Raw genomic sequence first — 115,343 nt, forward strand, 5'->3', positions numbered from 1 at the left:
CTCAGGATGACAGAGTTTAGTCGAGGCGTGGGGTTGAGGAAGGTGCCGGTGGCGTGGTCGAAGATGATGGGTGCGGGGTAGGCAGCTAGATGGGCTAAGGGGAGGTCCTGCGCGGACGGCGAGGATTGATCCGGTTGGCGGGCGGTGGAGGGTTCGAAGTGGGCGTTGCACTCGTAGGAGAGGTAGCCAGCGATGTGGAGGCCTTCGGATAGGGCGGCTTCGATTTGCGCGAAGAGCGCGGGGATTTCTTCGAGGGTATTGGCGGTGAGGATGCGGGTGGGTTGAAGGAAGAGGTAGCTGTGGTGGTTGGTGGCGTCGAAGCGAGAGGTTTCTAGGAGGATGGCGTTGGGGGTGCGCTCGACGAGGGTGTGGATGGAGGTGGGGAGGGGTGTATAGCGGGGGTGCGGGGTGTTGGGCATGGGGGAGTGCTACAGCCGATGATCGCAGAGGCTGCAGAGGGTGGCAATCGAGGATGCGTCTTACCTCAGCGGCTAAAACCTTTTGGGGCATGTGGAGTTATGGCACAGCTGAAGCCGTGCCTCCTTCGAAGCCGTACTCCGTGGATGAGCGAGGGCATGCCTCAGGGCTAAAGCCCCCGTTCTTTGGCAGGATATGAGACCCGAGGCTGAAGCCTCGGGGTACCTAAAGCTTCAGATCCAAAGCTGAAGCTTCGGGGCACCTGAAGCTTCAGACCCAAAGCTGAAGCTTCGGGGCACCTTGGATATGAAACCCGAGGCTGAAGCTTCGGGGCACCTTGGATATGAAACCCGAGGCTGAAGCTTCGGGGCACCTTGGATATGAAACCCGAGGCTGAAGCCTCGGGGTACCTAAGGGTTCTCGTGGGCCTTTATACTTGATTGGAAGTTTGGACGTGGGTTTGCTGTGTGGTTGGCGGCCTGTCGTTGAAAGGGAATGAGGACGTTATGGCCGGAATGGTTGAAGCAATCCATGTGAAGCGTAAGACGATGTTTGAGTTTGAGGGTTCCCCGTATGCCTGTTTGGATTCGGACATTAGCACGCCGACAGCGCGGGGTGGGCAGACGCTGGTGCGGTTGAAGATGCGGAACCTGCTGACCGGCGCGGTGTTCGAGAAGACGTTCAAGGCGCAGGACAAGTTCAACGAGCCGGACCTGGAGCTGGTGCCCGCGACGTATCTGTATAGCGATCCCGTGGGTTCTTACTTTCTGAACCAGGAGAGCTTTGAGACGCTTACGTTGACTGGCAACATGCTGGCCGATGCGATGGATTATCTGATCGACGGGACCGCGTTGCAGGTGCGTTTGTATAACGGCGAGCCGATTGGGCTGCAGCTGCCGATTTTTGTTGAGCTGGATGTGGCGCATACGGAGCCAGCCGTGCGCGGGGATACGTCGAGCGGTGCGACCAAGATGGCTCGGCTGGAGACAGGGTTGGAGATTAAGGTGCCGCTGTTTATTAAAGAGGGGGAGAAGGTGAAGGTGTCGACGGAGTTGAAGGAGTTTGCGGGGCGAGCGTAGGGGCCTCTGGTCGCGACGAGGGGATCGTGCTAGAGAAGCAGATTCCTTCGCTGCGCTGCGGAATGACAGCCAGAAAGGCAAGTGCAACGACAAATGCAAGTACAGGTTCTCTCTACGACGCGCAGTTACATGAGTTCGTCGATGAAGGACTTGGCGACCGGCGCGGGGATGCGGTTGTTTTGGTGGACTAGGGGGCCGGGGTTCAGGACGGGTTCCAGCTCGGTGAGGGTGGGGACGTCGGTGCGCTCGTAGAATTTGCCGATGGGGATTTCGTCGCCCCAGAGCTGGGATTTTTCCATGGCGGCTTCGAAGTTGGTGGAGTCGTAGGCGGGGTTGTCTTCTAGCTTTTTGACGCGCGGCTTGAACCACTGGACTGTGTTGTCGTGGTTGTAGGTGACGCAGGGGCTGAAGATGTCGAGGAAGGAAAAGCCCTTGTGCTGGATGGCGTTTTTGATTAGCTCGGTTAGGTGCTTTTGTTCGGCTGAGAAGCCACGTGCAACATAGGTAGCGCCGGCGGCTAAGGCGAGGGCGATGGGGTTGACGGGGCGCTCGACGTTGCCGAAGGGGGTGGTCTTGGTCTTCATGGCGAGGCGGCTGGTGGGGCTGGTTTGGCCTGTGGTTAGGCCGTAGATCTGGTTATCCATGACCATGTAGGTGAGGTCGACGTTGCGGCGCATGGCGTGGACGAAGTGGCCGCAGCCGATGCCGAAGCCGTCGCCATCGCCGCCGGTGACGAGCACGGTTAGGGCGTGGTTCGCCATCTTTACGCCGGTGGCGACAGGGAGCGAACGGCCGTGCAGGGTGTGCATGCCGTAGGTTTCGATGAAGCCGGGAAAGTTGGAGGAGCAGCCGATGCCGCTGATGGTGGCGACTTCGTGCTGGGGGATTTGCAATTCGACGAGGGCTTTCTGGACCGCGGCGAGGACGCCGTAGTCGCCGCAGCCGGGGCACCAGTCGGGTTCGACGCGGCCTTTGAAGTTTGCCATGGTGATTTGGTTGGGGGGGATGATTTCTGTCGCCATTGTTTCTCCTGGGAGTGGGGGCTAGACCATGACTTCGTGTTCGGGGATGGAGAGGGTGGTCGTGCCGGCTAGTTGTTCCTTGACGGCGTCGACGATGTGTTGGGGGAAGAAGGGTTCGCCGTCGTATTTGCGGATGTGGCCGGTGGCTACGAAGCTGGTTTCGCTTCGGAGGTAGCGGGCGAACTGGCCGCTGAAATTGTTCTCGATGATGATGGTGTGGAGCGCGTTGTTGAGGATGTCGAGGATGGCGTCGGCGTGGAGGGGGACTAGCCAGCGGATGGGAAGATGGTTTACGGAGATGCCCTGCTCGCGGAGGAGTTCGCAGGCTTCGTCGATGACGCCGAAGGTGGAGCCCCAGCCGATGAGGGTGACGTCGGCGGTGGCGGGGCCGCGGAGTTGGGGCGGGGGAATGGAGGCGGCGATGCCGTCCATCTTGCGCATGCGCTTTTCCATCATGGCGCGGCGCTTGGCGTGGTTGGTGTAGGCGTCGGAGATGAGGATGCCGTCTTCGTCGTGCTCGTCGCTGGAGACGACGTGGGTGTAGCCGGGGATGCCGGGGATGACGCGCGGGGAGACGCCGCTGTCGGTGATTTTGTAGCGGAGGTATTTGTCGTGAGGCTCGCCGTTCGAGGTGATGATTTCGCCACGGTCGATGGCGGGGTTGAAGTCCAGGACGGCGGGATCTACGCTTAGGCGGCCTTCGGCTAGGAGGAGGTCGCAGAGGACGATGCCGGGGCACTGGAAGCGGTCGGTGATGTTGAAGATTTCGGGCATGAGGGTGAAACAGTCGGCGATGTCGAGGGGGGCGGCGATGACGCGGGGGTAGTCGCCGAAGGCTGCGCCTAGCATCTGCCAGAGATCGCCCTGCTCGGTTTTGGTGGGGACGCCGGTGGAGGGGCCGGCGCGCTGGCAGTCGATGACGACTACGGGGATTTCGGCTTGCGCGGAGAGGCCGAGGCCTTCACTCATCAATGCAAACCCTCCGCCTGACGTGGCGCACATGGCGCGGACTCCTGCGTGGGCGGCACCGATGGCCATGTTGATGACGCCGATTTCGTCTTCGACCTGGCGGACCATGATGTCGGCTTTGCGGGCGTGGGAGGCCATCCAGTGAAGCACGCCGGTGGCGGGGCTCATGGGATAGGCGCAGTAGAATTTGAGGCCGGCGGCAGCGGCTCCCATGGCCATGGCCTCGTTGCCGCTGAGGACTGCGTAGCGGGCGTCGGTGAGGGAGAGGGCGTGATCGAAGGGCTTGAGATTCTGGGTGGCGTAGTCGTAGCCGGCGCGGGCGAGGGCGATATTTTCGTCGATGACGGCGCGCTCTTTTTTGCGGAATTGTTCTTCGAGGACGCTCTCGAGGGAGTTGAAGCCGATGCCCATCATGCTGAGGGCGGCGCCGATGGCGAGGGTGTTTTGCGCGACCTTGTTGCGGCTGATGTCGGCGAGTTTGGAGACGGGGAGGGGGCAGAGTTGGACGCCATCGGCGGACTGGCCGGGCTTGATGAGGTCGGCGTTGAAGAGGCAGGCGCCGCCGGTGGTGAGGAGGCGGAGGTGGCGATCGGCGGTGTCCTGATTGAGGGGGATGAGGAGGTCGAGGTGGCCGTTGGTGGTGGGGATGTTGTCGGGGCCGGTGCGGATGGTGAGGAAGGTGTGGCCGCCGCGGATGATGGATTGGTAGGCGTTGTAGGCGTTGAGATGGAGGCCGCGGCGGCTGAATATCTTGGCGAAGATGTCTCCGGGAGTGGCGACGCCCTGGCCGGCGGCGCCTCCGATACCGATGCTGAAGGACTGTCTCATGGAAGCCTTCCTGAGCTGGTGAAAATTTGGGTGGCGCGTTTGGAGCGAAACATCGAACGCAGGGATCGTACTGTCAGGCGTGGACTGGTGGCAAGTGCGCGGGGACGCGTGGGTGCGGATAGTATGTTCGTACAACGGTGCGGCTTATTTCGTGAGAACGAGTTGGCGTAATCGCAACTACAGGTTACGGGAGGAATTGTTTTGTCTTTATCGCGACGCGCGTTTCTGAAGAGCTCGATGATTGCGGCGGGTGAGGTGGCGCTGCCGACGCTGGGGGCTGCGGCGACAGCGGGTGCGGAGATGCCGGTGGCGGCGGGTGCGCCGGTGGAGGGAGTGGAAGCGGAAGTGGTGGAAGGGGCGAAGGGTGAGTTTACGCGTGGGTTGGGGATTTATCCGGGGGCGGCGGGCGATGTGTTTTCGCCGACGATGCGGGTGGATGCGACGACGTATCGGAACCTGGCGCTGCGGCGGGCGGCGAAGCACTCGAGCAGCTACGACTACAACCTGACGGCGCAACTGGTGACGGACGGGATCAAGGAGACGCGGATTCCGCGGTGGGTGGCGGTTTCGACCAGTGTTGATGGGGTGTTGACGAAGCCGGACAGAGAGATTGTGCTGGACCACTTCCCTCCTGTTGGGCTGAAGCTGGAAGGGGAGAAGGTTTGGGCGCAGGTGGAGGTGGGCGGCGGCGAGGCGCCTGCGGTGGATCGGCTACGAGTGTTTGTGGCGCTGCCGGAGTGGGTCGCGGCGAAGGATTTGCGGTTTTCGGTGGCGGTGTCGGATGACGGGAGAGCGTGGGAGCAGGTTGGGTCGGCGAAGGCGGAGGAGGAGATGGCGGGGGAGAATTATCCGCCGGATTTGTTGCAGGGGACGAAACTTTATTATCCGTGGCTGACGCTGAGCCGGGTGTGTGCGAGCCGGTTTTATCGCGTGACGTGCGAGTGGTTGAACCATCCGGAGGCACGAGGGATTTCGTGGATGGTGGGGCAGGTGGAGTTTTACCGCGGGGGAGCGCGGGCGGAAATCGGCGGGCCTTATGACTTTACGAGCGCGTGGATGAGCGCAGGGTCGGGGGAGGAGTGGGTGTCGGTGGACCTTGGGGCGCGGTGCGCGTTTGATCGCGTGGCGTTGTATTGGATTGCGCGAGCGGCTGAGGGGGCGGTGCAGATTTCTGATGATGAGGTGAGGTGGACGGAGGTGCATCGGCTGGGTGGGGGAGGCGCCTCAACTGAGAATGTGGAGGAGATACGGTTGGCGGCTCCGGCGCATGCGCGATTTCTGCGGGTGTTGATGACGCGGCCTACTTCGCCGTTTGGATACATTCTGAGCGAGCTTGAGGTGTGGGGGCGGGGTGGGCCGGTGGCGGTCGCGGCGAGTGTGCCGGCCATGAGCGACGGACGAATGTTGTTGGCTGGCGGGGCGTGGCGGGTGGAGCGTCGCAGCGTGGTGACTGGGGACGGTGCGGCGGTTTCGCGGGTTGGGTTTGCTGATGCGGCTTGGATTGTGGCGACGGTGCCTGGGACCGTGCTGACTTCGTTCTATAACGCGGGGACGATTGCGGATCCGAATTTTGGCGAGAACCAGCTGTATGTTTCGGACTCTTATTTTTGCGCAGACTTCTGGTATCGAACGGAGTTTGAGGCGCCCGCGGTGGAGGCTGGAGAGATTGCGTGGCTGGATTTCGAGGGCGTGAATTGGAAGGCGCAAGTGTTCTTGAATGGAGAGGCGCTCGGGAGAATTGACGGCGGATTTCTTCGTGCGCAGTTTGATGTGACGGGGAAGCTGCTGGCGGGAAAGAAGAATGCGCTGGCAGTATTGATCGAGAAAAACGCGACGCCGGGGAGTACGAAGCAGAAGACGTTTGAGAATCCTAGCCGCAATGGTGGAGCGCTGGGTGCGGATAATCCTACGTATCACGCGTCGATTGGGTGGGATTGGATCCCTACGATTCGTGGGCGGAATACGGGAATATGGGGCGACGTGTCGCTGACGAAGACTGGCGCGGTGACGCTGGAGGCGCCGTGGGTGAGGGCGGAGTTGCGGCTGCCGGATACGTCGGCGGCGGAGCTGAGCGTTCAGGTGGGGGTGGTAAATCATCGCGCGAGTGCGGTGGAGGGGACGCTGCGGTTTCGGTTTGGGGCAGTGGAGGTTTCGCAAGCGGTGACGGTAGCCGGCGGGTCCACTGCCGTGGTGACGATGGATGCGTCGAAGCATGCGGAGCTGCGGTTGAAGGATCCGCAGCTTTGGTGGCCGGCGGGATATGGCGCGCCGTATTTGTATGACGTGGAGATTCGCTTTGAGGTGCCGGGACGAACGCTCGATTCGAAGAAGTTGAAGTTTGGGATTCGGCAGATGACTTCGAGCGAGGCAGGTGGGAAGTTGACGCTGTTTGTGAATGGGCGACGATTTATTTGTCGTGGGGGGAACTGGGGATTCAGTGAGTCGATGCTGCGGTATCGGGGGCGCGAATATGACGCGGCCGTGCGCTATCACCGCGAGATGAACTTCACGATGATTCGCAACTGGGTTGGGCAGATTGGCGATGAGACGTTTTATGAGGCGTGCGATCGGCATGGCGTGATGGTGTGGCAGGATTTCTGGTTGGCGAATCCGTGGGATGGGCCGGTGCCCGATGACGATGCGATGTTCATGGCGAATGCGCGGGATTTCATTAGCCGCATTCGGAATCATGCGTCGATTGGGTTGTATTGCGGGCGGAACGAGGGGTATCCGCCGAAGGTGTTGGAGGCGGGTTTGCGCGCGGCGCTTGCGGAGCTGCATCCGGGGATCCAGTACATTCCGAGCTCGGCTGATGATGTGGTGAGCGGGCATGGGCCATATCATGCGCTGCCGCCGGTGGAGTATTTCCGGATTGCTGATTCGAAACTGCACAGCGAGATTGGGATGCCGAATATTCCGCCGGTGGAAAGCGTGCGGCTGATGATGCCGGAGCGCGCGATGTGGCCGCAGGGATTGGACTGGGGGCTGCACGATTTCAGTTTGAATGGGGCGCAGGGGGCGAAGTCGTTTTACCGTCTTATCGATGAGAGTTATGGCGGCGCGGACAGTGCTGAGCAATGGATTTCGCTCGCGCAGTTTGTGAACTTCGAGGGCTATCGCGCGATGTTTGAGTCGCAGAGTAAGTATCGTGCGGGGCTGTTGTTGTGGATGAGCCATCCGTGCTGGCCGTCGTTTGTGTGGCAGACGTATGACTATTTCTTTGAGCCGACGGCGGCATACTTTGGGTGCAAGCTGGCGTCGGAGCCGCTGCATATCCAGTGGAATCGGGATGCGGAGACGATTGAGGTGGTGAACTATAGCGGCGGCGATCGGCGGGGGTTGAGTGCGCGGGTGGAGATCTTCAATATGGATGGCGCGCGCGTGGGGGATCGCGCGGTGACGATCGATAGCAAGGAAGACAGCGTCGTGGCGGCCGTTGCGATGCAGTATCCGAAGGGGTTGTCGGCGGTGCATTTTCTGCGGCTGACGCTTATGCAGGGGACGATGGTGATCTCGCGCAACGATTACGTGCGGAGTTTAGTGGAGGGAGATTATCGGGCGATTCGGTCGCTGGCGAAGGCGCGGGTGCAGGCGGCGACGACGGTGAAGCGCGAGGGTGAGATTTGGAGGCTGACGACGGAGTTGCAGAACGGCTCGGCGTGGCCGGCGTTGATGACGCGGGTGAAAGCGGTGCGGGCGGTGAGCGGCGATCGGATTCTGCCGGCGATCTATGATGATAATTACGTGCTGCTGATGCCAGGCGAGCATCGAACGATACAGACGGAGCTGCAGCATGCGGATACGCGCGGCGAGACTCCGAAGATTGTGGTGAGTGGATTCAATGTCGCTTAGGTGCGGCTGAAAGATTGAGGGTTTATGTCTTCTACATCGGTACCTGCACCACGGCAGCATGCATCCACGAGCCCTGCGGGGCCGCAGCTTCCGGAGCCTAGCCACGCGGAGCGCAGCCGGACGCTGCTGTCGCTGGTTGGCGTGGGGATGCTTTCGACGATGTCGCGTAAGCTGTCGGGATTTCCGTTTGGATCATTGATGCCGTTTGCGATGGATGCGGCGGGGCGGCCGATATTTTTGATCAGCAACATGGCGATGCATACGCAGAATCTGCGTGAAGACGGGCGCTGCAGCTTGTTTGTGATGCAGGCGGCAGCGGACGGTGATCCGCTGGGAGCTGCTCGAGCTACGCTGGTTGGAAATGCGGCTGTCGTGGCGGAAGAAGAGAAGGCGGCGGTGCGGGAGATCTATTTGGCGCGGCACGAGAACAGCCGCTACTGGGTGGACTTTGCGGACTTCCATTTCTTCCGGCTCGAGCCGGTGGACATGTATTACGTGGGCGGGTTCGGCGTGATGGGGTGGGTGGAAGCGGAGGAGTTTGCGCGAGCGAAGGCTGATCCGTTGGCTGAGGCGGCGGCGGGAATCGTGGCGCATATGAATGCGGACCATGTGGAGTCGATGGTGACGCTGGCGAAGGCATATGCGGGGATTGAGGGGAGCGAGGCGGCGATGACGTCGGTGGACCGGCTGGGATTTACGTTGCGGTTGAAGACGGCGGAGGGGATGAAGGGGCCGCGGATTAATTTCCTGAGCGAGGTGCACGATGCGGAGGAGACGCGCAAGATGCTGGTGGAGATGGTGCGGCAGGCGAAGGCGAAGGAGTCGGTTTGAGCTTCCGGATGAAAATGATGGGCGTGCTGGCTGGGTTTGCGATGGCTGCTGCGGCGAGTGCGCAGACTCCGTCTGCGGTGGCGCTGGCGGCTAAGGTGGATGCGCACTATAACCATCTGCACTCGCTGGCGGCGCACTTTACGGAGCGGTATCGCGGCATGGGGATCGATCGGACTGAGACGGGAACGCTGACGTTGAGCAAGCCGGGGCGGATGCGCTGGGAGTATGACGCGCCTTCGGGCAAGATTTTTGTGCTGGATGGGAAGAACGCGGTTAGCTACACGCCGGGGGATTCGCAGGCGCTGCGAACGCCGGCTAAACAGCTCGATGACTTGCGGTCGCCACTGCGATTTCTGCTGGGGCACACGGAGATTACGAAGGAGCTGGATGGGCTGACGATGACGCTGGTGAATGGGGGCTACACGCTTTCGGGGGTACCGAAGGGGATGCAGCAGACAGTGCAATCGATTGAGATTACTGTCGATGGGGCTGCGCAGATTTTGGGAATGAGGATTGTGCAGACGGATGGGGCGGAGACGGGTTTTGTTTTCGATGAGATTCGAGAGAACGTAGTAACGCCCGACAGCGAGTTCCAATTTGTCCCGCCGCCGGGCGTCACGATCATCGATGGGGTAGCGCCGATTTAGCTTGAATGCGAGACAAGAACGTGGCCTGCTTCGCCGATTGAGGTCTTGCCTCCGGTGACTGCAGCGGCGAGGTACTTGGCTCCGCGAACGAGGCTGCTGCTGGAGGCTTGCCAGTATTCGGCTTCTGTGACGTTGACGCGGAGAACGGCGATCTCGGGGTCGCTTTCGCCTTTGGGGAACCAGGCTTTGTACATGGAGTTCCAGAGCTCGCTGATCTTGGCGCGATCCTGGTTGACGGTTGCACGGCCTTTGAGGACCAGGTATTTCGCGTCGGACGTATCGGTGAGGGTGAGGGTGACGTGCTGATCTTGCTGGATCTCGTCGACCTTTTCGGAGGTGACGCGGGTGAGAAACCAGAGCTGACCGGCGAAGGTTTTGTCCTGCACGGCCATGGGGCGAGAGCTGATGGAGCCGTCGCTCGCTACCGTGTTGATCATGGCGATGTGAATGCCTTTTAGCAATTCGGCGATTTTCTTCAGGCCTTGTTCGCCGCTGAGTTCGTGAAAGTCGTTGTCGGTTGCTTTGTCGGTGCCGCTTTGAACGCTCATAGTTACTCCTCGAATGGTTGGATGCGAATGCGAGCGGGGGTGTTAGCTGCGATTCCCTTCCCTGTGGGCTTTCCCTTCCATGCCGCGGCGCTGGCGTGTACCGTAGCGTTATGCGACTTGCTTTGATCGTTGGGGGGATCGCCAGAGGTTTGACCTGCGCCACCCTGCTGTTTGCGCCCCTGGTCTATGCCCAGACGGCGTATCACCTGATTCCTATGCCGCGGGAGATTACGGGCGTGGAGCAGGTGCCGCTGAATTCGGTGACTGTTGAGTGCGCGGGCTGCGACGCCGAGGACTTGTTCGCGGCGAATGATCTGCGCGAGACGCTGGCGGATCGCGGCATTCCGACGGGAGTTGGGTTGCGGATTGTGCTGCGTCGGCTGGCGGAGCATCCGGACGCGAGCTTTACGGAAGAGATGCGGGCGGAGGGATATACGATCCGCTATGCAGCGAAGACGCTAACGCTGACCGGCGCAACTGCAGAGGGGCTGTTTTACGCGGCGCAGACGGCCAAGCAGATGATCGAGAGATGGCCGCTGCAGCCGGTGTGTGCGGGAGTGTGCCCTGGCTTCGTTCTGCATGCGGCGGAGATTCATGACTGGCCGGCGATGCGGTATCGCGGACTGCATGATGACCTTTCGCGCGGGCCGGTCGACACACTGGAGTTTCAGAAGAAATTGATACGGACGCTGGCGGCTTACAAGATTAACGTGTACTCGCCGTACTTTGAGAATACGCAGCAGTATGCGTCGAACCCACTGCCTGCGCCGCCTGAGGGGAGCATCTCGGCGGAGGATGCGCGCGCGCTGGTTGCGTATGCGACGCAGTATCACATCATTGTAATTCCCGAGCAGGAGGCGATTGGGCATCTGCGCAAGATGCTGCAATGGGAGACGTATGCGGATGTGGCGGAGACGCCGCACGGAGCAGTGCTGTCGCCGGGGCAGGCTGGATCGATACCGTTGATTGACGCGATGTTCAAGGAACTGGCGGCGATGTATCCCGGGCCGTTTCTGCATATCGGCGGTGATGAGACGATTGATCTGGGGATTGGCCGAACGCGCGTGGATGTGGATACGCGGGGGTTGCCCACGGTGTACATCGATTATCTAAAGCAGATCGTGACGAGCCTGGAGCCGCTGCATAAGAAGATTCTTTTTTGGGGCGATGTTGCGCAGAGCGATCCGGAGTTGCTGAAGGAGTTGCCTCCGGAGATCAAGCATCAGCTGATCGCGGTGGCGTGGGGATATACGCCGAAGCCGAAGGGATTTTTGCAGGAGTTGAAGCCATATACTGCGGCGGGAATTCCGGTGTGGGTATCCCCGTCGATCAACAACTATCGCCAGGTGTGGCCGAATCAGCAACTGGCTCTGGACGACATCCAGGAATTTACGCGCGACGGGCAGAAATATGGAGCGACGGGCCAGTTGAACACGCTGTGGAATGATGATGGCGAGTCGCTGGCGAACATGAACTGGTATGGGATTCTGTTTGGTGCAGCGGCGGCGTGGCAGCGTGGCGAGTCATCGATCCCGGCGTTTCAGCAGAGCTTTGCGCAGGTGTTTCATGGAGACTCACTGGGGTTGTTGAACCAGGCGCAGGGCGAGCTGACGGGGGCGATGACGTTGTTGCACGACAGCAAGGTAATCGGAGCAACGGAGGGTACGGACGGATTGTTCTGGGTGGATCCCTGGTCGAAGGACGGACAGGTGATGGCGGAGAAGATGCGTCCGATTAATTCCGAGGTGCGGCTGTATGCCGAGCGAGCGCTGAAGTACATTGCGCAGGCGAAGGCGCAGGAGCCGAATCTGCGCGAGCCGGATGCGATTGCGGCGATGGAGTTCGGGGCGCGACGGATTGATTTTCTGGGGCTGAAGTTTCAGCTCGCAGATGAGATGGTCGATGGGTATGCGCAGGCGCAGGGGACGGCGATGGGAACGGTGAGCGTTCACCCGGTGGGGCCGCGGCCTTCGGTGTCGGCGCTGTTGTCGGATATTAATGGCGTGAATGGGCGGCTGCAAGACATCATCGATGGCTACTCGCAGCTGCGCGAGATGTTTGAGCAACAGTGGGACAAGACGTATCGTCCATCGGGCTTGCGCCCTGTGCTGGAACACTATGACTACACGATTGCGCAGTGGTATGCGCGGGTGGACAAGGTGCGCAGTGCGCAGCGGCAGTGGAGCCAGTTGAGGACGCTGCCGCTGGCGGGCGATCTGGGGATGCCGGCCGTGGCGCAGATTGCACCGACTGTGCCGGGGGCAACTCCGACGACCACTCCTGCCGCGACGCCGACGACGACCACAGTTCCTGCGACACCGCCTCCGACTGCGGCGCCGGACGCGCCGCACAACCCGTAGCAGGAGATCGAATTGGTTAGTCATCCGTTGACGGTTCGGGTCTTGGCGGTTCTGCAACTTGCGGGAACGCATCATCTGCGTGCGTTTGACCTTGCGCTGGTTGCGGTGTACCTGGTGGGAATTACTTTGTTTGGATTGCGGTTTCGGAAGCGGTCTGGCGCGGGAGGGGCGGACCGATCGTTACGGAGCTATTTTTTGGCGAACAACACGATTCCGTGGTGGGCGATCTCGCTGTCGATTGTGTCGGCTGAGACTTCGACGCTGACGATCATTTCGATTCCCGGGGTGGCGTTTGCTGGAGACTTTGGATTTCTGCAGGTCGTGATTGGGTACATGATTGGGCGCATCGTGGTCGCGCTGCTGTTTCTGCCGCGGTACTTTGCGGGCGAGATGTTGACGGCGTACCAGTTGATTGATCGGCGCTTTGGGTCGTCGCTGCACAAGGTGACGGCGGGATTGTTTTTGTTGACGCGCGCGGCGGCCGAGGGTGTGCGCGTGTTTGCGGTGTCGATCGTCGTGGGGATTGCGATTGGGACGCGTGATGTGTTGTCAATTGGGATTATCTCCGCGCTCACACTGCTATACACATTTGAGGGTGGGATGGCCGCGGTGATCTGGACCGATGTGGTGCAGATGGCGATTTATATTGGCGGGACGGTGGTGGCGATTGCTACGCTGGGGACGCATGTGACAGGCGGTTGGAGCACGATCCATGCGGTCGCGGCGGGTGCGGGCAAGTTTCACATGTTGAACTTCGCGCTGAATTTGACGACGACGTACACCTTCTGGGCGGGGGTGCTGGGCGGAACGTTTTTGACGATGGCTTCGCATGGGACGGACCAGTTGATGGTGCAGCGGATGCTGGCGGCGAAGAATCTGCGCGAGTCGCAACTGGCGCTGCTGAGTTCGGGCGTGGTGATCTTCGTGCAGTTCGCGCTGTTCCTGTTAATCGGCGTGGGGCTGTTCGTGTTTTATGGACAGCACCCGGCTGCGTTCGCGAGCGCGGACCGGATTTTTCCGACGTTCATTGTTCGGGAGATGCCGGTGGGTGTTGCAGGGCTCTTGGTGGCGGCGATTTTGGCGGCGGCGATGTCGAATTTGTCGGCGGCGTTGAATAGTTTGTCGTCGACAACTGTGGTGGATTTTTATATGCACCTGCGGCCGGAGGCGGATGATCGGGAGCGCGCGATTATTAGCAAGTCGTCCACGGTGATGTGGGCGCTGGTGCTGTTTGCGATTGCGGCGTACGCGGTGTTTGTGGGCGGGAAGGGGCACGTGGTGGAGGTTGGTTTGTCGATTGCTTCGGTCGCGTATGGATGTTTGTTGGGTGTGTTTTTGTTGGGGACGTTGACGAAGTTTGCGACGCAGACGGGCGCGACGATTGGCATGGTGTTTGGATTTGTGCTCAACGTTTGGTTGTGGCAAGGAGTGTTTCCTGTGCACCTTGGAGGGATTACGATTCCGCATATTGCGTGGACCTGGTATGTGCTGATTGGTGCGGCGGCGACGTTCGGTGTGGGTTCGCTGGCTAGTCTGGTGTTTGGGAAACAGTCGGTGCGGCGGGGTGTGGTGGCGGTGATTGCGCTACTGTGTGTGACGCGGGTGGGCGTGTCGCAGAGTGCGCAGATGAAGGCTCCGGACTTTGGTGGGGTGTCTACGCTGTTGAATGATGCCGTGTCGGCGCATCGGCCACCGGGGGCTGTGGTGGTGATTGGGCATGGCGGGCAGGTGGCGTTTGAGCAGGCTTATGGGGATCGTAAGCTGGCGGGTGAGCCGGGATTGGATGGCGAGCCGTCGGCAGCGGAGCCGATGACGGAGGACACGATTTTTGATATGGCGTCGCTGAGCAAATGTTTGAGTACGGCGACCGCGGTGATGCAGTTGTATGAGCAGGGCAAGGTGGAGTTCGATGAGCCGGTGGAGAAGTATCTGCCGGGGTTTAATGCGGGGCATGATCCGGAGCGCGCGAAGGTGACGGTGCGGATGCTGTTGACGCATACGTCGGGCGAGGGGCCGGATGTGAATTTGAAGGATGCGTGGGGGCTGAGTGCGCCGGACTTTATGGAGGGTGTGCATCGGGCGTTGACGACGCCGCTGATGTCGGCGCCGGGTGAGGTGTTTCGCTACTCGGATATTAATTTTATTTTGTTGGGGTATATGGTGCAGGTGCTGAGCGGCGAGCCGCTGGAGGTGTATGCGCAGGAGCATATCTTCAAGCCGTTGGGAATGACAGAGACTCGATACCTGCCGCTGGCGAAGGCTTGCGGGCCGCATCGCGTGGTGGGTGCTGCGATCGCGTGGGCACCGCCGCCGAAGGGGCGCGAGTTGTTTGCTTGTCCGAAGGGCGACTGGAGCACTTCCCTGCTGGTTCGGATCGCTCCTGAGGCGCATGATGATGAGGCGAAAGCTGATCCTGCTACAAATCCTGATTACGATCGGTTGTTGCGCGGGACGGTGCATGATCCGACTACGCGACGCATGGGTGGCGTGGCTGGACATGCGGGCGTGTTTTCGACGGCGCATGATGTGTCGCTGTTTGCGCAGGGTTTGCTGGGTCGGCTGGCGGGGCGGCCGAGTAATTTTCCGCTGAAGCAATCTACGTTGGAGTTGATGGTTGCACCTCAGCAGCCGGGGCGTGCGGCGGGGCAGGTGGCTGCCGCGAATGCTGCGGAGCGTGCGGCGATTGTGGCGGGAGAGAAGCCGGCTGTGGCGGGGTTGGCGCCGCATTATCCGGCGGTGAGGGGGCAGGATCTGCGCGGGTTTGGATGGGATATTGATACGGCATTTTCGAAGCCGCGCGGCTCGTTGTTTCCGATTGGGAGCTTCGGGCATACCGGGTTTACGGGGACGTCGTTGTGGATGGATCCGGGGTCGGATACGTATGTGATTTTGCTGGCGAATGCGATTCATCCGCGGGGGAATCCGCCGATTTCGAATTTGCGGGGGGAGGTGGCGACGGCTGCGGCGCGGGCGCTGGGGCTGACTGAGGACTTACCACTTCCGGCTGGAACATCGGTGAGTTGTCTCATCAAACTGAATACGGATCTGATGCCAGCCACTTCATGCCCCGTTCTTACAGGTATAGACGTCCTGGTGCGTGACCATTTCAGTGCGATCGCGGTTGGTACTGCCGGCAATCGTGATCATCTTCAGGTAGGGGTGCTGACCAATCAAACGGGGCTGGATCGTGCAGGGCGTCGGACGGTCGATCTTCTTGCGACGGACTTGCCGAAGGCGGTGCCAGGGGCGAAGCTGACGGCTATCTTTTCGCCGGAGCATGGGATCTTTGGGAAGCACGATTCCATGCACATGGAGGCGGAGGTTGATCCGGCTACCGGGTTGCATGTGACGAGTCTTTATGGGCCTACGGAGGCGGACAAGCGGCCTTCGCATGAGATGTTGAAGGATTTGGATGCGGTGGTGATTGATCTGCAGGATGCGGGGGTTCGGTTCTTCACGTATGACACGGTGACCGGATATTTTCTGGAGGCTGCGGCAAAGGAGAAGGCGGAGTTTCATCATGATCTGAAGATCGTGGTGCTGGATCGGCCGGACTTGATTGGCGGCGAGCAGGTGCAGGGGCCGGTATCGGATGCGGAGCTGACGACGGGGGTGTCGGCTTATGTCGACTACATGCCGCTGCCGGTGCGGACGGGGATGACGATTGGAGAGCTGGCGCGGTACGTGGTCGGCGTGAAGCACCTGGATGTGGATTTGATGGTGGTGCCGATGGAGCACTGGTCGCGTGGTCAGTACTTCGATGAGACGGGATTGCCGTGGACGAATCCTAGCCCGAATCTGCGGACGATGACGGCGGCGGTTCCTTATCCGGGGCTTGGGTTCCTGGACTACAGTCCTGTGTCGGTGGGGCGTGGAACGGATACGCCGTTTGAGCTGTTTGGGGCGGCGTGGATGCATGCTGCGGATGTGGCGGCGGCGTTGAACGCGCGGCATATTCCTGGTGTAAGTTTTGCGGCCACGACCACGAGTGTGGCGGAGAACGCAAATCATTATCCTTTCCATGGGCAGACGATTGACGCGGTGCGGGTTGTGGTGACGGATCGGCGGGCGCTGGATTCTCCGGAGATGGGTGTGGAGATTTTGAGTGTGCTGCATCGAATGTATCCGGCGCAGTTTCAAGTGGAAAAGACGCTGCGATTGGTTGGTAGCCGGAGTACTGTGGATGCGATTGAGCGCGGCGATGATCCTCGTAGCATTGCTGAAGGGTGGGCACCAAAACTTGCCGAGTATATCGGGGCCCGGAAGGCGTTCCTGCTTTATCAGTAGGGCGGCGATTGTTGCAGTCGGAGTAGTCTAGTTGCTCAGTGATCCAGTTTGCCAGGAACGGACATCTAACTCGCTATGAAAACTTTTGACGCGATCATTATTGGGGCTGGACAGGCTGGTCCTGCGCTTGCGGCTCGGCTAACGAAGGCTGGGCAGACGGTTGCCTTTGTGGAACGCAAGTTGTTTGGCGGGACGTGCGTGAACACTGGGTGCACGCCAACGAAGGCGATGGTTGCGAGCGCGTATGCGGCACATGTGGCGCGGCGATCGGGTGACTACGGCGTGTCGATTGATACTGCGATCGAAGTCGATATGAAGGTAGTGAATGCGCGGCGCGACGGCATTGTCGCGAAGTCGCGCGATGGGGTGGAGAAGTCTTTGCGCGACAACCCAAAGGTTGCGGTTTTCAAAGGGACCGCGCGATTTGAGTCGGCTACGACGGTTCGGGTTGGGGACGAGGTGCTGGAGGCGAAACAGATCTTCCTCAATGTTGGTGGAAGGGCGGACGTGCCGAATCTGCCGGGGATCCATAATGTTCCGTTTCTTACGAACACCAGTTTGCTGGCTCTGAATGTGCTGCCAAAGCATTTGGTGGTGGTGGGTGGGAGCTATATCGGGATTGAGTTTGGGCAGATGTATCGAAGGTTTGGCAGCGAAGTGACGATTATTGAGAAGGGGCCACGGCTGGTGGGGCATGAGGACGAGGACGTATCGGCGTGCGTGCAGAGTATTTTGGAGGCCGAGGGGATCGAGATTCGGACAAGTGCAGAATGTATTGATCTGAAGCCTGATGGAACGGGCGTGGTGGTGGGAACGAACTGTACGGATGGCGAACCTGACATCAAGGGATCGCATGTACTGCTGGCGGTGGGGCGCGTGCCCAACACGGATGACCTGGGCCTGGACCTCGCGGGCGTCAAGACCGATGACCGAGGGTACATTGTGGTGGACGACCAGCTGCGGACAAATGTGCCGGGGATTTATGCGCTGGGCGATTGCAATCGGCGCGGAGCGTTTACGCATACGGCTTACAACGACTTTGAGATTGTTGCGGCGAATTTGCTGGACAATGATCCGCGGCGGGTGTCGGATCGGATTCTTTGCTATGCGATGTATCTCGATCCGCCCCTGGCGCGAATTGGGATGACGGAGGCGGACGTGCGGGCTACCGGTAGGCCGGCACTGATCGGAACACGGGCTATGACACGAGTGGGTCGCGCGGTGGAGAAGGGCGAGAGTTTGGGGTTCATGAAGGTGCTGGTGGATGCGGAGAGCAAGATGATCCTGGGAGCGTCATTGCTGGGGGTGGGGTGCGATGAGGCGATTCATTGCCTGCTGGATGTGATGTATGCGAAGGCACCGTACACGACGATTTCACGCGCGGTGCATATTCATCCAACGGTGGCGGAGTTGATTCCTACGCTGCTGCAATCTCTGCAACCGCTGGAGTAACGGCGCGGAAAGACAATGTATGGTGGATGCGTGGACTTGATTCAAGGAGATACGCATTGACCTCACCTACTGCTGCCGTGCTGGGCCAAGTTGGCCTTCCTGCTACGATCCGCGAGCTTGCGGCGCGGCGTTGGGACGTGATCGTGATCGGCGCCGGGCATAACGGGCTGGCATGCGCTGCGTATTTGGCGCGCGCGGGCAAGCAGGTGCTGGTACTCGAGGCGCGGGAGCGGGTGGGAGGCGCTTGCACGATTGAAGAGCCGTTCCCGGGGGTGCACATGTCGCCGTGCGCCTATCTTGCGGGGTTGTTGCATCCGCGCGTGGTGGCCGAGTTGAACCTGGTGGACCGGGGGTTCCAGTGGACGCCGGCAGTGAATGGATTGTTTGTGCCGTTCCTGGATGGCTCGAGTATTCACCTGTGGGATGAGGATGAGGCGTGCGAGGCCGAGGTGCGCCGGTTTGCGCCAGCGGATTTGGAAGGCTGGCGCGCGATGAATGACGTGATCCGGCGGCTGCGGGATGCGCTGCGGCCAGAGGATGACGCGGATGCATGGATTGGTGATGCGCCAACGGCGGAGGAGATCGATCGGCGGCTGGGTGATGATGCCGAGGCGAAGCATATGCTGTATGACTGGTCGATGGCGGAGTTCGTGGAGCGCTATCTGCGGGATGAACGGCTGCAGTCCGCGTATTTGGGCCAAGGGGTGATTGGGACGAATGCGAGTCCGTTTGACGCGGGCACGGCGTCGATTCGATTCCATCATGCGTCGGGGCGGTTGGGCGGAATGCCGGGGATGTGGGGTTATGTGCGGGGCGGGATGGGGATGGTGTCATTCTACTTTTGCGATGCTGCGCGCGAGGCGGGCGCGGTGGTGGCGAGCGGTGTGGCCGTGGCGCAGATTGTGCCGGGCGAAGGTGTGGTGTTGGAGGGTGGAGAGAGGATTCAGGCTGCGGTGGTGGTGTCGAATGCAGACCCGCGGCGAACGCTGAAGATGCTTGGGCAGGATGCTGATGGCGGATGGAAGGTGGCGGTCGAACACGTGCCGATTGAAGGCTGTACGGTGAAGCTGAATGTGCTGCTGCGCGAGCTGCCAAACTTCGTCGCGCGGCCGGGTGTGGATGCGCCGCATCATTATGGGCAGATCAATGCTCCGCTAACGCATGCGGAGTGGAAGGCTGGGTATGCGGCGGCGCGGCGGGGCGAGTTGCCGGAACATCTGTGGTGCGAGCTTTATTTTCAGAGTGTGCATGACGCGACAGTGGCGCCCGAGGGGCAGCATACGATGTCGGTGTTTGCGCAGTATGTTCCGTATCGTTTTGCGCAGGGGACGTGGGATGAGCGGCGTGAAGAGGTGAAGCGGTTGGCGATGAAGTCGCTGGGGAGATTTTGCTCCAACATTGAAACGGCGGTGATCGATGCGCAGGTGCTGGGGCCTCCTGACATTGAAGAACGCGTGGGGCTAACGGGGGGACACATCTTTCAGGGCGAGTGCCTGCCGCCGTTTATGTGGTCGAAGCGGCTGACGGCGCGTACACCCATGCAGGGGGTGTATCTGTGCGGGGCGTGCACGCATCCGGGGGGCAGCGTGATCGGAATCAATGGACGGAACGCGGCGATGGCGGTGCTGCAGGATTCAGCGAATGCTTGAGGCTGTCAGCGTGCGAGCCAGCCGCCGTCGACGTTGAGGATGGCGCCGGTGATGTAGTCGGCTGCGGGAGACGAAAGGAAGACGGCGGTTGCGGCGATGTCGTTGGGTTGCCCCCAGCGGCCGGCGGGAATGCGCTCGAGGATTTGGCGATTGCGGGTCTCGTCGTTGCGCAGAGCCGTGGTGTTGTCGGTGGCGATGTAGCCGGGCGCGATGGCGTTTACCTGGATGCTTTTGGATGCCCACTCGTTTGCGAGCGCTTTTGTGAGCTGGGCGACTCCTCCCTTGGAGGCGGCGTACGCGGGCACTCGAATGCCTCCCTGAAAGGATAGGAGGGAGGCGATGTTGACGATTTTTCCGGGAGAACTGCGAGCTATGAGGTCGCGGCCGACGAGCTGTGATAACTGGAAGACAGAGTTGAGATTGACTTGCATCACCTTCTGCCAATCTTCGAAGGGATAGTCGACGGCGTCGTGGCGAAGGATAATGCCGGCGTTGTTGATGAGGATGTCGACGTGACCGTAGGCTGCGATTACGGCATCGAAGAGCTGCGCGGCGCCGGTGGGGTCGGAGAGATCGGCGGAGAAGGCTGAGGCCGAGCCGCCGTCTTTCTGAATCGCTTCGGCGGCGGCTTCGGCGGGACGCGAGTTTCCGTGGCAGGCTACGGTTGCGCCTGCCTGAGCGAGCGCGATGGCGATGGAGAGACCGATGCCCGACGAAGATCCCGTCACTAGAGCGATCTTCCGGTCGAGGCGAAATGATTCAAGGATCGAGGGCGCGTTGGTCATCGCCTCCCACGATAGCTCTTGCAGACGTTGCAGGCAATGGGCGAAGGCAGATGGGGTGCCGATGGTTCCGCTATCAGGTGGTGTTCGGGTAGGCTCGCTTTACATCGGTGTCGCAGGTGTTTCAGAATACCCGGAGTGGATGAGGAGAGGTGCCGTTTGTGAGATGGCATCGTCAAGGGTGACAGAGAGAGGTTAGTTATTGAGCGTAGATCGCCGCAGCTTTCTGGTATCAGCCTTCGTTAGCCTTGGCGCCTTTGGTCGCAAGGTGAAACTGTTTGATTTCACGCAAACCAGCATGCCAAGGAAGGAAACGATGGCTGACAATCCGAACATCCCGCTGACTTCGCCTCATCATATTAAAGCTGGCGGTATTGAGGTGTTCTACCGCGAAGCGGGCCCTGCTGACGCACCTGTGATCCTATTGCTCCATGGATTCCCTACTTCTTCGTTTCAGTATCGAGAATTGATCCCGCGGCTTGCCGATCGCTATCGGGTGATCGCTCCGGATTTGCCTGGCTTTGGCTTCACGGAGGTTCCTGCGGAGCGCGGGTACATCTACACCTTCGACGCCTTGGCGAAGACGATCTTCGCATTCACGCAGGCGATGAAATTGACGCGCTATGCGATGTACGTGTTCGATTACGGTGCGCCGACTGGCTTCCGCCTGGCATTGATGGCTCCCGAACGTGTCACTGCCATCGTTTCTCAGAATGGTAATGCCTACGAAGAAGGCCTTGGCGATGCCTGGCAGCCCATTCAACGCTATTGGCGAGAGCCCACGCTGGAGCATCGCAATGCAATCCGTAGCGGGTTGACGCTTGAAGGAATGCGGCACGAATATTCTGTTGGGATCCCGGATCCGAGCGTCATCAAACCGGAGGGTTATACGCTTGATGCGGCACTGTTGGCGCGGCCTGGGAACGTCGATATACAACTCGATCTCTTCCTTGACTATGCCAATAATGTGAAGATGTACCCGAAGTTTCAAGAGTATTTTCGGGCCGCGCAGCCTCCGCTTCTCGCGGTGTGGGGCAAGCTTGATCCATACTTTATTCCGGCGGGAGCAGAAGCTTTCAAGAAGGATATTCCGAACGCCACCGTTCAATTTCTGCCGACAGGTCACTTTGCGCTCGAGACACATCTCGAGGAGATTTCCGTCGCAATGCGCGGGTTCTTAGGGGTACATCATCGTTAGGAGTTTTTCGAGCCAAGGACATCGCTGAAGTTACACAGGCTTGTTCGCCATTCTGGAGAGAAGCTTGGGGCGAGCTTCTGGTTTCGTCCAGGGACAGGTCGCTATGCAAATTCCGCAGGATGCGGCCTCGGCGAAATAAGGGATGCATTTATCGAAGTCTACGTACCAGCGCTCCACACCGCGGACTGTCTGCTTCTGTTCCTGGATAGCCGCTGGTGGACAGGCTTTGGTGCAGGCCTGGCAGTTTTGACAGAAGTCGTCGGCGCCAAAGCGGATCGGTGCCGTTTCAACCAGGGGCATGTCGGTGGTGACGCCAGCGAGACGGACGCCTGCACCGAACTGTGGACTGATCAGAGAGCCGTGCTTTCCGAGCTCGCCTAAGCCCGATGCGATTGCAGGCGGAATGAGGAGGAGGGCGTCTGCCATCGGCCCCGGGAATGCTTGCGCGTTGTATCCCTGTGAGCGTATCCAGTTCGCGAGTGCGTAGGAGGAACGCGTGCCTCGGGCATACTGATCGCCGATGTCGCAGACGCCAACGCCGTTTGTTTCATTGGAGGGAACCTGGCGAAGGCGCTCGTAGTTGTGTGCGAGGGCCAGCACAATTACCCACGGCTCTTCAATGGTGTAACCCTCGAAGACATAGAGCGGGTCCATCGCCGCGATACCCACCGCGTCGGCTTCGTGAGAAAGCGCGAACGCTTTCGTCTCTGCTACGAGTTGTTCAGCTGGAGCAATTTTGCGATCTTCGGCGACTGGACAGAGCGGAGGGTGGTTGTATGCCGCGGCAAAAGCCTCCGTCGATCCCGGACACTTGCGCGAGTTTTGCCGTGCCACGACCTGCAAATCGCCGTACGGATGCTGGTCAGGCGGATGCCAGAAGAATGGCGAAGCTCGGCGAACCTTCGTCTCTCCAAGCCCATTGATCGGGTTGCCGGAGACGCGCAGCAGCGAGAGTGTCTTTGGGTCGGGAGTGTAGGGCTCGCGCTTCATGCTCTTCGGGTTCGCCTGTTCCGGCATAGTTCACTCCGCTGTTCAGCTCTTCGCGTGCTCGGCCTGTCCCGGCAGATATTCGCGGCTCATCGAGACGTAGCCTTCTCGCGCCGTTTTCTTTCCTCGCTCGCGGTATAGCTCTTCATTGCGCGGTTGCCATGTATCCAGGCCATCGACGTAGCGGTTGTACATGCAGAAGGCGGCGGCGATGAGGACCGTGTCGTGGACCTCGATGTCGGTTGCACCCTCGGCGCGGGCAGCTTCGACGTCGGCCGTTGTTACCTGCTTGCCGCCCTTCTGCACCTTCGCCGCGATCACTAGCAGGGACTTCAGCTTCTCGGAGATGTCAGCAGCATGAAAGTCGGCTTTTACGCGCTTCACGAGTTCATAATCGTCGTTCAGGCAGGCGGCCGCGATAGAGCCGTGAACGGTCTGGCAGAAGTAGCAATCATTTAGATGGGACACGTAGGTCGCAATCAGTTCGCGGTCGCCCTGCGGAAGCGAGTTGGGCGCATGCAGCAGCGCCTCTGCAAGTTCGTTGAGGGGTTTGGCCGTCTCCGGACGGAAGGCCATGGCGCTGCGTATCCCTTGCAGGCCTTCGGGCAAATTTATGTGTGGCATCGACGCTCCTGATCGTTCTTGTCCGAGAAGGATACGCGATCAGGAAGGCCGGGGAATAGATGGAGGTTTTTCTCCATCTAAAGGTGGAAGACAGATGGCAACCCGGTTCGTAAGAATCGATTGCACATACGTCCTGCGCCTGCCGCCGTAACTCTTTGCTCGCGCCTCAGACTTTTTGATTTCGCTATCCGATAAGATCTGTAAATATGCCTCTCCCGGAATCCAAAAACCTGCCTGTAGTGGACGAAGCAAATGCGTCAGAAGAAGTAGCGAAACTGTACGCAAAATTTCGTACCACCTTCGGCCGACCGACTGTCCCCGGCATCCTGAAGTGTTTTGCGACCCACCCGCCACTGCTGGAACACATGATGGGACTCGCAGAGACCATGCTGTTTTCCGACGGGGCTCTCGGGCGCGCGAACAAGGAACTGATCGCAACGTTTGTCTCCTCGCAAAACAACTGCGATTACTGTGCTGACAGCCATGGGGCGTCTCTGCGCACCAGCGGCGGCTCAGCGGAGCAGCTTGCGGCAGCAACGAACTGTGATCTTCACTCGGTATCGCTGACTCCTGCACAGCGTGCCCTGCTGCTGTTTGCCCAGGAGATCACGGAGGACTCGAGCGTCATCTCCCCTCATGACGTGGAACACCTCCGTGGCGCGGGCTGGACGGACCTGCAGATCGCCGAGGCCATCCACTTTACTGCTTTATTTGCGTGCTTCAATCGAGTGGTGAATGCTTTTGGGCTGCCATCGCAGGGCCTGCTTGAGGCGTCGGGGGAGCATCTTGGGACGCAGCGCTCCGACTTGCAGTCGCCCGCCTCCTCCAGCCCTACGCTTGTCCTTGATCGCGACGGTCGTCGATGAGCAGCGGTGCGACCGTTTCCCTGGTGGATGAAGAATCCTCGATTCGGTACACGGGCTGGCACGTAGCCGCGGCCGCATTTGTCGGCGTGATGGTGAGCTTCGCTCCCATCGTGCCGTACACGTTTAGCCTGTTTCTGAATCCGCTGCATGCGGCCTTCGGCTGGCAGCGCGAGGCTATCTCCGGCACGTTTGCCCTGGCTGCCATCACCGTTGCGGTCGTCTCCCCCGGCATTGGCGTCCTGCTTGACCGCTTCCCTCCTCGCCGGATTATTCTTCCCTCGATCGTGATCTTCGCGCTCGCACTGGCGTCGCTGAGCCGACTCGGTCCGAGCATCCAACGCTTCTACCTGACCTACTTTATCCTTGGCCTGGTCGCGAATGGCACAGCGCAGTTCGCCTATGCGCGCACCATACTCACGTGGTTCAAAAGCAGGCGCGGGCTTGCGTTCGCTCTCATCCTTACGGGCAGTGGCGTCGGGTCCATTGTGATTCCTCCTCTGACGCAGTGGGTGATCGATCATCACGGCTGGCGCGACGCTTATCTTATGCTGGGCTGCATCGCACTGCTGGGCATGCCGCTCACCGCACTTCTTGTACGCAATCGGCCAATAACGCAGCGAGAAGACGAGAGCCAACTCTCCGGTGTGACCGTAGCGGCAGCACTCCGCACGGCGCCGTTCTGGATTCTGGCGTCCATTATCATGCTTTCGGCCTTCGGTGAAAATGGCCTGGTTACGAATCTTGCCGCCATGCTTACGGAGCACGGCGTTACAGTGCAGGCCGCAGCCCTGGCGCTGTCCGTACGTGGTGGCTCTGGCATCCTTGGCCGCCTGTGTACGGGTTTTCTCATTGACCGCTTCCCTGCGCAGAGAATCCAGACCGTAATCCTTTTGATCTCCACTGCCGGTACGTTGATCCTCGCCTTCTCAGGAACGTCGGCCATGGCCCTGGTTGGCGCAGCTCTGCTCGGTATCGGGCTCGGAAGTGAAGCCGACGTCGCACCTTATCTGCTGGCGCGCTACTTCGGGCGTAAACACTTTTCGGTCCTGTATGGTCTTACGTGGACCGCCTACGCCATCGGGGGCGCGACCGGCCCGATGGTGGTGGGGCACTTCTATGACCGCGCAGGTTCCTATCAACCACGGTGCATCGTAGGGCTTGCCTTCACCACGCTGCTCGCCGCAGTTATCAGCCTGTTCCTGCGCCGCGATCGCACTCCTTACCAAGCAAGTCATGACGCTCTGGCCGTAGCCAGCATCTCGTTGGAGGAATAACCATGCCCCACATCGCTCTACCCGAAGATATGCCGGGAATTACTGCCGGCTTCGCCTTTCGCCCCGACACCGCAAAGCCGATGCGGGAGTTGGCGCACATCCTTCTGCACACGTCCGGCAACGACGGCTTCAGCTCGAGGGACCGGGAGCTGGTTGCGGCCTTCGTGTCTTCGAGAAACACCTGCTACTTCTGCCAGACGAGCCACGGCGCCGCGGCAAGCCACCTCAACGGCGGCAGCGGAGATCTCGTGGAGTCCGTCTGCCAGGACTATCGAACCGCAGCGATCTCAGAGAAGCTGAAGGCGCTGCTTGCGATTGCGGAACAGGTCCAGATCGATGGCAAGAGAGTCACGAAAGAGCTTGTGGACGCAGCGCGCGAGCAAGGGGCTACGGATCTCGACATCCACGACACCATTCTGATCGCCGCGGCCTTTTCTATGTACAACCGCTATGTGGACGGCCTGGAAACCTGGCAGCCGCGCAATGGCGCTATGTATGTGGAGATGGGAAAACGGATGGCGGAGGATGGCTACTATTCGGGTTGAGGGGCCCGATCGAGGACACGACAGATTCCACACAATTTGATTGCGGGTCTGGAAGTAGAACCATACGTTGTTGAGGATGATGGTCGGGGCGGAGAGATTCGAACTCCCGACCCTCTGCTCCCAAAGCAGATGCGCTACCAGGCTGCGCTACGCCCCGACAATCCTATGATACCAAGTCAACGCCAACCCGGGGCATTCAAAGAATGCAATAACGATCCTCCAAGCCATAACAGCAGAAGGAACGGGAGCATGGCGAGGGCCAGCAATCCAAGGCCTAGCAGACCCATGAATAGCCAGTCGCGGGCGGTATCCCTGCGGGGAGCAGCCAAGGTTTGCTCCAGCAGATGATAGTTCCTGCGGTTGGCTCGCCAGCCGATATCGAAGAGGTTGCCGAGCACCGGTACCAGGCCCGCAACCACTTCAATGGCCAGGTTGGCTACCATGCGCGCGATCGTAATCAGGGGGACGCCGCGGAAGTAGGCAGCGAGGACGATGATGCAGCTGGCCATGCCTCCGAGGAGATCGCCAACCCCGGGGATGAAGCCGACGACGCCGTCGACGCCGAAACGGATATTGGTGCCCGGAACGCGAAACCAGGTGTCGAGCACGCGGGAGAGCATGTCGAGGTTTTCATCGCGAAAGGCGCCTCCGCCGCCGCCCAGGCGCTGGTGCATTCCGTCTGCAGTGCGGTTTGCCGAACCTGGCGGCAGAATCTCCGGTTGTGTTGTTCTTACCGTCATGGCTCACGTTCCCCCTTCGCTTCTGCTTGGTAGGATGCTACAATCAAGAACGATACGGCGGCTATAGTTCAGTGGCAGAACGCCGCTCTGTGGCAGCGGATGTCGTGGGTTCGACCCCCACTAGCCGCCCCAATCTACAATCAATCACTTACGGAGTCTCCGTTCCAGGCGTGCAATAGCGTGCGATGGAATGAGCGACTTCGTTTTAAGTGCATTTCTGCCGCTGTGACAGTGCATTCAACGGCAGGCGCTGCGGCTCCTAGAACGTTGTTACGAGGCGGAAGGTGTATTGACGTGCCGGCCCGATCGCGTTGCCGGAGAATAGTCCTCCGAAGTCGATAAGTTCGAGCGTGTTACTCACGTTCGCGATGTCGGCCTGAAATTGCACGGTACGATTTTCCCGCTTGTAGAGATCGGCCCCCACCGTGGCATTTTGCGTGAAGTAAGGATTGATGCGGTCACGAGTGAAATTGAGGTGATTGACTACCACCTGACCGTACGTGGTGGCATATTGCTCGGGAGTCAAATCGGGTTCAAATGGTAGACCGCTGTTGAAGTCGCATCCGAGGGCGAGCCAAACGCGGGGGGCGATTTGATAACGCCCTCGTGCGCGAATCGTTTGCCGCTGGTCTTGCGAATCTGGGAAATGTCCGGTGGTCGGATTGGCCGTATTGTCTCCCAGGAATAATCCGCCCGTCACAGGATAAAAAACATTCCCCACGATGTAGGAGTAACTGACGAAGCCCGAGAACGGTCCCCAGTGGGGAATTTCGATATTCCCTTCCGCTCCATAGATGATGGCTTTTTGAAACGAGATTGCGAAGCTTATCCCGGTACTCAGGATTTGATTGTCATCCGCGTAGTTGTTTACGTCGCGGCGGAACATATTCGCGTCTACCCGTACTTTATTCCACAGCGCTTGGGTTGCGCCCAATTCGTAATAGTTGCCGTGCGAGGGCGGGACCGGCAATTGCACTGCGGGAACGCTGGTGTCCAAAGCCTCCGCCTCCGGGGAGCTGGATAGGAGAATGTTTTGGTTGGATGGCGTCTGGAAGATGCGGTCGTAGGCTCCGTGAATATTCAGGTTAAGCGTGGGAAAGAAGCGCGATACGGCGAGGCGCGGACTCACCGCGTTTTGGTTCAACAGCAATTGATAGTGGTCCCACCGCAGGCCCGCGTCGATGGTCCAGTTGCCGAGGCGGATTAAATCCTGAACATAGGCGGCTTGTTCGAGATCCGAGCGGGCGCCATTGAAAGCGAAGGTTACGGCGGCTGAGTTTAGGATGCCTAAGCTTATCGGGCATTGAGGATCATCCAGATTGGCGCAGTAAGGAATGACGTAGTTGAAGTTTTCGTGCAGGAAGGTATTGTCGGATTCGACGCCGGCCTTCCATTCGTTCCTTCCATGATGGACGGCCACGCTGGCGTTGAAGTAGATGTCGTTGAAGTAGTTGTGCTGGGTCGCGATGAGGGGCCACGATGCCGGGTTCGATTGATAGTCGTTGGAGTTATCGCGCGCCATGAAGTGCAGCCATCCCATCGCGTCCGGCGAGAAGATGTGCTGGTAGGCGATGCTCCCCATGGTTTCGAAGTTGTCGCCGGTCTGCAGCTGCCCTCCGGGAATGTATACGCAATCAGCAGGCTCCTGGTCGGGCGGGACGGGTGGGCAACCGTTGTCGTTATTCGCGGTTGGTAAATATGCCCCGTTCTCCTGTACCAGCTCGTTGGGAATTTGATAGCGGTCGAGTTCGTGGATGACAAAGAACGTGAGACGGTCTTTCTCCGTGAGGTCCCGCTCATAACTCCCCGAGAAGCTGGCGATGGTGCCGTTGTTGGTGTAGTTTTCGGGGACCACGGGGTTGAGGTAGTGGCTCGTCATGCTGCCGGAAGCGCTCACGCCAATCGTATTTTTCCCCCATGTGTATTGGTCCTGAGTACTGGCCGCGGCGGTATCATAGCTGCCGCCAAAAAAAGTGAATTGTCCGTGAAGTCCCGGGGTTCCGTTTTGCAGAGTGTTGACCTCAACTACGCCTCCCATCTTCCTGCCGTATTCCGCGGGAATGCCGGCGGTATAAATCTTGAGGGACTGGACGTTTTGGGCTTCGGCAGGCTCCGGGCCGAAGCTGGGCGAACGGTTGTCGGTGAGCGGAATCCCGTTCACAACAAACTGGGTCTGATATTCCGATCCGCGCGGGTGCAACACGGCATTGCCTTCATAGAGCCAACCGGGCTGTGAGTTCACCAGATCCTGGATGGAGCGGCCGGGAATTGCCGTCAAACGGTTCTGAATTTGCTCCGAACCTATTTCATTAACTGAACCTGGACGGTACGGATCCATCAGCGTGTTTGTGTCGGTGACCTGCACGGATTGGGAGAGGGAAGCTAGTTGCAGCTGAATCTTGCGATCCATGGGCAGCGCGGACCTTATCTCAACCGACTCGGAAACTGCAGCAAACCCCTGGGCTTGAATCTGGAGATGATAGATCCCATAGGGCAGGCGCTTGGCGTCCACGTTGCCCTGCTGATTCGTCACGAATGTCTCGCTATATTGGGTGCCCTGGCTGGCGAGGTTTACCGTGGCCCTCACGCCCAATCCCGCAGGATCAGCGACGGTTAAACGCAATTCGCCAGTGGTGCTTTGCGCCAGCAAGGGGAGGGGCCACAAAAGTGCCGCAGTTATCAGCGCCTTTTTCATTATCTGAACTGATCTTCCGGCAAGCCTTCGGCTCCGAGCTTTCCACTGTGATCCATGCCCTTAGCTTCGCGCGAGAGCCTGGATTAGATGACTGCGCGAAGGGCAACCTTCATCCCGTTACGTGCTGTCTTGAGGGCACCAACGACCGTCTCACCTGCGGCGATCGTGTGCCCGAGTGCCGATCTCCTTCGTTTTCCTGAATGCTCGAAAGCGACCGTGTCAATCTCACCACCGAAAAGTGTATGGCTCTCTTCGAGCTGATCGAGCGCGGCGTTCAGTCCCGCGACAACGGCCTCGGCCTCCTCAGCAACAACGATCACTTCCACATTGATTTTCTTGTATTGCATCGGAATACCTCTGCTTCCGATCTTATGCCACCCGGGCGGGGGGAGTGCCGGGCAGTCGGCTTATCGAAAAATTCGAGGGCAGTTTGACAACCGGTTGAACTTTCCGAAACGCCGTCTTGCAGGCAGTTTCGCTCCTGGAGCGTCAGCTCTCAATAAATTTGAGCAACTAGTCATGCCTTTGCATCGTTACTGCATAAAATCCACTCGTGAAGACGCCGGGCTGTACTGTCTTGGAGTACCTGCATGCTTAATTTGGCTGGCAAAACATTCGTCATCGTACTTCTGGCTCCCATGCTTTGCATTGGGGTTCTGGTAATGTTTGTCCTCGCTTTGTGCGACTTCTCCGTGTCTCGACTCAAAGGCCGCTTTGTACTAACGCAACACCGGGAGACCATGAAAAGCTGATTCCCTGCGATGGGCAAAGCCGGTTTTCCCAGGTGCCGTTGATGACTGTGTTCGCGATCGCACGGGCTTCAGCAGAAGAAGGTCGGCGATCGATTTTCACGTCGTTGACCTCTTCGCTAATTTAGATTTTGATTGCTTCTGGTGGCACCTCGTTCATTTGAAGGCGCGCGATGCAACGGAACCCGATATGGCTCATGCTGGTGTCGACCATCTGGGGCTGTCGTGCGGCAGGGCGATAACGCAAGCAGTAGTTGGGCGCACAGAGGTGCGAACCGCCTTTGACTACCTTGCGCGGAATCCGGAACTGCGCCTGATTGGGATCGTAGCTCTTCTCGGGTGAGGCGATGCGCGGATTGAACGTCGGGCCGCAGCATTTCTTCATCTCGTCGCCGAGACGCGGGACAAACCAATCGCTGGTCCACTCCCACACATTTCCGGCCATGTCATACAAGCCGTAACCGTTCGGCGGGAAAGACCCTACCGGCGAAGTCCCTTCGTGGCCGTCCTGAAGCAGATTTTGCCAGGGAAACTCGCCTTGCCAGGTGTTGGCCATCGGCTTTCCATCCGTGGAATCCTCATCGCCCCAGGTGAACTTCTTTCCTTCGAGACGGCCGCGAGAGGCAAACTCCCATTCTGCTTCTGTGGGCAGTTCTTTCGCCGCCCACGTTGCGAAGGCTTCGGCGTCTTCGTACGAGACGTGGACTACGGGATGTTGCGAACGGCCTTCGAGCGAGGACTCCGGCCCTAGCGGATGGCGCCAACTCGTTCCCGGCGACCAGGCCCACCAGTTGACGTAATTCTTCAGATCGACCGGGCGGTCGGTCTTGCGAAACAACATGGAGCCGGGCACAAGATTCTCAGCAGGCGCGCCAGGAAAGTCCGCAGGATTCAGCGGGCGCTCGGCGAGTGTTACATAGCCGGTCGCTTCCACAAACGCTGAGAACTGCTCGTTGGTGACCTCGTAGGTGTCGATCCAGAAGCCATCTAAGCTGACCGGATGGACTGGCGCCTCTTCGCGGTAGAAAGCTTCGGACCCCATGGCGAATGTCCCGCCAGGTATCCACACCATGCCGGGATGCTTCAAACCATTTTGGGCCGTCGGAGCCTGATCGAATTTCTCTGGAGTCGATGCCATATGTCTTCCTCGCTCGGATACACACTAGGTTATGCTATCGATCTTGGCATAGCGTTCGAGCGTTGGCCGACATCCTGCTTCCTGGGAAGTGGCCTTGGCGGTTTCGGGTTGATGTCAGGATTTGTTTGGGCGCTTTGCTGCTACTCCAGCCCGCGCTTTGCGAACGCCTCGTCAATCTTCTTGTCCACATGTTTGCGAACCTGATCGACGCTGAAGCTCGCCGGCCGCTGGCTGGGCGGATACTCGATGAAGGTTTCGAGGAACACCGACGCCTTCATCGTTGCTTCGCCAACAAGGTACGCGTTTTTCACCTCCCAGTCCCAATACTGATCGGACGTGATATCGGCCCGCTCGTACGGATCCATGCGCAGGTTGTAGAGCTTCGGCAGGCGCAAGGGAGTGAATGGGTTGGCCCAAATCAATGCGTTGCCTTGGGCGCGCTGCTCTGAGAACACCGCTTTGAAATTACCCCAACGCATCGCGACGAGGTCTCCGTCGTCGTTGAAGTAGAAAAACTCGTTGCGGTTGCTCTTCGCTTGTTTGCCCGTCAGGTGGGGCAACTGGTTGTAGCCGTCGAGATGGACTTTGAATTTCTTTCCGGATGCCTCAGGCGCCCAGCCCTTCAGCAGTTTATCCGTCACTCCATCGTCCCCGGCGGCAGCGAGCAAGGTCGGAAACCAGTCGAGTCCGGAGAAGATCTCGTTCGATATGGTGCCTGGCTTGATTTTTCCCGGCCAGCGGACCATCGCCGGCACGCGGAACGCCCCCTCCCAATTCGAATCTTTCTCGCTTCGGAACGGAGTCATCGCGGCATCGGGCCAACTGAACATATTGGGGCCGTTGTCGGTTGTGTAGATCACGATGGTGTTGTCGGCGATCTTCAGGTCGTCCAGCAGGTCGAGCAGTTTACCTACATCCTCATCATGCTCGAGCATGCCATCGGCATATTCATTGCCCGGCATTCCGCTTCGACCCAACATGGACTCGCGTACGTGCGTGAAGACGTGCATGCGGGTGAAGTTCATCCAAACGAAGAATGGCGAGCCATCTTCGGCCTGTTTCTTGATGTAAGCCGCGCAAGCATCACTGGTCTCGTCATCGATTGTCTCCATCCGCTTCCTGGTCAGCGGGCCGGTGTCCTCGATCTTGCCATTGGCAAAGGTATGCAACACGCCGCGCGGCGACATCGCTTTCACGAACGCCTTATCATTCTTAGGCCAGTACGGGCGCTCGGGTTCTTCCTCTGCGTTCAAGTGGTAGAGGTTCCCGAAGAACTCGTCGAAACCATGCGCAGTCGGCAGATACTCATCCTTGTCCCCGAGATGATTCTTGCCAAACTGCGCGGTCGCATACCCCTGTGATTTCAGGGCCTGGGGAATTGTGATGTCTCCCGGCTGGAGGCCGACGGGAGCGCCCGGGGCACCGACCTTGGAAAGACCGGTGCGCAGCGGCGCTTGGCCAGTGATGAAGGAGGAGCGGCCCGCCGTGCAACTGTTCTCTGCGTAGTAATCCGTGAATAGCATGCCTTCCTTGGCGATGCGATCGATGTTGGGCGTTTGGTAGCCCACTAAGCCATGCGTGTAGGCGCTGATATTGGACTGCCCAATATCATCACCGAAGATGACAAGGATGTTCGGCTTTTGCGTTGTTGGTTTTTTCTTGTCCGCCATATTCTGTCCCTTCGCGTTGGTTGAATTTCGTTGACGTTCGACCCAGCGATTACGCCTTGCTCATCCCCCGCGAGCAATACTTGCTTCTGCCTTCACCTCGACGTACGCAGCGTGCGCAACATTTACCCGCCCTGTTGCCCAAGCATGGAGACTTGCACTCAAAAGGAATACACCGGCACTCCGTTGTCGTGAACTGTAACAACTGACAGGTTTATGGGGGGCGGCCGGGAGGTTGGGAAGGCGCAGGGCGGTAGACATCCGGAACGTCGAATGGGGGTCCAACGCCCGCGGAGACGCGCGGTCCACCCAACGTGTTGAAGCTCATAGTCTTGCGCCAGGTTGAGCGCTGACATGGCTGGTAGACCCCGAGAGTCCCGGGTTTAGCCTCACCCTATCGTGAGAGTCTAAGCTACGCCTCACGATTGTTGATGCGGTGAAAGCGCCGAAAGAGATTTCGGCGCTACTTGTTACCAAACGTCCAACTCAGACCCGATTGCGATCCGAAGTCACTGCCGGAAAGGTGATTGGGAGGCTGACTGTCAAAGCTGCTATAGAAGGAAACGTTCCAGGAAAGGTTACTCACAATCTTAATGTAATAGGTCGCGTTCATATTGAATTTCACTCGACCGCCTTGAGCGATGATTGGTAGAAGATAGGCTGTGACGTTCGCATTTGTTTTATTGAATCGGAAGAATTGAATATTCCCAGCGATCAGGCCTGATGCCAGGTTTTGCGAGGCTGTGTCCAGATAGGCGGTATTTTGTCCGGCAAACCCAGCAAATATTGAGATTTGCGTTTGATTTGTGTTCTTCACGTATCGACCGACGCCAGCGCCTTCCGTGACCTGACTGTTTATGCCTTGCTCGGAACTTTGCAGGAAGACACCCATACCGTTGTAGAACCAATTTTTCGAGCGCATGAGGTGGTAGGCGTCGAGGTTCAGTTGGTTGCGGGTGGACTTAGCGGCGCCGGTACTGTCGGCGAGGGTTGAGCTGATGCTGGCACCGGCGGCCCATCGTTCTCGCGGGTAATTAATTTGCGCACCCAGGCTGTACTGCGTCGATTGGTTGCCCTTGGAGTAAATGATTCCAGAATCGATGTTGCCGTTGAATCGTTGGAGGAACTTCGTCGAGGTCACGTCCATCGTGACGATCTTGGGGGACTCGATCTCCACTTTCGGTCCGGCTACCTCTACAACCTCAATCATAATGGGTCTGCCGGTCGGACCATCGGTAGTGTTGAGCTTCCCGGTGTATACCGAACCGTCCTCGGTCTTCACGAGGAACAGCTGCTTACTCTCCACATGAGCAACTTCCGACCATTGAACAGAGCTCGTTCCCAGTATGTATTTCATGCTTACGTAGAGCACGCCGGCCTTCAGCCCTTTGATCTCACCGGTAAGGCGGTCGCCGTTCTTCATGATGATCACATCTGTGCTTTCCCTTGCGAATAAAGGCGTGGTAGCAAAGAGAAGGAAACCCAGGGCGACGATAAGCTTGCTCACAACCGGTTTGGTTCTCATGGCCGATTCATCCTCCATCGAGCGAATGGTGCGTTGTCATTGCGATGCACGTTCCAGGGTCACACCTGGTGCAATTTGGCCGTCACACTCCCGGCGTCCGACCCAGCGGACCTTTACTTACGGCATGAGCTTGAGGTGGCTACGACATTTTGGAGCCGCTTCACCATGTCTGGCGGGGCTAATAGAAGTCAATGGGGTGGCGACGCTTCATGCTTCAATCCCCTGAGCACGGCGCTGGTTTTCGTCTCTTGATTGGCGCTTAGCGACAGACCTTTTAATTTCACTATGCGGTGCAAGTCCGTATACTTCGATTCCCACCCATTTGACGCGCTCTTAGCAGACAATTCGAGGAGACTGTCTCCGGGAAACTCCCAATATTCCAGTGTGAGTTTGCCAAATGGAGACTCTGAGGGAGTCGCCCACGTTGTTGAGTGGATGTCGGGAGTCCTTCTCACCCGGGACCAGTTAATCGAAACATGGGCCTCTCTTAAGAGTTCCCGTTGTTGAGAGCTGAGAGCGCTGAAGAGGTCGTCACCGCCTTCAGGTATCTCGCGATCCTTGTAGTTTTTCCCGACCGAATAAGAGGTGTTCGCTCCCGCTTCCGTTCGATCTATCTCGCACCCAAATTGCTCACGGAGCTTTGAGCTTACGATCTGATTGTTGCCTTCAGGCAAGCGGACCTTTACCGTGAGGTCATTTTTAGCGCCCTGCCTGACTCGCACGATCACGCCCTGGTTGAGGAGGCTGAGATTGCCGGTGTCAAAGAAATAGACTTGGCTGGTCGTTTGCTTTTCGAAGCTCAGGGAAGCCAGCACGGACTTGATGGTCGAAGGTACGAGCAGGAGCTTGATCTCGACGGGACACGTTTCTTGAGCGTGTATGGCGGAGCACAACAGCAACACGATTAGGGGTGAAAATGCCCGCTTCCAGCTACGCCTCATCGACCTTGCAGAATGATCTTGCATCGTTTGGATCCTAAGTTGGGAGATGCGCGAATAGACCTGTCAGAAATAACAGTTTCCAATCCGCGATGATCGTGGTGAACTGTTTCTCATGGCCAAGGGACCGATGCGGATCGTTATTGTCAGGCACGCGGAGAAACCTGCCTCTCGACTGCCTCATCTGGCGTTGCGCGGAAGAATGCGCGCCGTTGGGCTCTCGAAGTTGCTCCCGCAAATCGTGAAGCCCCATTTTGTGTTTGCCTCCACTTCGACAAGGCATTCCGCCCGACCTTACCAGACAATCCGGCCAACGGCGGATAAACTTGGAATTGATGTCAGAACAGACTATGCCGATCGAGACATCAAGAAGATGGTCAAAGACTTAAACAAAAAAGAGTTTGACGGCAAAATAGTTTTGATGTGTTGGCACCATGGCATGATACCCAAGCTGATCCGTGCACTGGGACACGAGTCGCCTTACGAGCCTTGGCCAGAGGAGCTTTACGACCGCATCATCAGTATCGATAAGGACGGAATTAAGAATATTCCTCAGCGCCTTTTATTCGGCGACACTATCGATTAACGCAAAAGCCTCGGTCAGCGACCGCGACTCGCCGCGCAACCCTATGCATTCCGAATACTTTCCTTGCCTAGTCCTTTGGAGGTTTCGTCGGGCATTGAGCATCGAAGGCGGCCTGCATCTTGCGCAGTTTCAGCACGCCATAGAACACGGTGATCACCATCGCCACAACCAGAACCCCATCAAGGTGTCTCTCCATGTCGAAGGAGCCTTGGCGATTGGCTATGTAGCCCGAGGCTACCAAGACGAGAATCCCAAGGTTGATGATCCAGTTCACTGGTTTCGACACAATGTAGTCCAAAGTCCCGAACCCACCCAGCTGGTAAAGCATGAATGGCAGGATTGCGACCATCGGCAGCAGTTCCGATGCGCCCAGGGTCGGGTCAACGGTACCTGGCGTTATGGCGTGGAGCAGCCGGCTATGAGCCAGTTGATGGAATAGCGCCGGGATTGCACAGAGTAGCGGCACCACGGCAAGCAGCTCTAGCACTAGCGACCCGCTCCATGTACCGATTTTTGATGTCGTATCGGCGCCCTCGCCCGACTGTTGGGTGCCGATGAAGAGGCCACCCACGATGGCCGCCGCGCTGGAAAGCATCAGCAATTCGATGGTGATGCCAAAGCTCTCCGGCTCCCCCGCCTTGAGTAGCAGCATCGCTAGAAAGCCAGGGGTGTAAAACATGACGCGGACGAGTTTCGCCCAAACGCGGGCGTCTCGCTCAGGGGGAAGAATTGGGAGCGGACGGCCGTCGGTTCCAACTGTTGGTCTTGCCTTCGACATGATCTTGTCCTCTGGGTGCGGCAAGTGCTGCGGTTAATAGCAGAGTAATACTGGAGCACACTCTACAGACTTCGAAATGTCTCCACACCTGTCAGAATTAACAGTCGAGTAGTGGTCTGCATGGCCGGCCCGCAGGGAGTTTGGCCTGTTGGATGGGCGATCTTGAAGTTGACCGCAAAACGTCTGCTACCGAATCGTAATCCGATTTTGCCCCGGTGCGATTTGACATGGAGTTTGGTGCGCGGTTGACAGAAATGCATTCAACTCGCGGCAAAATGCGTCAGCAGGCTTGCTGCTGGGAGGATTATTTACCACGCTGTCACATCTGACAGTTGCGCGGCAATTTAACAATCGAAGATACTGCGGGTGTCAGTTCGTTCCAACACATCTGATACGCGTGACTCGATGTGAGCGTGTCGGAGCCTTCGGATTTGACCGCATGCCGCCTTGCTGCTGTTTTCGGAGATGGCGACACATCGCTGTAGACAGCAACGATCGGACAGATCGATAGCAAAACATTTCAACCGGCCCAATTTATCAACTGTATCCGCTCAAATCGGAAATGCTACACAGAGCCACAGATTGGAGAAAAAAATGCACAGACAAGTAAAAATTGCAAAGGTCGTCATCGGTGCTGGGCTTCTGGTCGGATTGTTCATGGTTTCCTCCTTGCCTGTATCCGCGGGAACAAAGACCGAAACGATTGAAGCTCAAGCGATGGGAACGGGAACTCAGCTTGGTCAGAATATCGGAGTGACTCTGAACATCTATGAGTACTCAACCCAGGCGGACAGGCAGATCCTCGTTACCGCATTCAACAAGGGCCAGGGCCAGGGATTGTCGAACGCTCTTCAGAAGATGAAGGCGGTGGGCCATGTTGAGATTACCGGAACTCTGGGCTATGACTGTTCCTTTATCAAGATGACTCAGACGCCGACGGGCCGAAAGATTGTCTTCGTGACCAATCGCCAGATTCGGTTCGGCGAAGCTTTCTTTGACACGCAATCTCAGTCGTTCAATCTCACCGCGGGCGTTCTCGAAATCAACGACCAGGACAAGAGCAAGAGCACAGGCGTCCTATACCCTGCTGCCGAGCTAGTGCTCGATAGCCAGGGCCAACTGCAATGGGACCTCACACAAAACCCATGGAAACTGGTCGACGTGCTCGACTGGGCAGGGACTCCCGGCGTCAACTAGAACACCTTCGCGTTCAAGGAGCTGTCATCAATAGACCCGACTGACGCTATGGGACGATTCGTCTTGCTACCATCGCCCGTGAGCGTCGAATTGTGAGGCACTATGAAGATCCAACGAACTTCCGTACTTAGCTTCTCTGCGCCGCTACTTGCCTTCTCTTTGCTATCAGGCAGCGCGGCTGCTCACTCACAAAACAGTAAGGATGTTTGCGCAGACCCCAGTGCTGCTGCTCAGATGTGCACCGCCGTCAACACCTGCGGCTCCGGCTCTACTTCGTGCAGCGTGGATGTGAAACGGACCGCTGATTCTGCGTCGGCGACTCCCAGCATTCCGAAAGCAAAGGGCAATTCCCTATTCTGTGTAAATGTCGGGACCACAGTTACATGGAAGAGCACCGACAAAGGCGACGGCTTTATCGTCGATTTCGGCGCGTCATCGCCGTTCGATCCTAGCGGCGCTATCAGGGGCGGATCCGCCCACGCTGTTTCCGTCGTCGCAAAGGGAACGGGGTGCTTCAAGTACTCCGTGAGTGCCTGTCATTCGGGTGAGGTTTACGGAATGTGTGGAACCGCAAACCCTGTGATCATCGTCTTCGATAAGAAATGAGTGTACGAGTCAGGCGTTAGTCTGTCCTCGAGGATTCGGTAACGAGAAGGAAGGATTCATGCGCGGCCGCTAGACCCGGCAGGTTGAATCAGAGGGCTCTCCCGCTGCGCGACGGTGCCGTCATTTCTTTTTGGGTCTCTGGCAGAAGATCGCTAGGATCGTGGCGTTAGAATCTGCTCCTGAATTGCATATTGAACAAGATCAGCATTTGTTTGCAGGCAAAGGCGCTGCATCAGTTTGTACTTATGAAACGCTACGGTGCGGGGAGTCAGCGTGAGGATGTATGCAACTTCTTTCATGGTCCGCCCTTCCGCTAACAACTTAAGGACTTCGAGCTCTCGATCGGTGAGTCTCTTCCGGCTGAGATGCGGTTCGGTTTCGAGGGCTAAACCTTCGATGGCGTGCAGGGTTGATGCAGAGATGTAGCGCTTGCCTTTCAACACTTCGCGGACAGCACTCACGAGGTTCTCGTCGTCAAGGGATCTTCGCAAATACCCCGATACTCCGCCCCGCGCTGCGTCGGCGGCGATATCAGCGTCAATCGTGGATGTAATGTACACAATCCGGACCATGCGAGTCAGTTTTTTGAGGCGCGCACGAGTCTCGAGATGATTGGTCCAACTTTCGCCCAGATCAAGGATGATGACGTCGGGTTTAAGGTCTCGCACCGCTGCCATGAGGGCAGGTTCGTCCGCAACGATGCTTACGACCTGAAACTCCGGCTGCAGAAGCTTTGCGTATTCCTCAGAGAGGCGAATTTGATCGCTTGCGATAAGCACCCGCGGCCACGTTACGGGACTCATTCTGTGCTCCTTCGACCGGCTTTGCGAGATCAAGGCCTGCTTGACTCGACCTATCAGCCGATCCGTCTGTAGATCGGGATTCGGCAATGGCCGCTTCCCCATGTGCAATTCGTCGCGGAATGAAAGGTTCTTGCAGCTACTTGTTACACGAGGTCGATCAACTGAGGCAGAAGCTCGGCACTAAGTCCCACATCGACCGGAAAATTCAGACGACTCTCCAGATGACGGATTCTGAATCGTCATTTCGACTGTTGGCATTTCATCTAACTGGCAGAATAATTTGGCTGTTAATCGGCGACTACTGTCAAAAAGAACAGCAGGCGATCGTTCCAGGTACCTATGTCGCTTTCGGCAGCCGGGATGTATCAAAGAGAACCTGGTCCTGCCACCAAAGCTGCTCAAAGAAATCGCGAGCGAGGTCGGCAATCCCGGTTTCCTTCGGGGAGGGAGCGGCGACGCGAACGATTTCCGCGATGGAACGTTTTCCATCGATTGCATCAAAGAATCGCTTCTCGATAGCGTTAACTGGCAGGAATAGGTCCCGGAACGTGTGGCTACGATTGATTAGAACCGCGGCGGCTCCGGGGGGAAGCCTTTCGAGCACGCATACTGTATCAGCCATCCTTATCGGCACATAATCAAGCCAGCCGCCGTGCGCGAAATCAATCTGGTTTAGTTGGGCTGAACTCTCATTGTGATATACGACGGCGCTGTGGCGGACCATGGTACCCCGAAAGAGTTCGACCGCGGCAAACTGCTGCTCCAAAGAGATTTTCTCCAACCGCGGAGTCTGCGGAAGCCCGGCGATGACCCCACACCTTGCAGAGTAGGGCGCCTGACGCGTCCATCGGCCAAACGCAAGACCAGCCCTTTGGAGAAACTCAAACAATTGCGGTACCGAATAAGCTCGGTCCTGGGGATGCAGCAAGGCATCGGCGAGCTCTGCCTGGTCGCCGAAATCGGGTGCCGTGCGCAGGAGAGTTTCCATGGGATGACCGGGAGGCAGAGATTTGAGCGCAGTGACTAGATCCCGAATCGCATCATCCGATGCGGAGATATCGAGCCGCCTGCAGAAGTCCTGCAGCATGTATATGCCGGCTCGGCCATAAGGGGCGTACACCATGAGATGCATCGCTCCGTCTGGTTTGAGCACACTGCGCAATGCGCCGAGACCCGCGTCAGGTTCGACGAGATGGTGGAGAACCCCGGTGCAAATAATCTGATCGAAACTGTCGCCTAACTCCCCTGCCCTCTCGACCGGAAGTTGCTGCAAGCTAAGGTTTGTTAAATTGTGTTTTCGCTTGAGTTCTTCGGTCTTGCACAAACTTGTTGCGCTGAAGTCAATTCCGGTGATCTGGGCGCTAGGCCACCGGATCGCGTATTTGGCGGCCTGGGATGTACCGCAGCCGGCAACGAGAATCGAATAGTCTTCCCTATAAGTTTGAGCTGGCCAGAATAGATGAAAGTCGGCTACGCGTCTCTGGTAATCGTCCCAGAGGCGACCGTAGTTTTGGAGGTTATCGACAGGTCGAGGGTAGGGATAACGATCGTAGAAATCCTGGACCTCAGGGGAAGCCCCAAGGCCCGTCAATTGCGGATCGTAATGATTTTTAATCGTCATGATTGGTTTGGTTTCTGAACATAGGCTCCTGGGTGAACCATTCACGCGATTTCGGGCGCCACCTTGATTCAGCATAACGGGCAATGGACGTGCGAGAACGACGATGCCGGTAATCCGGACAAATATTTGGCTGCCGTTCCGAGTGAGGACGGTGACTGACAGCGGAGCGGCTACGGGCGGTGCCCTTGAGGAGAAATAAAGATCTGGCTTGAGAGCACAGACCTTAAAGCTAATCCGAGATCCGCATTCATTCGAGATTTGAAGACGTACCCTCGCCCGCCCGCGCCAATTGCCGCCCCAATGAAGTCAGGGTCTTCATGAATAGACAAGAATACGATTTGACCCGCGTAACCCTGTTGGCGCACCTGCCGGGCGATCTCGATGCCGCTGTGCTGTCCCATGGAGATATCCAGGACCATGAGATCCGGCCGAAGTCTCGACACTTCAGCGCATACAGAGCCGCCATCCACGACCGTGCCAATGACCTGATAATTGCTCTCAAGCATTTCCACGACGTGATGCAAGAAATCTCGATTATCGTCGGCAAGTAGAACCCGTGGTGATGACATTGTTCTACCCCACTTCGTCTGTTCGCCATGGAGCGTTCTGCTCTAAATCCATGATCGCGGCTCGCGATGAGAAGGCGACCCTTGATGACGAATCTATGACTTCCTAATCTTTCTGCCTACTGTCACTTTTAACGGTATGTTGAAGTTATCTTTCAACTTGAACTTTCGTGACCCGTAAGTTTTGACAGCTGGCTTGATGGCGATACCTCCGGACGAAAGTCCAGCCAGGATAGCCAGCCATAGAGCCGAGTGAGATGGATTGCGGTGTGACGTTGTGGATTCTGTAAGAAACGTGGCGCGGTATTGCGGAGGTAGTTTTTCTGTACGCGTCGCCGTCGAGCTTTAGTCGGCGCAGGGTCCGTCAATGGGCCACCACTCCATCAGCAGCCCACCGAGGTTGGCCGGGTGCGCTCGCATACCTCGAGGCCACGGATGGGCGTGCTAGATTCTTCCGGGCATCTCACACTGTCAGTTTTGACAGTTGGTTTACCCCTGCACTGCCAGTAAGATTTGCGATAAATTAGGGAGCATCACTGAGAAGGGGTTGTTCGCGCGCAAGCAGCAATATCGCCGCTGTTAGTCGGTTGATATCCCCTCCTCGCGTGTTCGCTCCAATTCCACTGAGACCGTTCCAGCTTAGCGGCGCTTTCGCGTGTGCAATGGAGTGGTGATGATGAGCAAGGACGGGCAGGACCCGGCCAGGATTTTTTCCGGGTAAGCTGCAAAGGTTGATAGGATGTTATGAACATTTCATCTTTGAGAAAATCGGTTCGACAGGTCAATGACTTAGGGGCGCAAGCGCCTGGAGTCATGTGCCAGTCCAGTCACGGGCCAGATTTCCCCAAACTTGAACGGTACAAGGGGGAGCTTTGAGCCAAACCAATCGTCCTCGAGTTCTGATCGCCGATGATCATTTCTTTGTAGCTGAAGCCTGTGCGCGAATTCTGGAGCCAGAGTTAGAAGTCGCTGGCATTTTTACGGATGGACAGTCTCTTTTGGATGCCGTTCCGGCGCTCAAACCGGATGTCGTCCTCCTTGATGTTGGAATGCCGCTGATGAATGGGCTGGAGGCAGGCAAGCGAATCAAACGGCTGCAACGCACAGTCAAGATTGTATACTTGACGATGAACCCCGATCTAGGCGTCGCAGCTGAGGCCTTCCGGTGCGGGGCATCCGGCTACCTGCTGAAAACCTCCGCCGGCACAGAGCTCATAACGGCAGTTCGCGAAGTTCTTAAAGGCGAATACTATGTCTCTCCTCTCGTCACGAGTGATACCGACGGCTTTTTTCTCGATATCCGGGTGTCGGACATGGGGCAGGAGATTCTCACGAGCCGACAACGAGAGGTCCTTCAGCTGCTGGCGGAGGGAAGATCGATGAAGGAAATCGCTTATATCCTCAAGCTGACTCCTCGCACCGTTGCGTTTCATAAATACAAGGTTATGGAACGGTTGCGCGTGAAAACCAACGCGGGATTGGTGCAGTATGCAATCCAACAACACGTCATCTCGCCAGGAATGTAAATAGCGCTTATGTGTCCGTGGAAAGCACGCTACGCCGCGGCATTTGTTGCGCGTAAGTCATGAGCGAAGTGAGAGGTCTAATCGAGGCGGCTTAGTCGGGCCTTGATGTGCTCCGGCTGGTATCAGTTGGTAGCTACGGGTTCGGCTTCGACCGGCGAGAGTTCCAGCTTGCTGAATGGCGACGCAGGATTTTGGTCTCCATGACATCTGCGAAACTTGTTGCCGCTGCCGCAAGGGCAGAGCGCATTGTGTGTCTGCTCCGCATCGCGATCGGCTATGATCCCCATGACTTCAGATGGGGCGCGACGCTTCTGAAGCAACTGGGCCATCAGCACCATGGTCGGGCCCGTATGCATGAAGAACAGTTCAAGCCCTTCGCAAAGATAGTTCTGTCCAGGCTCTCCGTCGCGCGAGACGCCAAACCGGTCCTTGGGGCAGCCACCGTTGCAAAGGTTCCTCACTTTACAGTCCTGGCATTGCTTAGTGAGCAGGTTGCGTTTGTCATCACCGAACTTACGCTGTTCAGGCGACGCCACCATTTCCAAAAGAGTCTTCTGATGGATGTTGCCGAGAAGGTATTTGGGCTCAACGAAATGGTCGCAGGAGTAAAGGTCCCCGTTGTACTCCAGCGCCGGCCCGTACCCGCAGGTTGGGGCGTGGATGCAAAGCAGATGACGGCCGAAAAATGCTTCGAGCGTCACATCGAATAACTGAACAAACACTTCGCCTACATCATGGCGAACCCATTCCTCGAAGATGTCAATGAGGAACTGGCCGTATTGCCTGCTGCCCACGGTTCGATTGGTGACCATGTTGCCGGACTGCGTGTAAAGCATGCGCTGGCCGCCAGCCTGCTCACTCCATCCCAGGTTTGCGATATTGATCGTGTCAGCGTTGGCTCGCTCGACAATGGGGATGAACTGGACCCACTTTGCACCCATTTCGTCGCGAAAAAAACGATAGACCGCACGACCGTGTTTTTCGTTGGCGGCATTCACCGTGCATAGGACGTTGAAGTCCACATCATGCTTGCGCAGGTAGCGCCAGCCCTTCATTACCTTGTCGAAGGTGCCCTGCTTGCCGCGGTCGAGGCGATAGGTGTTGTGGATCTCGCGGGGGCCGTCGCAACTGATACCGACAAGAAAATTGTGCTCCTTGAAAAAGGCACACCACTCGTCATCCAGGAGGATTCCGTTGGTCTGAAACGTGTGTTCAATGGTTTGCCCGGGCCGACGGTACTTCTGCACGATTTCGATGGACTTTCGAAAGAACTCGACCTTCATGAGCGTGGGCTCGCCGCCCTGCCAGGCAATCGTCACGGTCGGCGTGCGATGCGAATCCAGGAGTTGCTGGATGTAGAGTTCGAGTGTTTCGTCCGACATCCGATGCTTTTCGTTCGGATACAGGGCGTCTTTGGACAGGAAAAAACAATAGGTGCAATCAATGTTGCAGGTTGACCCGCTTGGCTTTGCCAGAAGGTGAAAACCCGGCGGCGCATCCTGGGGACGACTAGCATCAGCCATCAAATTCATGTGTGCATCTTTCTGCACCGCCAAACGAGATAGGCAGCCACTTTGGAATTTGGTTGATCAGAGTCGCTGTTCCCGACAGAGATTCGTCATCCTTCTCAGGAAACTAATCCGTTCGTTTCACGGTGGGAACTGTCAAATATGACAGTCCATCAGGTCGGTCGAGCGGGGCTTACTTATGCCGAAAGTGACTTGCCACCAGCAGACTGCCTGTGATTGCAAGGATGAGCCACAAGACTGCAATTGCGATGAAAACAAAGAATCTGGCCAGGGATCTAACCTCTGTTTTTCTCTGCACCTCGGCCGCTTCAGCGCGATCGCGGCACTCCTGAAGCACTTCTGGAGGCATGACCTTTTGAATCAGCTTGAACCCTACTACCAGAACGACCAGATCATCCATGAATCCGATTACGGGGATAAAACTCGGAATAATCTGAATAGGGCTAAGCAGATAGCCGGCCGCGCAGGCGGCAATCAGTCGTGCGTACCAGGGCGTCTTGGGATGTTTGAACGCAAAGTAGAAAACGTGAGCTTGCTTTTGGAGTTCTCGCGCCTTTTCAGCCCAAATCGCAATACGTGTGGGCAATCGTCGCACCCCGCGAACCCGTCGCACGGCAGGAATCGAATCCGGAAGAATCGAATTGTCGAATTCGCTTTCCAATGTTACCCCCACTCGTACTGATGTGTCCGAACATACGTATCAATGCTCCCGTGTGGTCAACAGATGGAGCGTAACCGCGATATGTCAGTTACCGGATCCTACCCTGCCCGGGGGTTCCGTGAAACTGTCAACATTTACAGGAATCGAAATGAGCGTTTGCTTTAACCGACAGAGGCTCAAGGCTGGAGCGAGAGTGCTGACCATCTTTGGCCGGACCCCTTCAGAACTTCCAGCCGATACTGCCGGCCGTTCCAAAGTCCGAATGATTTAGATTCTGCGGTGGTCGGCTATCGTAGTTCAAGTAGTAGCTGACACTCCAGTAAAGGCGTCTGGCGAGTCTAAGTTTCACTGCTGCATTCAGGTCCAGGCGCACTCGTCCCGGGTCGGTAATGCTCGGAAACACCTGAGTATTTACGAGGAAATTTGTAGTCCTGAAACGAAAGAAGTTGAATTGTGTGCCGACAACCGCTTCGGCGCTGTTTCCGGTTTTGCTCGATGTCGGGTCATCCTCATAATGCTCGTTGTTCCAGTCTGCGCCAACATATGCCGCAATCAGGCTGGTATTTGTCATGCGGAAATTATGTCCGACGGCCCCGCCCAAGATTGTGCGCAGATCCAGGTTCTGCTCGCCATTGTGTTGAAAGCCTACTAGTCCCATGTAAACGTTCCGGGGTGAACGGAGTTGTCTTGCAACGTTCGTTTGAAGATCAAGGCGAAAATTCTGATCAGATCCGCCACCGCTGAAACTGGAGCCCAAATCAACACCCGCTGACCATAGGGGTTTCGCATATACAACGCTTGAATCGAAGTTGTATTGGACGCGATTTTGCTGCTTTGTATAGTTGAGACCAGAGTCAATGGACCCGTGCAGGTTCGCCCAGAAACCAACGTCATTTTGTTGAAGGGCAACTATCTCGAGCGAAGGTATGAGATCGGTCTTAGGGCTCCCCGTGACCTCCACCACGAATTTGTCCGGCGAGGCTTCGTCTGCCACCTTCTTAAGGCTGCTGATAAATCGCTCTCCTTTTTCGTTGGTGACAATAAAATTGTATTGACTCTCGATGCGAACAACCTTGGTCCAGTCGACTGCGATTGTGCCTTCCCCATTTGCCAGCCGGACATACAAGTAGCCCTTTTGAAGCTGCATGATCTCGCATGTCATCCGATCGCCATTCGCGAAGACGATGACGTCCTTCTTGTCTCTTGCCCAGCACGTGGCGGATAAAACAAACAGGAAAACTATTGTCCAGACTGAGGAGGAGAGGAACGGAAGGCGATCATGAATATTCATGTTTGTCCTCCTCATTTCGTTGATTTGAGAGTACGGGCTCGGCTGGTCATCTCGTCGAATTCAGACGAATTCCCGCCAGTGTTTTATAACAATCTACGGTCTTCAAATGAACTGTCAGTTCTAACAGTAGACGCTTGGATGCTGTATCGCAGAGACTCCTGCATACAGAGAATTGCGTAATTGCGCCTCACACCTGCGACTAAGGTATTTGTCCAAGCGAGGGCATTGGGTGGCGATTTCATATCTTCGAGTGTTTGCTTTGCTTGATGGGTAGCGGCTTCGCAAATTCTCGAACGCTCTAGACCCTACGAGTGATTCGCAAATCGCGACATTCTTGTCTTCTGAAAACTATCGTACGGGTAATCTTACAAGCGACTGGCGGGCCTCGGATCACCCTTCAACGAGGAGAAGCCTTCGAGCTAAACTCGCTGGTCCTACTCTTTTCGCAATGGGAAAAAAACGTGCGCTGCCAGGCCGATATCATTGACCTGCTCATTCGGCTTCTTGCCGGTGTTGTTCTGATGCTCATAATAAGCATCAATCTGCACGTGGCTACCAATAGGGAAAATGCCGCCGGCCTCAAGCTGCGTTGTACTCCATTTTGAGTATTGGCTTTCGTAGTAGACCTCAGCGTTAAGATAAGGAGTCACGTGATACGAGTGGATTGCGAAAGTTCTTTGCACAGCCAATCTGTTCCTGTAGCGCCAGCTAAAGACTCCGGCTTTCCAGTCAAGATCTGCGCGATTTCTGTCATCTAGCAGAAACGAACCCTTCACTGGCAATGCAACCGTCGCGATCGGCATGAATCTATTTTCGACGGGCTCATTGGGAGCGGTTATGACACGATACCCAGCCTCTACAACGAGGGGCCTCTTCTTTGCGTCGTCCAGGTCAAAGGCGGTGATCTTTTTCAACCTGAGAAGAGGCTTGAAGTAATACTGTAGGCTTGGGCCCAAAGTTGCTTGAAGCGGAACACCCCCATCGCGATCCCCCTGTGCTTGAAGATACGCTCGCATCTCAGGATTGATCTTGAAGTAAGTATCGATCTCCGGCAACAATTGCGGCGATTGCGCTCTCGCAAGAGGGCCCGCGAATGCGAAGAACGCCAGTGCCTGGATTCCTCGCTTGAGGGTAAGCGACCTAAAGGATGAGAGGGGATCGTCTGACTTTTTTCCAATCGACTGAAGCCAGCGGAAAGCGCTGCCGATGCGGCTGCGGTCCGAAGAGGCCGAGTCGGGCGCGGAATTCGCGAGGTTCGAAATATTCGGAAGCGGCATTTTCACAGTTTCCTGGTGCTTTCGAGTCTAGGGAGTCCTCAAATGAAATCAAACTGACAGTATTAACAGGCCGGCCGTTCGCCTTGAATTGATTGTTATCAGAGCTTAGAAACTCTGATTCGCCCACGCTGAAGGTCAAAACACCGGTGCAGCTTGCCCACAGATAGAGATAGGAGGATGCCAGGTAAACTATTTTTCCTAGAGCACGTCTAAAGTTGTTGGGCCTAAAGTTTTGACCGTCCTAGAAGCTGTCATTCGCTCTGGGGCGTGACGATGAGAAATAGGACAGGTCGTTCATAAACGCGAAGGTCGGCCGGCCTTCTAACGGAAATTACCCCTCATGGCGGGAAGTTGGTAATAAGTTGTTGTCGTGTCGAATAATGTTAGCCGAGGATTTTTTGTGGTTTCGCGATTTCGTTCGTTCCAAATTGGAGGAGCGTCCGGAACTGCTTGTTATTTGCGAAGTGGCTGATGGTTTGAAGGCAGTTGAGCATGCTGAGGCATTGCAGCCCGACTTGATTCTGCTCGACATCGGCCTTCCCTCTTTGAATGGAATGGAAGTGGCTCGGCAACTGCGCGAGCTAGCTCCAAAATCGAAGATCATTTTCTTGAGCCAGGAGACGTCGGCGACCGTTCTCAAAGAAGCATTTGCACTTGGCGCATGGGGTTACGTCTATAAATCTCATGCTGAAGGCGACCTCCTGCCGGCTATCGACGCCGCCGTGTCTGGCAGGAGATACCTGAGCGGATCCTAAGTGCGACGACACCCCAAATGAAAATAATTGCGACAGGATTTGAGAGTCCGGCCGTTGCCAGCGAAAATATTCAAACGAAGAGATAAGAGATCTGCCCCTCCGCTTTGAGGTGGCGGCCGGTTATTTGAAAGCAATTTTGAGCACGAATTTAAGCAATTCCGCTGGCGAAAGGACTGTCAGCGACAGCGGTACGAGAGGAATGGCAACCGCAACTGCAAGGCGAATGATGTCATTCGTCCAAAATGGAACCAGCCGCATCTGGCGCACATCCTCGTAGACATTAGACATTTCAGCGAGCGACCGGACGTCTTCATTCCGCAGCAACTCCTCTGGCTCATAGTCACCGCGTCGCATCCATTTTTCTTCAAAGCACCATACAAATCTGCTAGCCATCAGCCCATACTCTGCTGAGCTCTTCCGCAACGTGGATGCAAGCTGAGGGGTAAACATCAACAATGGACCGAGAATGACCACAACGAGGAAGACTACGGTTCCGATTGCCTCCAACTTGAAGGACATCAACGGTTGTTTACCGATTAAAACCCGGTCGGCGATGAAGCCCGAAAGTAACGCGCCCTGGGCAAATAGTATTGGCGCGAATGCAAACGAACCTCCTCCTATAAAGCCGATTCCACCGGCTCGATCTGGATGGGCTGCGCTCAAGCGCAGGTGTAATTTTGAGATCTGCCACAGAAGCCTGAACCAGATTGCGAGGCGCAGGTACCAGCGCACTAAAAGGAACTGAAAAATCGGGATGCTGACGAAGGCGTACCAGTAGCCAGCCAGCGTCAGATGCAAATGCGTTTTATCCGGTAACGCGTACCAGGTACGATCTCCCCAGGCGATCTGGCTTCGCCAAACCCAAAGCCCGATGGTGTAAACCAAAATCAGCACTACCACTTCCACGGCGACAAGGTCGCGAACACGTTGCGCCGACGCGACTGCGGCGGCGAATGCCGGCAGGTCTCTGACTTCAATGATCCGTCGGTCTATGAACCGCCGGATTAGGGGGCTTACGCGTTTCTGAACTCCCAGTTCTGCAAGGATAAGTACGGGAAGGGCGACCAGAAATCTTACATTCGCCTCGATGTCGTGTAGAAACGGGACTTGAATCCCCGCGCTACGGATGACGTGGCGATCGAGGAAGGACAAGAACAGCAACGGTAACCAAGTGACAAGCGTAAACAATATGGCTTGACGATATAACCGCTCCAGAGCTGCACCCGATAGGTGGCTTCGCCGATACAACTGAAACAATGCGCCGCCCAAAACTAGTGAGAACTCAGGCGGATCCACTGGCAGTGTTTCGATTGGCTGCTCCAAGATGGTCTTCATTTTTCCCCAGCCATCCTGCGCGAGGATGTTCCTGACCTAAGACAAAGTTATGGGCTTTCACCGACTCAATTGGATGTCTGATTTGGAGGTGAAATATCAAACATCGAAGCGCTGCCTTTTCGAACCGCAGATATTTCTTGTTAGAACGGCCCGCTATGAAACAGAACTCCATAAAAAGTGACGACCCCGATCAGGATGACCCCCATGGCAACAACGAAAGAGACTGAAAGGGTTTGTTTTTTTCGAGAAGGTGTTATCTGCTTCAGAAAGCCTTTGTGCTGCCATGCTGCAGCAATGAGTGCCAGAGTCCCCACGGCAATCAGGCTCAAACCCAGATTGCGCGGAGCATTCGGGCGACGGACCGTACCGGCCGCAAGATCTTCGGCCTTGTATTGGAAAAACTTGTAAATGGTGAAGCCGAATCCAATCATTGAAAGTGCCGTTCGGATCCAGGCCATAAGAGTTCTTTCCGCAGCCATCACCGATCGCTCCACCGCTAGATTGGTTCGCTCTTCGGCTAGAATCGTTCCCCGGTCTTTTGTTGCTGTCTCAACATCCATAAACATTGCCCCCTCAGACTGGTTTCTTGGCAGGTACTTGCGCACTTATCCTACGTCGAGCGATGCGCGTAACCAGCCCACGAAAGATGAGGTAGGGCAAGATGGCGAGAATGAACGCGACAATGATTGCTTCTCCGACGTAGACAAAGCGCAATTCGATGATCTGATAAATGACGTCCAGCACGATGGCAAGGATGAATACTTTGCCCACGCTCTTCCAGCCATCCTTGAGTAATTCCGCCCGCTCATTTGGGTCGGAGACCATAGTCCAGAAATACGGCGACTTGCCTGTCTTGGCATCTGCCAGTCCCGAACGAATCGCGAAAAATGCAGCCATGCACGGCTGTAGCACCAGCCTGAACTTCATCGGTCCGCTGACGCGTGCAAGCAGTTGAGTTCCGAGCCGATCCCAAATGTGAACCATAACAACTCCTTTCTCGTTCGATACGCCTGATTGCGACAACATGGACAAAAGCCGTTTGGCCTTCAGAGGATGGTTATACCCCCACCTTCGGCCCCTGCGCAGGCGCTTCGTAAGGCACGATTTGTGCCCAGTGTTCCCGGACAGCAATCACTCGGAAGATGAATGCGACACCTACTGCAATGAGGGTGACCGGGAAGAATGTGGTCCTGCTCTGCATGTGGATAGCGATCAGCGTATAGACCGAACTCGCGAGGACGGCCGTCGTCACCAGATGTTCCGACGGGCGCGTAATCTCCGGCGTCACTCCAGAGAAGAGATCGATAAACACGCCTCCCGCAGTAGTGGCCGCAAGTCCCACGAGAATCGCGCCCCAGAACCCGAGGCCATGGTCGAGGGCTCTGTGCGCGCCTAAAACGGCAAACCACGGCAACGAGAAGGACTTGAAGAACGCCAGGATTCTAGTGCGAAACCGCTCCTCTAGCGAGTCAGCGTAGCGATAAATTGCAAGCCCAAGCAGTCCCGCCCCAAGGCATACGAAAAAGTAGGCTGGATTCTTCAGCGGCGCGGGGATCTCACCCAGCAGGACATCGCGTGTGACACCGCCGCCAATTCCACCAAAGAAGCCCATGATGATCAGGCCAACAACCGCATATCCGCGATTGTGAGAAGGATTGCGAGCGACAAGCACTCCGTTCAAGGCGTTGACGCCGGCGGAGAACAAGTCAACGTTCGGAAAGCTCGGCAAATTCATTTTGGTTGCTCCTTAAGAGATATCGCAACTCCCGGAAACAAGGCAGACCCTGACAGCCGAACTCCACATCCTTGCGAAGCCCCAACCATGGCGGTCCGGCTTCCAGGGCCCGATCCTTCCAAGGGGCTCCTAAATTGACTCATCGAGTTCCCCCACCGGACCGAGAACGGATTCCGCACCCTCCCCGTCCGATCTTTGAACTTTGAGTGCAGCCGATTGCCAAGGCCAGTGTCCCTCGGTTTCGACTACCAACGACCAACTGAGAAATGTTCTGACAACAACCAGCGCGCCAAGTATCTCCAGCCCTTTGGCGGTCAGGTCTAGCAACACTGTGCGGATCACATCTGCCGCGACAAGAATTTCAAGTGCCAACATCATCGACCGAGCGAGAAGGTGCTTGTATTCACGGTAGGAGTGTGGTGTCCGCTTCGCCAATTTCAGAACGTAGCGCACGAAGCCAAAGGCGATCGAGACGACGATAATCACAACTGCCAGCACCTGGATTCCGTCTGACGACATTTCGATCCATTCGCGCAGCATTCTCTTCCCTCGCCAAGTGGCCTGAATCTAACATTCCGGACAATAAGCACTTTTCCGATACTAGAGAGGCGTTAGATCATGTGAGGATAGGACCGCATCGCCAAGGCTACAACTGTCATATTTGACAGGGCGCTGAAAGGGGTTTGCCACTTGCAAATACACCTCCTACCCGCCGTAGAGGAAAGGTAACTTCAACTGGATACTTGATTAAAGCAACGTTGAGCTTCTGCATGACAACACTGTAACTAGTGACAGTTATCTGGACGTCTATGCGTGTGGTTAACTGACCCGCAGTCCTGCTGGAAACTGCCCGACACGTGCGGCTGCCATTGCCGCTCCAACCCTAGTGTCATGAGAGGTGCTTCAATGTCGGCTCAAAGCAATGTCTTCGACACTGGCCAATTAGAATCTCCCGGCGATAGGAAGCTGGGAACACACATGTTCATCGGTTGGTCTATCCATGAGTAGTCTTTTTTCCGTCCATTGGGGCCTGGATTGGCTGTGGAGTATTCCACTCATAGTTCTTACAGTTCTGTTCCATGCAATCGTGCTCACCATCCTCAACCGCGGAGTTCATTCCCTGATGACGATGAACGGCGGCAAAAGCTTCCGTCACATGGTGTCTCTCTTCGCCCTTGGCGGAGCCGCGCTATGTGCGACCGTGGCCCACGGCTTAGAAGCATGGTTCTGGGCCATCGCCTACTTTTTCTCTGGCGCAATTTCTAACCAGAAAGCTTCTATGGAGTTCTCCCTCGGTGCGATGACCACGTTTGGTGGCAATCCTATTGCCCTGGGAGCAGGATGGGAGCTGATGGGGTCGCTGGAAGCCTTAAGTGGTTGGATCGCGTTTGGACTTACCGCGGCTTTTCTATTCACAATTATGCGGAAAGTGTGGAGCACAGATCAGCTGTTGTGATTGGAGGCTTATCCGAAAGGCTCCAGACATTTCGCGGGGATGCTGGGGTTCAAAACAAGCATTCGACGAAGCGCACTCGTACTTACGGCTCGCTCTATTTCTGCTCTCTGGCACATCGGCCAAACGCAAGGCTTAAGTAGATGATGCGATGTGATGTCTCGACACCTCGCCCGATGCCGAGACGCCTCTGAGCCATTCAAACATCGAGCGGGCTGCTCAAATTAGTAATCGAGCCTTCAGCGAATTTCAATTCTTTGACTGCGGCGGAGGCCGCGATCCGGAATTCTTGTTCGGCGCCGGCCTATTGTTTGGCTGTGCTGGTTTCGTCTTGGGCGGTGCTGGCCTTGGATTCGGCTGTGCTGGCCTCGTGTTGGGCTGTGCCGGCCTCGTGTTGGGCTGTGCTGGCCTGGTGTTGGGCTGAGTCGGCCTCGTATTCGGTTGCGCTGGTCGAGTATTCGGCTGTGCGGGTCTAGTACTCGGCTGTGTTGGTCGAGTATTCGGCTGTGTTGGTCTAGTACTCGGCTGCGCCGGCCTGGTGTTTGGTTGTGTAGGCCTGGTTCCGGGCTGCCCCGGCTTCGGTTGAGGAGCGGGTTTGGTCACAGGCGGCCGATTCCCATTGGGCTGCGTCGGCCTGGTTTGTCCGGGCGGATTTCCGCCGGGTCTGGTTGTATTGGGAGGTCTTGTGTAGCCGGGCTTTGTGGTCGGTTGGCCGGGTCTTCCCCCAGGCTTAGGTTGCTGCACGGGTGGCCGGCCGTTTCCAGGTCGATTTCCGGGGCGATTATTTGGTCCCCAGGCTGGACGGTTTGCCGGGAGAGGACGAGGGGTGGGGGGACGATAGTTCGGTGGGCGATAGTTCCATTTGCCGCCATATCCCGGCCTCGCGTTATAGGGGATCGGGCGGGGACGGTACCAATAATTCGGCGGACGATAAGGAGCTCGCCATCCCGCCCAAACTGTGTGGTTGTAATAGGCCCGGTGCGACGACCAGTTCCATCCCCAACCACCCCATCCCCACGGCCGTGTGCTCACGACAAGGATGTTGATCGAGATTGGCGGTCCGTACGTGACGTAGACCGGGGTCGGCGAACGGTAATATACCGTCGATGGGTTGTAGATCGGCACGTAGACGATCTGCGGGTTTGCAGGTTGGATCACATAGACAGGTTGGGAAGCCACCTGTTGAACCTGTACGGTCTGCTGCTGATTGCTTTGCAACGTTCCTGCTGCGTACGCCTGGGCGCGTAATCTCTGGATCGATGCACTGACCGCTGCCTGGTCGGCGGTAAATGCCTCACCGATGGCGGCGAAATCGTCGACGTCTTCCGCCATCATGTTGATCACGTCGGGGAACATCACAAGGGCGATAAATGCCGAGTCAAATCCCTGCTTCTCTGCCGCGTCGGTAAGCGCTGCGCCCTGTAGACCAGGATTTTGCTGCAGCCAATTCGATACGTCCAGAATTTCTTGTGGATTGGTCGATGCCGTTGTGATCTGCGCCAGAAGAGAATCGGGGTAGAGCGCAACAGGAGCAAGCAGCTGGTCCAGTTCTTGTGGCGTGGGAATCGGAGCCTGCGCGCGTAGCAATGATCCGGTCCACGATAAGACTGAGAGGGTAAGCAATAAAACTAATGCGATAGAGCGTGATTTCCGTTGCATCAAACACCTCGTCAAGATGTCGCTTCTCTGCTTCGCCGAGAAAATGGTCGCCAAATCCTCTTCGCGCTTCTAACCCATCAAGCCAATGAACGCCCATTTCAATCATGGGGATACTGTCACCGATGACAAGCCGTTAAATCTTGCGCTGTCCGGGATCAGAAAGCAAACGCCTACAATCGATTCCTCCGCAAGAGGCATTGAAAATCTTCGCAAGCATACCTTTAACTGCTGTCCTTGCTAGGCTTTGGCGGTCTAACCCCTCCGACGCGAGCATGCAGACAACTGGTGAACGCAAAGAATTGTTCGCCGCCCCGTCTGGATGTCGACTGGCTATGGCAACTGTCATTTTTGCCAGTTGCGGGGTCTTAACGATCTCTCTAACCTGCCCTTCATGGTTGCAACCGTCCAGGAAGAATTCGTTGACGCACGATACTAGTCATCCGTGATCAGAAGGCAGCTCTTGAGAACTCTGAAGACAGCCTCGATTTTTTTCGAGCGATGCTTGCTGGTAGCCGGGGGGATACTTCTGGCGATCTGGTTTACAGCCTTTCTCGATGGAAAGATTTCCTCCCGGTTTGCATTGTTGAGCTTTGCGAATGCGCAAGCGGCGACAGTACCAAAAAACGATGCCTCGAAATCCAACGATTTAGTTGGAAACGTTGATTTCAGTCTATGGGCGGAGAAACGCATTCAGGCTTACAAGGACAGTTTGCTGATCGCATCAAGCTTGCCTGTGGCTGTGCTTGAGATCGACAAAGTTAAAATTCGTGTTCCTGTCTTTGAGGGGACCGACGATCTGACGCTGAACCGAGGGGCCGGACGGATTGCTGGCACAGCGATGCCAGGCGCTGAGGGCAACATTGGAATCGCCGGACACCGCGACGGATTCTTCAGAGGATTGAAGGACATTGCGGTAGGAGATCAGATTGATCTGGTGATGACAACCGAGCGAGCTACCTACAGGGTGGATCAAATCGAGATTGTCGATCCAACGGACGTTAGCGTGCTGCTACCGCGCGCCACTTCCTCCCTCACCCTTATCACTTGCTATCCATTTTATTTTGTAGGCGACGCACCGCAACGGTTTATTGTCCACGCATCCATCGTGTCTCATGGGCCGACCGCCGGCTCACGAAATCAACCCACAACCACTTCCGCAGGCCTGGGAAAAACCAACAAGGAGAATTGAACATGAAACGTTCACGAACGATTTTGAATATTCTGGCTGTGGCGGCAGGCACGCTCTTGTTGGCCTACCCAGTGACTATGAGCGCGCAGGTAGAGACAACTACCAAAGTCGCGACGAACGGTCCTATTGTCAAACACATAAGCGTGCAAACGGGAACAGTCGTTTTTGTGTCCGGCAATGACCTATGGGTACAAGATTCTGCTGGTCAGATTCGGCACTTTCCGAACGTTCCAGAGAGCGCCAGGGTCGCTGTCAATGGACAGCAACTCGGCATTCACGATCTGAAGCCCGGAATGACCATCCAGCGTACGATCATCACAACGACCACACCCAAAGTGACCACAACGGTACAGACCGTCACCGGAAAGGTGTTCTACGTCAATCCGCCTACTTCCGTAATCCTGACAATGGATGACAACACAAACCAGAGATTCACGATTCCTAAAGGTCAGAAATTCAACATCAACGGCCAGACAATGGACGCCTTTGGACTGAGGAAGGGGATGCAGGTTTCCGCAACCAAGGTCGTTGAGGTCCCGGAAACAGTGGTTACGCAAAAGAGAATTCTGGCTGGAACGATGCCTCCGCCGCCGCCCCTCCCACCGAATCAACCGATCCTGATCGCTGTACTGGTGCCCGTTCGGATGCCGGCTCCGGCGCCAGCACCTGTAGTAGAAGCAGCGCCCACGCCTGCGCCCGCTCCGCGGCTCCCAAAGACCGGCAGTTCACTGCCTTTGGTTGGATTGTTGGGCCTGTTGTTCATGGGCGCTTCACTCGGCCTGCGCTCGGTTCGCCGGTCCTAGTTACCGCTCTCTGATGGGCTCGCCTTCCCATGGGAGGCGAGTCCCTCTCGACAAGAGTTCTCAATCTTGGAGGGGAAGGTGAGTGTCGCGCCTGGTGGGGCAATAGGGGCAACCGACTCTCGGAAGAGACGGTAGCGTTGGCATTTACGGCAACGTGTATTCTTTAACTTACGAGGCAGTGCGGCTCTCCTACAGGTCTCCGCTGGCCGCCCGAGTCCTTAAGTTATTGCTTTCCCCAGTTCGGCGCGCTACTGTGTGCGTACTATCCTTCTGAAAGCAGATCGACAATACCGTGCCGCGCGTCCTGAAGACCATCGTCGCCGCTCCCTCGCCAACAGCCTCTCCGAGCAATCTATTCCTTGGGACCTCCGGCTGGGCCTACCCGTCGTGGAAGCCTGGATTTTATCCAAAGGATGTTCCCTCCCGCGCCTTTCTGCGTTTCTACGCCAGCCGCCTGACTTCGGTGGAGGTCAACTACACCTTTCGTACACTGCCGTCGGCGACCCAATTGAATGGATGGCTGGATGCGACGCCCGCTGGCTTCCGGTTCAGCTTCAAGGCGCCGCAGCGGATCACGCACTTCCAGCGTTTGAATGAAAGCCATGCGGCCGCCGCTGAGTTTGTCGCTTCAGTCGAACCTGCGCGTGCCGCCGGCAAACTGGGCCCGTTGCTCTTTCAGTTGCCGCCTAATTTTGCGGCGGACAACACGCGGCTGGAGACCTTTCTGCAGGCACCTGCCTTCGTAGAAAATGCGCAGCTTCAAGTGGCGTTCGAATTTCGCCATCCGAGCTGGTTTTCTGAAGCGACCTACAACATCCTTCACAGCAGCAATCGGGCTCTCTGCATCGCGGAGAGCGATGAATTGAAGACGCCAGACGTATCGACGGCGAACTTCCACTGCTACCGTCTGCGTCGCAGCGGGGGCTACCCCCCGGCTAAGCTGAAGGCGTTTGCCCTGCGGTTTGGGCACCTTGCGAAGAAGTCGGACGTGTACGCCTACTTCAAGCACGAAGACGAACCAACGGGAGCACTGAACGCTACCAAAGTACTGGCCGCGGCATCCAAGTTCGATGGCGGAGGCCGCGCATGAGTTCCAGCACGCTGCCCAATACGCAGGGCGGTAGCAGCATCGAATGGCCGGAGATGTATCCGCCGTTTCAACCGCGCCGGTGGGTGGTCAACGGCCATTTGCAGACAATCTTTGGCAACTTTCTGCCACGCCCAGATGCGCTTCCGCCACCGGAGATTCAGATGGTGGAGGTCTCCCCGGCTCACGGTTCGCAGATCTCCAGCCAGGTGCTCTGCGAGTGCCACTGGCAGCCGCTTCCCCAGCGCCGAACGAGCCTGACGGCCATCATTCTGCATGGCCTCGAAGGCTCGTCGCACTCTCAATATGTAACGGGCAATGCCAACAAGCTGTGGCGTTCCGGCTGCAACGTGATCCGCATGAATATGCGTAACTGCGGCCCCATAAAGTATGGCGATATGCTGCGCCTCTCGCCAACGCTTTACCACTCAGGGCTGTCGAGCGACGTGGAACGCGTGCTGCGATTCTTCCTCGAGACCCAGAGCCTGGAATCGGTTACGCTGATCGGCTATTCCATGGGCGGCAATCTGATGCTCAAGCTCGCAGGCGATCTAGGCGCCTCTGTCCCTGCGCAATTGCACTCTGTTGTGGGGGTATCGCCGGCCGTGGATCTTGCGGCTTCCGCAGATGCTCTGCATGAACCGCAGAATCGCATTTACGAGCGCAAGTTCGTTCGCGGCCTAGTCAAGCGTTTTCGGCGCAAGGCATCGTTCTTTCCACGTGCATTCGATCCTCACCGCGCGGAGAACATCACTTCCCTGCGCGAGTTCGATGAGCGCATTACTTCGCTCTACTGTGGATTCAGTTCGGCGGATGACTATTACGCGCGTGCCTGCGCTGCCCGCGTGCTGGACCGCATCACGGTTCCCACGCTGATTCTGCACGCGGAGGATGACCCTTTCGTCCGAATCACTTCCGAGACGCGCAGCACGATCGCCGCCAACCCGCACATTACTTTTCTCTCCACCCAGCATGGCGGCCACTGCGCCTTTCTCGCGCCAGCTGATACGGCCGCAGGAAATGACGGTTATTGGGCCGAGCATACCGCCCTGCGCTTCGTTCTTGCACACCGCTGACGTATCCTACAGATTGATGCTCTCTGAATGGACCGCCGAGTGTTCCCTCGATGCACCGACGCTGGTCGTCCCATGGTCCGCGGACGTGCAAGAGGATGGATCGCACGCCGGCGCGGGAGCCCACTTCATCGACCTGCGAGCGAATCCTTACGATATAGCAGAGATTGTAGAAGCCGAGCACAACACAACCCTGGCTCGCGCGCTTCGGTCGCTGAATGCGACGCGCTCTCCGTTTCTGACAGCGAAATGTGACACCTGGATCCTATCCTCGTCGGAACAGTCAGAGGCTCTCGAAGCGCTTCGAATGGAACTCCTTCTTCATGAGGAGGACGCTCAATGTGGGTACGCAAGCTATATTGACCTGCTCTGGCGCGAACGCTCCGTTTTTGCCTCCGCGCACCAGCAGCAGGATCGACTGGATCGCATCATGCGCAGAGCCCAACGGTTACCCCACGCGGAAGCCGCGATGGAATGCATTCTGCGGCCGGCGTTTCTCGATCTCAACGGGCCGCTGGAAGGCTTCGCTGTCACGTTTTATCTGACCGCGCTTGGTCCGGACGCCGAAATCGCACGGCGGCGTTGGGAGTTGGCGATGGATGACACCGTGGCCTTGTTGCGTAGCAAAGAGCTTGAAGCAGCTCGCGGCTCCGCTACAATCGATGCAGCGGATGGTTATCCCTTACGTGTCCGCCACCTGGGATCGTAGTGTGGGCCCAAGTGCCAGCATTTCGGGCGAGTAGCTCAATTGGATAGAGCACGGACCTTCTAAGTCCGGGGTTACAGGTTCGATCCCTGTCTCGCCCACCAACTTCACTTCCGTTACCGTTCGGCAGGGCCCGCCACTCGCCTCCAGCGCCGCGACTTTCAATAGCTTACAGTTCGCCGATGTTCGGAGCGGTTCGTTGACAGCCGGGGTAACTTGGGGGGCATCAAGGGGGCAACTAGTAACACATAACTCCCCTGCCGGATACCGAATGCCCCTTACGACACAGCTATACGTTCACTGAAGCCGACAGCCAAGGCTCGCAAAGTTGGGCGGCGGCCTTGCCTGCTCGGTGAAGTTGCGGGTGTGAGCCGGTGCTACTGTTTCGTCACGGTGAAGGTATAGGTGAAGTCGGGACGGGCTCGGCCGTTGAAGTCGAAAATGTGGATGTAGAAGGTCTGGTTGGCGCTCGAAGTCTGGAGCGTCAGATAAGGAGACGACGTTCCCAAACCCGCGGGTGAGTGGCTGATGCATGGGTCGGTGAAGTTCTTCGCGCCAGCGCTGTAGGGAGCACCCGAAGGCGGGCTGTCGACCACAGGATCATTGCAGGTGGCGAGGCGATTGCCATTCGCGTCGACGAGTTCGAGAGCGGGATCAATCGAGGAGTATGTCGGAGCACTGTAAGTGCCGTTCCAACTCTCGTAGCCGTTGGAGACGCCCACCTGGTAGGTTTCGCCGGGGTTGACGCCGGAGAGAACGTAATAATCCTGATCGGGCGCGGCATTGCCGGAGATGTCGGTGTAAGGGCTGAGCGAGGCGTAGTAGGTGCCGGGCACGATGGGCGTCGCTGTGCCGACGGTGTCGTTGCGCGAGGGCAGAGGCGCAGCGGTAACGAGAATCGTGTCCGGCTTGGCAAGAGTGAACTGGTCGAGGCCGGAGGAGTCCTTGAGGGTAACAGTGAACTGTGTCAGACCAGCGGATTGCGGGGTCCCATTAATCTGTCCGGTGGTCGTGTTGAGCTGAAGGCCGGGCGGCAGAGAACCGGAGGTCACGGTGAAGGTGTAGGGCGGCGCTCCGCCGGTAACAGCGACGGTGTGATCAAACGGTTGGCCGACGACGCCGATTTGCATGAGGCCGTCGGTGAGCTTCAACACGGCGGGAACGATGATGATAGAGGCGTTGGTCTGGAACTGGAAGTTCGGATCTTTGGCCTGGATGGCAAAATTATAGGTTCCGGATTGCGTCGGGTTTCCCTGGAAGTTTAGCTGGGAGTCGACGCCCGGAAATGGGAGCATTTGGAGGCCGGGAGGAAGCGAACCGGAGACAAGGGTCCAGCTGACGGGTTCCTGAGCGCACTGAAGGGCGATACCGTTGTTATAGTAGGCGCCGATCTGGCCTTGAAGGAGGTCGGTGTAAAAGCCTTCGGCGTTGAAGGCGAGAGTGGCGGAGGCGGTCCGCGCAGGTGAGGACGAGTCGGTGACCGTGACGTTGACGTTATCCGGGCAGCCCGGGCTGGTTGCGTTCCCGCTGAGGATGCCGGTGGAGCTGTCGAGGGTGACGCCCTGGGGTGCGGACGTGGCTTTCCATGTGAGCGGCGCTGTCCCATTTTGCGTCGTGAGCTGGACGGAGAAGGGGGTGCCGACTTGAACCGGTGGAAGGCTTTGAGTGGCGATGGCGAAGAGCGGCGGCGGGCTGGAGCCTCCACCGCCTGATCCCGAGCCACCACCTGATCCCGAACCACCGGAGGCTGCTCCGGTGGAGCTGCTGCAGCCGCTGAGAACAAGGGCGATGGCGAGGAGTGCTGCGGGTGCGAACGCGAGTCTCACGGATGGACCCCGGTGGCGTTGCCAGAGGATGTCGTGTCGGGCCCTTCGAAGATGTCGAAGGTGGGCGCGGTGTTGTCGAGGGTGATGTTGATGTTGGGCGTGACCTGACCGGCCTGCACGGTGACGTAGTCGATCTGGCGGGGGACGGTGCAGTCGATGGTGGAGAAGTTGGCGTCGGTTGCACTCTCGTGCGCGTTCCAATACTCGCCGGGGCCGGGGAGCGGGATGATGGGGTCGTTGGGGCCGATTACTCCGCCGTCGTTGATGGAACTGGCTTCGACTGCATAGGTGCCGGCGAGGATGGGGATCTCGAACCAGCCGAGCAGAGCGGCGTTGCGCGAGCCGAAGGAGTCGCCGTCGGCGTTGTTACCGTAGAAGCCGTGGGGGCAGGCTGAGGCTGGCGTACAGGCGAGGTAGTTAGAGGTGTAGGGCTGCCCAGGGTTGCCGGTAAAGCGGAAGCCGGAGATTGAGGACCAGGCTTGAGAGCGATCCTCACCTGCGGTCGTGCCGGACATTGCGGGGTGCGCGGCGACGAGAACGTCCTGGACGTGACTCTGGCCGTCGGAGAAGAGCACGAGACCGGTGATGGTGCCGTAGACGGAGTTGAAGGTGGCGGACGGATAGAGCCACGAGATCCAGGCCTTGTCGTCTGATGTGAGGCCGGCCTGGCTAGTGAGTTGGAAGTACATGATGGGCAAGGCGGCGATGTCAGCGGTGGATGTGCCGCAGGGGTCCACGCCTGGAAGCGAGTGATCGAGACCGAAGAAGTGGCCGAGTTCGTGCAGCATGACTTGGTCCTGCTGCTGCTCGGTGAGATTGGAGCCGCCGGTGAAGACGGACATTGCGCTGACGATGTGTCCGTCTTGACTCAGCTTGCAGGGAGAGGTAAAGCCGATGACGGAGGCGTCGCCGACGAGCTGCGAGAAGAGGCTGCCGTTGCTGTCGAAGATCATGGGCGACTGCTGGCCGCTGTCGCAGGAACCGGTGACGGCGTTGAAGTCGGCGACGGTGGCGACATGGCCGCTGGTGACGCCGAGGATAGGGCCGGTGTTCGTAGCCGAGAGAGCGACGGTGGGAAGTTGCGTCCAGGCGGCAAAGGCGTTGGCGAGGTCGGCGGTCGCAGTGGCGCTAGAGAGCATACCGAGTGTGCCGCTATCGACGCGGTACTGGACGGGCTGCGCGTTGTTCCAGACGAAGGGCTGACCGTCGACACCAAAAGACGGGCTGCCGACGAGCAAGGGGCCGCCCGCACCGGCAGCGAGGGAGCTCAGAAGGAGGACAGTGGCGCAGAGCAGAGTGCGCTTCATCGGACGGCTCCCGGACTCTGGACGAGGAGATGGACGGACTCCTTAAGGGCGGTGAGGGGGATGGGGCCTCGCTGGAACGACTGCACAGTGGCGCGGGATTTTGCCGAGAGTTTGCCCGCATTCAGTGCGCCCGAGCGAACGACATTGTCGAAGAGGCCGGAGTTCTGGTTGGCGTTGATGGCGTAGTCCTGGCCGTCGGCGCCCTTTACGACGCGAAACCGGCCCTGCTGAAGACCAACCGGAGTGATGAAGCCGAGAGGGGTGGGGCCGTTGAGGAAGAGCAGAACTTCATCGCCCAGGTGGTAGCCGGCGTGGTCGGAGATGTCGCGGACGTCCCAGAGGAATTCGCGGAAGGTGAAGGTGGTCGGCGCCTGACCTTTGAGGACGTCGTCGACTGCAAGAGTGAGGACGAGGGTCTGGAGATGGTTGTAGCGTGGGTCGGGCTCAACGGTCGCGGAGACGACGCGGCCTTGGATGATCTGGCCGGCGTTCGAGCTGAGATCGGCGAGATTGCGCGGCAACGTAATGGCTCCGCGCTGCGCATGAGCAGCCGAGGAAACACAAAAGATTGCGGCGAGAGAAACGATGACCGCGACTGTGAAATCGATGGACAGAGTCCGGCCGAGTGCTCGGGATTTTGTGACCCGCATACCTGATTCCTGCTATGGTTCGATTTCTTGATTGGGAGAATTTATAGCATAACAGCCTTGGCGGCGTCGAACAGCTTTGCTATGCATGCGGCGTATAACCTGGGCACGAGAGATATAATCCGCCTCACGATGTCTTTGTCCGCAGGCACACAGCTGGACGGATATGAAATACTCGGCCTCCTCGGTTCGGGAGGAATGGGCGAGGTATATCGCGCTCTAGACCCTGTTTTGAAACGAGAAGTGGCAATCAAGGTCCTGCCCGCCTCGGTTGCGCAAAATCTTGAACGCCTGCGGCGTTTCGAACTCGAGGCGCAGGCCACGGCAGCCCTGGATCACCCCAACATTCTCTCAATCTACCGTTTTGGCATATTCGAGGGCGCCCCCTATCTGGTCTCGGCGTTGTTGGAGGGGACTACCTTGCGCCAGCTAATTGAGCAAGGGCCGCTGTCGGTTCGCAGGACGATTGACATCAGTGTCCAAGTCGCACATGGATTAGCCGCCGCGCACGAGAAGGGTATTGTGCATCGCGACCTGAAGCCAGAAAATCTATTCGTAACCAAAAGCGGTGTAAGCAAAATTCTGGATTTCGGTCTAGCAAAATTGATGCAGGCTCCGGCCGAGTCTGGTGGTAACGCGCCGACTCTCGCTCAAGGAACTGATCCCGGCCTGACCATGGGCACCGCCGGGTACATGGCGCCCGAACAGGTGCGCGGGCATGCGGTTGACCATCGCACCGACGTGTTCGCATTCGGCCCTGTCCTGTATGAGATGCTTTCAGGCAGACGGGCCTTCCACCGTTCGACTGCAGCGGAGACAATGACCGCGGTCCTGCACGAAGATCCGCCGGCCCTCTCGCAGTTCGCACAGAATACGCCACCAGGGTTACAGCGAGTGCTGCAGCGCTGTCTCGAAAAAAATCCCGACCAACGCTTCCAGTCCGCGTCAGATCTAGCCTTCGCGCTCGAAGCTCTGTCGGACTCGAGTGGATCGTCATTCGTGCCCGTAGCAGCGCCGGCTCGACTTTGGTCGCGAAAATCTACCTTGTGGTCGACAGCAATAATCACCGTTCTTGCGGCGACGTTCATCGTTTACTCCGTGATTGCAAGCCGGAATAAATTCGCGTCCTTGCGCATTTCGGACTACTCCCAAATCACCCATGACGGCAATGTTGGCTCTCTTCGCGGAACCGACGGAACCCGGCTTTATCTGGATGGACTCCACGGCCTCGACGAAGTTGCGATATCGGGCGGAGATGTCGCGCCGGTCCATGTCTCCTTATCAGATCCCGTGCTGATGGACGTTTCGCCTGATGGTTCGAAGTTTCTCGTTGCGTCGTTGACCGGAGCCACGAGCATCTCGCGCCCAATATGGAGTGCCAGTATCCTAGGGGGCTCGCTCCAGTACCTCGTCGTGGGAACTGACGCATCCTGGTCGCAAGACGGAAGCTCCGTCGTCTACTCGACCCCCGACGGAGGCATCTTCGCAATTCGAAGCGATGGGACTGGCGCGCATAAACTGGCGTCCATCGGGGGCCTGGCGAGCTTTCTCGAATGGTCCCCCGATGGCAAGACCATTCGCTTCTCAAAAGACGACCAGCTTTGGGAGATGTCCTCCAACGGCTCCAATCTCCACCAGTTGCTTCCGAACTGGAAAGATTACTCATGCTGCGGACATTGGAGTCCGGACGGAAACCTCTACTTCTTTAATTCCGGGGGTCAGCTGTGGGCTCGAGATGAGCGCCATGAACTCTTTCAGCGTTCGCCTCGGCCGCCCGTGCAATTGACGTCGGGCCCCATTGCATGGGGTAATCCAATATCCAGCAAAGATGGTAGAAAGATCTTCGTAACGGGTTCAACCCTGCATGGCGAACTGGTCCGCTTCGACGCAAAGACCGGGCAGTTTCAGACCTATCTCTCCGGCCTTTCGGCGGACAACGTGTCCTTCTCCAAGGATGGGCAGTCCGTCGCATTCACTTCCTATCCGGAAGGTATCCTTTGGAGGTCCCAGCCTGACGGTAGCAAACGCATACAACTGAGTCATGCTCCAATGCAGCCAATATTGCCCAGCTGGTCGCCAGACGGCACGCAAATCCTATTTACGGATATCTCTTCTGACGGCAGTGAGAAGGCGTACATCGTGTCATCTCAGGGCGGCAGCCAGCGGCGTCTTCTGCCTGAAGACAGTGGGTCCGAAACGGATCCGAATTGGTCTCCGGATGGAAGCAAAGTCGTTTTTTCTACAAGCAGGGAGGGGGGCGCGGATCCGAAGAGCGTCATAAACATTCTCGACCTGGACAGCAAACGCGTTTCCACTGTTCCCGGATCGGTCGGTATGTTCTCGCCGCGCTGGTCTCCCGATGGCCGTTCGATCGCTGCCGTGCGCATGAATTCGACCACTTTGAACATTTTCAACATCAAGACCCAACAGTGGTCTACGCCATATAAGGGGGTGGTGGCCTACCTGTCGTGGTCCAAGGACGGCCAGCGGATTTACTTTATGAATTTCCAGGAGAGCCCAGCTGTGTTTCGAATCAGGGTGGCAGATGGTGTAGTCGACCGCATCGCCGACATCAAGAACCTCCACTACACGGGAAATACCGGGATGTGGATGGGACTGGATCCAACCGATGCGCCGCTATTTCTTCGTAATCTGGGCACGCGTGATGTTTACGCCCTGAGCCTGGAAGAAAAATAGCTTCGCATAAAAATTCGCGAGCGGACCGCCGAGATTGAAGACCGCGCCATCACCGGTCATTGGGAAGGTGATCTGCTCGCCGGCACCGGCAACAGTCGCAACCTTGGTGGAACGACATTCGCGATACAGAAATATTGAACCTGCTGTCGAGTAAAACATGCTGATCATGAAGGCCGCGGGGGCGGTTACTTGTAGAAGCGTGTCGCAATGATCTGGGCGCCGGGATCGGTTGCGCCGATGCTACTGGTTTGAATCAGTAGTTCGAAGGAGGGGAGCGAACCGTTCGGTAGGCGTGCGCGGTCCAGAATGGGACGCATGTCCGGGGAGTAGAACAGAACATCGGCCGCCGCCTGGGTTGCCGCCATATTCAGTCCCTGGATGATGAGTACATGGCCGCCGCCGTCTAGATTTGGCAAGTAATCGATTACCCCATAGGTGCGGTTCGCCATCTGGCCTGTACCGTTTAGATATTGCTTCTCCTCATTCCCGTTCGGACGTTCGTTCAGCACCAGCGATTGATCGACTGTCGAAGAATATTGCAGTCTGAAGTTCATACGCCCTTCAAAGAGTGAGGCCCAGGGATTCGTGTGGCTCGAGCCGAGAAGAATCACATTCGAGCTCTTGAGGTCCTCCGCGGTGATGCTACGCGCGTAGCGAATATCCACTCGCCCGGCAGAAAGCTCACGCAATTGCATGAGCTTCGCCGCGATGTTCAAATCGACCACGCTTGTGTACCGCTGCTGGCGCAGATCTGCCAGATTCCCCGCATCAATGCCAGGAAGCGATGTCTCGCCGGCGAAGTAGGACCCATTCGCGTAGGTCTCCAGCGAAATCTGCTTTCCGGTCAGATTCTGCAGAATGCCAAGGCCGCTATCTGCTGGAACGATCAGAGTGCTGCGATCCTTCTGAAACAGCTCGGCCCAAATCGGATGAGCGATCTCAGAGGCTTGACCGTCGTCTGGACGGTGGGTCGCCGACCAGGCAAATGCCCCCAGGACGCATCCCATCAGCAGACAGATCAGTCCTTTCAACCAAACTCCCCACTGCGACCCGGCGTGCTCCATTCGTTGCACTCCCAATTGCGTTAGGGGCCGCATCCCCGCCTCGACCGAACCGGCTCTTGGCGCGACCCTTTCCGCTGCGACACGATGCGATTCGCCCGGATCGTCATGACCGCTGTCCCCGTTGGTTACAAAGATGGGCACGTACCCTCCGCGCGGGATCACAATCCTCAGCCGCTCGTGGCTGCCCTCAGACTCAAAGTATTCGTCCATCCGCTTGCGTAGCGTGCGCGCATAGCTGCGGACGATATTGTCTTCACCCGGGTTATAGTCGGTCGGCCGATTGAAGATGTGGATTCCAATGCGCTGCTCGGAGATGTTGTGAGAGTTTCCCATCAGAGTCTGCTCGCAGATATGAAGCAGGAACCTGGGTAGCAGGTCCGACCTGCACAGCAGCTTGCTTGCTGCTATGCGACAGGCCAAGTGCCATTCTTCCATGTCTGAGAGGCGGTTCATATCCACCGACGGCACCGCCTCCACCATCCCGACAGCACCCCTTGACATCGTTTGATAACCCAAACTCGAGGTGCCCCCGGTGGCCTTCGAAGGCAACTCTTTCGTTACTGACATGGATACAGACTAGGCTCCGCAAATGAAAATTCGATAAACCGCGTTGAAGCGATAGAAGGATTTGGCCTTGATTTATAGAGGGGTGCGCAGGGGTATGACCACAGGGCGAGCCCATTTTTCACGCAATCGCACCCTTTCGGTGAACCTGCTTAATCCTGATGATCAAAGGGCTGCCACCAGTGGATGAAGTGGGTATACCGGCCTCTGGCTGGCTCCACGGAACCATTCGGCACGATTTGCATTATGGAGTGACATTAGTGAAACGTCTCAATTTGTTCGTGTCGATTGTCCTTCTTCTCCTTCTCTCTGCTCCAACTGGGTTCGCGCAGTTTGAGACTGCCTCCGTTCTCGGCTACGTTCGAGACGCGTCAGGCGCTGCCCTGGCCGGTGCATCCGTGACCCTGATCGACGTGGACACCAAGACCCAGGTAACGGTCGTGGCCAACAGACAGGGGGCTTACGAGTTTCCGGACGTAAAGCTTGGCCACTATCAGGTGACCGCCTCGATGAACGGCTTCGACGTTTCGAAGACCGAAGACTTTACCGTGCAGGTCAATGCCCACCAGCGTGTGGACGTGGTCCTCAAGGTAGGCTCTGCGGCCGAAACCGTCCAGGTGAACGCCGCGGCGGCGCTGCTTGAGACCGACTCCAGCGAGCGCGGCCAGGTCATCAACACCCGGGAGGTCGAGAACCTGCCGCTCAACGGCCGTGCCTATGCTGACCTGGCCGCACTGGTCCCGGGCGTACGCCGCAACATCCTTGAGAACTCCACCGACTCCAGCCGCGACGCCAGCTTCAACGTAAATGGCCAGCGCAGCGAATTCAATAACTTCCTTCTCGACGGTCTCGATAACAACGCCTACGGCACCTCGAATCAAGGCTTCTCGAATCAAGCAATCCCGCCATCCCCGGACGCCATCAACGAGTTTCGCGTCGAAACCGACAACTACAGCGCCGAGTATGGGCGCTCCGCCGGAGCCGTCATCAACGTCAGCATCCGCAGCGGCACCAATAACTTCCATGGCAAGGCCTACGATTATTTGCGCAACACCGTCTTCAACGCGATCGGCCCCTTCACTCCCCCTTCCAATCCGTTGACCCGCGCAGCACAGAAGCCTGTCCTCATTCGCAATCAGTTCGGCGGCACATTCGGCGGTCCGATTTTCAAAGGTAAGCTCTTCTTCTTCGCCGACTACGAGGGCACCCGTCAGGTTGTGCACGCCATCAACAGCGCAACGGTTCCCACCGCGGACCAGAACGGCACCAGCGCACTGGCGGTCGGCAACGGGGGCTATACCTTTCTTTCAGGCCTGGGCACCGAAAGCAATGGCACGCCTGTTCCGTTGGTCAATCCGCTGACCGGTCAAATCTACCCCAACGGAGTGATACCCTTTTCGGATCCTTCGGTCTCCTCCTTCGCGAAAGGTGTGCTCGGCGCGCTGCCCACGCCCAACGTTCCCGGCGATCCGTTCAGCAACAACTATGCCTCGCTGCCACCCGACACCATCAATGACGACAAGGGCGACATTCGCATGGACTACACGATGAGTCCGAAGACCACCGCATTCTTCCGTTACAGCGAACACCAGGGCATCATCAACTCGCCGCCAAACATCCAGGGGCCGGCAGGCGGCAACTCCAACGGTACGGTGACTATCTTCAACCAGCAGGCAGCCGGTGGCGTCACACACGCTTTCTCGCAGAATGCAATTCTCGACGCGCGGTTCGCCTTCACTCTTACGGATGGCGGAAAGACTCCCTACGGTGCAAACCTTCCCAGCCTGGAGACCGGCATCCCCGGACTCCCAACCGATCCCGCGGTCGTCCGCAGCCTGAATGTGCAGAGCGTGAATACATACTCGCAGTTCGGCAACCAGGGATCCAATCCCCAATTCCAAAACCCGACGGTGTACAACCCGAAGGTCAACTACACGCTGCTCCGTGGCCGCAACCAACTGAAGTTCGGCTATGAGTTCCAGGCGATCTACACGGCCATTGACGACTTCAACCCGGTCTATGGTCAGGACACCTATAACGGCGGCTACAGCTTTACCGGTGGGAGTGCCAGCACCCTCAGCGGCTCCGATACCGGCACGCGCGAAGCCGTCGCTCTCGCAGACTTCCTCTTCGGCGCACGCGACACCTACCAACTCAACAACTTCGTGGTCGTCCATCTGAATCAGCGCGACAACTTCATGTATGTGCAGGATGACATCCGCGTGAACTCGCGGCTCACCGTGAACGCCGGCCTCCGCTACGAGTTGGTGACGCCGCAGTGGGAGTCCCACAACCTGCTCGCCAACTATGATCCCACGACCCAATCGCTGATCCAGGCGACCAATGGCTCGCTCTACCAACGCGCGCTGGTCAACATGCCCAAGCTGGACTTCGCACCGCGGATCGGTCTCGCGTTCCAAGTGGATCCGAAGACGGTCGTTCGCGCCGGGTATGGCATCAACTATGCGCAGTTCAATCGCGAAGGCGGCGAGAATCTGCTCGTCTATAATCTTCCCGCCATCGTCAACACCTCGGTCACCCAGGTGCCGACCAACGCCTTCCCCGGCATTCGCGGTTCGAACCCCGGGCTCACAACTTGCACCGCCGCACAGGCGGCCGCACCCTTCAACCCCGCGAACCCGATGCCCTGCTTCTTCACCACTTCGCAGGGATACCCGCTGAATTTCGCGGACCCGGCCAACGTAACCGCTGCCAGCAATCTTTCGACCCAGGCGCGCTACATTCCAAAGAATCTGCCAACAGGATACGTGCAGAGCTGGCACCTGACCGTGCAGCGCTCGTTTGGAGCCAATACCACCTTTGAGGTATCGTACGTCGGCGAACATGGCGTGAAGCTGCAGACACTGGCCGACTTGAACCAGGCCGTGCCCAACGCCATCACCGCAACCTGCAACACCATCACCACCGCCGGCTGCCTTTCCCTGCAGGCTCGCCGTCCCATCCCCATTTTCACAACCATCGAAGAGACGCTGCCCGCCGGGCTGCTTTACTACAACTCCCTGCAGACAAAACTGGAACACCGAACCGCTCATGGACTTTACCTGCTGAACTCCTTTACGTACTCGCGCGCCGAAGACAACGCCGCCGGCCACCTCGATACACCAGACAACGACAACTCGCGTATTAACCTCGAGAACCCACTCGGCGAGATCGGCCCCTCAGCCTACAACCAGCCGCTCAACGAAGTCCTTACCGTCGTCTACGATCTGCCCTATGGCAAGGGCCGGAAGTTCGGCTCGAACGCTCCCTCTGTCCTGCAGCAGGTGCTGGGCGGTTGGCAGGTCACCGCGATCAACAGCGCCAGCAGCGGTATGCCGGTCAACCTCAGCTACTCGCCGAACGCCTTTCAGCAAGGCAGCCCGCTCCTCGTGCAGCGTCCCAACCAGCTTCCCGGCAACGTGGTGCTACCCAAGTCGCAACGCGTAAAGTTCAATGGCAATCAGGACATCGAGGTGCTCAAAGGCTCAGCCCTTACACCAAATATTCCCAGTCCCTTCAGCCTCCCCACCGTCAACCAGGAGTACGGCAACGCTGGTCGCAACTCCATCCGCTTCGACCCGTTCTACCAGCTTGACATGGGCCTGCATAAGAGCTTTGCGATCTATCACCACACCACATTCGACTTCCGCGTGGAGGCCTTCAACCTCCTGAACAATACAAACTATGCGTTCCCCTCCAGCGTCTACAGCCCGAACTCCACAAGCTTCGGTGTGGTGGCTGCTGCCTCAACTTTCCCGGCGCGCATTCTGCAATTCGCTGGCAAGATCATCTTCTAGCAGCGCTAGCGTATCCCATCATCCACCCACCAGGAGAACCATCGCATGCTCAACAGAAGACAGTTCAACTCACTTGCAGGAGCGTCCCTTGGTAGCCTGCTCACCCGTCAACTATGGGCTGAGCAGGCTCGCGCTACGGCCTCCCCTCACACCTTCTACTTCGCACTCGTTGCCGACACCCACATCATCGACGACTTCTACGTCAAAGGCAGTGAGAACGGTGTCGAAGACAACGAAAGCATCCTGCTCACTACGCCACGCCTGATCTCCGCACGCGACCTCATCAACAGCCTCAGCCCCGCCATCGAGCAGACATTCCTCATCGGCGATTACTTCCACAACTATCCCTCCCTCGACTACGACTTCTACTTCCAGAACAGGACTCGGCTCGATAACGCCAAGGCCATCACCGACGGCTTCAAGATGCCCGTCCATCTAGGCTTCGGTAACCATGATTATGACGTGCACCGCGTTTCCCGCGAGATGAGCCATTGCCTCTTTCAAGCCAAGTTCCAGGCCAAGCCTTATTCCGTGCTCGACTATAAGGGTTACAAATTCATCCACCTGAACAACTTCCTCGGCGGCACGCAGGACCGCAATGCCGCCAACTTCAATCCCGGTCGCGGCTCGCTCGGCGAAGAGCAGCTGCATTGGTTTGAAGCGCAGTTACAACAGCACAAACCAAGCTTCGTCTTCATCCACTATCCACTCGATCTCGACGAGCCCACGGAATTCGCCGACTACGGTCTCTATCCGCTGCTTGTGAAGTACGAGGAGACGATCCAGCTGGTTGTCTCCGGCCACAAACACAGGTGGATCGACAACGGCACCGCCTATGGCCCCAGGCACATCGTCATGGCTGCGACACGTTACGATCCCAACGCCTACATGCTGATGGAAATCGACACCAAACACGCGACCTGGCGGTTCATGAACGAAAGCCTTGTCGAATGGTCAACGCACTACAGCAAACCCTATACCTCCGCCTAATACCTTCAGGACTCCCTTATGAATCGCATCGCTGCAACGCTCCCTCTCGTCATCCTCTTAGCCCACGCGCATGCCCAGGCAAACGACCCCGCGCTGAAGCTGAATCAGATCCAGGTCATCGGCACGCACAACAGCTACCACGTAGGCATCGCTCCGAACGAGGTGAAACTCTGGCAAGCGGATCCGCAGTACGCCGAGGCCTACAAGGGGCTCGATTACCAGCACCAGCCGCTAACGCAACAGTTTGACAGCGGCGTCCGCCAGATCGAGCTCGACATCTACGCCGACACCAAGGGTGGCCGTTACGCCGATCCTGCCGGCCCCAAGCGTGTTGCCGCAGCCGGCCTGCCCGCTGACCCACCCTTCGATCCCAACGGCCTCATGCAGAAACCAGGATTCAAGGTCATGCACGTGCAGGACGTCGACTATCGCAGCTCCTGCCAGCCCTTTGTCGCCTGTCTGCAGGAGGTCCGTACCTGGTCGCATGCACATCCCAACCACGTTCCCATCTTCATCCTCGTAGAGACCAAGCAGGGTCCGGTCGGCAAGCTCAAACTAACCGAGACCGAGCCGTTCACCCCCGCGGTTTTCGATGCCCTCGACGCAGAGATCCGGTCTGTCTTTCCTCCCGATGAGCTCATCACACCCGACGACGTGCGTGGCCACTATAAAACGCTGAACCAAGCCGTGCTTGCAGACAATTGGCCAACGCTCTCCAGCTCTCGCGGCAAGATCGTCTTCTTGCTCGACCAGCGCCCGGTGACTCCTGTCTATCTTGAAGGACACCCTTCCCTGCGAGGCCGCGTGCTTTTCACCAACTCCACTCCGGGCGAGCCGGATGCAGCGTTCCTCGAGCGCAACAGCGGTCCCGCAGCGGACATTACCGCGCTCGTCAAGCAGGGCTACCTCATCCGCGCTCGCACGGATTCCGACACAAAGGAAGCTCGCGCGAACAACACCGCCGTACGCGATGCCATGATCTCCAGCGGCGCACAGATCCTCAGCACCGACTACCCCATCAACGAACCCGCACGCTGGGACGGCCACTTTGTCGTCAAGCTGCCCGACGATGTTCCCGCCCGCTGCAACCCAATCAACGAACCCGCTAGCTGCACCCTCAACTAATCGATGCAATAAGCCCGGCAGACATTTGCGTAGAAAGCATAATCTTCCGCTTGATTACACTGGCCAAGCGTTTCTCCGCTAGTTTAAACGGAATTCGCGCAAAATGGCGTTTTGAGAAACGTTCAGGTAGAAAATGCCGAAAGCCAACGTTTCCAGCAGCATGAATTACTTGAAGATCATTCGAGGGCCGTCGCAAAGTGCTCTTGACTTTGCCCTGAGGGGATTTCTGTGGATATACCCTGGACCGTTGACGTTTGCACATTGTCGAACACAATGTTGAAGGACGTTCCTCCTTTTGCGTCGCTGGTCACGGAAAGTTCTGCTTGATGTGTCTCTGCTATCCATTTCGCAATGGCTAATCCAAGTCCGTTGCCTTCTACGACGCTGCGGGAAGGATCAGCTCGGTAGAAGCGGTCGAAGACAAACGGCAGGTCGGCCGGTGAAATTCCAATGCCATTGTCATGCACCATGACCTTCGTTTGTCCAGCCAGCGTTTCCACTGATAGTGTGATTGTTCCGTTCGGGTTGGAGTATTTGACAGCGTTGTCCAGCAATATCCAGAGGAGGCGCTTCAGTGCAGACGCATCACCAAGAACCATGACGCCGGAAAGATGTCCGGGAACGAGGAGCTGAAGGCCATGCTGCTCTACGATCGGCTGTGCCATAGTGCACACGTCCTTGATCATCCATGCCAGGTCCACTTGCGTCCGAGGGAGAGCGACTGGGAGCGAATCAGCGCGTGCCAGCGTGAGCATCTCTTCGAGTAGAATCGCGGCTTTTGCCATCTCGTCGACAATGTCCTTCAACGCCACTCGGCTCTCTTCGTCGATTTGCGGGTTCTTGAGTGCAACCTCGGCTACCGTGCGTGTGAACGAGAGAGGACCTCGAAGTTCGTGCGAAGCGTCTGCTGTGAATCGTTTGATCTGATTTACCGATGACTCGAGGCGATCGAACATAGCGTTGCATGTCTCGGAGAGTCGTTGCAACTCGTCTCCTGTTGGCGACACAGGAATCCGTTCCGAGATGTTACGAATGCTGATCGAACGTGCCGTGGCTGAAATACGGTCGACAGGCTTAAGCGCGCGTCGGCTTACCCAGTAGCCGCTAGCCGAAGAGATCACGAGCAACAGTGGTGCAGAGGCCAGCAAACCCCAGAGGAAGTTCTCGATCACTAGCAGATTGCCAGCCTCTGGAGCCGCGGCAATCAGTACTACGGAATTGCCAGCAAGCGAAAAGGGCCGCGCCAGCACCCAGTAGGGTTGCCCATCCGAGGTGGCCCTCACAAACATGGTGGGATCGTCAACTTGCAGCTTCGGCCACGGGAAGGATGAAGCTGCGGCCGTGGGAGGGCCATAGGCCAGCGTGCCATCTGGATGCAAAACTTCGACGAGTCCGTTGCCCGTAGCGTGCGCAAACTCAGCAAGATCATGGTCCCGCTTCGGCGCCGTAGCGCCCTCATCCTTTATCAGCAATTGTTCGAGTCGATCCAGCCGCCGATCGAGCGTCTGGCGGCGTTCGCCCTTCAGCGTATGGCTCAGGTTGGCCCACATGCTCACTCCAAACAACACCCAGCCTGCAAAGAAAGCGCACCCAAACCACAGGGTCAGGCGGAGCGAGATCGAGATTCGCTCCCTCAGCATGCGGCCCCGCGACGCAACGAGTACCCCACTCCCCGAATGGTGTGCAACAACTCTGGTTCCCCGGGCTTCGTGAGCTTGGCGCGGAGTCCACGGATGAAGACGTAGAGGCTGTCGAAGCTCACGTCGGCATCCAGGCCCCATCCCTCCTCGATCAATATCCTGTGCGGTACGATGGTTCCAGCTCTTCGGATTAACGTTTCGAGCAAAGCGCATTCGGTACGCGTCAACGGCACAACCCGCGTTCCACGCTGTGCCTCGCAGAGGTATGGCCGAAGGATCAGGTCTTCGAACTGTGCCACCTGCGGGGGCGCCAACGGAATCCGGCGCTCGGTCGCACGCACCTTCGCTAACAGAACGTCCAACGCAAACGGCTTGGTGAGATAGTCATCCGCGCCCGAATCCAGGCCGCGAATCATGTCTTCCATCGAATCACGCGCCGACACCAGGATGGTCTGGGTAAGCAGTCTGTCCCCTCGCAATGTCTTGATGACGTCGAAGCCATCGATCCCCGGAAGCATCACGTCCAGCAGCATTAGATCGTAGGCTGCAGTCCTTCCCATGCGAAGCGCCTGGTGACCATCGTATGCAAGCGAAACAGTATGTCCTTCGCGTTCCAGAGCCCGCCCCATATGCGTGGCAAAGCTTCTCTTATCTTCGACAATCAAGATGTGCATGAGCCCTCAGGCTAACCTTGGTATGTAAATATCCGATAAAACGCTGGCTTTTACGTTCTCTTCCTTAGGTTGCGCTTAGACTCTGCTGCCACACTCCATCGTGTCCCGGCGCGTTGATCCGATCCGATGAATAGTTTTGATCGACCGCGCCTGCACATAAGGAGATTTCATGACGTCGTTGCTAAAGAGTTGGAGTCGCCGCCTGAACACCGTGTTAATGGCCGGATGCTTGTTTGCCGTGACTGCCACTGCTCGCGCTGCCACCTTGTCCAGCAAAGATACCGCGATCATCCAGGGGACGGTCCTGGATGCAGGCGGCGCATCGGTTTCTGGAGCCGAGATCTCTCTGACGCCGGTAAAAATCACCGTCGTCTCTGATGCCCAGGGCGCGTATCGCATTACCGACGTCCCCGCCGGCAAGTACACGCTCACCGTCTCGTACGTCGGCTTCGCTCCCCTGTCGACCGATGTTGAAGTGTTCGCAGGGCAGACGCTTCATCTCGATCTCACCATCAAGGTGGCCAATGCAAGCCAGGCGATCCTGGTCACGGCATCGCGCCCGCATGGCGAAGCCGAAGCGATTAATCAAACACGCAGCGCCGATAACCTGATGCAGGTCATGCCATCGGAGGTCATTACCAGCCTTCCGAACGCCAACGTTGCCGACGCCATCGGTCGTTTCCCCTCGGTAACCCTCTACCGTATCGAAGGCGAAGGCGTATACATCCAGGTGCGCGGCACGGAACCTCGTCTCACCAACGTGACGGTCGACGGCATCACCATCCCCGCTCCCGAGCCGACCGTCCGCCAGGTGCGTCTCGATGTCATTCCCTCCGGCATGGTCGATTCGATCCAGATGAACAAGACGCTGCTCGCCAACATGGACGGCGATGGCATCGGCGCTTCCGTGAACCTGGTCACCAAAGAAGCCGGCGAAAAGCCAACCCTCGATCTCTATGGCGATGGCGGATATACCCCCATCTTGAACGGCCGCGGCTCATATGATTTCGGAGGCACTGCCGGCAAGCGCTTTGGACCATCCAAGCGGTTTGGCATCCTCGGCGACGCAGTATTCGATTACAACGGCCGCGGCATCGACAACATCCAGCCCGGACTTGATCCTCTATCCACCTTCGCCACACCTTTCTACGACAACAACACCATTCGCGAATACCGCTACTACCGCACGCGTTACGGCTTCGACGGCAGCGCTGACTATCACCTCACGCCCAGCACCTCTCTCTACGCCCTCGGCTTCTACACGGACCTCAAGGACTGGGGCGACAAATGGTATTACGAGCCTGTCTCCGCAGCCATCGGCGGATCGGCCGATGATCCGGTGTATCCGAGCGCTGCCAAGAAGTCTTCGGCGCCGAAGTTCTATACATCCAGCAAACGCCCGAACGCCTCCGTCGGCACACTCATCCTCGGCGGCCGCACGGTGCACGAGGACTCACTCTTTACCTACCAGATCTCGGCGTCGCGATCCTATGAGATCGACTCTGCCGGCAATCCCAAGGCAGACTTTTCGTGGGTAGGACCCACGGTGTACTGCAACTACATTCCTTCGCAGCAGACTGACCTCTATCACCCGCACTTTGGCAACTGCGACAACACCAATACCTCTCCCCTGCTCAGCGCCGCCAACTGGCAATTCAAGGACATTACGATCTCCCGAGGCAAAAATACAAACCTCGGTTTAACCGCGCAGACCTCGTATGCCAAGAGTTACCGCTGGTGGGGCCACTTCGGCACCTTCGAAACAGGCTTCAAGTTCTCCAATACCCACCAGACCCAGGACTCCACCGAGACTGTCTATGACGGCTTCCCCAGCAATGCGCCGCTGATGACCTCACTGCTCGACAGTTTCAATAACACTGACTACTTCAATGGTACCTACTTCGGCGGCCAGTATGGCCAGGTCTCCAACTTCATCTCCGCGGAAAACTACACGCTGGCCAACTACCAGGGTTACGTTGACGAACAGAAGACCGCCGCTGCCATCTACCCCAACCTTTTCCATACCACCGAGCAGATCACTGCAGGCTATGTGATGAATTCCGTCGACTTCGGCAAGCTGCACGTCAACACCGGCCTGCGCATTGAGGCCACACGTGATCTCACGTTCGGCTACAACCTCACCTTCTACGGCACCTATAACCCCGAGACCGGCACCTACGCGGGCGGCTCCTCAGAAGTAGTCTGCCCGAATAACGTGGGCCCTGTTCCTCCGGCGCCCGGCAACTGCTACGCGTACATCGGCGTCAATAACAACCCGGCGTATATCGATTTCCTCCCCAGCGTCGAACTACGTTACAGTCTTACAGCGAACTCCGCGTTGCGCGCTGTCTACTCTCGCGGTGTAGCCCGGCCCGATCCTTACCAACTCGTTCCCTACGTTCAGGAAGATTCAACCGCCAGCCCCGTCTCCGTCACCATCGGCAACCCCAGTCTGCGCCCGGAGCACGCCAATAACTACGATCTGCTCTACGAGTATTACCTCCAGCCTCTTGGCCTCATTCAGGCTGGCTACTTCTTCAAACAACTTACCGCGCCGCAGGTGGAGATCACGCTGCCCGGCGGGCTCAGCCTCTCTGACTTCCCCCCAAACTATTTCCCAGCCTCAGTGCAAACCGTGCTTGCTCAGTATCCCGGCGACGCCATCACGCAATTCAGCAACGGGGAGAACGCCTGGATCTACGGGTTCGAACTGAGCTTCCAGCAGCACTTCAGCTATCTGCCTGGAGTCCTCAAGGGACTCGGCCTCAGCGCGAACTACAGCTACACCGCTTCGCGCGAGAAGGGCCTTCCCCTGCGCAACGACCACCCCACGACCATCGATCAGGCGCCCAATACCTGGAAGATCAGCCCCACCTTCGATACCAAGCGCTTCTCCGCACGCGTCGGTCTGGCATACGACCAAGCCAGCCTCTTCACCTACAACTATGTCTCGCCTCAGTACGTCACGGGGGCAGATCCCAGCGGCCTCGGCCCCAAGGGCCCCTCCGGCGACATCTTTACCTTGACCCACTTCCAGGTCGACGCTCAAGTGAGCTACCGCTTCTGGAAAGGCCTGAGTGCTGTCGTCTCCGGCCTCAACCTCAACAACGAAGTCTTCGGCTACTACCAGGGAAGCACGCCCTTCGTGAACCAGCGCGAGTACTACAAGCCCACGTACACCGGCGGACTTCGCTACACTCTCGGTTCCCGCTAGCTTCGGGGTATGATCCTCGAGACGTCGACCCGTGAGTCATCCTTCGCCGCGTCGAGACCGGAACCTGCGCCCCTGACGCAGGTTCCGTTTCGCACCACATTACTGAAATCGCCACACGTTGCCAGCTAGACAGCACGCAATGAGATACCAAGGGAAATGATGAGATTCAACATTCTGTCGATGACCTGTCTGTTGATGCTGATACCCCATCCGGTGCACGCTCAGGGGATCGCTGCAAACAGAAACATCCGCAGTACGGAAGACAATGACTCCGAGCTGCGCTATGTTGTCTACCTCAGCCGGCATGGAGTACGATCCCCCACCAGCAAAGCCGAACTATACAACCGTTATTCGACTTCTCCCTGGCCGAGCTGGCCCGTGCAACCTGGTTACCTCACGCCCCATGGTTTTCATCTCATGGAGCTCTTCGGCTCATTTGACCGTGCGCAGTTAGCCACGCAAGGTCTCCTGTCAGCCAACGGCTGCGCGGATGCGTCCCACGTCACCATCTATGCCGACTCCGACCAGCGCACCCAGCAGACCGGCAAGGCCATTGCCCAGGGACTCATGCCCGGCTGCGATCTTTCCGTGCTGTCTCTCCCCGAGGGCACCAACGATCCTCTCTTCCACGCCGCCGCTCATCGCGGCTTGAATGCTTCAGCCGTTCAGGATGCCGCGCTCGCAAAGGCCGCCATCGCCGGCCGCATCGGCGACGACCCCACGAATCTCACTCGCGCCTACTATCCGCAGATAGCAGCACTGGATCACATCCTCGCCACCTGCGGCAACACGCCCGCTTCAAACAACAAGCCCTCGCAACGAATATCGTTGATGGACATTCCAGCAACTCTCTCCGAAGGCACAGGAGATCACTTAGCCGAGCTCAGAGGTCCTCTCGCGACAGCCTCAACGCTCTCGGAAAATCTTCTGCTCGAATATGCCGAGGGGATGGATGAGGCGAACGTCGGCTGGAACTGCGTTCATCGCGCGGAACTCCAGGAACTCGTGGCGCTGCACACTGCCTCAGTTGATCTGAGCCAGCGAACGCCGCAGATCGCGCGCGCCCAGGTCTCGAACCTGGTCGACGGTATTCGCCTGTCTATCCAGCAGGCTGCTAGTCAAAAGGCCTTGCACGGAGCGATAGGCAAACCCTCCGATCGTGCCCTGTTCCTCATCGGTCACGACACAAATCAGGAAAACATCGCTGGGCTCCTCAATCTCAGTTGGATGATCGATGGACGACGAGATGACACCCCACCCGGGGGCGCCTTAATCTTTGAGCTCTGGCGTAGCCGATCCAATGGAGAGTATTCAGTCCGCACCTACTTCATGGCCCAAACCTTGGACCAGATGAGATCTTCCGCGCCGCTCACTGTCTCGAATCCGCCGCAGCGCGTACCCGTGTTCAGTCCGGCTTGCAGCCGCGCCGACATGTCCTGCCCTCTGGCCTCCTTCTTGCGCATCCTAGAGCAGGCTTCTGAGCCTACGGTTGTTCCGAAGCGCAAACTTCCCTGAAACGGCGTTATCGACAAGTTCGGGCCGGAGACTTAACCTATTTTTGAATGGCGAGGTTCTTTGCGAGTACCAACCAATGCCGGGGATGCGGCTCGGCATCACCTTCGAAACGTAGAATGTTTCCGATACCAGGTGGGCTGATCTGCAGGTGACGACTTCCGACGAGCTATGTGACTTGCATGATGCTTCTGGGATGGTTTTGCCTGAGCCTCCGGGGTATATTTTCGATCCCTGTCTCGCCCACCACTTCAACCTCAGCGCATACTCCACATCGAGCAAAAGCGCGAGATTGGCCCTTGGATTGACAAGCATCCATCGATCCCCTTAAAACCTAGGTAGAAAACGATTTCCCGATCTATCGAAAGCTGCATCGCGAGGAGTTCTCATGTTCGCCCATTGGAAAGCAAGTCTAGGATTCGCCGTTCTACTGATGATCGCCGGTGGCGCATCCGCCCAATCTCCGCATGTCTATACGCTGTCAGGCGACGTCGCCTTCACGCATGATCCGTCGATCGCAAAGGATGGGAAGACCTGGTATGTCTTTGCCACAGGCAAGACGCCCGAGGGCGGCCAATTCGCCATTCGCTGCTCCGATGACCTGGAGCACTGGAAGCGCTGTGGACAGGTCTTCAACGCAATCCCTGATTGGATCCAGAAGCGGAGTCCGGGAACCAAAGATCTTTGGGCTCCTGACGTCTCGTACGAGAACCATGAATATCGCATGTACTACGCATATTCGCTATTCGGCAAGAACACCTCGGGCATCGCACTGGCGGTGAATAAAACGCTTGATCCAACATCGCCGGATTTCAAGTGGGTGGACAAGGGATTGGTACTCGAATCGAAGGCCGAGGACAACTTCAACGCCATCGATCCCAACTTTATCCGGGATCACAAGGGACAGGACTGGCTGGCGTTCGGAAGCTTCTGGGACGGCATCAAGATGCGCCATCTGGATAAATCCACTGGACTACTGTCGACGACGGACACGACACTCTACTCGCTAGCGCGCCGCGCACAGCCTCCGGACGCCGCACCTGCACCTCCAGGCTTGCCGCCGAACTGGGAGGCCATCGAGGCGCCGTTCATCGTCTTTCACGGCGGCTACTACTACCTGTTTACGTCCTGGGATCTTTGCTGTCGTGGTCTGAAGAGCACCTACAAAACAGTCATCGGACGCGCGAAGGCCGTCACCGGACCCTATGTAGACGAGACAGGCAAGCCGCTGCTGGAGGGTGGAGGAACGCCGTTGCTGGTGGCGAACTCACGCTGGCTTGGACCGGGCGGCGAGAGCATTTGGATGGGGCCTAAGGACGAGGACCTGATCGTCTTCCACGCATACGATGCGAAGACCGGCAGGCCTTCGATGCAGCTTTCGACGATCGATTGGACGGGCGGCTGGCCTCATGCTGGACTGGAGCCATGAGGCCGGCGACCGCGTCGTTGTAGCTGCCGCGCGCTACTCCACGTAGGGCCAGCCGTCGCTCGTGAAGCCAAGGCGGTTGATGCCGAGCGTGGGAGTTCCGTTGTTATTGGCGTCGTAGTAGTGGTAGACGAGAGTCGGTGTTGCGACACCACTGACGGTGTCGGTGAAGACGCTCTGGCCGCCGGGCCCCACGATGTTGCTGTGCGTGCTGAGCAGTATTGTGCCTCCGCCGACGGTGAGGTCGAGGCCTCCGCGATCGACATACGGACCCTGCGGGCTGGTGGAGCGACCGACGATGATGCGGTACGGGCTGGTCGGGCTACAGCACACGTTAATCGGCGCGAAGTAATAGTAGTACTGCGTGCCATTGAAGATGTACGGGTAGATGAAGGAGCCTTCCTCACCCGCCCCGCGCGCCGCGATGATGGGATAGGTGAGCGAGCCGGGCGAGATTGGCAGGCCGGTCGACGGGTTCAACTGCATAAGATGGATTCCGTCCTGGAAGGAACCGAAGGACATCCACCAGTTGCCATTCGCATCGATGAACGGATTGGGATCGATTGCGTTCCAGGTGGTCGCGAAGTTGAAGTTCCAGGAGCTATTGGAGGGCGGAGGCGTGGTAGCAGCGGTCCAGGAGGAGACGACATAGCCTTTGTCTGTCCAGGGGCCGGAGGGTCTGGTGCCGGTCGCGAGACCGATCACTGCCTCGGCACCCGTTGAAGGTTCGTAGGGGATGGAATAGTAAAGGTAGTAGACGCCGTTATAGGTGAGCATACTGGGCGCCCAGACGTCGATGTTCGCGCCGTTATTTTCCGTGGGAGGCGTTTGCAGACCGGACCATGAGGCGAAGTCGGGACCGATGATGGGGCAGTGCTGATCGGCCGTAATCCAGGCGCCTCCCTGGGTAGCCGTGCAGGCACCATCCGGGGTGGTGAGGGTGGTGTAAGTAAACGTTGTCAGGTCCGTGGAATAGGCCAGGGTCTGGTGCGTCCCATAGAGCCAGTAGGTTCCACTGGCATCCCTCAGCATGTATGGATCATGCACGTAGATTCCAGTACCGGTGACTGTACGCGGCGCAGGATATGCCGGCGTCGTCGAGACCCCGAGCTTCCACTCCTGGCAGGTGCAGCCGGTGCCGGTCGTGGCGCGGGCGTCCTGATCGATCACAGCGGAGGAGGTAGTGCCGGATCCACTCACTTGCAGGTAATAGCCGCTGTTAACATTCTTGATCAGGTAGTTCCCGTCGGTCAGGAGAAAGAACTCCCATAGGTGATCGTTGGTGCCATTGTCGGCATACTGCAAGGCCGTGGCGCCAGTCGCTGTGGACGCATCCGCGATCCCCGCCACCTGGTGGGTAAGGAGGTTTTCTACGTTATATTCCATCTGATTCGTGCCCATAGGCATCGCATGCCACATGTCATCCGTGGTGGCTGACCCAGCGCTGGTCTCTTGCGCGAGAGCGGTCCCTGCAACTTGGCTCTGGTTCGCAATCCCAAGCACAAGACTGCTGCTGGCATTCGTGAGTGTGAATCCGTATGCGTCGCTGATGGACCCTTGCACCCCCATGTCCGGTGTGGTGATTGTGCCTCCGCCCCCACCGCCCGTCGATCCTCCCCCGCCACCACCACACCCGGTCAGGAGCGGGCCAGCAACGAACGCTAAAGCGATGGCTGGGAGCAGAGTTCGAGAACAGATTGACCGGGGTGACATGAGCATGGCTCTTCCTCCATAGGAAGCAACAAGGGATAGGGTTCGATCAGAACGCAGGTAGATCGGACAGGCAGGTTAATGCGGCATACACAATGGAAATCAGCAAACGTTTACCGACAAGAACCATACTTTTTGCGCAACTGAATTGTCAACGAAAAATGTTGAGTTTTAAATGATTCTGCTAGGGTTGCCCACCCGGAGCCGTTTGAGCTTTCAGCCTCTTGAGTTCCTCGAGCGCGCGCTCCGAATCGTCCTTACGGCCAAGCTTCTGATACACCCGGACCAATTCGTAGTAAACGCTCTGCAGAATGGAATCCGAGGGCGAATTGGTGAGAGCGCGCTCGAGCCAGGTGGCAGCCTCTTCATTCTGTCCCAACTTGGATAGGCCAAGGCCGAGGTAGAAATCTGTGGGTGCCGGCGCCGCGTGAGCTTCGACGGCCTGGCGCAGGTAAGCCACCCCCTGGGTCGGATCGCCAGTCTCGACCTGGATCTTCCCCAGGTTGAAGAGAGCGATAGGGTCGTTGGGATGCAGCGTGAGCACAGTCTGATAGTCGTTCGTGGCGTCGAGAGACCGGCCAACTTTTTGTTCTTCATCGGCGAGAGCCTCATAGAGGTCAGGGACTCCAGGGCGCGCCTTGATCGCGGCCTTATATTCCTCGATGGCCTTATCAGGCTGATGGGCCTCTGAGTCAATCTCGGCCTGGGCGCGGTGAACATACCAGGAGTCAGGGTTGATCTTGTACAGAGCCCGAAAGGCCCGCTGTGCAGCAAGGGTGTGCGCGCGCACCTGGTAGAAGAGGACATTTTGATCCCCCGGACTAAGCTTGGCCGCCTGGTCCAGAGATCCGCATGCGTCCTCTGGCCTACCTGCTTGAATTTCAATGATGCCTAGCCAAGTGAGAGCCTCAGTATCTTTCGGCTGAAGTTTGATCTCTTCCTTGAGCTGGTCGACGGCTGCATCGATCGAGTTCATCTGAAAGAGCGCGATGCCACGAAACATGTGCGCACTGGGAATTGTCGGTTTCAGCTCACTCGCCCTGGTGAGAGATTGCACCGCCAAATCGAGCTTACCCTCGCGCAGTTGTGCCATTCCCAGGCCAAGATACGCGTCCGCATCATGGGGGGAAACCGTGAGGGCACGCTGAAAATCCTGTTCGGCTTCCGGAATGTTTCCTTGTCGCATCGCAGTTGCGCCCTGATTCATCCATCGATCGGCGGGATCGGCGACCTGCGCGGATACGGGCAGGCCGAATGCCAGCAGCAAAGCTCCTTTGGTGGTTCGGCCGCGGAACGCGTGCAGGTGTTGGCTGGAATTCAGCATCTTGATTGAGCCTCGTGCACTAAAAGAATCAGGGTTGAGCGTTGGGCCCGATGATTTGCAGGTGAGACGCGGATTGTTTGTTCTCTTTATCCGCCAAAGCCGCTGCGGTTTGGAGCTCGCGGCGCGAATCGTCCGCTTTGTTGAGGCGAGCTAGCGCAAGGCCAAGATAGTAATGAGCCGGTTGGTAGTCGGGCGTGGCCTGGATTGCTTTGGTTAACCATTGCGCGGCATCGTCATATTGTTTTTGTTTAAAGTAGGCTATACCAAGCCCGGTCAGAGCGCCTCCATGTTGAGGATCGCGTTCGAGCGTCTTGTGAAAAAGCTCGATGGCGTCTTTGTAATCATCCTGCTCAAGATCCGTCTGACCCAACTGGTAATAGGCCTCACTCTGACGCGGCTGAATGCTGATCGACTTCTGAAATTCTGCACGCGCTTGGTCGAATTGCAGCTGTAGAAGGTAGATTCTGCCTAAACCATAATGGGCCGAAGCATCCAGCGGCTTGACCTCGAGATAGGCCTGCATCGCCTTTAGCGCAGCATCAAGTTGACCGAGATCGAACTTAACCCGGGCGCGTGCGTAGAGGATGTTAGGTTCGTCCGGCGCGATGGAAACGAGTTGATCGAGAACTTTGTCCGCGTCCCTGTAGAGATGCATTTCATCTTCGAGGATGGCGAGGTCGTAGAGCACACGGGTGTCGTTCGGCTCGACCTTCTGAGCTCGCACGAGATCAGCGAGAGCATCATCCATCTGGCCCGCAGCGCGAGCACTCAGAGCGAGGCGTTCAGTAGAAGAAGACATCCCTTCCCTGGCCTCAGCATTGGAGGGATCGACTTGAAGAATCTGCTCGTACAGATCGCGGGCCTGATCATTGTTTCCGAGAGATTGGAGATGCTGAGCCTGCAAAACGCGATCCTGTTGCGGAGCCGCTGGAGCCGATTGGCCAGCCGCCACCACTGCGATTACAAAAAAGGCTGCTAGCAACATAGCTCCTAGGTGCCCGATTCTAACCACACGCGCATCTCAGGAGCAACTCAAGAATCCAGCTAGCGGCGAAAGGCCAAGCTCTCGCTTGGCCTCTCGCTCTCAGGAACAGCAGTTTGCCACGAAATTAGAAGGTGATCTTTCCGGTCACCTGCATATTTCTCGGACCGTAATCGGTGAAGGTAGGAATACCGAATCCAGTGGCCGACGTCGAATCGCCCGGCTGCTGGTCGGGTAACCCCATCCGATGCCGGTTGAACACATCGAATGCTTCGCCCTTCAGCTGGAACGCAACCCTTCCCTTGATTTGGAAGTTCTTGATCACACTGACATCTTCAGCCTTATAGATGGGACCTGTAATTGCTTCGGTCACGCGACGCAAGTTGCCAAGGGTGAACGGAAGCGATGAGCAGAAGTTGCCTGCCGCCTGGTTTCCGCAGTCGGGGGTGAAAGGACGTGGCCAGTTTTGACCCTCGCGGTTCTCATCCACGAATGCAGCCTGCGCCATCGGAACGCCCGGATCGGTTTCGCCGTTCGTACCCGGAGCGCGGTAGGCTGGCTTGAACCATGACTGGCCATTGAAGAAGCTGGGGCCGTTCTTGTTCTTCTTGTAGGCAGCACTCGCGAAGTCTGTACCGGCTAGTGATGCCGGCCCTGAGTCGTACGTGATGCAGTTTTGGTAAAACGGAATTCCGGTGGCGCAACCGAAGCTGATCGGCTGGCCACTCTGGTAGCGCTGGATCGCGCCTACCTGCCAGCCGCCAACCAGGAGGTTCACAAACGTATTATTGTTCAGCCACTTCTTTCCTTTTCCAAACGGCAGTTGATAGAGATAACTGAGTGAGAATTGCTGCGGCGTATTTTGAACGCTGACCGCCTTATTGAGCTTCAGGTTGCTGGAGCCTTCTGCCTGCTCCAACTGGTTTCCGTTCACATAGCTGAACGGAATCGTCGAATCCGCGTCGGTCAGGTTCTTCGACCAGGTATAGGACGCCTGCAGGTTGAACCCATTGCGGAAGCGCCGGGCCAAGGATACGATCATCGATTCGTACGATGAGTGACCGAGGTTTTCCAGGCAGCAGTCACCTTGGATGTAATCGTATTGCGGGAACGGACGAAGCGCCTGCCCTAGTGCGCCCTCGAAGCTCGAGTACGGGGCATTGACTCCCGAATTCGAACCACCCTGCGGAATAAAGTACTGAGAGTTATTGAGATGATCACCCAAACCGAAATAGCTCGTATTGATGTTGTTGATATTGGAGAGGTCACCAGACCGCAAGTTCTGCGAAACCTGGCCGAGATATCCGATGGTAAAGATCAAATCCTGTGCCAGCTGGTCTTGCAACTGCATGCTCCAGCTGGTGGTCATCGAGGGTCTTCCGTCCTTCGGCTGGATCACTTCGCCGCCCACGGCGTCAAAGCTTCCTGGCCCATTGGGAGCAGTTAGCTGCGTCGGGTCCAAGCTGGGAGCGTAGCTGACATTCGGATATCCGATGGTGGGATTGGTCGGATCTGCAGGTGAGGTCGCATCAAGCCGGAAGGCCGGGGTGAAGGCGCCGCCGGTTGTTGGTGTCTGTCCCTGGAAGAAGTCCCGGTTCTGGTTGTATCCGAAGGCCATGGCGCCGCCGAAGTCGTTGTACTGAAGCGGACCGTAAATAATTGCGCCGCCACCACGAAGAACCAGCTTGTTGTTGGTCCCGGGCAACACATAGGCAAAGCCCACGCGCGGGGCAATGTCCTTGTACCAGGTGTCTGCCCATGCTGAATTGCAGTGGCAGTTGGTACCGAACACCAGCGCGCCGGGAAGGCCGCCAGCCGCTGCATCGGGCGCTGTAAGGCTCAGCTCCGACGTGCGATTTTCAGCCTCGTGGCGGGGTACATCGACATCGTAGCGAATACCAAGGTTCAGCGTAAGATTGGGGCCAAGCTTCATGTCATCTTCGAAGAAACCAGCGATGTACCACGAGTTCCATCGCGGAGAATCGTTGAAGACAGCCTGGCTGCCGTTACCGACTTCACCCATGAGGAAGCTGGCGAATGGATTACCAGATCCGCAGCAGCTATTGCTGACGCCGGCACTTTGGTCACGATAGAAGTTCAGCGTGTCCTGGTTGTACTGGATAACCGAATATTGCTGATGGCGCCAATCGATGCCCATTGTGATGCTGTTCTTGCCCTTCTGCCAGCTGACGATATCGTTGACGCGAACGCCATTATCGATATTGTCTCCGTTCTGCTGTTGGCCCCAGGTAGTCGGTTGATCCGGGCTGGGAAACACGATTACCGGGTAAAAGGTTGAGTAATCATTCGCCAGACCCGCTGAGGATGCGGTCAGCTTGTTATCAAGGGTTGCACCGATATTGACGCTGTTCGTGCGGTTATACCCAAGGTTCACATGGTTCTGCAGTGTCGGGGTGAACAGGTAGTCCCAACCAGCACGGACGTAATGCGTGGTAAACGTCTGCGGGTACCCGCTGCTGTTGAATGGCTCAGGAAGGTTAGGAGCCGCTGTCAATTTGGAGTTCTGCCGAGTGTTATACGACGCAAAAATCCTGTTCTTATCCCCGATGTTCTGGTCGATACGGATGCTGTAGGTTGTATTCGTGTTCGGCGCAACACCTGCCTGAGAATAGTTGCCTGTATAACCGAACACGTCGGTAGACAACGGAGTCTGATTCGGGTTTGGGAACCCGGCCATCAGCTTCTGGGCCACAGAGCTCATGTATCCACTCGGCACCGTGTTATTCAGCAAAGGAGTACGGCAGAAGATGCCAGGGCTGTTTTGAACGCTCGTCGTGGGATCAAAAATCTGGTTGTACAAGACCGGCTGGCCGGTGCACGGATTGACAAGGACGTCATACGGAATTCCAGGTACCGCCGTTCCGCCCGGGACCGGGCCGCCTAGAACGTCGGTGAAGTTTCCTCCATGTTCTGCCGCCGTTGGAACAGTCGAGACGGCAACACTTCCCAAATGAAGTTGGTACTTCTCCCAGGCGAACAGGAAGAAGGTGCGATTCCTCCCGTTGTACAGGTGCGGAATGATCACCGGACCGTCCAACACCCCGCCGTAATCATACTTACTGTCCTGAGGCTTGCTGTAATTGCAATTCACCTCGGGAACGCCAATGCAATTAAGTGACTTGTAGGCGTTGTTGAACCAACTGTTGGCATCGAACACCCTGTTCTTCACAATCGCATAAGCCGATCCGTGATAGGTGTTGGTGCCCGATTTGACCGAAAAGCTTTCAATACCGGCCGTGGTGCGGCCAAACTCCGCGGAGGGCGTAGAGGTAGTCACCTTGAACTCTTGGAGAGCTTCAATCGAAGGCGAGGTCTCGTCGAAGGACGAACCGTTCTCACTACGCGTGATGCTGGCGCCGTCGAGCAGCACTTCAGCGCCGTACGCCTGTCCGCCGCTCAGGCGGGAGAAGAACACACCGTTGCCCGTGTTGCCGCTCGTACCCGTGCCTGGGCCAGTCGTGCCGGGCAACAGGAAGACGAACGTTTCTGGAGAGCGTAGACCGCCGACGCCGTTGGCCAGCGACAGCGGCAGATCTTCTACCTGCTTATTGGAGACGGTACCCCCGACCTCGGAGCTCTCCGTCTCAAGCCGCAAGCCGCTGGCATCTACCGTGATGTTTTCAGTCTGCGAGCCGACGGCCAGCTTCACATTGAGCGAGGAGATGCTGTTGACCGTTACCTGGACGCCGGTCGCTGTTGCAGTCGTGAAACCTGCAGCGGTCGCAGTGACTGTGTAGCTTCCTACCGGAAGCTCGTTGAATCTGTAGTCGCCGGAGGAGGTCGATACGGTTTCAGTCTTGGTTCCCGTGGCCTGCTCGGTGACAAGCACCTTAGCTCCGGGAATGACCGCGCCCGTCGGGTCGGTGACAGTGCCGGCCATGGAACCATGGCTGGATTGGCCATAGGCGGCGGATGTAGCGAAGACGACTGCGAGGACTAGACTGCAGATTCTTCTAAAACTCATCATTAAGCGCTCCTGAAAGGGTACGAACTGCAAATAGAACTTTCTCTGCGTCCTGATCGTGTGCCCACTCCTCATCGACATGAGGTTGAACAGCGGGTACCGACCCATCGAATCGTTTCTAACCGCGAAATCTGAGAAAATCTTAAGGAAGCGTTTTCTCAACTACGCGTAATTCACTACCTTGAAATCGTCGCGAAGAATATCCCACCGCGAAGAACACTGTCAAGAAGAAATCAACCGAAAGATCGAACCCGCTACCCATCCTTCGATAAATCACGATTTTACGGGCATATGTCCCTCTGTTTGCGTGAGATCCGGGACTAGTTACTTTCGGGAGTCGAGCGATATCCGCTCAGCGCCTCCGACCGCGCGAATTCAGCCTTCGCTTTTTCATCCTCGCCCTCAGCTCGGTAAACCCTTCCCAGAAGGAAGTGCAGAGCCGGGTTTTTCGGACTAAGCGCGATCGCCTGTTCGAACTGCGACTGTGCCTTCGGAAGTTCATTTGTCTGCAGATACAAATGACCTAGTTGCTCTCGAATATTGGAATCGCGGGGAGCGATCGACGCGGCCTGCGTCAAAAGCTGCTCCGCTTCCGGCAGTTTGCCCTGATGCAACAGCACAATGCCAAGGTTAAGCAGAGGCTGTTCACTGGGGTGCGGACTATCCTTCTGCCATTGAATTGCATTCCGATATGCGGAGATCGCGTCGTCGGTGCGGTTGAGTCCTTCATAGGACAAACCAAGGTTGTTTTCCGCTTTAGCGCTGCGTGGATCGAAGACCAGCGCACGCTCAAAGCAGTCGGCCGCATCCTGAAAGCGCTGCTGCGTGTACCGAATACGACCAAGCCCGTACCACGCCTCCGCGTTTTTCGGGTCCATCTTCACCGCAAGCATCATCCAGTGATCTGCATCAGGAATATCGTTGAGCAGCGCATAGTCCTTCGCAACATTCTGCAGGTCCGTTGAGTCTGGGCGCGCCAGTGCGGCGGATCGTGTGTACTCAGCCAGGGAGCCTTTTGGGTCGTCCATTCGCAACATGCAGTAGGCCAGCATGGTGTGCGCCCGCGCGGAGTTTTGATCATTCTTGAGAAAAGAACCGAGCTGGGACGCCGCATGATTGAATTCTCCTGCGTCAATTAGTTTCTGAATTCCCTGCAAGGTGCTTTCCCCCACTTCGGCTTGCGGCGCCGGCATATTGGGGATCTGCGAGTGAATCCGATTCGCGCAGCACACCACCAGGGTGAGAGCTATCCATGGACCAGGGGTCCGAAGCCGGCGATTCGTAGCAGCGGAGATGCTGAAATCCTTCAAGCGCCAATTCCCTTTTGTCATCTCACCTGGCCACGAATCTATCCGGATCGCGGAGATGACAGGAGGCAGTCAGACTGGATTATAGAGTCGTTCGCGCTGCGATAGGGAATCTGGTAGAAATTGTTTACTTAAGCGAATATCTTTGGAAACGCAAGAATAGGGATGGATGAGATCCGCTGTGTTTTTTTTCTCCTTCTGGAAACGTTTGATCTCGATTCTGACGAAGCGTGCCCCGCTTCAAACCCTCCGGCCGTGCATTGTCCTGCTTCTTCCCCTTCTCCTGTTTGCTGCGAACAATAGCCTGGCGCAGACCTCGGCACCAGCGGCGCAAACCCCAGATGCACAGTCCAAACCCTCCAACCAGCTTCCCCCGGTATCAGCGATGGGTGGATCCAATACAGGCGGAGCTCACGCGGCGGTCTTCGACGCGGAACATCGGCCTATCACCGCTGGCGGTTTCACCAAGACCGGCCCCGTCCTCTTTAAGGACATCGCGCGCCAGGCGGGCCTTACGACCTGGAAACACGTGATGGGTACTCCGGAAAAGCAATTCATCATTGAAACGAATGGATCGGGCATCGGTCTTTTCGATTACGACAACGACGGATGGCTGGACATCTACCTGGTCAATGGATCGACTTATGACGCGCTGTCGGGCAAGTCAACTGCACCCAAAGCGGCTCTCTTCCACAACAATCACGACGGCACCTTCACCAATGTTGCTGAAAAGGCCGGTGTCACCAACGACCGCTGGGGGACGGGCGTCGCCATCGCGGACTTCGATAATGATGGATGGCCAGACATCTACGTCTCCAACTTCGGTAAGAACCGCCTCTATCACAACAACCACGACGGCACCTTCACCGACGTTGCCGACAAGGCCGGCGTTACCCTCGGCAACTGGTCGAGTGGCGCAACCTGGGGCGACTACGACGGCGACGGCCGTCTGGACCTTTTTGTGCCCGGCTACCTGCACTATGACCTGGCCAACCCACCGGCCCCCGGTACCAAAGCAGTGAATTTCAGCCAATGCCAATTCCGCGGCGTCAACGTAATGTGTGGACCGCGGGGATTAAAGGGAGAGCCCGATCACCTGTTCCACAATAACGGCGATGGAACGTTTACCGATGTCAGCGAGAAGGCGGGCGTCTCTGACAAGAATGGCTACTACGGCATGTCGTCAGTTTTCATCGATGTGAATAACGACGGCAAACCGGACCTCCTGGTGACCAACGACTCGACGCCGAACTATCTCTACATCAATAAGGGCGACGGAACCTTCGACGATGACAGCTACGCTTCTGGGTATGCCTTGAATGAAAATGGTCGTGAGACCGCGTCCATGGGATTGGCCACCGGCGACTATCGCAACAACGGCCTCATCGACGTCTACAACACCGTCTTCTCCGATGATTACAACCCGCTGTACCGCAACGATGGTGGTGCAAACTTCACTGACATCAGTTACCAGATAGGAATTGCCGAACCTACGATTCCCTTCCTCGGCTGGGGCGCGGCCTTCTTTGATTACGACAATGACGGATGGAAAGACATCATCGTAGCCAATGGGCATGTTTATCCGGCCGTCGACCAAATGCCGTGGGGTACGAGTTGGGCGCAACGACCGCTGCTATTTCGCAATGTCAACGGAACCAAGTTCGACCTCATGCCTGCAGTAGAAGGCACCGCTCTAGCGAAGACCTATGTGGGTCGCGGCTTGGCCGTCGGAGACCTCTTCAATGACGGCAAGCTGGACGTGGTAATCAACGCCCTCGACGGCGTTCCGGCGCTGCTCCGCAACGTCTCTCCCGACAAGAATCATTGGATCGAGTTCAAACTGACCGGCGGTCCGAAGAGCCCTCGCGACGCCGTAGGAGCGACGGTCTATCTGACCGCGAATAAGATCAAACAGCGCGGAGATGTTGTCTCAGGCGGGAGCTACGAATCCACAAATGATCCGCGTGTGCACTTCGGTCTTGGCGACGCGACCGTGATCGATGCAGTCGAAGTCCACTGGCCCAGCGGCGCGCGCGAACGTTTCTCGGTCTCCCACCTCGACCAGATCGTAAACCTCGTCGAAGGAAAAGGAGTGCCCTTCTCGAAGTGAAGCTCCCATTGCCCAAGCCGTGCACGACCCTGCTCTTCGCTCCCTGCCTGTGTCTGCTGAGCATTGCGTTTGCTATCCGCGCGTGCGCGCAGGTTGCGGCGAACGGCTCTGAGGCTCCAACGGCCGCCGCGACAAAAGCGCCGAAGGTCGTTCCCGGCAACTTCATCGACATCACGCAGCAGAGTCATATCGACTTCCTGGCACAGGCTTCGCACACCGACAAAAAATATCTGATCGAAACGATGGGATCCGGTGTCGCTCTCTTCGACTACGATAACGACGGCCGACTCGACATTTTCTTCGCCAACGGAGCGCCGCTCAGCGATCCAACACCCAAGGGAACCATTCCGCAGAAGACCGGGCCGAAGTATTGGAACCGCCTCTACCATCAAAAGCCGGACGGAACCTTCGAGGACGTGACCGAGAAGTCAGGCCTCAAGGGAATCAACTACGACATGGGCGTAGCCGTCGGCGATTACGACAATGATGGATACGACGATCTGTATGTGACCGGCCTCGGCGGTAACCACCTGTATCACAACAACGGCAACGGCACCTTCACCGATGTCACTCAGGATTCGGGCACCGGTGGCAGTGGTTGGTCAACCTCAGCAACCTGGGTCGACCTGGATAACGATGGCCTGCTCGACCTCGTCGTGCTGCGTTACGTGAAGTGGGACTTCGACGATATCTGGTGCGGCGAGCACACTGAGGGTCGCCGCTCCTACTGTCATCCGGACACGTTCGAGCCCATCAACCCGCTGGTGTATCACAACGACGGTCACGGGCATTTCACCGAAGTCGCCGCAAAGATCGGCCTCGATCGACCTGGAAAGGGTCTAGGTGTTTCGATCGGCGACTTCGATGGAGATGGCAAGGTCGACGTTGCCGTTGCCAACGATTCCATGGTCGAGTATCTCTACCACGGCAAGGGTGACGGCACCTTCGAAGAACTCGGCATGCCCGCGGAGATCGCAGTGGACGGCGATGGTCGCACCTATGCCGGCATGGGCATCGATCTGCAAGACTTTGACAACGACGGCCTGCCCGACCTCATCATCACCAATCTCGCCAATCAGAAGTACGCTCTCTATCGCAACAATGGCGACGGTAGCTTCTCCTACGACAGCTACGTCACCGGCATCGGTGGCATGACGCTGCTGCACTCAGGCTGGGGAATTCGTTTTCTCGACTACGACAATGATGGCCGCAAGGATCTGCTCATCGCACAAGGCCATGACCTCGACACCGTTGAGCTGAACTATCCGCAGCTCCACTACAAGGAGCCACCGCTCCTTGCATACAACACCGGCAAGGGCTTCGTCGACGTTTCTTCGCAATCCGGAGACGTCTTCAAAGAGCGGTGGGTAGGGCGAGGCCTGGCGGTCGGAGACATCGACAATGATGGCCGCGTCGATGCAGTCTTCACCACCAACGGCGGCCCGGCATACGTTTTGCGTAACGAGACGAAGACCGACAATCACTGGCTTACGCTCTTGCTCATCGGCCACAAAAGCAATCGCGACGGCATCGGAGCCGTCATCAAACTGACCACGGCAGCCGGCTCTCAGTGGGTCACCGTCACCACGGGTGGCAGTTACCTTTCAGCCGGCGACAAGCGCGCACACTTCGGTTTGGGCGCAGCATCCGTCGCGCAATCCATACAGATCCGTTGGCCAAGCGGGATCCTGCAGACGCTTAACAATATTCACGCAGACCAGATCCTCACCGTCAACGAACCCGCGACGCAGGCTTCAAAGCCATGATCATCCACTCAGACCCGAAGGCGGCGCTCATGGGTGGAGCGCGCATACTTCCAAGACTGGCAAGCTTTGGCGCGGCATTTCTAATTACCGCCTTTCCCCTCACCCTGGCTGCGCAGAAGTCCGCAATCAAGGAACCCACCATCCCGCGCGAGGCGATGGCGCAGAAATATTTCGGAGCCGACGCGCCGTGGTTCCTTAACAACATTCCATTCCTCGAGATCGACGACCCTGAGATTCAACAGATCTACTTCTACCGCTGGAAGCTGCTGCGCTCGCACATCCGCGAGATCGGCCCACAGGGCACAACCATCCTCGAATTCCTCGACAACGTTCCGTGGGCCCGCCAGCCCTATACGGATTTGAACGACTCGGCTTCCTTTCACCTCATGGAAGCTCGCTGGATGCGAGACCCTACGGTCGTTGACGATCTCATCGATCATCTCTACACAGGCGCAGCCAACGACCGGCACTTTTCAGAGTCCATCGCTGCCGCAACCTATGCGACCACCCTCGTAACCGGCGACTCAGGCCCCGCGCTGCGGCATCTCGACACCATGCAATACATCTACAACGCTTGGGACGATCACTTCGATCGCGCCCGCAACCTCTACTGGATTGAGCCGCTCCCCGATGCAACCGAGTACACCATCTCCTCTATCGATGCGTCGGGCGCCGGCTTCACTGACCACCCAGGCAAGGACCAAAATCACAACGGCTTTACCGGCGGCTTCGCCTATCGTTCATCGATCAACAGCTATCAATATGCGAACGCGATGGCGATTGCTCGAATCGCCACCGAAGCCCACGTGCCGGACGTTGCCAGCGACTACCGCGAGCGCGCAGAACGCCTCCGTTCCGCGATGCTCGTGCAGCTGTGGAACCCCGAGCTCCAGCACTTCACCGATCGCTATCAGCGGTCAACGCCCTATGTAACCGCCGGCGATTTCATTCGCGGACGCGAGCTGGTCGGCTACGTTCCATGGGCCTTCGAGCTGCCTCCAGACGACGATTCAGTCTCGTCAAAAACCTATGCGGAGGCCTGGTCGCACCTCCTATCACCTGACCAACTCGCCGGCGCTCACGGCCTCCGCACCGCCGAGCCTTCGTATCCGCGCTACCTCACCCAATATCGATACGATCAGGCAACAGGCCAGCCAGAGTGCCAGTGGAATGGACCGTCATGGCCCTTTCAGACCTCCCAAGCGCTCACCGGTCTCGCCAATCTTCTGGACGACTATCCCTCCTCCGCCATCAGCAAAGCGGACTATCTTCGCCTGCTGCGCCAGTACACGAACCAGCACTTTCTAGCTCCGGGAAAGCCTGACATCGAAGAGGATTACAACCCGGACACCGGCGCGCCGATCGTGGGATTGCCTCGATCACACCATTACTTTCACTCGACCTATATCGATCTGATTCTCAGCGGCTTAATCGGCATTCGACCGCGCGCCGACAATGTCCTCGAACTTGATCCGCTGGTTCCGGTACAACCCGGAACGAATCAGCGCATCCGCTATTTCGCGCTGCAAGACCTCGCTTATCACCACCACGACATCAGCGTCTTCTACGACGAAGACGGCAGTCGCTATCACCTCGGCGCCGGCCTCTCGATCTTCGCCGACCATCGGCGCGTCTCCGGACCTGGCCCGCTTGCGCTCACACGGGTGACCCTGCCAAGACTCTCACGCGCCATCACTACAGCAGCTACGCAGACACCTCTACACAGGATCGATCTCGCCGTGAATCCTGGCTTCCCGGGCGGCCCGATCACCAGCGCATCCTCCGTGGATCCAGCCGCCCCGGCAGAGCAGGCGATCGATGGCCGGCTGTGGTTCTTCCCGGAGATTGCAAACGGATGGTCGCCTTCCGCCGCCGACTCAGCCGCAACGAGCTGGTATCAAATCGATCTCAGGACGCCGCAAACTATCGGCTCCATCGAGCTGTATTTCTTCGCGGATGGCGAACGTTTCGAGCCGCCCTCTTCCTTCCAATTGCAATACAAGGACGACGATGGCTGGAAGGAAATTCCGAAACGGACACGTGCTCCACAGACTCCCATCGCGAATGGAGAAAATCGGATTAGCTTTCCCTCGCTCCGCACCCAGCAACTCCGCATCGTCTTCAAGAACCCGCCAGCTCCAGCCAGGCTGCGGCTGATCGAAGCAAAAACATTCGCTCCCTGAAGCTCAATCACCCAGCGAATACGGAAGAACGAAACGGCCGATCTGAATCACGCTCCGCTCCGAAGGCGGCCAGATCTTAATCGACACAATCGGCAACGGCTGACCGAGCGGATGCGCCGTAATTGTTCCGCGTTCAACGCCCGTCTCCGCCTCATAGATGTGCACCAGCAGGCCATCGCTAGATCGTGTCCATCCAATCGCATACGATCCCGGCGCAAGATCGATGTTGCTGCCAATCCGTATCGGAGTTTGCGCGAGAAGATAGTAGTAGTACTTGCCATTCGCCGCATAGCCAGCGGTAATCAACACGACAGCCGCTATCACCCGGCTGCGGGAATCGATGACACCACTCGCCGAACGCATCTCCGTCTCGATATGCTCTTTCTCCACCGGAGCTCGCGCGGGCAAAACAGCTTCGAGCTCCGCGGGCGTCGCTGCTCGCCAGTCTCGCTTCGAGCCAGCTCCACTTCCCTGTGCAACCATCGACGCTGATACCGTGCAGAGGATCGCCGCCAGGAGTATATCCCTGCGAGTTAGCTTCATCGGTGGCTCACCAACCCACGTTGAATCGCTACCGTAGCAGCATGGGTTCGGTCCGCGACGCCCAGCTTGCCGAGCAGGCTGTTGATGTGAGTCTTCACTGTTGCCTCCGAGATCGAAAGGTCGGCGGAGATCTCCTTGTTCGCTCGTCCCGCAACGATTCGTTCCAGGACGCTGAGCTCTCTAGGCGTCAACTCCTGTCCACTCAGGCGCTCGGCCAGCTTCTCGGCAACCGAGGACGGAATATGCAACTTGCCGTTATGTACCGCATGAATCGTCGTCACCAATTCCTCAAGCGGCATGCCCTTGAGCAGATAAGCCCGCGCCCCGGCCTGTAGTGCCCGATAGATATCCTCATCGCCATCAAATGTCGTGAGCACGATGAATCGCGCCTGCGGAAACTCAGTCCTGATCTGGCGAATGGTATCGGCCCCACCCAGCTTCGGCAGCTGCAGATCGATCAACGTAACGTTCGGCTCGACCTTGCGAAACGTTTCGATCGCCTCCAGCCCATCGCCGACGGATCCAACGATCTCAAGATCATCCATCGTCGAAAGCAGCGCAACCAGTCCCTGCCGAACAACCTGGTGATCTTCCACCAGCATGATGCGAATTCTGTCTGCCATCTCTACCTCGCGCTTTGGGCTATCGGCACTCGCAACGTCACCTTGGTTCCCCGTCCAGGATCGCTTGTGACCTCAAGCGTGCCATCGATCGTGGCAGCCCGCTCCTTCATGCCCAACAGTCCATAATGCCCTGTCTTACCGGATGTTTCGTTCACTGTGAACCCCACACCCTTATCTTCAATCGTGAGCATCAGCATATCACTCGAGTAATGCAGCTCAACGGATGTCTCCGCCGAGCGCGCGTGATGCAGCACGTTCGAAAGCGCCTCCTGCGCAATACGGAGGAGCTCCCTCTCCACCTTTGGATCGACCACTCGATAGGCTCCGCCGACATGCAAGCGCGGATGGATCGCACTGAACGTATCGCGCTGGACAACCTTGCCGAGCCTCGTTGGCAAACTATCCTGCGAGTTGTTCACGCGCAGCTCCCAGATACTTCGCCGCGCCTCCTCCAGACCCTCCGTCACCAGCTGACGGGTACGCTTCACCTGCTCGAGCGCAAGCTCAAACTTGCCGCGATTTAAGTGCTGCGCAATCAGATCAAGCTGCAGTGACGCTCCCACAAAATCCTGTGTCAGCGTATCGTGAATCTCTCTCGCCATACGATTGCGCTCGGCCAACACGGCATCGAACTCTCGCTCCAGCCGTCGAAGTCGCAGTAGATACATCCCCGCAATTAGTGCCAGAATCACCAGCAGGCTCAGCAGGAGAAACCACCACCTGCGATAAATCGGCGGCACAATGCGGAACCGCAGTTGAGCGCCTGCATCGTTCCATGCCCCATCCTTACTCCTAGCCTGGACGTGAAACACGTAACGGCCGGGGGTGAGATTGGTATAAGTGGCGGAGCGGCGATTGCCGGCATCGGCCCAATTCTTATCGAAACCATCGAGCCGAAAGCGATAGCGCACCTCCGATGGCGCCGTAAAACTAAGCCCCGCATATTCCATCGTGAACCGCGCATGTCCGAACGGAATATCGATCGATCCCGCCTCAATCGGCTCGGAGAGATCGTCCACCAAAAACCGTTGCAGGACGATAGGCGGCGCAACTGTGTTTGCAGGGAGATGCTCTGAATCCACAATCGCCACGCCACCTCGCGTCGGAAACCATATCTCTCCATGACTCATCAGCCAGCCTGCCGAAGGCTCCCCCGCAACCACCTCGTCATTCGGCAGGCCATCGGCTAGCCCGTACTGGACCATCGCTCCGTCCTGTAAGGTGCAGCGATCCTTGCCAACACACCCCGTCAGCGCGTTCACGGCGATGCGACGTATGCCACGATCCATTCGAAACCAGAAGAATCCCAACCGATCAATTGTGATTCCTTCAATGTTGCCGTCGCGTGCCTGCTCGGTGAACCTGCCCACAGGAAGAAACCTCTCGCCGCTCATATAACTCAAGCTGCCATCATTGCCCGCGACCCACAGGTGCCCCGCAGGATCCTCAGCCATGGCGGTAGCGATCGTCGCGCCCAGTCCATCCTTGGCCGTAAAGTTCTTTATCGTCGCGTCGTTGTGAACAACCGACAGACCTCCCGATGTGGCTGTCCAGAGTTCACCCGACCTGAACATCAGGGCGCCGATCAGGTTTCCCCCCAATCCATCTTTTGTTGTCAGCGTTCGGATGCTGAGATGTTCTCCGAACCTCTCTACATGAGCTAATCCCTGGCGCGTCCCCACCCACACCGATCCGTCGCTGTCCCCAACCAGGGCGCGTATGTAATCGTCCGGAAGGCCATCGGCTGAGGTAATTCGTCGCACCGAATTGTCCGGCCCAATGAAATTCAAGCCATCGGGCGTCCCAACCCAAAGGCCCCCAGTCCATTCAGGCGCAAGACATAAAATCACGCCACTGGTCAGCTTGTTTTCAGGGATCTGCTCCTCCGTTCCATCCGCGCGCACGTGACGAAGGCCCGCATCCCGCGTTCCCACCCAGATAGATCCGTCCTTTGTCTGTGCGACACTCGTCACCGCCTGGTCCGCCAGCGCGGCCTCGCTTCGAAATGCCAGCCGTCGCAGTACATGTAAGCCAGACGTCTCCGTCCCAACCCAGTGATTCCCTTCCGCGTCCTCAAACAGCGAGAGCACCGAGTTACCGTTCAGCAGCGTCACCGGTGTCGCCGCCGACTTTTCCGCACCGAGAACGAATAGCCCACCATTCATTCCCACCCACGCCAATCCTTCTCGATCTACCAGCACCGTCTGGACGCGTCCCGTCGGCAACTCTTTCCCAACGTGCCATTCGCGACCTCCGCCGGAGACCACGGCAGAAGAAAATCTCCAGGACGAACTGCCCGGCACCGCGATCAATCCAGATCCATCTGCCTTCCCTTCAGCCGGCGTCTTCTGCAGCCGCTTGAAATTCGTCTGGCTCCATTGCGACCATCCATCTGCAGTCTCAACAAACAGCGCGCCCTCGCTCGTCACGTGGATCGATTCCACCGCAGCAGACGCAAGCCCCTCAACGGTGCCGTAGCGATGAAACTGTCCCTGCTGAAGCCGAAGCACTCCATCCGCGGTGCCAATCCAAAGCGCATGGCCATCCGCCGCCAGGCAACAAACATCATCGCTCGTGAACGCAGGCTGGTTACCCCGATCGAATGTCTGGAACGTAACTCCGTCGAAGCGCACCAGCCCACCCTCAGTCGCCATCCAAAGATAGCCATCGGCCGTCTGCACGATGCTGTGCACGCTACTCTGCGGAAGTCCCTCTTCGGTCGACCAGGCCTGCTGGCTCAGATACTTAAGATTCTGTCCTCTAGCCTGCGATAGCAAGCAAGCCAGCACCAGAACGCAGGACAGCGTCCGAAACGGCCATGCACGCAGAGAGAACTTGAATAGTTGCATCCTCCCTCCAGCATGCGGCTCCGCTCCCACGTTTGTCCATATGCATCACATTTTGAAGGCCTTCCTTCGCTCCGAAGCGGTCAGCTACCCTGGCCGGTATCGCAGATTGGGAGACACCTTAGATCGCCGCCGGCAGAAAAATCCTTCTTCAGACCCACTCCTCCATCGAATGGTTGATCCCGAACCTGATTTTTCACGCTATTTTGGGGAACGCTGATAATTCCCCTGATTCACGTAAGATAGCGGCGGCTCGCTATCCGGAAATCAGGGCCAGCGCGCAACACGGAAAGGACTTAACCGCTTCATCATGTCATTGACTCTTGCCGCTGCAAAGCGCGTCACGCACCCTGCTCTTATCCTCTCCGCCGCTTTCCTTCTCTGCTCCACACCTCTGCGCAGCCAGACAACGACGCCCCTCGAATCCCAGAAGGACAAAGCGCAGGAAGGCGCACAGCCCCCAGCCCATGGCGGCTCCAGCACCGCGGGCGTCTATCCGCCCGTCACCGACGCGCATCATCTCCCCATCACTCAAGGCGGCACCGTCAAGACCGGCCCCATCGTCTTCCAGGACATCGCAGAAGAGTCTGGCCTGACCAAGTGGCACCACGTAATGGGTACGCCCGACAAGAAATACATCCTCGAGAGCATCGGCTCCGGCGTCGCGTTGCTGGATTACGATAATGATGGCTGGCTCGATATCTACCTCGTCAACGGAAGCACACAGGCCGCATTCGACGGTAAAGCCCTTCCGCCGCACGCCGCGCTCTTCCATAACAATCACGATGGCACCTTCACCGACGTCACCGCCAAAGCCGGCGTAGCGAACGACCGCTGGGGCTTCGGCGCAACGGTCGCCGACTACGACAACGACGGCTGGCCTGACATCTACGTCTCAAACTTCGGTAAAAATCGGCTCTACCACAACAATCATGACGGCACCTTCACCGACGTAGCCGAGAAGGCCGGCGTCGCGCTTGGCAACTGGTCAACCGGCGCCACCTGGGGCGATTACGACGGCGATGGCAAGCTCGATCTCTTCGTCCCCGGGTATGTTCACTACGACATCAAGTCGCAGATGACCGACACCGACAATTTGCCCCTCACTTTCTGCAGCTACCGCGGCGTGCGCACCTACTGCGGACCGCGCGGCCTCCCTGGCGAAAGCGATCACCTCTTCCACAACAACGGCGACGGCACCTTTACCGACGTCAGCGAGAAGGCCGGCGTCGCCGACAAGCCCGGCTACTACGGGCTCTCCTCCGTCTTCATCGACGTGAACAATGACGGCAAAGTCGACCTCCTGGTTGCGAACGACTCCACCCCGAACTACCTCTACATCAACAAGGGTGACGGCACCTTTGAGGACCAAAGCTATCCCTCCGGCTACGCGCTTAACCGTGAAGGCCGCGAGACCGCCTCGATGGGCATCGCCGTCGGTGACTATCGCAACAACGGCGAAATTGACATCTTCAACACCACCTTCTCCGACGACTATAAAGTCCTCTACCGCAACGATGGCGACGCCAACTTCACCGACATCAGCGATGACGCCCACATCGCCGACATGACCATTCCCTTCCTCGGCTGGGGCACCGCCTTCCTCGACTACGACAACGACGGCTGGAAAGATCTGCTCGAAGTCAACGGCCACGTTTACAAGAACGCCGATACCAACAACTGGGGAACGAGTTGGGCCGAACGGCCGCTCCTCTTCCATAACGACGCAGGCAAACATCTCGAACCCGTCCCCGCCGTAGAGGGCACCGGCCTGGCAGAAGTCATGGCCTCTCGCGGCCTCGCCGTGGGCGATCTATTCAACGACGGCCGCTTGGATGCCGCCATCAACAACATGGATTCCGTCCCCGCGCTACTCAAGAATGTGGATCCAAACACCAACCACTGGGTCGCATTCAAGTTAGTCGGCGGACCCAAGAGTCCGAGGGATGCAATCGGTGCGACTCTCTATCTCAACGCCAACGGCACCCGCCAGCGGGCCGACATCTTCTCCGGCGGCAGCTATGCATCCACCTCCGACATGCGCCCCCACTTCGGCCTCGGCTCCGCCACCAAAGACGACTCGCTCGAAGTCCACTGGCCAAGCGGCGCAGTCGAACAGTTTGCCGTCCCCGACATCGATCGCATTGTCACCCTCACCGAAGGCCAGGGAAAACCCTTCACACCCACAAAACCTTAGACACGTTGTTCATGTACACCTTCACCCTGATATTTCAGTTTTCGAGGATTCGAAATGCAACGTCGCCTCATCTCACTCACACCGTCCGCGCGACTCCTCACCTCTGCGGCTGCATTCTCGATTGCGCTTTCATTAGCGGCAGTGGCGCAGACGCAGGACACACCCGAATCCCGCCTGGCCTATAACCAAAAGATCGCCAAGGACTACACCTACCGCTACGGTGTCGACCACCCATTTCTGCCATCAAACATGACCTCCGACACCGGCAAGTTCATCGACCCTAAGAGCTTCGCCACCGCTCAATATTGCGGCCACTGCCACCAGGAGGCGCACGCCGAGTGGCGTCAGTCCGCCCACTCAAACTCCAATCGCGCACCCTGGTATCTCCGCAACGTTAACCTACTCAACGCTGAAAAGGGCATCAGCTTCTCGCGTCATTGCGAGGGCTGCCACGATCCCATCGCCGTCGTAGCCGGCGCAATCACCGAAGGCGCCCCACGCAAACGCCCCTACGATCAAGACGGCGTAACCTGCATGGTCTGCCACTCCATCCAGTCGGTCACCACACGTGGCACGGGCAGCTACGTCCTCGGCGAACCCGCCGTCATGGTCGACGAAAGCGGTAAGCCCATTCACGGCCCCGTGTCCGATCAGGAAATCCTCGCCCACCTCGATCGTCACTCCGCGGCCGTCATGAAGCCCTTCTACAAGACGCCGGAGTTTTGCTCCTCCTGCCACAAAGCGGCTCTACCCAGAACGCTTAACGACTACAAGTGGCAGCGCGCGATCTCACTCTACGAGGAATACCAGGTCTCGTCTTTCGCCAAACAGTCCCCTCTTCCCTTCTACAAAAAGGATGTCGTCTCCACCTGCCAGACCTGTCACATGCAACGCGAAGCTCTAGTCTCCCTGCCCGACCCTGGCGCCAAGGATGGCAAGCTCGCCTCGCATCGCTGGCTCGGCGCCAACACGGTTGTCCCGCAGTACTATCACTTCGAAGAGCAGATGAAGCGCGTCACCGCGTTCCTGCAAAATAACGTCTTCAACGTCGACATCTTCGCAGTAGAACCGAGCGCGCCCGAAGGCACACAGGCAAGCCTGATCGCTCCACTCGGCAAAGATCCCTTCACCCTCAACGCCGGTCAGCGTGTCACCGTCTCCGTCGTCATCCAGAACAAGGGCATCGCTCATTCGCACGTCCCCGAGCAACGCGACATGTATGAGTCCTGGGTTGCTTTCACCGTCAAAAACGCACAGGGAAAGACCCTCGCGCAAAGCGGCTTCATCCAGCCCAACGGCAAACTCGATCCAGCGGCCCACAGCTTCACCAACCGCCTCATCAACAAGAGCGGCGGCATCAACGACCTGCATCAGGTCTGGGACAACCGCGTTGTTGCGTTCAACAACACCATCCAGTCCGGACGTTCGCAACTGATCCGCTACGAATTCACCATGCCTCACACCGATAGCCCGGTCACCGTAACCGCAACCGTCCGCTACCGGCGCTTCGACCAGACCTTCATGGACTTTGGCATGAGCATGCCTCAGGGTCAGCACTACCAGCAGCCCATCGTCGACATGGTCAGCACCTCGCGCACCCTCAACGTTGGCCAGAACGACGCCACCAAGCCGCTGCTCAACGAAAATCCCGAGTGGATGCGATGGAATAACTCCGGAATCGCCCTGCTCGATGCGCAGCAGTATGCCGCCAGCGTCGATGCCTTCGCGCACGTCGCAAAACTCCGTCCCGACTACGCCGACGCCCCCACCAACATCGCCATTACCTTGATCGCGTGGGAGAAGTACAACGACGCGCTTCCCTACCTCCAAAAGTCGTTGTCACTAGCCAAGGACAACGCGCGCGCCCTCTATTACCTCGCACTCGTGCAGCGCAACGAGGGTAAAGTCGACGACGCGATCGCCAATCTCCAGAAGGTCATCGCAGCGTTCCCGCAATCCCGCGACGCCCATCGCGAGCTCGGCTTCACGCTGTACCAGCAACACAAGTACGACCTCGCGCGTACGGAATACGAGTACGTGCAGTCCATCGATCCCGACGATCTGGCCGCCCACTACAACCTCTCCATCATCTACCGCCGCCTTGGCCTGAAGGATAAGGCAGCAGTCGAATCAGCGTACTTCGCCGATCAGAAGGACGACCCCACCGCGAGCACCTACGCCCTCGAGTACCTCCGCAAGCATCGTGAAGTCGCCCAGGAAAGCGTCCCATGGCACGTCCACGACCTCGACCAGCGCGGCGCAGATGAGACTCAGCCAGTTCCTGTGACGGCCGCAGCCCCTCAATCTGGACAAAGCTCGCCTAACTCTCCTACCCTGAAATAGGAGTTTCATGCGAGCGTTTCTACAATCAGCAATCATTTGCGCAGCGGTGGGCTGCGCCATCGTCGGACTAACCATTCTGCAGCCGCTGCCTTCGGTAGCTGCAGACTCAAACGCAAAACAACGCGGAGCAGAACTGTTCGCGCAACACGGCTGCGCCCATTGCCACGGCCCAGCAGGCGTAGGCGGCGGTCGAGGTCCTGACCTCCAACTCGTGCGCAAGCGCATGAACAAAGGACAGATCGCGCACCAGATTCATGACGGAGGCATGTCGATGCCCGCCTTCGCAAGCTCACTCACCGACCCAGAAATCGAAGACCTCGTCGCGTATCTCCGAGCCAAACGCAAGTTCGTCCGAGTCCCCGCAGCGCCTCACCCCGCGCCACCCCCTCCTACTTCGACCGACTCCGACCCCAACTAAAATCCCGCCTCTTCAACATCGCCCCGGCCAGAGGATAAACTCAACCCTGCGGCGGATCACTATCGTCTCGCCCGTCTCGCTGGAGGCAATTCGATGAACCCGTTTTCCGCAACCATCTCTCGCGCCTCGCATCGCTTTCCGTTCCTCGCAGCCGCAGCCCTCGCCCTTGCGTGCGCAACCCTCCCACTCCAACACTCCGCCGCGCAACTCAAAGAAAAATCCGTCTCCTCCTCTACCGATCCCTGGTGGAAGCACGCCGTCGTCTATGAGATCTACCCTCGCTCCTATCAGGACTCCACCGGCGACGGCATCGGCGACCTCAACGGCATCACCTCGCGCCTCGACTACCTCCAGAAGCTCGGCGTCGACGCCGTCTGGATCGCTCCCATGTATCCCTCGCCGCAAGTCGATTTCGGTTACGACATCTCCAACTACGAGTCCGTCGACCCGCAGTACGGCACCCTCGCCGACATGGACCGACTCATCGCCGAGGGCCAGAAACACCACGTCCGAGTCCTCCTCGACATGGTGCTCAACCACACCTCCGACAAGCACCAGTGGTTCATCGAAGCATCCAGCTCGCGCACCAATCCCAAACACGAATGGTACGTCTGGAACGACGGTATTCCCGCCGATTCCCCCGGTGTCACACCCTATCAAAAGCGCTTCGAGCACGACGGCCCCAATGGAAAAGTAGTCCCGCCCAATAATTGGATATCCGGCTTCGGCGGCTCAGCCTGGGAGTGGGTCCCCGCGGTCCGCCAGTTCTACTACCACGAGTTCTACAAGCAGCAGCCCGACCTCAACTGGCGTAATCCTGCAGTCGAGAAAGCGATGTTTGGCTCAATGCAGTTCTGGCTTGATCGCGGCATCGCAGGCTTCCGTCTCGACGCGATTCCAAGCCTCTTCGAAGACCTCCAGCTGCGCAATAATCCGGAACTCGGCGGCATCAACGCTCAGGGTGATCCCAATGTTGGCAACACCTACACCGACAATTTGCCCGAAGTCCACGACGTCATCCGCCGCATGCGCGCGATGATCGCAAAGTATCCCGGCGACCGCGTGCTCATTGGCGAAACGTATCTGCCTAATACCGCCGAACTCGACAAGTGGTACGGCGGCACAGCCCACAATGAACTGCAGCTTCCCATGGATATGCTCATCGGTTTCCACGGCCTTCACGCTAAGCTCAGCGCGGCCGACTTCCGTCAGCGCATCGAGGAAGTCGAGACACAAATTCATGGCGCGCAGCCGCTCATCGTCTTCGACAATCACGACAATGTACGCGCCATCGATCGCTACGGCGACGGCATCCATGACGACCAGATCAACAAGCTCCTCGCGACCATGCTCTTCACCACCAGGGCCACCTCGCTGATGTACTACGGCCAGGAGATCGGCATGCGCACCACCACGCCCACGCAGCGTGACGATGTACGCGATCCCATCGGCATCACCGGCTGGCCAAATGAGCGTGGCCGCGATGGAGAGCGCACCCCCATGCAATGGACACCCGGCCCGCAAGCCGGCTTCAGCACCAACCCGCACACCTGGCTGCCGATTCCACCGAGCTACAAGACCATCAACGTTGCCGTCGAGTCCAAGGACCCCAACTCACAGCTGAATTGGTTCAAGAAACTCATCGCCCTGCGCCGCGATATTCCTGCGCTCCACGGCGGCACCATGACGATGCTCGACACCAGCAACCCTGACATTCTCTCCTACGTGCGCTCCACCGGCTCAGGCCCAGCGGTTGTCATAGCAATGAACTTCACCGCCGCGCCGAAGACCATCACCCTCAACCTCGCGGGCTCAGGGGTGACAGGCACAACGGTGAAAACCTTTGCGGCCAGCGACGCGACACTTACGTCGATCTCGACACTGAACAACATCACGCTGCCGCCCTACGCAAGCTGGATAGCAGGCGTACAGTAATTTTGTTCGCAGCTGGTCCGGCGGAGCAGCCCGCGCTGGACCAACTCCATTGACATTTCTACGGATAACCGCCCACCATGAGCCGCACCCGCGCACTCTCCGCCCTTTTACTTCTTGCCTCGTTGCCTGCGCTGTCGCAGGCCACGACCGCAGCCGACCAGACCCAGATCCGCGACTACATCCACAACGGATGGGACACACTCTCGCGCTCAATGTACGACTGCAAATCCATCGTCGATCCCAAGGTCCACCAGGTCCCGGTCCTTTATCTTCCCGCCGACCTTCTCACACCGCCCGCAGTCGAAACCATGCGCAAGTCCTGCAACATCGATGTCCGTCATCTACCGCGCGTCATCCATCGCATCAACGAGGTGCCACCCTCCGAGCTACCCGTCGAAGGCCTTCTCTATCTCCCCAATCGCTACGTCGTTCCCGGCGGACGCTTCAATGAAATGTACGGATGGGACAGTTACTTCATCCTCCTCGGTCTCGAACACGACGGTCGCCGCGAACTCGCCAAGGGCATGGTCGAAAACTTCTTCTTCGAGATCGCCAACTACGGCGCCATTCTCAATGCCAACCGCACCTACTACTTCACGCGCTCGCAACCGCCGTTTCTCTCCTCCATGATCCGCGAGGTATACGAGCATCCTGCTCCCGGCGCTCAGCCTGACAAGCAATGGCTAGCCCGCGCCTACAGCTACGCACAGCGCGACTACGCTCTCTGGATCTCACCCGAGCATCGCGCCGGCACCACCGGCCTCGCCCGCTATTACGACCTCGGCGAAGGCCCCGTGCCCGAACAAGCGGACGACTCGAGCTACTACCCGGACGTCATCCGCTGGCTTCTCGCTCATCCCACCGACCATCCCGAGTACCTCGTAACCGGTCCCGCAAAGCCAACCCCCGCACAAGCCGAACAACTCGCCCACACCAGCTGCGACGTCACCGCCTCCCACGTCTGCGCGCTCGCTGTCGTCGATGGCCATCGCCTTTCTGCCGCGTTCTACCGCGGCGACCGTGCCATGCGCGAATCCGGTTTCGATCCCAGCTTCCGCTTCGGCCCTTTCTCCGGCTCAACCGTCGATTTCGCCGGCGTCGGCCTCAATAGCCTGCTCTACAAGTACGAGCGCGACATGGCAGACATCGCCACCATCCTCGGCCGCAAGAGTGAAGCATCCGCTTGGACCCACCGCGCCACAACCCGTCGCGCGGCCATCGACAAGTACCTCTGGAACCAGAATGCCGGCCTCTACACCGACTACAACTTCGTCACCGGCAAGCGCTCCAGCTATCACTTCCTCACCACCTTCTACCCGCTATGGGCCGGCGCCGCCACCTCCGCCCAGGCCACCGCTGTCCGCAGTCATCTCGACCTATTCGAGCAGAACGGCGGCCTCCAGACCAGCGACGTGATCTCCGGCGTGCAGTGGGACGCGCCCTACGGTTGGGCGCCCATCACCTGGCTCGCCGTCTCAGGCCTCGATCGCAACGGCTTCCACGACGACGCCGCACGAATCGCCAGCAAGTTCACCGCTACCATCCTCGACAACTTCCTCCGCGACGGCACCATTCGCGAGAAGTACAACGTCGCCAGCGGCTCCGCAAACGTCAAAGTCGCAACCGGCTACAAAAGCAACGTAGTTGGCTTCGGCTGGACCAACGCTGTCTATCTTCAGCTCGAAGACATCCTCACCGAGCCAGCCAGCACGCTCACCTTGCACTGATGATCGCCTCGCCCACCTTGCGAGCTCACCAGATCAATCCGTATGATGGAGCTCGCCATGACAATTAAAACCAAGTCGCTCAGCCGCCTTCTCGTCCTTTCGACTCTTTGCGCTGTCGGAATCTCTCCCCTTCCAGTCGCCTTCGCACAGACCGCAGCCTCTCCAACCTCCTCCGCGAAAACAGACGCAACCCCCGGGGTTCTCGATCGCACGCAGGCCGCCGCCATTCTCCCCAAATCCGTCTTCTACAAGGGCCTGAGTGCAACGGTCCAGGGACGCAACTCGGCCGGCATTCGCTTCGGCAATGGCGACCTCGTCCTCGTCTCGCTGGTGGACACATCCGGATACTCCTCCGCGGTCCAGCAAACCTACCAGGCCTACCTCCTCAACGAAGTGCATCTCAAAATCGGTGGCAAGGGTCTTCCCCCCGGCGCCTATGGCTTCGGATTCGTCGGCGATCACATCGTTGTGATGGATATCGCCGGCAACGAACTCCTCCGCGAAGCCACCGTCCGTGACCCACAAATGACCCGCCCCGATCCCCTCCACATTGTTGCCGAGGAAGGCAAGCCCGGACAGTACCGCCTCTATCTCGGGCGCAGCTACGTCATCCTGTCTGCAGAAAAGTAGTCGCAGCCGCCATACGGGTTTAACGCTCTCCATGCCGATCAGTTTCGCTGGCTCACGCAGCGATCCTGATCGGCATCACATTGTCCCTGCTCACGATGGTGAGAGTCCCGATCTCGCTTCGTCCGTCACGCAAGAAGTCGCGGGCAACCTCTTCTAATCTCCGCTGTTGAACCCACACTTTCCGCATTAACCTGCGTCGCAAACCAATGTCGTTCGATTCAAATGAGAGTCATTTTCGCCACGTGCCGTGCCAAAACTCTTGCCAACTGATCAAACCAACGTTACATTCCAACTATTACCCTGTTTACGTTGTTCACCGTACGTGAGCCCCACCCGCTGATCCGTTTCAGATGATCCGACTCTCAGAGCTACGCACGCCTGCAGCGTGTGAAGGTCTACTACCGATCGTTCCCCGGAACAATACAGGACGCGTGTATTCAGGAGCCGCCTTAGTGCAGCATTTTCACTTGAAGAACTTTTTGACTCTTGCTCTGCTTCTGTTGTCCATTCTCATCGCAGGAGGCGTCACCGCTACCGCGCAAAACTTCCGCGGCAGCCTCAATGGAACCGTTACCGACAAGACTGACGCTATCCTCTCGCACGCTTCCGTCACCATCCTCGAGGTCGATACAGGCGTCACCCACACTACCTTCAGCTCCTCAGCCGGTGGGTTCGCCTTTCAGGATCTGCCCGTCGGCACCTATAGCGTCACCATCGTCGCAGCCGGCTTCAGCACCGGCAAATACGACAAGATCCCTGTCTCCGCCGGTGTTCCCTACACCCTCCCCGTGAGTCTCGACGTCTCCACCTCCGCACAGACCGTAGAAGTCGTCGCCTCCAGCGTCTCGCTCGACACCACCACCTCCGCCCTCATCACCGACATCCCCAGCCAGGTCATCAGCGACGCGCCCAACAACGGCCGCGACTTCACCCAGTTCATCCAGTACACCCCGGGATTCGCCGGCTACTCCATCGGCGGCGGCCCCGGCGCCGCACAGGTCGACGGCGTTCGTTCGAACCAGGTCAACTGGCAGATCGACGGTACCGACAACAACGATCTCTGGTGGAACATTCCCGCCATCAACCAGGGCGGCGTCAACGGTATTGCCGGTGTCGTGGTTCCGCTTGACTCCATCGAGCAGTTTTCCTTCATCACCAGCGCTATGCCCGAGACCGGCCGCGACGCCGGCGGCACCGTCAACCTCTCCATCAAGTCCGGAACCAATGTCTTCCATGGCGACGCCTACTACTACAACCGCAACGAGTTCTTCGCCGCCAACACTCCCTTCGCGCCTTCAGGCTCTAAGAAGAGTGAGACCCGTGACATCGACTACGGTGGCAGCGTCGGCGGTCCCATCATGAAAAACAAGCTCTTCTTCTTTCTCGCGTACGAGCACCAGGGCTTCGTCATCGGCGTCGCATCCGCTAAGACCGAACCCTCAATCGACTACCAGAATGAAGCTACCGTCCTTATCAATTCTTATGGCATCCCCGTAAACCAAGTCTCCGCCGCACTCCTTGCAAACCTGTGGCCTGCCGATGCGCTCACCGGCCCCGCCCAGCCCAACAATTACTTCAACCCAGGCACCGAAAACGGACACAGCTTTAACCCGATCGTTCACCTGGATTACAACATCAACCAATCCAACCAACTCAGCATCCGCGGCTACTTCGCCGACGGCGACCAGACCGCCCCAACCAGCGGCGAGCTCAACCCCTACTTCGAGGTCGCCCCTACCCACGTAGAAAACTACGCGGTCATCTACAACCACATCTTCTCGCCCAAGCTCGCCAACCAGGCCTTCTTTGGTGTCAGTTATTTTGATCAGGTCTTCTCCGATGCGGATCACTCCTACGATCCCGTCGCCCTCGGCCTCAACACCGGCGTTACCTCTCCCGACCTTTCTGGCGCACCCAAGATCACCATCGGCGGCGCCGCTGCCGGTAGCGGTCTCACCAGTAGCGCCAGCGGTTTCGATCCCGTCGGTGTCACGCCTCCCGAGGGTCGTCAAGATATCACCGGCCACTTCGACGATGCAGTCGCCTACACCATCGGCAAGCATGAGTTCCGCTTCGGTGGTGAGTTCCGCAGATCCCAGGTCTATGACTTCTACCAGACCGGCGCTCGCGGCGTATTCCTCTTCGACGGCTCGCAGGGACCCTGGTCGCAGAATGGCGGTTCCGCTGCCTGCGATGCCCTATCCACGGCGGGCACTCCCCCCCCAGTTAGTACGGTTCGCCACGCTCCCATCACTGAAACAGACGGCAACATCCTTCTTCTCGCTGACTTCATGGCTGGCTGCGTCTCCACCAATAACGCCTACATCGCAGAAGGCAATCAGAAACGCACCGTCTACGAAAACACTTGGAATATCTTCGCGCAGGACGCATGGCAGGTTACGCCGAAGTTGAACATCAACTACGGCATCCGCTACGACTACGCGCAGAGCGTCCACGACTCCGGCAAGGATCTCACCAGCTTCGATCCCTCCCTCACCGGAGGCTTCGCGATCCAGGGCGGCAACGTCAGCATCCTCTACAACCCCTTCAAAGGATCTGTCAGCCCGCGCATCGGCGTCTCCTATGCGCTGGAGCCGAAGACGACCCTCCGTGCAGGCGCTGGCATCTACTACGACACCGTCTACATGCTCCCCATCCTCAACCTTCACGGCACCACCGATGGCGGCGCGCTCGGCATCGGCAACAACCTCGCCGGCTCTGAACCCGTCGTCACCGCGCAGGCCACCCCGACCAACCCAGACGGCGGCGTTGTCATCTCGAATGGCGTGCCAATCTTTCCAACCCTCGCACAAACTCAGGCCGGTGCCGGCGTCACCAACGCCTTCTCCATCAACCCCAACTATCGTCCGTCCTACACCTACAGCTACAACGTCAATATCCAGCATGAAATCGGACCCAGGATTATCGCCCAGCTCGGCTACCTCGGCACACTGTCACGTAAATTAACCAGCGTCCTCGACATCAACCCCTACGCCATCGGCAGCCAGCTGCTTACCGCTGACAACCTTCCGGCGAACTTCCCGGCCGCCTGCCTCCCGCCGAATCCCAACAACTACTCGTATCAGCAATGCACTCGTCCGTACTTTCTTCAGTATCCAAACATCGGCAACGTCAACCAGCTCAACAGCAATCTGAATGCCAACTACAACAGCCTCCAGGCAACGATGCGCAGCACCAACTATCACGGCCTCACCTCGCAGGTCGTCTATACCTGGAGCCATGCGCTCGACTACGAGACCGGCCTCATCCCCTATCTTCCCCAGGACAGCTTCCGCCAGAAACTGGAGTATGGCAACAGTGACTTCGACACGCGCAACACGTTCTCCGCATTGCTGAACTACAAGATCCCCGGAGGAAGCACCTATCCTCGCCTCACCGCGGGATGGGAACTCAACAGCGCTCTCAGCCTGCACGGTGGCCAGCCGTTCAGCGTCGTAGCTAACGCCGATGAGCTCGGGAATGGCGACAACGCTGACCGCGCCATGGTCACCGGTGTCTCGGCCTTCAACGGCGTCTCCCACAAGATCGTCGACGGCGCAGCCCGGTGGTTCAATCCGGCCGCCTTCTCCGAACCGAACCCCGGCCAGATCAGCAACCAGCGCCGCAACCAGTACTCCAACCCCGGCTTCTCCGACGTCGACTTCTCCGTCGTCAAGAATACGAAGATCGCCGGTAACGTCAACTTCCAATTCCGCGCCGAGATGTTCAACCTCTTCAACCGCATCAACCTGGCCCCCGTGGGCGCACCGCAGATCGCCGCTGGCGGCAACTCCATCGGCTCAACCATTGGCGCCTACTTCGGTGCCCCCGGAATCGGCCCCGGCGAACCCTTCAACGTTCAGTTCGCCGGCAAGATCATCTTCTGACCCAATCCTTCCCAACAAAAAACGCCCCAATCCTCATCAGGATTGGGGCGTTCTCTTAATTCCACCACGCAGCCGCTAAAAATCCAGCGCCACCTGCGAGTACACCGGATCACGAAACGTCGAATAAAACGCCTCCTTCAACGGCGTCGACCGCACCTGAAATATTCCCGGCCAATCGATCACCTCAAACACATCCGGCGTCACCAACGCCTCCAGTTGCTTGGTCGTAAACGGAGGGTTCTTGTCCCACAGCGCATTCGCCTTCAGCAGCGTCCAGAACACACGATACGGCAGCTTAACAATCCGCGCCTTCGCCCCCGTCGCCTGTTTCAGCAGCCGGATCAGGTCGATATAGTCAATCCGCTCCATGCCCGTAATGTTGTACGCGCCCGTAATCTCCGTCTCGATCGACGAAGCAATGATGTCCGCAAAATCTCCC

The 115,343-nt window shown here is 57.8% G+C and carries 82 protein-coding genes, 3 tRNA genes and 1 pseudogene (1 of these 86 running past the window's edge); 42 read left to right on the forward strand and 44 right to left on the reverse strand.

All coding sequences use genetic code 11. From position 1 onward, the window contains the following. A partial coding sequence (locus tag GSQ80_RS13490) for a hypothetical protein (RefSeq protein ID WP_216850316.1) occupies positions 1–419 on the reverse strand: 419 nt, incomplete at its 3' end. A gap of 504 nt (positions 420–923) precedes the next feature. On the opposite strand from GSQ80_RS13490, the gene efp reads away from it, so the two are divergent. After that, positions 924–1,496 carry an elongation factor P gene (efp, locus tag GSQ80_RS13495; protein ID WP_158788114.1) on the forward strand — a complete coding sequence of 191 codons (573 nt, stop codon included), beginning with the start codon at positions 924–926 and terminating at the stop codon, positions 1,494–1,496. Positions 1,497–1,621: 125 nt separating this feature from the next. Here efp and GSQ80_RS13500 read toward each other — a convergent pair whose 3' ends face one another. Both GSQ80_RS13500 and GSQ80_RS13505 read right to left on the reverse strand, forming a co-directional pair. After that, entirely contained in the window at positions 1,622–2,518 is an 897-nt protein-coding gene (locus tag GSQ80_RS13500; RefSeq protein ID WP_158788115.1) for a 2-oxoacid:ferredoxin oxidoreductase subunit beta, read from the reverse strand. Positions 2,519–2,539: 21 nt separating this feature from the next. Further along, a complete protein-coding gene (locus GSQ80_RS13505; RefSeq protein WP_158788116.1) occupies positions 2,540–4,315 on the reverse strand; it encodes a 2-oxoacid:acceptor oxidoreductase subunit alpha in 1,776 nt (591 codons plus the stop codon). 201 nt (positions 4,316–4,516) lie between these two features. Between GSQ80_RS13505 and GSQ80_RS13510 the strand changes: the two genes are divergently transcribed. Genes GSQ80_RS13510 through GSQ80_RS13520 form a run of 3 tightly spaced genes read left to right on the forward strand, consistent with a single transcriptional unit; the run spans position 4,517 to position 9,645 of the window. Further along, positions 4,517–8,167 (forward strand): discoidin domain-containing protein, encoded by a 3,651-nt coding sequence (locus tag GSQ80_RS13510; protein ID WP_158788117.1) that lies wholly within the window; start codon positions 4,517–4,519, stop codon positions 8,165–8,167. Positions 8,168–8,191: 24 nt separating this feature from the next. Further along, positions 8,192–8,998 carry a HugZ family protein gene (locus GSQ80_RS13515; RefSeq protein WP_158788118.1) on the forward strand — a complete coding sequence of 269 codons (807 nt, stop codon included), beginning with the start codon at positions 8,192–8,194 and terminating at the stop codon, positions 8,996–8,998. Beyond that, entirely contained in the window at positions 8,995–9,645 is a 651-nt protein-coding gene (locus GSQ80_RS13520; protein WP_254059631.1) for an outer membrane lipoprotein carrier protein LolA, read from the forward strand. The genes GSQ80_RS13515 and GSQ80_RS13520 overlap by 4 nt, the downstream gene beginning before the upstream one ends. Here GSQ80_RS13520 and GSQ80_RS13525 read toward each other — a convergent pair. Continuing rightward, complete coding sequence (locus tag GSQ80_RS13525; RefSeq protein ID WP_158788119.1) at positions 9,642–10,193, reverse strand: pyridoxamine 5'-phosphate oxidase family protein; 552 nt, start codon at positions 10,191–10,193, stop codon at positions 9,642–9,644. The genes GSQ80_RS13520 and GSQ80_RS13525 overlap by 4 nt on opposite strands. 110 nt (positions 10,194–10,303) lie before the next feature. On the opposite strand from GSQ80_RS13525, the gene GSQ80_RS13530 reads away from it, so the two are divergent. The 4 genes from GSQ80_RS13530 to GSQ80_RS13545 all read left to right on the forward strand — a co-directional run bounded on the left by GSQ80_RS13530 (position 10,304) and on the right by GSQ80_RS13545 (position 19,941). Continuing rightward, on the forward strand, positions 10,304–12,553 hold the full coding sequence (locus GSQ80_RS13530; RefSeq protein WP_158788120.1) for a family 20 glycosylhydrolase: 2,250 nt from the start codon (positions 10,304–10,306) through the stop codon (positions 12,551–12,553). Between the two features lie 12 nt (positions 12,554–12,565). Continuing rightward, positions 12,566–16,840 (forward strand): sodium/solute symporter, encoded by a 4,275-nt coding sequence (locus GSQ80_RS13535; protein ID WP_371315715.1) that lies wholly within the window; start codon positions 12,566–12,568, stop codon positions 16,838–16,840. Between the two features lie 75 nt (positions 16,841–16,915). Further along, a complete protein-coding gene (locus tag GSQ80_RS13540; protein ID WP_158788121.1) occupies positions 16,916–18,292 on the forward strand; it encodes an FAD-containing oxidoreductase in 1,377 nt (458 codons plus the stop codon). Between the two features lie 56 nt (positions 18,293–18,348). Further along, positions 18,349–19,941 carry an NAD(P)/FAD-dependent oxidoreductase gene (locus GSQ80_RS13545; RefSeq protein WP_254059632.1) on the forward strand — a complete coding sequence of 531 codons (1,593 nt, stop codon included), beginning with the start codon at positions 18,349–18,351 and terminating at the stop codon, positions 19,939–19,941. 5 nt (positions 19,942–19,946) lie between these two features. Here GSQ80_RS13545 and kduD read toward each other — a convergent pair whose 3' ends face one another. Then, complete coding sequence (gene kduD / locus GSQ80_RS13550) at positions 19,947–20,726, reverse strand: 2-dehydro-3-deoxy-D-gluconate 5-dehydrogenase KduD (RefSeq protein WP_158788123.1); 780 nt, start codon at positions 20,724–20,726, stop codon at positions 19,947–19,949. A gap of 199 nt (positions 20,727–20,925) precedes the next feature. Here kduD and GSQ80_RS13555 point away from each other — a divergent pair, with 199 nt between their 5' ends. Next, the gene (locus GSQ80_RS13555; RefSeq protein WP_254059633.1) at positions 20,926–21,921 is read left to right on the forward strand and encodes an alpha/beta fold hydrolase; all 996 of its coding nucleotides are present in this window, start codon (positions 20,926–20,928) and stop codon (positions 21,919–21,921) included. 30 nt (positions 21,922–21,951) lie between these two features. Here GSQ80_RS13555 and GSQ80_RS13560 read toward each other — a convergent pair whose 3' ends face one another. Together GSQ80_RS13560 and GSQ80_RS13565 are read right to left on the reverse strand one after the other, a co-directional pair. Further along, positions 21,952–22,938, reverse strand: coding sequence for a 4Fe-4S dicluster domain-containing protein (locus GSQ80_RS13560; RefSeq protein ID WP_158788124.1), 987 nt, complete (start codon positions 22,936–22,938; stop codon positions 21,952–21,954). A gap of 15 nt (positions 22,939–22,953) precedes the next feature. After that, the gene (locus GSQ80_RS13565) at positions 22,954–23,532 is read right to left on the reverse strand and encodes a carboxymuconolactone decarboxylase family protein (protein WP_158788125.1); all 579 of its coding nucleotides are present in this window, start codon (positions 23,530–23,532) and stop codon (positions 22,954–22,956) included. Between the two features lie 206 nt (positions 23,533–23,738). Between GSQ80_RS13565 and GSQ80_RS13570 the strand changes: the two genes are divergently transcribed. From GSQ80_RS13570 to GSQ80_RS13580, 3 genes are read left to right on the forward strand one after another with little or no spacing between them, the layout of a single operon-like run. Continuing rightward, on the forward strand, positions 23,739–24,398 hold the full coding sequence (locus tag GSQ80_RS13570) for a peroxidase-related enzyme (protein ID WP_158788126.1): 660 nt from the start codon (positions 23,739–23,741) through the stop codon (positions 24,396–24,398). Beyond that, positions 24,395–25,672, forward strand: coding sequence for an MFS transporter (locus GSQ80_RS13575; protein WP_158788127.1), 1,278 nt, complete (start codon positions 24,395–24,397; stop codon positions 25,670–25,672). The genes GSQ80_RS13570 and GSQ80_RS13575 overlap by 4 nt, the downstream gene beginning before the upstream one ends. A gap of 2 nt (positions 25,673–25,674) precedes the next feature. Next, positions 25,675–26,217 (forward strand): carboxymuconolactone decarboxylase family protein, encoded by a 543-nt coding sequence (locus GSQ80_RS13580; RefSeq protein ID WP_158788128.1) that lies wholly within the window; start codon positions 25,675–25,677, stop codon positions 26,215–26,217. Positions 26,218–26,297: 80 nt separating this feature from the next. Here GSQ80_RS13580 and GSQ80_RS13585 read toward each other — a convergent pair. Both GSQ80_RS13585 and GSQ80_RS13590 read right to left on the reverse strand, forming a co-directional pair. Then, positions 26,298–26,374 (reverse strand) — tRNA-Pro (locus GSQ80_RS13585). A gap of 19 nt (positions 26,375–26,393) precedes the next feature. Continuing rightward, on the reverse strand, positions 26,394–26,957 hold the full coding sequence (locus GSQ80_RS13590) for a DUF4112 domain-containing protein (protein ID WP_158788129.1): 564 nt from the start codon (positions 26,955–26,957) through the stop codon (positions 26,394–26,396). 57 nt (positions 26,958–27,014) lie between these two features. Between GSQ80_RS13590 and GSQ80_RS13595 the strand changes: the two genes are divergently transcribed. After that, positions 27,015–27,089: transfer RNA gene (locus tag GSQ80_RS13595), tRNA-His, on the forward strand. A gap of 127 nt (positions 27,090–27,216) precedes the next feature. Here GSQ80_RS13595 and GSQ80_RS13600 read toward each other — a convergent pair. From GSQ80_RS13600 to GSQ80_RS13625, 6 genes are all read right to left on the reverse strand, one after another. After that, complete coding sequence (locus GSQ80_RS13600; protein WP_158788130.1) at positions 27,217–29,652, reverse strand: TonB-dependent receptor plug domain-containing protein; 2,436 nt, start codon at positions 29,650–29,652, stop codon at positions 27,217–27,219. Between the two features lie 83 nt (positions 29,653–29,735). Further along, positions 29,736–29,999 carry a hypothetical protein gene (locus GSQ80_RS13605; RefSeq protein WP_158788131.1) on the reverse strand — a complete coding sequence of 88 codons (264 nt, stop codon included), beginning with the start codon at positions 29,997–29,999 and terminating at the stop codon, positions 29,736–29,738. 526 nt (positions 30,000–30,525) lie between these two features. After that, positions 30,526–31,539, reverse strand: coding sequence for a formylglycine-generating enzyme family protein (locus GSQ80_RS13610; protein ID WP_254059634.1), 1,014 nt, complete (start codon positions 31,537–31,539; stop codon positions 30,526–30,528). Between the two features lie 140 nt (positions 31,540–31,679). After that, positions 31,680–33,209 (reverse strand): arylsulfatase, encoded by a 1,530-nt coding sequence (locus GSQ80_RS13615; protein WP_158788132.1) that lies wholly within the window; start codon positions 33,207–33,209, stop codon positions 31,680–31,682. 460 nt (positions 33,210–33,669) lie between these two features. Continuing rightward, on the reverse strand, positions 33,670–34,731 hold the full coding sequence (locus tag GSQ80_RS13620) for a DUF481 domain-containing protein (RefSeq protein WP_158788133.1): 1,062 nt from the start codon (positions 34,729–34,731) through the stop codon (positions 33,670–33,672). A gap of 188 nt (positions 34,732–34,919) precedes the next feature. Further along, positions 34,920–35,696, reverse strand: coding sequence for a hypothetical protein (locus GSQ80_RS13625; protein WP_158788134.1), 777 nt, complete (start codon positions 35,694–35,696; stop codon positions 34,920–34,922). A gap of 88 nt (positions 35,697–35,784) precedes the next feature. On the opposite strand from GSQ80_RS13625, the gene GSQ80_RS13630 reads away from it, so the two are divergent. Continuing rightward, the gene (locus GSQ80_RS13630) at positions 35,785–36,255 is read left to right on the forward strand and encodes a histidine phosphatase family protein (RefSeq protein WP_158788135.1); all 471 of its coding nucleotides are present in this window, start codon (positions 35,785–35,787) and stop codon (positions 36,253–36,255) included. Positions 36,256–36,322: 67 nt separating this feature from the next. Here GSQ80_RS13630 and GSQ80_RS13635 read toward each other — a convergent pair whose 3' ends face one another. Continuing rightward, positions 36,323–37,033, reverse strand: coding sequence for a hypothetical protein (locus GSQ80_RS13635; protein WP_158788136.1), 711 nt, complete (start codon positions 37,031–37,033; stop codon positions 36,323–36,325). 582 nt (positions 37,034–37,615) lie between these two features. Between GSQ80_RS13635 and GSQ80_RS13640 the strand changes: the two genes are divergently transcribed. Then, on the forward strand, positions 37,616–38,230 hold the full coding sequence (locus tag GSQ80_RS13640; RefSeq protein ID WP_254059635.1) for a hypothetical protein: 615 nt from the start codon (positions 37,616–37,618) through the stop codon (positions 38,228–38,230). Between the two features lie 758 nt (positions 38,231–38,988). Here GSQ80_RS13640 and GSQ80_RS13645 read toward each other — a convergent pair. The 3 genes from GSQ80_RS13645 to GSQ80_RS23920 form a co-directional block, all read right to left on the reverse strand. Then, on the reverse strand, positions 38,989–39,639 hold the full coding sequence (locus GSQ80_RS13645; protein WP_158788137.1) for a response regulator transcription factor: 651 nt from the start codon (positions 39,637–39,639) through the stop codon (positions 38,989–38,991). Positions 39,640–39,976: 337 nt separating this feature from the next. After that, complete coding sequence (locus GSQ80_RS13650; RefSeq protein WP_254059636.1) at positions 39,977–41,335, reverse strand: bifunctional 2-polyprenyl-6-hydroxyphenol methylase/3-demethylubiquinol 3-O-methyltransferase UbiG; 1,359 nt, start codon at positions 41,333–41,335, stop codon at positions 39,977–39,979. A 95-nt stretch (positions 41,336–41,430) separates the two neighbouring features. Further along, on the reverse strand, positions 41,431–41,829 hold the full coding sequence (locus GSQ80_RS23920; RefSeq protein WP_371315716.1) for a response regulator: 399 nt from the start codon (positions 41,827–41,829) through the stop codon (positions 41,431–41,433). Between the two features lie 869 nt (positions 41,830–42,698). Between GSQ80_RS23920 and GSQ80_RS13660 the strand changes: the two genes are divergently transcribed. Continuing rightward, positions 42,699–43,352, forward strand: coding sequence for a response regulator transcription factor (locus GSQ80_RS13660; protein ID WP_158788140.1), 654 nt, complete (start codon positions 42,699–42,701; stop codon positions 43,350–43,352). A 122-nt stretch (positions 43,353–43,474) separates the two neighbouring features. Here the strand turns inward: GSQ80_RS13660 and GSQ80_RS13665 are convergent, their stop codons facing one another. From GSQ80_RS13665 to GSQ80_RS13680, 4 genes are all read right to left on the reverse strand, one after another. Beyond that, positions 43,475–44,884, reverse strand: coding sequence for an anaerobic sulfatase maturase (locus tag GSQ80_RS13665; protein ID WP_158788141.1), 1,410 nt, complete (start codon positions 44,882–44,884; stop codon positions 43,475–43,477). Positions 44,885–45,053: 169 nt separating this feature from the next. After that, positions 45,054–45,542: a YkvA family protein gene (locus GSQ80_RS13670; RefSeq protein ID WP_158788142.1), complete on the reverse strand. Its 489-nt coding sequence runs from the start codon at positions 45,540–45,542 to the stop codon at positions 45,054–45,056. A 220-nt stretch (positions 45,543–45,762) separates the two neighbouring features. Further along, positions 45,763–46,833, reverse strand: coding sequence for a DUF481 domain-containing protein (locus GSQ80_RS13675; protein WP_158788143.1), 1,071 nt, complete (start codon positions 46,831–46,833; stop codon positions 45,763–45,765). Between the two features lie 434 nt (positions 46,834–47,267). After that, positions 47,268–48,110 carry a DUF2490 domain-containing protein gene (locus GSQ80_RS13680; RefSeq protein WP_158788144.1) on the reverse strand — a complete coding sequence of 281 codons (843 nt, stop codon included), beginning with the start codon at positions 48,108–48,110 and terminating at the stop codon, positions 47,268–47,270. 380 nt (positions 48,111–48,490) lie between these two features. Here GSQ80_RS13680 and GSQ80_RS13685 point away from each other — a divergent pair, with 380 nt between their 5' ends. Next, positions 48,491–48,865: a response regulator transcription factor gene (locus tag GSQ80_RS13685; protein ID WP_216850318.1), complete on the forward strand. Its 375-nt coding sequence runs from the start codon at positions 48,491–48,493 to the stop codon at positions 48,863–48,865. Positions 48,866–48,985: 120 nt separating this feature from the next. Here the strand turns inward: GSQ80_RS13685 and GSQ80_RS13690 are convergent, their stop codons facing one another. The 5 genes from GSQ80_RS13690 to GSQ80_RS13710 form a co-directional block, all read right to left on the reverse strand. Beyond that, positions 48,986–50,200 carry a hypothetical protein gene (locus tag GSQ80_RS13690; RefSeq protein WP_158788146.1) on the reverse strand — a complete coding sequence of 405 codons (1,215 nt, stop codon included), beginning with the start codon at positions 50,198–50,200 and terminating at the stop codon, positions 48,986–48,988. A 140-nt stretch (positions 50,201–50,340) separates the two neighbouring features. Further along, positions 50,341–50,766 carry a YidH family protein gene (locus GSQ80_RS13695; protein ID WP_216850320.1) on the reverse strand — a complete coding sequence of 142 codons (426 nt, stop codon included), beginning with the start codon at positions 50,764–50,766 and terminating at the stop codon, positions 50,341–50,343. Positions 50,767–50,773: 7 nt separating this feature from the next. Next, positions 50,774–51,184, reverse strand: coding sequence for a hypothetical protein (locus tag GSQ80_RS13700; protein WP_158788147.1), 411 nt, complete (start codon positions 51,182–51,184; stop codon positions 50,774–50,776). Between the two features lie 73 nt (positions 51,185–51,257). Continuing rightward, positions 51,258–51,935: a trimeric intracellular cation channel family protein gene (locus tag GSQ80_RS13705; RefSeq protein WP_158788148.1), complete on the reverse strand. Its 678-nt coding sequence runs from the start codon at positions 51,933–51,935 to the stop codon at positions 51,258–51,260. Positions 51,936–52,064: 129 nt separating this feature from the next. Then, entirely contained in the window at positions 52,065–52,475 is a 411-nt protein-coding gene (locus tag GSQ80_RS13710; RefSeq protein ID WP_158788149.1) for a DUF1622 domain-containing protein, read from the reverse strand. A 460-nt stretch (positions 52,476–52,935) separates the two neighbouring features. Between GSQ80_RS13710 and GSQ80_RS13715 the strand changes: the two genes are divergently transcribed. After that, complete coding sequence (locus tag GSQ80_RS13715) at positions 52,936–53,391, forward strand: hypothetical protein (protein WP_158788150.1); 456 nt, start codon at positions 52,936–52,938, stop codon at positions 53,389–53,391. Positions 53,392–53,637: 246 nt separating this feature from the next. Here GSQ80_RS13715 and GSQ80_RS13720 read toward each other — a convergent pair whose 3' ends face one another. After that, a complete protein-coding gene (locus GSQ80_RS13720; RefSeq protein ID WP_158788151.1) occupies positions 53,638–55,047 on the reverse strand; it encodes a DUF3300 domain-containing protein in 1,410 nt (469 codons plus the stop codon). 460 nt (positions 55,048–55,507) lie between these two features. Here GSQ80_RS13720 and GSQ80_RS13725 point away from each other — a divergent pair, with 460 nt between their 5' ends. The 6 genes from GSQ80_RS13725 (at position 55,508) to GSQ80_RS13750 (ending at position 60,009) form a co-directional block, all read left to right on the forward strand. After that, a complete protein-coding gene (locus GSQ80_RS13725; protein ID WP_158788152.1) occupies positions 55,508–56,236 on the forward strand; it encodes a class D sortase in 729 nt (242 codons plus the stop codon). Continuing rightward, positions 56,233–57,039, forward strand: a complete 807-nt coding sequence (locus tag GSQ80_RS13730; RefSeq protein ID WP_158788153.1) for an LPXTG cell wall anchor domain-containing protein — start codon at positions 56,233–56,235, stop codon at positions 57,037–57,039. Before GSQ80_RS13725 ends, GSQ80_RS13730 begins: the two co-directional genes overlap by 4 nt. Positions 57,040–57,331: 292 nt before the next feature. After that, positions 57,332–58,129: a DUF72 domain-containing protein gene (locus tag GSQ80_RS13735; RefSeq protein WP_158788154.1), complete on the forward strand. Its 798-nt coding sequence runs from the start codon at positions 57,332–57,334 to the stop codon at positions 58,127–58,129. Next, entirely contained in the window at positions 58,126–59,202 is a 1,077-nt protein-coding gene (locus tag GSQ80_RS13740) for a YheT family hydrolase (protein WP_158788155.1), read from the forward strand. The genes GSQ80_RS13735 and GSQ80_RS13740 overlap by 4 nt, the downstream gene beginning before the upstream one ends. Positions 59,203–59,218: 16 nt before the next feature. Beyond that, entirely contained in the window at positions 59,219–59,908 is a 690-nt protein-coding gene (locus GSQ80_RS13745; protein WP_254059638.1) for a hypothetical protein, read from the forward strand. Positions 59,909–59,932: 24 nt separating this feature from the next. Continuing rightward, a tRNA-Arg gene (locus GSQ80_RS13750) sits at positions 59,933–60,009 on the forward strand. Positions 60,010–60,282: 273 nt separating this feature from the next. Here GSQ80_RS13750 and GSQ80_RS13755 read toward each other — a convergent pair. Genes GSQ80_RS13755 through GSQ80_RS13765 form a run of 3 tightly spaced genes read right to left on the reverse strand, consistent with a single transcriptional unit; the run spans position 60,283 to position 63,688 of the window. Further along, positions 60,283–61,731 (reverse strand): Ig domain-containing protein, encoded by a 1,449-nt coding sequence (locus tag GSQ80_RS13755; protein WP_158788157.1) that lies wholly within the window; start codon positions 61,729–61,731, stop codon positions 60,283–60,285. Then, entirely contained in the window at positions 61,728–63,038 is a 1,311-nt protein-coding gene (locus GSQ80_RS13760; protein WP_158788158.1) for a hypothetical protein, read from the reverse strand. The genes GSQ80_RS13755 and GSQ80_RS13760 overlap by 4 nt, the downstream gene beginning before the upstream one ends. Then, positions 63,035–63,688, reverse strand: a complete 654-nt coding sequence (locus GSQ80_RS13765; protein ID WP_158788159.1) for a hypothetical protein — start codon at positions 63,686–63,688, stop codon at positions 63,035–63,037. The genes GSQ80_RS13760 and GSQ80_RS13765 overlap by 4 nt, the downstream gene beginning before the upstream one ends. Positions 63,689–63,817: 129 nt before the next feature. Between GSQ80_RS13765 and GSQ80_RS13770 the strand changes: the two genes are divergently transcribed. Together GSQ80_RS13770 and GSQ80_RS23405 are read left to right on the forward strand one after the other, a co-directional pair. Beyond that, entirely contained in the window at positions 63,818–66,382 is a 2,565-nt protein-coding gene (locus GSQ80_RS13770) for a protein kinase (RefSeq protein WP_158788160.1), read from the forward strand. Between the two features lie 6 nt (positions 66,383–66,388). Next, positions 66,389–66,509 (forward strand): annotated as a pseudogene (locus GSQ80_RS23405) (IS30 family transposase); the annotation flags it as partial. Positions 66,510–66,567: 58 nt separating this feature from the next. Here the strand turns inward: GSQ80_RS23405 and GSQ80_RS13780 are convergent. Next, complete coding sequence (locus GSQ80_RS13780; RefSeq protein ID WP_158788162.1) at positions 66,568–68,013, reverse strand: hypothetical protein; 1,446 nt, start codon at positions 68,011–68,013, stop codon at positions 66,568–66,570. A 257-nt stretch (positions 68,014–68,270) separates the two neighbouring features. Here GSQ80_RS13780 and GSQ80_RS13785 point away from each other — a divergent pair, with 257 nt between their 5' ends. The 3 genes from GSQ80_RS13785 to GSQ80_RS13795 are packed head-to-tail and all read left to right on the forward strand — an operon-like array spanning position 68,271 to position 73,922. Then, positions 68,271–71,807, forward strand: coding sequence for a carboxypeptidase regulatory-like domain-containing protein (locus tag GSQ80_RS13785; RefSeq protein ID WP_254059639.1), 3,537 nt, complete (start codon positions 68,271–68,273; stop codon positions 71,805–71,807). Between the two features lie 45 nt (positions 71,808–71,852). Further along, on the forward strand, positions 71,853–72,797 hold the full coding sequence (locus GSQ80_RS13790) for a metallophosphoesterase (protein WP_158788164.1): 945 nt from the start codon (positions 71,853–71,855) through the stop codon (positions 72,795–72,797). Between the two features lie 18 nt (positions 72,798–72,815). Continuing rightward, positions 72,816–73,922 carry a phosphatidylinositol-specific phospholipase C1-like protein gene (locus tag GSQ80_RS13795; protein WP_158788165.1) on the forward strand — a complete coding sequence of 369 codons (1,107 nt, stop codon included), beginning with the start codon at positions 72,816–72,818 and terminating at the stop codon, positions 73,920–73,922. Between the two features lie 176 nt (positions 73,923–74,098). Here GSQ80_RS13795 and GSQ80_RS13800 read toward each other — a convergent pair whose 3' ends face one another. Both GSQ80_RS13800 and GSQ80_RS13805 read right to left on the reverse strand, forming a co-directional pair. Then, on the reverse strand, positions 74,099–75,472 hold the full coding sequence (locus GSQ80_RS13800; protein WP_158788166.1) for an ATP-binding protein: 1,374 nt from the start codon (positions 75,470–75,472) through the stop codon (positions 74,099–74,101). 83 nt (positions 75,473–75,555) lie between these two features. Continuing rightward, the gene (locus GSQ80_RS13805; RefSeq protein ID WP_158788167.1) at positions 75,556–76,236 is read right to left on the reverse strand and encodes a response regulator transcription factor; all 681 of its coding nucleotides are present in this window, start codon (positions 76,234–76,236) and stop codon (positions 75,556–75,558) included. Positions 76,237–76,405: 169 nt separating this feature from the next. On the opposite strand from GSQ80_RS13805, the gene GSQ80_RS13810 reads away from it, so the two are divergent. The 3 genes from GSQ80_RS13810 to GSQ80_RS13820 all read left to right on the forward strand — a co-directional run bounded on the left by GSQ80_RS13810 (position 76,406) and on the right by GSQ80_RS13820 (position 82,391). Continuing rightward, a complete protein-coding gene (locus GSQ80_RS13810; protein WP_158788168.1) occupies positions 76,406–79,450 on the forward strand; it encodes a TonB-dependent receptor in 3,045 nt (1,014 codons plus the stop codon). A gap of 156 nt (positions 79,451–79,606) precedes the next feature. Beyond that, positions 79,607–80,965: a histidine-type phosphatase gene (locus tag GSQ80_RS13815; RefSeq protein WP_158788169.1), complete on the forward strand. Its 1,359-nt coding sequence runs from the start codon at positions 79,607–79,609 to the stop codon at positions 80,963–80,965. A 385-nt stretch (positions 80,966–81,350) separates the two neighbouring features. Beyond that, complete coding sequence (locus GSQ80_RS13820) at positions 81,351–82,391, forward strand: arabinan endo-1,5-alpha-L-arabinosidase (protein ID WP_158788170.1); 1,041 nt, start codon at positions 81,351–81,353, stop codon at positions 82,389–82,391. 33 nt (positions 82,392–82,424) lie between these two features. Here the strand turns inward: GSQ80_RS13820 and GSQ80_RS13825 are convergent, their stop codons facing one another. The 5 genes from GSQ80_RS13825 to GSQ80_RS13845 all read right to left on the reverse strand — a co-directional run bounded on the left by GSQ80_RS13825 (position 82,425) and on the right by GSQ80_RS13845 (position 91,720). After that, positions 82,425–84,107: a family 43 glycosylhydrolase gene (locus tag GSQ80_RS13825; RefSeq protein ID WP_158788171.1), complete on the reverse strand. Its 1,683-nt coding sequence runs from the start codon at positions 84,105–84,107 to the stop codon at positions 82,425–82,427. A gap of 175 nt (positions 84,108–84,282) precedes the next feature. Then, entirely contained in the window at positions 84,283–85,422 is a 1,140-nt protein-coding gene (locus GSQ80_RS13830) for a lipopolysaccharide assembly protein LapB (protein ID WP_158788172.1), read from the reverse strand. Between the two features lie 28 nt (positions 85,423–85,450). Continuing rightward, positions 85,451–86,407: a lipopolysaccharide assembly protein LapB gene (locus GSQ80_RS13835; protein ID WP_158788173.1), complete on the reverse strand. Its 957-nt coding sequence runs from the start codon at positions 86,405–86,407 to the stop codon at positions 85,451–85,453. Between the two features lie 124 nt (positions 86,408–86,531). Then, complete coding sequence (locus GSQ80_RS13840) at positions 86,532–90,392, reverse strand: carboxypeptidase-like regulatory domain-containing protein (RefSeq protein WP_158788174.1); 3,861 nt, start codon at positions 90,390–90,392, stop codon at positions 86,532–86,534. A gap of 317 nt (positions 90,393–90,709) precedes the next feature. Then, positions 90,710–91,720, reverse strand: a complete 1,011-nt coding sequence (locus GSQ80_RS13845; RefSeq protein ID WP_158788175.1) for a tetratricopeptide repeat protein — start codon at positions 91,718–91,720, stop codon at positions 90,710–90,712. A 145-nt stretch (positions 91,721–91,865) separates the two neighbouring features. Between GSQ80_RS13845 and GSQ80_RS13850 the strand changes: the two genes are divergently transcribed. Genes GSQ80_RS13850 through GSQ80_RS13860 form a run of 3 tightly spaced genes read left to right on the forward strand, consistent with a single transcriptional unit; the run spans position 91,866 to position 97,755 of the window. Next, on the forward strand, positions 91,866–93,806 hold the full coding sequence (locus GSQ80_RS13850) for a CRTAC1 family protein (protein ID WP_371315717.1): 1,941 nt from the start codon (positions 91,866–91,868) through the stop codon (positions 93,804–93,806). Next, entirely contained in the window at positions 93,803–95,572 is a 1,770-nt protein-coding gene (locus GSQ80_RS13855) for a CRTAC1 family protein (protein WP_254059640.1), read from the forward strand. Before GSQ80_RS13850 ends, GSQ80_RS13855 begins: the two co-directional genes overlap by 4 nt. After that, positions 95,569–97,755, forward strand: a complete 2,187-nt coding sequence (locus GSQ80_RS13860; RefSeq protein ID WP_158788176.1) for a discoidin domain-containing protein — start codon at positions 95,569–95,571, stop codon at positions 97,753–97,755. The genes GSQ80_RS13855 and GSQ80_RS13860 overlap by 4 nt, the downstream gene beginning before the upstream one ends. Positions 97,756–97,758: 3 nt before the next feature. Here GSQ80_RS13860 and GSQ80_RS13865 read toward each other — a convergent pair whose 3' ends face one another. The 3 genes from GSQ80_RS13865 to GSQ80_RS13875 are packed head-to-tail and all read right to left on the reverse strand — an operon-like array spanning position 97,759 to position 101,770. Continuing rightward, a complete protein-coding gene (locus GSQ80_RS13865; protein ID WP_158788177.1) occupies positions 97,759–98,298 on the reverse strand; it encodes a hypothetical protein in 540 nt (179 codons plus the stop codon). Next, positions 98,295–98,921: a response regulator transcription factor gene (locus GSQ80_RS13870; protein ID WP_158788178.1), complete on the reverse strand. Its 627-nt coding sequence runs from the start codon at positions 98,919–98,921 to the stop codon at positions 98,295–98,297. Before GSQ80_RS13870 ends, GSQ80_RS13865 begins: the two co-directional genes overlap by 4 nt. A 2-nt stretch (positions 98,922–98,923) precedes the next feature. Next, the gene (locus tag GSQ80_RS13875; protein WP_158788179.1) at positions 98,924–101,770 is read right to left on the reverse strand and encodes a sensor histidine kinase; all 2,847 of its coding nucleotides are present in this window, start codon (positions 101,768–101,770) and stop codon (positions 98,924–98,926) included. A 307-nt stretch (positions 101,771–102,077) separates the two neighbouring features. On the opposite strand from GSQ80_RS13875, the gene GSQ80_RS13880 reads away from it, so the two are divergent. From GSQ80_RS13880 to GSQ80_RS13910, 7 genes are all read left to right on the forward strand, one after another. Next, on the forward strand, positions 102,078–103,964 hold the full coding sequence (locus GSQ80_RS13880) for a CRTAC1 family protein (protein WP_158788180.1): 1,887 nt from the start codon (positions 102,078–102,080) through the stop codon (positions 103,962–103,964). A gap of 54 nt (positions 103,965–104,018) precedes the next feature. After that, complete coding sequence (locus GSQ80_RS13885) at positions 104,019–106,307, forward strand: tetratricopeptide repeat protein (RefSeq protein ID WP_158788181.1); 2,289 nt, start codon at positions 104,019–104,021, stop codon at positions 106,305–106,307. Positions 106,308–106,314: 7 nt separating this feature from the next. Next, a complete protein-coding gene (locus GSQ80_RS13890) occupies positions 106,315–106,725 on the forward strand; it encodes a cytochrome c (RefSeq protein WP_158788182.1) in 411 nt (136 codons plus the stop codon). Between the two features lie 93 nt (positions 106,726–106,818). Continuing rightward, a complete protein-coding gene (locus GSQ80_RS13895) occupies positions 106,819–108,660 on the forward strand; it encodes an alpha-glucosidase (RefSeq protein WP_158788183.1) in 1,842 nt (613 codons plus the stop codon). Between the two features lie 77 nt (positions 108,661–108,737). Beyond that, complete coding sequence (locus GSQ80_RS13900; protein ID WP_158788184.1) at positions 108,738–110,387, forward strand: trehalase family glycosidase; 1,650 nt, start codon at positions 108,738–108,740, stop codon at positions 110,385–110,387. A gap of 57 nt (positions 110,388–110,444) precedes the next feature. Further along, positions 110,445–111,017, forward strand: coding sequence for a hypothetical protein (locus tag GSQ80_RS13905; protein WP_158788185.1), 573 nt, complete (start codon positions 110,445–110,447; stop codon positions 111,015–111,017). 479 nt (positions 111,018–111,496) lie between these two features. Beyond that, positions 111,497–114,904: a TonB-dependent receptor gene (locus GSQ80_RS13910; RefSeq protein ID WP_158788186.1), complete on the forward strand. Its 3,408-nt coding sequence runs from the start codon at positions 111,497–111,499 to the stop codon at positions 114,902–114,904. Between the two features lie 75 nt (positions 114,905–114,979). Here GSQ80_RS13910 and GSQ80_RS13915 read toward each other — a convergent pair whose 3' ends face one another. Continuing rightward, on the reverse strand, positions 114,980–115,343 hold the final stretch of the coding sequence (locus tag GSQ80_RS13915; RefSeq protein WP_158788187.1) for an NAD(P)-dependent oxidoreductase. 572 nt of this gene lie beyond the right edge of the window; only the last 364 of its 936 coding nucleotides appear in the window; the start codon falls outside the window, past its right edge — the gene reads right to left on this strand; its stop codon occupies positions 114,980–114,982.

The organism is Granulicella sp. L46, from assembly GCF_009765785.1.
Classification (GTDB): Bacteria; Acidobacteriota; Terriglobia; order Terriglobales; family Acidobacteriaceae; genus Granulicella.

Excerpts from the sequence above, each read along its gene's own strand:
- GSQ80_RS13800 (WP_158788166.1), bottom strand. The coding sequence starts at position 75,472 with ATGTGGGCCAACCTGAGCCATACGCTGAAGGGCGAACGCCGCCAGACG.
- GSQ80_RS13630 (WP_158788135.1), top strand. The coding sequence starts at position 35,785 with ATGGCCAAGGGACCGATGCGGATCGTTATTGTCAGGCACGCGGAGAAA.
- GSQ80_RS13795 (WP_158788165.1), top strand. The coding sequence starts at position 72,816 with ATGAATCGCATCGCTGCAACGCTCCCTCTCGTCATCCTCTTAGCCCAC.
- GSQ80_RS13685 (WP_216850318.1), top strand. The coding sequence starts at position 48,491 with ATGTTAGCCGAGGATTTTTTGTGGTTTCGCGATTTCGTTCGTTCCAAA.
- GSQ80_RS13625 (WP_158788134.1), bottom strand. The coding sequence starts at position 35,696 with ATGCAAGATCATTCTGCAAGGTCGATGAGGCGTAGCTGGAAGCGGGCA.
- GSQ80_RS13760 (WP_158788158.1), bottom strand. The coding sequence starts at position 63,038 with ATGAAGCGCACTCTGCTCTGCGCCACTGTCCTCCTTCTGAGCTCCCTC.
- GSQ80_RS13900 (WP_158788184.1), top strand. The coding sequence starts at position 108,738 with ATGAGCCGCACCCGCGCACTCTCCGCCCTTTTACTTCTTGCCTCGTTG.
- GSQ80_RS13890 (WP_158788182.1), top strand. The coding sequence starts at position 106,315 with ATGCGAGCGTTTCTACAATCAGCAATCATTTGCGCAGCGGTGGGCTGC.
- GSQ80_RS13675 (WP_158788143.1), bottom strand. The coding sequence starts at position 46,833 with ATGAATATTCATGATCGCCTTCCGTTCCTCTCCTCCTCAGTCTGGACA.
- GSQ80_RS13665 (WP_158788141.1), bottom strand. The coding sequence starts at position 44,884 with ATGAATTTGATGGCTGATGCTAGTCGTCCCCAGGATGCGCCGCCGGGT.
- GSQ80_RS13885 (WP_158788181.1), top strand. The coding sequence starts at position 104,019 with ATGCAACGTCGCCTCATCTCACTCACACCGTCCGCGCGACTCCTCACC.
- GSQ80_RS13635 (WP_158788136.1), bottom strand. The coding sequence starts at position 37,033 with ATGTCGAAGGCAAGACCAACAGTTGGAACCGACGGCCGTCCGCTCCCA.
- GSQ80_RS13865 (WP_158788177.1), bottom strand. The coding sequence starts at position 98,298 with ATGAAGCTAACTCGCAGGGATATACTCCTGGCGGCGATCCTCTGCACG.
- GSQ80_RS13695 (WP_216850320.1), bottom strand. The coding sequence starts at position 50,766 with ATGTTTATGGATGTTGAGACAGCAACAAAAGACCGGGGAACGATTCTA.
- GSQ80_RS13530 (WP_158788120.1), top strand. The coding sequence starts at position 10,304 with ATGCGACTTGCTTTGATCGTTGGGGGGATCGCCAGAGGTTTGACCTGC.
- GSQ80_RS13880 (WP_158788180.1), top strand. The coding sequence starts at position 102,078 with ATGTCATTGACTCTTGCCGCTGCAAAGCGCGTCACGCACCCTGCTCTT.
- kduD (WP_158788123.1), bottom strand. The coding sequence starts at position 20,726 with ATGACCAACGCGCCCTCGATCCTTGAATCATTTCGCCTCGACCGGAAG.
- GSQ80_RS13590 (WP_158788129.1), bottom strand. The coding sequence starts at position 26,957 with ATGACGGTAAGAACAACACAACCGGAGATTCTGCCGCCAGGTTCGGCA.
- GSQ80_RS23920 (WP_371315716.1), bottom strand. The coding sequence starts at position 41,829 with ATGTCATCACCACGGGTTCTACTTGCCGACGATAATCGAGATTTCTTG.
- GSQ80_RS13805 (WP_158788167.1), bottom strand. The coding sequence starts at position 76,236 with ATGCACATCTTGATTGTCGAAGATAAGAGAAGCTTTGCCACGCATATG.
- GSQ80_RS13615 (WP_158788132.1), bottom strand. The coding sequence starts at position 33,209 with ATGGCGGACAAGAAAAAACCAACAACGCAAAAGCCGAACATCCTTGTC.
- GSQ80_RS13740 (WP_158788155.1), top strand. The coding sequence starts at position 58,126 with ATGAGTTCCAGCACGCTGCCCAATACGCAGGGCGGTAGCAGCATCGAA.
- GSQ80_RS13840 (WP_158788174.1), bottom strand. The coding sequence starts at position 90,392 with ATGATGAGTTTTAGAAGAATCTGCAGTCTAGTCCTCGCAGTCGTCTTC.
- GSQ80_RS13790 (WP_158788164.1), top strand. The coding sequence starts at position 71,853 with ATGCTCAACAGAAGACAGTTCAACTCACTTGCAGGAGCGTCCCTTGGT.
- GSQ80_RS13560 (WP_158788124.1), bottom strand. The coding sequence starts at position 22,938 with ATGCCGGAACAGGCGAACCCGAAGAGCATGAAGCGCGAGCCCTACACT.
- GSQ80_RS13830 (WP_158788172.1), bottom strand. The coding sequence starts at position 85,422 with ATGCTGAATTCCAGCCAACACCTGCACGCGTTCCGCGGCCGAACCACC.
- GSQ80_RS13570 (WP_158788126.1), top strand. The coding sequence starts at position 23,739 with ATGCCTCTCCCGGAATCCAAAAACCTGCCTGTAGTGGACGAAGCAAAT.
- GSQ80_RS13825 (WP_158788171.1), bottom strand. The coding sequence starts at position 84,107 with ATGCTCATGTCACCCCGGTCAATCTGTTCTCGAACTCTGCTCCCAGCC.
- GSQ80_RS13620 (WP_158788133.1), bottom strand. The coding sequence starts at position 34,731 with ATGAGAACCAAACCGGTTGTGAGCAAGCTTATCGTCGCCCTGGGTTTC.
- GSQ80_RS13860 (WP_158788176.1), top strand. The coding sequence starts at position 95,569 with ATGATCATCCACTCAGACCCGAAGGCGGCGCTCATGGGTGGAGCGCGC.
- GSQ80_RS13610 (WP_254059634.1), bottom strand. The coding sequence starts at position 31,539 with ATGGCATCGACTCCAGAGAAATTCGATCAGGCTCCGACGGCCCAAAAT.
- GSQ80_RS13895 (WP_158788183.1), top strand. The coding sequence starts at position 106,819 with ATGAACCCGTTTTCCGCAACCATCTCTCGCGCCTCGCATCGCTTTCCG.
- GSQ80_RS13575 (WP_158788127.1), top strand. The coding sequence starts at position 24,395 with ATGAGCAGCGGTGCGACCGTTTCCCTGGTGGATGAAGAATCCTCGATT.
- GSQ80_RS13715 (WP_158788150.1), top strand. The coding sequence starts at position 52,936 with ATGAGTAGTCTTTTTTCCGTCCATTGGGGCCTGGATTGGCTGTGGAGT.
- GSQ80_RS13765 (WP_158788159.1), bottom strand. The coding sequence starts at position 63,688 with ATGCGGGTCACAAAATCCCGAGCACTCGGCCGGACTCTGTCCATCGAT.
- GSQ80_RS13780 (WP_158788162.1), bottom strand. The coding sequence starts at position 68,013 with ATGTCAGTAACGAAAGAGTTGCCTTCGAAGGCCACCGGGGGCACCTCG.
- GSQ80_RS13540 (WP_158788121.1), top strand. The coding sequence starts at position 16,916 with ATGAAAACTTTTGACGCGATCATTATTGGGGCTGGACAGGCTGGTCCT.
- GSQ80_RS13505 (WP_158788116.1), bottom strand. The coding sequence starts at position 4,315 with ATGAGACAGTCCTTCAGCATCGGTATCGGAGGCGCCGCCGGCCAGGGC.
- GSQ80_RS13815 (WP_158788169.1), top strand. The coding sequence starts at position 79,607 with ATGATGAGATTCAACATTCTGTCGATGACCTGTCTGTTGATGCTGATA.
- GSQ80_RS13820 (WP_158788170.1), top strand. The coding sequence starts at position 81,351 with ATGTTCGCCCATTGGAAAGCAAGTCTAGGATTCGCCGTTCTACTGATG.
- GSQ80_RS13645 (WP_158788137.1), bottom strand. The coding sequence starts at position 39,639 with ATGAGTCCCGTAACGTGGCCGCGGGTGCTTATCGCAAGCGATCAAATT.
- GSQ80_RS13835 (WP_158788173.1), bottom strand. The coding sequence starts at position 86,407 with ATGTTGCTAGCAGCCTTTTTTGTAATCGCAGTGGTGGCGGCTGGCCAA.
- GSQ80_RS13850 (WP_371315717.1), top strand. The coding sequence starts at position 91,866 with ATGAGATCCGCTGTGTTTTTTTTCTCCTTCTGGAAACGTTTGATCTCG.
- GSQ80_RS13745 (WP_254059638.1), top strand. The coding sequence starts at position 59,219 with ATGCTCTCTGAATGGACCGCCGAGTGTTCCCTCGATGCACCGACGCTG.
- GSQ80_RS13810 (WP_158788168.1), top strand. The coding sequence starts at position 76,406 with ATGACGTCGTTGCTAAAGAGTTGGAGTCGCCGCCTGAACACCGTGTTA.
- GSQ80_RS13525 (WP_158788119.1), bottom strand. The coding sequence starts at position 10,193 with ATGAGCGTTCAAAGCGGCACCGACAAAGCAACCGACAACGACTTTCAC.
- GSQ80_RS13720 (WP_158788151.1), bottom strand. The coding sequence starts at position 55,047 with ATGCAACGGAAATCACGCTCTATCGCATTAGTTTTATTGCTTACCCTC.
- GSQ80_RS13710 (WP_158788149.1), bottom strand. The coding sequence starts at position 52,475 with ATGCTGCGCGAATGGATCGAAATGTCGTCAGACGGAATCCAGGTGCTG.
- GSQ80_RS13680 (WP_158788144.1), bottom strand. The coding sequence starts at position 48,110 with ATGCCGCTTCCGAATATTTCGAACCTCGCGAATTCCGCGCCCGACTCG.
- GSQ80_RS13600 (WP_158788130.1), bottom strand. The coding sequence starts at position 29,652 with ATGAAAAAGGCGCTGATAACTGCGGCACTTTTGTGGCCCCTCCCCTTG.
- GSQ80_RS13650 (WP_254059636.1), bottom strand. The coding sequence starts at position 41,335 with ATGCTGAATCAAGGTGGCGCCCGAAATCGCGTGAATGGTTCACCCAGG.
- GSQ80_RS13700 (WP_158788147.1), bottom strand. The coding sequence starts at position 51,184 with ATGGTTCACATTTGGGATCGGCTCGGAACTCAACTGCTTGCACGCGTC.
- efp (WP_158788114.1), top strand. The coding sequence starts at position 924 with ATGGCCGGAATGGTTGAAGCAATCCATGTGAAGCGTAAGACGATGTTT.
- GSQ80_RS13875 (WP_158788179.1), bottom strand. The coding sequence starts at position 101,770 with ATGCAACTATTCAAGTTCTCTCTGCGTGCATGGCCGTTTCGGACGCTG.
- GSQ80_RS13605 (WP_158788131.1), bottom strand. The coding sequence starts at position 29,999 with ATGCAATACAAGAAAATCAATGTGGAAGTGATCGTTGTTGCTGAGGAG.
- GSQ80_RS13845 (WP_158788175.1), bottom strand. The coding sequence starts at position 91,720 with ATGACAAAAGGGAATTGGCGCTTGAAGGATTTCAGCATCTCCGCTGCT.
- GSQ80_RS13565 (WP_158788125.1), bottom strand. The coding sequence starts at position 23,532 with ATGCCACACATAAATTTGCCCGAAGGCCTGCAAGGGATACGCAGCGCC.
- GSQ80_RS13905 (WP_158788185.1), top strand. The coding sequence starts at position 110,445 with ATGACAATTAAAACCAAGTCGCTCAGCCGCCTTCTCGTCCTTTCGACT.
- GSQ80_RS13770 (WP_158788160.1), top strand. The coding sequence starts at position 63,818 with ATGTCTTTGTCCGCAGGCACACAGCTGGACGGATATGAAATACTCGGC.
- GSQ80_RS13705 (WP_158788148.1), bottom strand. The coding sequence starts at position 51,935 with ATGAATTTGCCGAGCTTTCCGAACGTTGACTTGTTCTCCGCCGGCGTC.
- GSQ80_RS13870 (WP_158788178.1), bottom strand. The coding sequence starts at position 98,921 with ATGGCAGACAGAATTCGCATCATGCTGGTGGAAGATCACCAGGTTGTT.
- GSQ80_RS13580 (WP_158788128.1), top strand. The coding sequence starts at position 25,675 with ATGCCCCACATCGCTCTACCCGAAGATATGCCGGGAATTACTGCCGGC.
- GSQ80_RS13515 (WP_158788118.1), top strand. The coding sequence starts at position 8,192 with ATGTCTTCTACATCGGTACCTGCACCACGGCAGCATGCATCCACGAGC.
- GSQ80_RS13500 (WP_158788115.1), bottom strand. The coding sequence starts at position 2,518 with ATGGCGACAGAAATCATCCCCCCCAACCAAATCACCATGGCAAACTTC.
- GSQ80_RS13690 (WP_158788146.1), bottom strand. The coding sequence starts at position 50,200 with ATGAAGACCATCTTGGAGCAGCCAATCGAAACACTGCCAGTGGATCCG.